At 44.7% G+C, this 115,343-nt stretch carries 104 protein-coding genes and 1 tRNA gene (1 of these 105 cut by a window edge); 70 read left to right on the top strand and 35 right to left on the bottom strand.

Annotation, left to right across the window (positions count from 1 at the left end):
* Window positions 1-373: 373 nt before the first annotated feature.
* The gene (locus ACZ45G_RS18080) at window positions 374-3,769 is read left to right on the top strand and encodes an adenylate/guanylate cyclase domain-containing protein (RefSeq protein ID WP_464171885.1); all 3,396 of its coding nucleotides are present in this window, start codon (window positions 374-376) and stop codon (window positions 3,767-3,769) included.
* A gap of 356 nt (window positions 3,770-4,125) precedes the next feature.
* On the opposite strand, the gene ACZ45G_RS18075 is transcribed toward ACZ45G_RS18080, so the two are convergent.
* From ACZ45G_RS18075 to ACZ45G_RS18055, 5 genes are read right to left on the bottom strand one after another with little or no spacing between them, the layout of a single operon-like run.
* On the bottom strand, window positions 4,126-5,475 hold the full coding sequence (locus ACZ45G_RS18075) for a Ni/Fe hydrogenase subunit alpha (RefSeq protein ID WP_464171884.1): 1,350 nt from the start codon (window positions 5,473-5,475) through the stop codon (window positions 4,126-4,128).
* 3 nt (window positions 5,476-5,478) lie between these two features.
* Window positions 5,479-6,414, bottom strand: a complete 936-nt coding sequence (locus tag ACZ45G_RS18070) for an NADH-quinone oxidoreductase subunit B family protein (protein ID WP_464171883.1) — start codon at window positions 6,412-6,414, stop codon at window positions 5,479-5,481.
* Complete coding sequence (locus tag ACZ45G_RS18065; RefSeq protein ID WP_464179973.1) at window positions 6,405-6,854, bottom strand: hydrogenase iron-sulfur subunit; 450 nt, start codon at window positions 6,852-6,854, stop codon at window positions 6,405-6,407. Before ACZ45G_RS18065 ends, ACZ45G_RS18070 begins: the two co-directional genes overlap by 10 nt.
* 36 nt (window positions 6,855-6,890) lie before the next feature.
* A complete protein-coding gene (locus tag ACZ45G_RS18060) occupies window positions 6,891-9,941 on the bottom strand; it encodes an FAD-dependent oxidoreductase (protein WP_464171882.1) in 3,051 nt (1,016 codons plus the stop codon).
* A gap of 43 nt (window positions 9,942-9,984) precedes the next feature.
* The gene (locus tag ACZ45G_RS18055; protein ID WP_464171881.1) at window positions 9,985-10,482 is read right to left on the bottom strand and encodes a hydrogenase maturation protease; all 498 of its coding nucleotides are present in this window, start codon (window positions 10,480-10,482) and stop codon (window positions 9,985-9,987) included.
* Window positions 10,483-10,762: 280 nt separating this feature from the next.
* On the opposite strand from ACZ45G_RS18055, the gene ACZ45G_RS18050 reads away from it, so the two are divergent.
* Window positions 10,763-10,839: transfer RNA gene (locus tag ACZ45G_RS18050), tRNA-Pro, on the top strand.
* 278 nt (window positions 10,840-11,117) lie between these two features.
* Here the strand turns inward: ACZ45G_RS18050 and ACZ45G_RS18045 are convergent.
* Window positions 11,118-11,342 carry a hypothetical protein gene (locus ACZ45G_RS18045; RefSeq protein ID WP_464171880.1) on the bottom strand — a complete coding sequence of 75 codons (225 nt, stop codon included), beginning with the start codon at window positions 11,340-11,342 and terminating at the stop codon, window positions 11,118-11,120.
* A 503-nt stretch (window positions 11,343-11,845) separates the two neighbouring features.
* Between ACZ45G_RS18045 and ACZ45G_RS18040 the strand changes: the two genes are divergently transcribed.
* On the top strand, window positions 11,846-12,910 hold the full coding sequence (locus ACZ45G_RS18040; RefSeq protein WP_464171879.1) for an NUDIX domain-containing protein: 1,065 nt from the start codon (window positions 11,846-11,848) through the stop codon (window positions 12,908-12,910).
* Between the two features lie 739 nt (window positions 12,911-13,649).
* On the opposite strand, the gene ACZ45G_RS18035 is transcribed toward ACZ45G_RS18040, so the two are convergent.
* Window positions 13,650-14,009, bottom strand: a complete 360-nt coding sequence (locus tag ACZ45G_RS18035; RefSeq protein ID WP_464171878.1) for a winged helix-turn-helix transcriptional regulator — start codon at window positions 14,007-14,009, stop codon at window positions 13,650-13,652.
* Window positions 14,010-14,146: 137 nt separating this feature from the next.
* Between ACZ45G_RS18035 and ACZ45G_RS18030 the strand changes: the two genes are divergently transcribed.
* From ACZ45G_RS18030 to ACZ45G_RS18020, 3 genes are all read left to right on the top strand, one after another.
* Window positions 14,147-14,884, top strand: a complete 738-nt coding sequence (locus ACZ45G_RS18030) for a pirin family protein (RefSeq protein ID WP_464171877.1) — start codon at window positions 14,147-14,149, stop codon at window positions 14,882-14,884.
* Complete coding sequence (locus ACZ45G_RS18025) at window positions 14,868-15,503, top strand: nitroreductase family protein (RefSeq protein WP_464171876.1); 636 nt, start codon at window positions 14,868-14,870, stop codon at window positions 15,501-15,503. Before ACZ45G_RS18030 ends, ACZ45G_RS18025 begins: the two co-directional genes overlap by 17 nt.
* A gap of 774 nt (window positions 15,504-16,277) precedes the next feature.
* Window positions 16,278-16,481, top strand: coding sequence for a site-specific integrase (locus tag ACZ45G_RS18020; RefSeq protein WP_464171875.1), 204 nt, complete (start codon window positions 16,278-16,280; stop codon window positions 16,479-16,481).
* A 731-nt stretch (window positions 16,482-17,212) separates the two neighbouring features.
* Here ACZ45G_RS18020 and ACZ45G_RS18015 read toward each other — a convergent pair.
* The 4 genes from ACZ45G_RS18015 to ACZ45G_RS18000 form a co-directional block, all read right to left on the bottom strand.
* On the bottom strand, window positions 17,213-17,401 hold the full coding sequence (locus tag ACZ45G_RS18015) for a hypothetical protein (protein ID WP_464171874.1): 189 nt from the start codon (window positions 17,399-17,401) through the stop codon (window positions 17,213-17,215).
* A gap of 1,382 nt (window positions 17,402-18,783) precedes the next feature.
* Complete coding sequence (locus ACZ45G_RS18010) at window positions 18,784-19,269, bottom strand: DUF6125 family protein (RefSeq protein ID WP_464171873.1); 486 nt, start codon at window positions 19,267-19,269, stop codon at window positions 18,784-18,786.
* 2 nt (window positions 19,270-19,271) lie between these two features.
* Window positions 19,272-19,664, bottom strand: a complete 393-nt coding sequence (locus ACZ45G_RS18005) for a YkgJ family cysteine cluster protein (protein ID WP_464171872.1) — start codon at window positions 19,662-19,664, stop codon at window positions 19,272-19,274.
* Window positions 19,654-20,205 (bottom strand): gamma carbonic anhydrase family protein, encoded by a 552-nt coding sequence (locus ACZ45G_RS18000; protein WP_464171871.1) that lies wholly within the window; start codon window positions 20,203-20,205, stop codon window positions 19,654-19,656. Before ACZ45G_RS18000 ends, ACZ45G_RS18005 begins: the two co-directional genes overlap by 11 nt.
* Before the next feature lie 386 nt (window positions 20,206-20,591).
* Here ACZ45G_RS18000 and ACZ45G_RS17995 point away from each other — a divergent pair, with 386 nt between their 5' ends.
* From ACZ45G_RS17995 to ACZ45G_RS17985, 3 genes are read left to right on the top strand one after another with little or no spacing between them, the layout of a single operon-like run.
* Window positions 20,592-20,774 carry a hypothetical protein gene (locus ACZ45G_RS17995; protein ID WP_464171870.1) on the top strand — a complete coding sequence of 61 codons (183 nt, stop codon included), beginning with the start codon at window positions 20,592-20,594 and terminating at the stop codon, window positions 20,772-20,774.
* Window positions 20,775-20,828: 54 nt separating this feature from the next.
* On the top strand, window positions 20,829-21,752 hold the full coding sequence (locus tag ACZ45G_RS17990) for a hypothetical protein (RefSeq protein ID WP_464171869.1): 924 nt from the start codon (window positions 20,829-20,831) through the stop codon (window positions 21,750-21,752).
* 2 nt (window positions 21,753-21,754) lie between these two features.
* The gene (locus tag ACZ45G_RS17985; protein WP_464171868.1) at window positions 21,755-22,084 is read left to right on the top strand and encodes a hypothetical protein; all 330 of its coding nucleotides are present in this window, start codon (window positions 21,755-21,757) and stop codon (window positions 22,082-22,084) included.
* 21 nt (window positions 22,085-22,105) lie between these two features.
* Here ACZ45G_RS17985 and ACZ45G_RS17980 read toward each other — a convergent pair whose 3' ends face one another.
* Window positions 22,106-22,501: a retropepsin-like aspartic protease gene (locus ACZ45G_RS17980; RefSeq protein WP_464171867.1), complete on the bottom strand. Its 396-nt coding sequence runs from the start codon at window positions 22,499-22,501 to the stop codon at window positions 22,106-22,108.
* 196 nt (window positions 22,502-22,697) lie between these two features.
* Between ACZ45G_RS17980 and ACZ45G_RS17975 the strand changes: the two genes are divergently transcribed.
* From ACZ45G_RS17975 to istB, 4 genes are all read left to right on the top strand, one after another.
* Window positions 22,698-23,144 (top strand): hypothetical protein, encoded by a 447-nt coding sequence (locus ACZ45G_RS17975; RefSeq protein WP_464171866.1) that lies wholly within the window; start codon window positions 22,698-22,700, stop codon window positions 23,142-23,144.
* Between the two features lie 78 nt (window positions 23,145-23,222).
* A complete protein-coding gene (locus ACZ45G_RS17970) occupies window positions 23,223-23,543 on the top strand; it encodes a hypothetical protein (protein WP_464171865.1) in 321 nt (106 codons plus the stop codon).
* Window positions 23,544-23,552: 9 nt separating this feature from the next.
* Window positions 23,553-25,031 (top strand): IS21 family transposase, encoded by a 1,479-nt coding sequence (gene istA, locus ACZ45G_RS17965; protein WP_464171864.1) that lies wholly within the window; start codon window positions 23,553-23,555, stop codon window positions 25,029-25,031.
* Window positions 25,028-25,753, top strand: a complete 726-nt coding sequence (istB, locus tag ACZ45G_RS17960) for an IS21-like element helper ATPase IstB (RefSeq protein ID WP_464171863.1) — start codon at window positions 25,028-25,030, stop codon at window positions 25,751-25,753. Before istA ends, istB begins: the two co-directional genes overlap by 4 nt.
* A 437-nt stretch (window positions 25,754-26,190) precedes the next feature.
* Here the strand turns inward: istB and ACZ45G_RS17955 are convergent, their stop codons facing one another.
* On the bottom strand, window positions 26,191-26,973 hold the full coding sequence (locus tag ACZ45G_RS17955) for a substrate-binding periplasmic protein (RefSeq protein ID WP_464171862.1): 783 nt from the start codon (window positions 26,971-26,973) through the stop codon (window positions 26,191-26,193).
* Between the two features lie 264 nt (window positions 26,974-27,237).
* A complete protein-coding gene (locus tag ACZ45G_RS17950; RefSeq protein ID WP_464171861.1) occupies window positions 27,238-28,173 on the bottom strand; it encodes a CvfB family protein in 936 nt (311 codons plus the stop codon).
* 459 nt (window positions 28,174-28,632) lie between these two features.
* Here ACZ45G_RS17950 and ACZ45G_RS17945 point away from each other — a divergent pair, with 459 nt between their 5' ends.
* From ACZ45G_RS17945 to ACZ45G_RS17840, 22 genes are all read left to right on the top strand, one after another.
* The gene (locus ACZ45G_RS17945; RefSeq protein WP_464171860.1) at window positions 28,633-29,973 is read left to right on the top strand and encodes a GMC family oxidoreductase N-terminal domain-containing protein; all 1,341 of its coding nucleotides are present in this window, start codon (window positions 28,633-28,635) and stop codon (window positions 29,971-29,973) included.
* A 191-nt stretch (window positions 29,974-30,164) separates the two neighbouring features.
* Window positions 30,165-30,524, top strand: coding sequence for a ribosome hibernation-promoting factor, HPF/YfiA family (hpf, locus tag ACZ45G_RS17940; RefSeq protein WP_464171859.1), 360 nt, complete (start codon window positions 30,165-30,167; stop codon window positions 30,522-30,524).
* Between the two features lie 479 nt (window positions 30,525-31,003).
* A complete protein-coding gene (locus tag ACZ45G_RS17935; protein WP_464171858.1) occupies window positions 31,004-32,524 on the top strand; it encodes a sodium:proton antiporter in 1,521 nt (506 codons plus the stop codon).
* Between the two features lie 40 nt (window positions 32,525-32,564).
* Window positions 32,565-34,637: a PAS domain-containing sensor histidine kinase gene (locus tag ACZ45G_RS17930; protein WP_464171857.1), complete on the top strand. Its 2,073-nt coding sequence runs from the start codon at window positions 32,565-32,567 to the stop codon at window positions 34,635-34,637.
* 11 nt (window positions 34,638-34,648) lie between these two features.
* A complete protein-coding gene (locus ACZ45G_RS17925; protein WP_464171856.1) occupies window positions 34,649-36,196 on the top strand; it encodes an ATP-binding response regulator in 1,548 nt (515 codons plus the stop codon).
* A complete protein-coding gene (locus ACZ45G_RS17920) occupies window positions 36,193-36,585 on the top strand; it encodes a response regulator (protein WP_464171855.1) in 393 nt (130 codons plus the stop codon). The genes ACZ45G_RS17925 and ACZ45G_RS17920 overlap by 4 nt, the downstream gene beginning before the upstream one ends.
* A 52-nt stretch (window positions 36,586-36,637) precedes the next feature.
* Window positions 36,638-37,522, top strand: a complete 885-nt coding sequence (locus ACZ45G_RS17915) for a universal stress protein (protein WP_464171854.1) — start codon at window positions 36,638-36,640, stop codon at window positions 37,520-37,522.
* A 284-nt stretch (window positions 37,523-37,806) separates the two neighbouring features.
* Window positions 37,807-39,672, top strand: coding sequence for a sodium:proton antiporter NhaD (gene nhaD, locus ACZ45G_RS17910; protein WP_464171853.1), 1,866 nt, complete (start codon window positions 37,807-37,809; stop codon window positions 39,670-39,672).
* A 291-nt stretch (window positions 39,673-39,963) separates the two neighbouring features.
* Complete coding sequence (locus ACZ45G_RS17905) at window positions 39,964-40,437, top strand: response regulator (RefSeq protein ID WP_464171852.1); 474 nt, start codon at window positions 39,964-39,966, stop codon at window positions 40,435-40,437.
* A gap of 47 nt (window positions 40,438-40,484) precedes the next feature.
* Window positions 40,485-41,036, top strand: a complete 552-nt coding sequence (locus tag ACZ45G_RS17900) for a Na+/H+ antiporter subunit E (RefSeq protein ID WP_464171851.1) — start codon at window positions 40,485-40,487, stop codon at window positions 41,034-41,036.
* Window positions 41,033-41,320, top strand: coding sequence for an MrpF/PhaF family protein (locus tag ACZ45G_RS17895; RefSeq protein ID WP_464171850.1), 288 nt, complete (start codon window positions 41,033-41,035; stop codon window positions 41,318-41,320). Before ACZ45G_RS17900 ends, ACZ45G_RS17895 begins: the two co-directional genes overlap by 4 nt.
* 35 nt (window positions 41,321-41,355) lie before the next feature.
* Complete coding sequence (mnhG, locus tag ACZ45G_RS17890; RefSeq protein ID WP_464171849.1) at window positions 41,356-41,679, top strand: monovalent cation/H(+) antiporter subunit G; 324 nt, start codon at window positions 41,356-41,358, stop codon at window positions 41,677-41,679.
* Window positions 41,680-41,681: 2 nt separating this feature from the next.
* On the top strand, window positions 41,682-41,927 hold the full coding sequence (locus tag ACZ45G_RS17885; protein WP_464171848.1) for a Na(+)/H(+) antiporter subunit B: 246 nt from the start codon (window positions 41,682-41,684) through the stop codon (window positions 41,925-41,927).
* Window positions 41,924-42,748 carry a Na(+)/H(+) antiporter subunit B gene (locus ACZ45G_RS17880; RefSeq protein ID WP_464171847.1) on the top strand — a complete coding sequence of 275 codons (825 nt, stop codon included), beginning with the start codon at window positions 41,924-41,926 and terminating at the stop codon, window positions 42,746-42,748. Before ACZ45G_RS17885 ends, ACZ45G_RS17880 begins: the two co-directional genes overlap by 4 nt.
* A gap of 8 nt (window positions 42,749-42,756) precedes the next feature.
* Entirely contained in the window at window positions 42,757-43,152 is a 396-nt protein-coding gene (locus ACZ45G_RS17875; protein WP_464171846.1) for a cation:proton antiporter subunit C, read from the top strand.
* 3 nt (window positions 43,153-43,155) lie between these two features.
* A complete protein-coding gene (locus ACZ45G_RS17870) occupies window positions 43,156-44,697 on the top strand; it encodes a complex I subunit 5 family protein (protein ID WP_464171845.1) in 1,542 nt (513 codons plus the stop codon).
* Window positions 44,698-44,736: 39 nt separating this feature from the next.
* A complete protein-coding gene (locus ACZ45G_RS17865; protein ID WP_464171844.1) occupies window positions 44,737-46,212 on the top strand; it encodes a monovalent cation/H+ antiporter subunit D family protein in 1,476 nt (491 codons plus the stop codon).
* A gap of 17 nt (window positions 46,213-46,229) precedes the next feature.
* A complete protein-coding gene (locus tag ACZ45G_RS17860) occupies window positions 46,230-46,370 on the top strand; it encodes a hypothetical protein (protein ID WP_464171843.1) in 141 nt (46 codons plus the stop codon).
* Window positions 46,371-46,428: 58 nt separating this feature from the next.
* Complete coding sequence (locus ACZ45G_RS17855) at window positions 46,429-46,674, top strand: hypothetical protein (RefSeq protein WP_464171842.1); 246 nt, start codon at window positions 46,429-46,431, stop codon at window positions 46,672-46,674.
* Window positions 46,664-48,436: a Na(+)/H(+) antiporter subunit D gene (locus tag ACZ45G_RS17850; RefSeq protein WP_464171841.1), complete on the top strand. Its 1,773-nt coding sequence runs from the start codon at window positions 46,664-46,666 to the stop codon at window positions 48,434-48,436. Before ACZ45G_RS17855 ends, ACZ45G_RS17850 begins: the two co-directional genes overlap by 11 nt.
* Before the next feature lie 12 nt (window positions 48,437-48,448).
* On the top strand, window positions 48,449-48,952 hold the full coding sequence (locus tag ACZ45G_RS17845) for a Crp/Fnr family transcriptional regulator (protein WP_464171840.1): 504 nt from the start codon (window positions 48,449-48,451) through the stop codon (window positions 48,950-48,952).
* A gap of 54 nt (window positions 48,953-49,006) precedes the next feature.
* Window positions 49,007-49,483, top strand: coding sequence for a Crp/Fnr family transcriptional regulator (locus ACZ45G_RS17840; protein WP_464171839.1), 477 nt, complete (start codon window positions 49,007-49,009; stop codon window positions 49,481-49,483).
* A 19-nt stretch (window positions 49,484-49,502) separates the two neighbouring features.
* On the opposite strand, the gene ACZ45G_RS17835 is transcribed toward ACZ45G_RS17840, so the two are convergent.
* A complete protein-coding gene (locus ACZ45G_RS17835; RefSeq protein ID WP_464171838.1) occupies window positions 49,503-50,954 on the bottom strand; it encodes a TrkH family potassium uptake protein in 1,452 nt (483 codons plus the stop codon).
* Window positions 50,954-52,318, bottom strand: coding sequence for a Trk system potassium transporter TrkA (trkA, locus tag ACZ45G_RS17830; protein ID WP_464171837.1), 1,365 nt, complete (start codon window positions 52,316-52,318; stop codon window positions 50,954-50,956). The genes ACZ45G_RS17835 and trkA overlap by 1 nt, the downstream gene beginning before the upstream one ends.
* 287 nt (window positions 52,319-52,605) lie before the next feature.
* Here trkA and ACZ45G_RS17825 point away from each other — a divergent pair, with 287 nt between their 5' ends.
* From ACZ45G_RS17825 to ACZ45G_RS17780, 10 genes are all read left to right on the top strand, one after another.
* A complete protein-coding gene (locus ACZ45G_RS17825) occupies window positions 52,606-54,315 on the top strand; it encodes a sensor histidine kinase (RefSeq protein ID WP_464171836.1) in 1,710 nt (569 codons plus the stop codon).
* A 23-nt stretch (window positions 54,316-54,338) separates the two neighbouring features.
* Window positions 54,339-54,791 carry a response regulator gene (locus ACZ45G_RS17820; RefSeq protein ID WP_464171835.1) on the top strand — a complete coding sequence of 151 codons (453 nt, stop codon included), beginning with the start codon at window positions 54,339-54,341 and terminating at the stop codon, window positions 54,789-54,791.
* Between the two features lie 26 nt (window positions 54,792-54,817).
* On the top strand, window positions 54,818-56,665 hold the full coding sequence (locus tag ACZ45G_RS17815; RefSeq protein WP_464171834.1) for an SLC13 family permease: 1,848 nt from the start codon (window positions 54,818-54,820) through the stop codon (window positions 56,663-56,665).
* A gap of 14 nt (window positions 56,666-56,679) precedes the next feature.
* Window positions 56,680-56,838, top strand: a complete 159-nt coding sequence (locus ACZ45G_RS17810) for a hypothetical protein (RefSeq protein ID WP_464171833.1) — start codon at window positions 56,680-56,682, stop codon at window positions 56,836-56,838.
* Window positions 56,839-56,898: 60 nt separating this feature from the next.
* The gene (locus ACZ45G_RS17805; RefSeq protein WP_464171832.1) at window positions 56,899-57,420 is read left to right on the top strand and encodes a YIP1 family protein; all 522 of its coding nucleotides are present in this window, start codon (window positions 56,899-56,901) and stop codon (window positions 57,418-57,420) included.
* 44 nt (window positions 57,421-57,464) lie between these two features.
* Entirely contained in the window at window positions 57,465-58,367 is a 903-nt protein-coding gene (locus ACZ45G_RS17800; RefSeq protein ID WP_464171831.1) for a response regulator, read from the top strand.
* Between the two features lie 254 nt (window positions 58,368-58,621).
* Complete coding sequence (locus ACZ45G_RS17795; protein ID WP_464171830.1) at window positions 58,622-59,185, top strand: response regulator; 564 nt, start codon at window positions 58,622-58,624, stop codon at window positions 59,183-59,185.
* 28 nt (window positions 59,186-59,213) lie between these two features.
* Window positions 59,214-59,507 carry a hypothetical protein gene (locus ACZ45G_RS17790; RefSeq protein WP_464171829.1) on the top strand — a complete coding sequence of 98 codons (294 nt, stop codon included), beginning with the start codon at window positions 59,214-59,216 and terminating at the stop codon, window positions 59,505-59,507.
* 92 nt (window positions 59,508-59,599) lie between these two features.
* The gene (locus ACZ45G_RS17785; protein ID WP_464171828.1) at window positions 59,600-60,022 is read left to right on the top strand and encodes a response regulator; all 423 of its coding nucleotides are present in this window, start codon (window positions 59,600-59,602) and stop codon (window positions 60,020-60,022) included.
* Window positions 60,023-60,069: 47 nt separating this feature from the next.
* Window positions 60,070-61,782: an HD domain-containing phosphohydrolase gene (locus ACZ45G_RS17780; protein WP_464171827.1), complete on the top strand. Its 1,713-nt coding sequence runs from the start codon at window positions 60,070-60,072 to the stop codon at window positions 61,780-61,782.
* Window positions 61,783-61,806: 24 nt separating this feature from the next.
* Here the strand turns inward: ACZ45G_RS17780 and ACZ45G_RS17775 are convergent, their stop codons facing one another.
* Entirely contained in the window at window positions 61,807-62,586 is a 780-nt protein-coding gene (locus ACZ45G_RS17775; protein WP_464171826.1) for an enoyl-CoA hydratase/isomerase family protein, read from the bottom strand.
* A 429-nt stretch (window positions 62,587-63,015) separates the two neighbouring features.
* On the opposite strand from ACZ45G_RS17775, the gene ACZ45G_RS17770 reads away from it, so the two are divergent.
* The 4 genes from ACZ45G_RS17770 to pta are packed head-to-tail and all read left to right on the top strand — an operon-like array spanning window position 63,016 to window position 66,705.
* Entirely contained in the window at window positions 63,016-63,309 is a 294-nt protein-coding gene (locus tag ACZ45G_RS17770) for a glycogen-binding domain-containing protein (protein WP_464171825.1), read from the top strand.
* Window positions 63,310-63,345: 36 nt separating this feature from the next.
* Window positions 63,346-64,086 carry a cytidylate kinase-like family protein gene (locus ACZ45G_RS17765; protein WP_464171824.1) on the top strand — a complete coding sequence of 247 codons (741 nt, stop codon included), beginning with the start codon at window positions 63,346-63,348 and terminating at the stop codon, window positions 64,084-64,086.
* A gap of 23 nt (window positions 64,087-64,109) precedes the next feature.
* The gene (locus tag ACZ45G_RS17760; protein ID WP_464171823.1) at window positions 64,110-64,559 is read left to right on the top strand and encodes a universal stress protein; all 450 of its coding nucleotides are present in this window, start codon (window positions 64,110-64,112) and stop codon (window positions 64,557-64,559) included.
* A 37-nt stretch (window positions 64,560-64,596) separates the two neighbouring features.
* Window positions 64,597-66,705, top strand: a complete 2,109-nt coding sequence (gene pta / locus ACZ45G_RS17755) for a phosphate acetyltransferase (RefSeq protein ID WP_464171822.1) — start codon at window positions 64,597-64,599, stop codon at window positions 66,703-66,705.
* Between the two features lie 3 nt (window positions 66,706-66,708).
* Here the strand turns inward: pta and ACZ45G_RS17750 are convergent, their stop codons facing one another.
* The 7 genes from ACZ45G_RS17750 to ACZ45G_RS17720 form a co-directional block, all read right to left on the bottom strand.
* The gene (locus ACZ45G_RS17750; protein ID WP_464171821.1) at window positions 66,709-67,698 is read right to left on the bottom strand and encodes a sulfite exporter TauE/SafE family protein; all 990 of its coding nucleotides are present in this window, start codon (window positions 67,696-67,698) and stop codon (window positions 66,709-66,711) included.
* The gene (locus tag ACZ45G_RS17745) at window positions 67,688-68,605 is read right to left on the bottom strand and encodes an ArsA family ATPase (RefSeq protein WP_464171820.1); all 918 of its coding nucleotides are present in this window, start codon (window positions 68,603-68,605) and stop codon (window positions 67,688-67,690) included. Before ACZ45G_RS17745 ends, ACZ45G_RS17750 begins: the two co-directional genes overlap by 11 nt.
* Before the next feature lie 9 nt (window positions 68,606-68,614).
* Window positions 68,615-68,926: a DUF7990 family protein gene (locus ACZ45G_RS17740; protein ID WP_464171819.1), complete on the bottom strand. Its 312-nt coding sequence runs from the start codon at window positions 68,924-68,926 to the stop codon at window positions 68,615-68,617.
* Window positions 68,923-69,321 (bottom strand): hypothetical protein, encoded by a 399-nt coding sequence (locus ACZ45G_RS17735; RefSeq protein ID WP_464171818.1) that lies wholly within the window; start codon window positions 69,319-69,321, stop codon window positions 68,923-68,925. The genes ACZ45G_RS17740 and ACZ45G_RS17735 overlap by 4 nt, the downstream gene beginning before the upstream one ends.
* 85 nt (window positions 69,322-69,406) lie before the next feature.
* Entirely contained in the window at window positions 69,407-71,128 is a 1,722-nt protein-coding gene (locus ACZ45G_RS17730) for a carbon starvation CstA family protein (protein ID WP_464171817.1), read from the bottom strand.
* A 157-nt stretch (window positions 71,129-71,285) separates the two neighbouring features.
* Window positions 71,286-72,992 carry a LytS/YhcK type 5TM receptor domain-containing protein gene (locus ACZ45G_RS17725; RefSeq protein WP_464171816.1) on the bottom strand — a complete coding sequence of 569 codons (1,707 nt, stop codon included), beginning with the start codon at window positions 72,990-72,992 and terminating at the stop codon, window positions 71,286-71,288.
* A 3-nt stretch (window positions 72,993-72,995) separates the two neighbouring features.
* Window positions 72,996-73,769, bottom strand: a complete 774-nt coding sequence (locus tag ACZ45G_RS17720; RefSeq protein WP_464171815.1) for a LytR/AlgR family response regulator transcription factor — start codon at window positions 73,767-73,769, stop codon at window positions 72,996-72,998.
* Between the two features lie 357 nt (window positions 73,770-74,126).
* Between ACZ45G_RS17720 and ACZ45G_RS17715 the strand changes: the two genes are divergently transcribed.
* From ACZ45G_RS17715 to ACZ45G_RS17675, 9 genes are all read left to right on the top strand, one after another.
* Window positions 74,127-75,863 (top strand): carbon starvation CstA family protein, encoded by a 1,737-nt coding sequence (locus ACZ45G_RS17715; RefSeq protein WP_464171814.1) that lies wholly within the window; start codon window positions 74,127-74,129, stop codon window positions 75,861-75,863.
* A gap of 25 nt (window positions 75,864-75,888) precedes the next feature.
* Window positions 75,889-76,371 carry a universal stress protein gene (locus ACZ45G_RS17710; protein WP_464171813.1) on the top strand — a complete coding sequence of 161 codons (483 nt, stop codon included), beginning with the start codon at window positions 75,889-75,891 and terminating at the stop codon, window positions 76,369-76,371.
* Window positions 76,372-76,468: 97 nt separating this feature from the next.
* Window positions 76,469-77,986 (top strand): glycerol kinase GlpK, encoded by a 1,518-nt coding sequence (glpK, locus tag ACZ45G_RS17705; RefSeq protein ID WP_464171812.1) that lies wholly within the window; start codon window positions 76,469-76,471, stop codon window positions 77,984-77,986.
* A 66-nt stretch (window positions 77,987-78,052) separates the two neighbouring features.
* Window positions 78,053-79,150, top strand: coding sequence for an ABC transporter ATP-binding protein (locus tag ACZ45G_RS17700; RefSeq protein ID WP_464171811.1), 1,098 nt, complete (start codon window positions 78,053-78,055; stop codon window positions 79,148-79,150).
* Between the two features lie 13 nt (window positions 79,151-79,163).
* A complete protein-coding gene (locus ACZ45G_RS17695) occupies window positions 79,164-80,249 on the top strand; it encodes an ABC transporter ATP-binding protein (RefSeq protein WP_464171810.1) in 1,086 nt (361 codons plus the stop codon).
* Window positions 80,250-80,266: 17 nt separating this feature from the next.
* Window positions 80,267-81,139, top strand: coding sequence for a carbohydrate ABC transporter permease (locus tag ACZ45G_RS17690; RefSeq protein WP_464171809.1), 873 nt, complete (start codon window positions 80,267-80,269; stop codon window positions 81,137-81,139).
* Entirely contained in the window at window positions 81,136-81,933 is a 798-nt protein-coding gene (locus ACZ45G_RS17685; protein WP_464171808.1) for a carbohydrate ABC transporter permease, read from the top strand. The genes ACZ45G_RS17690 and ACZ45G_RS17685 overlap by 4 nt, the downstream gene beginning before the upstream one ends.
* Before the next feature lie 9 nt (window positions 81,934-81,942).
* On the top strand, window positions 81,943-82,221 hold the full coding sequence (locus ACZ45G_RS17680) for a DUF2160 domain-containing protein (protein ID WP_464171807.1): 279 nt from the start codon (window positions 81,943-81,945) through the stop codon (window positions 82,219-82,221).
* Window positions 82,222-82,328: 107 nt separating this feature from the next.
* Window positions 82,329-84,077 (top strand): ABC transporter substrate-binding protein, encoded by a 1,749-nt coding sequence (locus tag ACZ45G_RS17675; RefSeq protein ID WP_464171806.1) that lies wholly within the window; start codon window positions 82,329-82,331, stop codon window positions 84,075-84,077.
* 78 nt (window positions 84,078-84,155) lie between these two features.
* On the opposite strand, the gene ACZ45G_RS17670 is transcribed toward ACZ45G_RS17675, so the two are convergent.
* The 3 genes from ACZ45G_RS17670 to ACZ45G_RS17660 form a co-directional block, all read right to left on the bottom strand.
* Entirely contained in the window at window positions 84,156-84,710 is a 555-nt protein-coding gene (locus ACZ45G_RS17670; protein WP_464171805.1) for a phosphoribosyltransferase, read from the bottom strand.
* A 264-nt stretch (window positions 84,711-84,974) separates the two neighbouring features.
* On the bottom strand, window positions 84,975-85,991 hold the full coding sequence (locus ACZ45G_RS17665; protein ID WP_464171804.1) for a membrane dipeptidase: 1,017 nt from the start codon (window positions 85,989-85,991) through the stop codon (window positions 84,975-84,977).
* Window positions 85,988-86,653, bottom strand: a complete 666-nt coding sequence (locus tag ACZ45G_RS17660; protein ID WP_464171803.1) for a TetR/AcrR family transcriptional regulator — start codon at window positions 86,651-86,653, stop codon at window positions 85,988-85,990. The genes ACZ45G_RS17665 and ACZ45G_RS17660 overlap by 4 nt, the downstream gene beginning before the upstream one ends.
* Window positions 86,654-86,967: 314 nt before the next feature.
* Here ACZ45G_RS17660 and ACZ45G_RS17655 point away from each other — a divergent pair, with 314 nt between their 5' ends.
* From ACZ45G_RS17655 to dnaK, 3 genes are all read left to right on the top strand, one after another.
* The gene (locus ACZ45G_RS17655) at window positions 86,968-87,783 is read left to right on the top strand and encodes a 4Fe-4S binding protein (RefSeq protein ID WP_464171802.1); all 816 of its coding nucleotides are present in this window, start codon (window positions 86,968-86,970) and stop codon (window positions 87,781-87,783) included.
* A gap of 18 nt (window positions 87,784-87,801) precedes the next feature.
* Entirely contained in the window at window positions 87,802-88,140 is a 339-nt protein-coding gene (locus tag ACZ45G_RS17650; RefSeq protein ID WP_464171801.1) for a hypothetical protein, read from the top strand.
* A 184-nt stretch (window positions 88,141-88,324) separates the two neighbouring features.
* Window positions 88,325-90,193, top strand: coding sequence for a molecular chaperone DnaK (gene dnaK / locus ACZ45G_RS17645; protein WP_464171800.1), 1,869 nt, complete (start codon window positions 88,325-88,327; stop codon window positions 90,191-90,193).
* 73 nt (window positions 90,194-90,266) lie between these two features.
* On the opposite strand, the gene ACZ45G_RS17640 is transcribed toward dnaK, so the two are convergent.
* The 8 genes from ACZ45G_RS17640 to ACZ45G_RS17605 all read right to left on the bottom strand — a co-directional run bounded on the left by ACZ45G_RS17640 (window position 90,267) and on the right by ACZ45G_RS17605 (window position 101,760).
* Entirely contained in the window at window positions 90,267-91,199 is a 933-nt protein-coding gene (locus ACZ45G_RS17640; RefSeq protein WP_464171799.1) for a methylenetetrahydrofolate reductase, read from the bottom strand.
* Window positions 91,200-91,219: 20 nt separating this feature from the next.
* Window positions 91,220-91,897 (bottom strand): methylenetetrahydrofolate reductase C-terminal domain-containing protein, encoded by a 678-nt coding sequence (locus tag ACZ45G_RS17635; RefSeq protein ID WP_464171798.1) that lies wholly within the window; start codon window positions 91,895-91,897, stop codon window positions 91,220-91,222.
* 30 nt (window positions 91,898-91,927) lie between these two features.
* Complete coding sequence (locus ACZ45G_RS17630; RefSeq protein ID WP_464179971.1) at window positions 91,928-92,353, bottom strand: hydrogenase iron-sulfur subunit; 426 nt, start codon at window positions 92,351-92,353, stop codon at window positions 91,928-91,930.
* A gap of 33 nt (window positions 92,354-92,386) precedes the next feature.
* Window positions 92,387-96,862 (bottom strand): FAD-dependent oxidoreductase, encoded by a 4,476-nt coding sequence (locus tag ACZ45G_RS17625; RefSeq protein ID WP_464171797.1) that lies wholly within the window; start codon window positions 96,860-96,862, stop codon window positions 92,387-92,389.
* 15 nt (window positions 96,863-96,877) lie between these two features.
* Complete coding sequence (locus tag ACZ45G_RS17620) at window positions 96,878-98,164, bottom strand: (Fe-S)-binding protein (RefSeq protein WP_464171796.1); 1,287 nt, start codon at window positions 98,162-98,164, stop codon at window positions 96,878-96,880.
* A gap of 14 nt (window positions 98,165-98,178) precedes the next feature.
* Complete coding sequence (locus ACZ45G_RS17615; protein ID WP_464171795.1) at window positions 98,179-99,057, bottom strand: methylenetetrahydrofolate reductase; 879 nt, start codon at window positions 99,055-99,057, stop codon at window positions 98,179-98,181.
* Between the two features lie 14 nt (window positions 99,058-99,071).
* Complete coding sequence (locus tag ACZ45G_RS17610) at window positions 99,072-99,644, bottom strand: response regulator (protein ID WP_464171794.1); 573 nt, start codon at window positions 99,642-99,644, stop codon at window positions 99,072-99,074.
* Window positions 99,645-99,936: 292 nt separating this feature from the next.
* Window positions 99,937-101,760 carry a PAS domain-containing sensor histidine kinase gene (locus ACZ45G_RS17605; RefSeq protein WP_464171793.1) on the bottom strand — a complete coding sequence of 608 codons (1,824 nt, stop codon included), beginning with the start codon at window positions 101,758-101,760 and terminating at the stop codon, window positions 99,937-99,939.
* A 327-nt stretch (window positions 101,761-102,087) separates the two neighbouring features.
* Between ACZ45G_RS17605 and ACZ45G_RS17600 the strand changes: the two genes are divergently transcribed.
* From ACZ45G_RS17600 to ACZ45G_RS17560, 9 genes are all read left to right on the top strand, one after another.
* Complete coding sequence (locus ACZ45G_RS17600) at window positions 102,088-104,178, top strand: FAD-dependent oxidoreductase (RefSeq protein WP_464171792.1); 2,091 nt, start codon at window positions 102,088-102,090, stop codon at window positions 104,176-104,178.
* Window positions 104,179-104,201: 23 nt separating this feature from the next.
* Complete coding sequence (locus ACZ45G_RS17595) at window positions 104,202-105,326, top strand: Ldh family oxidoreductase (RefSeq protein WP_464171791.1); 1,125 nt, start codon at window positions 104,202-104,204, stop codon at window positions 105,324-105,326.
* Between the two features lie 233 nt (window positions 105,327-105,559).
* Window positions 105,560-106,237 (top strand): CBS and ACT domain-containing protein, encoded by a 678-nt coding sequence (locus ACZ45G_RS17590; RefSeq protein WP_464171790.1) that lies wholly within the window; start codon window positions 105,560-105,562, stop codon window positions 106,235-106,237.
* 19 nt (window positions 106,238-106,256) lie between these two features.
* Window positions 106,257-106,742 (top strand): universal stress protein, encoded by a 486-nt coding sequence (locus ACZ45G_RS17585; protein ID WP_464171789.1) that lies wholly within the window; start codon window positions 106,257-106,259, stop codon window positions 106,740-106,742.
* A 1-nt stretch (window position 106,743) separates the two neighbouring features.
* The gene (locus ACZ45G_RS17580; protein WP_464171788.1) at window positions 106,744-107,226 is read left to right on the top strand and encodes a universal stress protein; all 483 of its coding nucleotides are present in this window, start codon (window positions 106,744-106,746) and stop codon (window positions 107,224-107,226) included.
* 106 nt (window positions 107,227-107,332) lie between these two features.
* The gene (locus ACZ45G_RS17575) at window positions 107,333-108,268 is read left to right on the top strand and encodes a universal stress protein (RefSeq protein ID WP_464171787.1); all 936 of its coding nucleotides are present in this window, start codon (window positions 107,333-107,335) and stop codon (window positions 108,266-108,268) included.
* A 95-nt stretch (window positions 108,269-108,363) separates the two neighbouring features.
* Window positions 108,364-111,027, top strand: a complete 2,664-nt coding sequence (locus tag ACZ45G_RS17570) for a bifunctional acetate--CoA ligase family protein/GNAT family N-acetyltransferase (protein ID WP_464171786.1) — start codon at window positions 108,364-108,366, stop codon at window positions 111,025-111,027.
* Between the two features lie 71 nt (window positions 111,028-111,098).
* The gene (locus tag ACZ45G_RS17565; protein WP_464171785.1) at window positions 111,099-114,125 is read left to right on the top strand and encodes a hypothetical protein; all 3,027 of its coding nucleotides are present in this window, start codon (window positions 111,099-111,101) and stop codon (window positions 114,123-114,125) included.
* 278 nt (window positions 114,126-114,403) lie between these two features.
* Window positions 114,404-115,343, top strand: partial view of a sensor histidine kinase gene (locus ACZ45G_RS17560; protein WP_464171784.1) — the 5' portion only. 779 nt of this gene lie beyond the right edge of the window; only the first 940 of its 1,719 coding nucleotides appear in the window; its start codon is at window positions 114,404-114,406; its stop codon lies beyond the right edge, outside the window.

The raw sequence follows: 115,343 nt of genomic DNA, 5'->3' as shown, positions 1-115,343 counted from the left end.
TTCAGCTCTTTTGTTCGCAAAGAAAGGTAGATCGTACGGATATGAATATGGCCAGATATTATCTTCTGATATAACTATAGACATATCTATTCGATGTCAATCAGGGAAATCCTGATTTTTCAAAAATATATATCTTAGCTTTGAATACTCGGGTTACGAAAAGATAAATGACAGATATAGTCTTTCTTGAAACTTCATCCTTTGAAATAAAGACTCTATTTTGTAAATGTTTTGGATTTAATACGCTAAATATGATAGATTCCGTGCAGACTCATTCGACCTGTCTTATCCTTTAGTTGATCAGAAACACAGTTGGAAATAGTTAACAATTTTCTTTCAATCCGTTTTGTCCACTCTGAAGGGGATCTCAAAAATGGAATGTTTGAAATGTCATTTTCAGAACCCTGAAACTTCCAAGTTCTGCCTTGAATGTGGGAAAGAATTTAAGACAGTTTGTCTTTTCTGCGGCCATCTGCTTCCTCCGGGTGCAAAGTTTTGTAATGAATGCGGAGAACATCATTCCCCAACGGGTGAACCCATTTCCAAAAAAGAATTTTCCCAAGAAAAATTAGAAAAGATTCAGCGGTATTTACCCAAGGGACTGACCCAAAAAATACTGGCCGGAAAGGATAAAATCGAAGGAGAACGAAAGCAAGTCACCGTCATGTTCTGCGACATGGAGGGATTTGTGCCTCTGGTTGAACACCTGGGGGCTGAAAAAGCCTATGGCATGATGGATCAGGTATACGAAATTCTGATTCATAAAGTCCATACTTATGAAGGCACGGTAAACGAGATGACAGGAGATGGCATCATGGCCCTTTTCGGAGCCCCCATGGCCCTGGAGGATGCGCCCCAGAAAGCCATCCGATCAGCACATGCCATCCATCTGGAAATGGCTCGGTTCAGCGCCGGAATCAGCCAGGGGAAAAGGGTTCCATTGAAATTGAAGATGCGCATCGGTATTCACACAGGGTCTGTGATAGTCGGCACCCTGGGAAATGATCTGAGGGTAGAATTTAAAGCCGTGGGAAGTACGGTTAACCTGGCCTCCAGAATGGAAGGCTTAGCAGTTCCGGGCAGCACCTATGTATCGGATGACACCTTTAAGCTGACTGAACAGCTTTTCCGGTTTGAAGCCCTGGGAGAGCATACGATTAAGGGAAAGGCTGAAAAAGTCAAGGCCTATCGGGTAATCGCACCCTCCACCTTAAGGACCCATTTTGATGTGAGTGCGGAGCGGGGCCTGACCCCTTTCCAGGGAAGAGAAAGAGAGTTAGAGCTGCTATTGGATGGTTTTGAGAGGGCAAAGGCAGGCCGGGGACAGGCCTTTTCCATTATGGCCGAGGCTGGGATTGGAAAGTCAAGATTGCTCTATGAATTTAGAAAGGCCGTAACTGACCAGGATGTCCATTTCATGGAGGGAAAATGTCTTTCATACCGAAGGCATGTGCCCCATTATCCGATCATTGATATTTTAAAACCCAATTTTGATATCAAGGAATCGGACAGTGCGGACAGAATAATTGAAAAAGTCAAAGCAGCGCTGACATTTCTGGATATCCCAGGGGAGGATGCTCTGTTTCTTCTGCTTGATTTTTTCTCAATCAAGCACAGTGCTCCTAAACTTACCCTGTGGCCTGGAACAGTAAAAAACAGGATAATAAAGGTCTTGGAACAGATTGTATTAAAATTTTCCCGAGTAAAAACCTTGGTCATTGCCATTGAAGACCTCCACTGGGTGGATAAGGGATCTGAGGAGATATTTAAATTCTGGTTGGAAAGCCTGGCCGATGCACGGGTATGTCTCATATTTACCTTTCGACCGGATTATAGACTGACCTGGGGCAGCAAATCCCACCATAATCAACTCACCCTGAACCGGCTTTCCAACCGGGAAAGCCTGGCCATGGTCGCTGCCCTTCTTTCCTCATTTGAGATCCACAGGGACCTTGAAAATTTGATCCTTGAGAAAACAGAAGGGATCCCTTTTTTTATCGAGGAATTGATCCGTTCACTTAGGGATTTAAATCTCATCCGAACAGAAAATGGTCAAAGCCTGCTGGCCGGAAATACACGGGAGATAGCCATCCCCTCCACCATACAGGACGTAATCATGTCCAGGGTGGATGGAATGCCTGACGAGGCAAAGGAATTGCTTCAACTGGCTGCAATGATTGAACGAGAGTTTGACCATATCCTATTAAAGAAAGCATCCGGGTTGGAGGACGCTGAACTGTTATCCAGGCTGGCTTTTTTAAAGGACAGGGACTTGATATATGAAAGGGGCGTTTATCCTGATGCAACCTATGTGTTTACCCATGCTCTGACCCGGGAGGTGGTACTGGCTTCAATTCTATCAGTTAAAAGGGAAGCCCTCTGCATTGTAGTAGGCAGGGCAATGGAAAAAGTCCACAAGGATACCCTTTGGGAATATACTGAAATTCTGGCCGAATATTTTTTCCGGGGCAGGGATTATAAAACTGCAGAAACCTATTATAAATTGTCTGGTCGGAAGGCCCAAAAAACAGCATCTTTTACCACGGCCATCAGCCATGTGAAAAGACGGATCCACTGCCTTGAACAATTGCCTATAGATGGCGAAAAAGAAAAACAGATAATTGAGGCCAGGATTTATATAGGGCTTTATTGTATGCAGATGGTTTTCCCTGTTGAGGCCAAATCAGCGGTTGATCCCATTTTAGAAATAGTTGAAAAAAAAGGATACAAGCGCAGTATTGCCCTGATTGATACTATTCTGGCAACATATTACCATTTGAGTGAAGAAAATTATAGCAGGGCCAAAGCCTATTATCACAAGGCCGAAAGGTTAGGGCATGAGTTAAATGACACCCTTGCCCTTGCCCTTGTGCATAACAACCTGGGGTGTTTTTGGGCAGATCAGGGGAAATTCGACGAAAGCCTTGCCCATCTTGATCAAGCCCAGGCATTGAACAAAGCCTCAAAGATTTCCTGGGCCATTGCCCAGACATATGCCTTTCAATCAGTTTGGATATATAATCAAAGAGGCCAAGTGGATCATGCACTGACTGCTGCTGAGCAGGCCCTTGCTATTGCAAATGAAAGCGGAGATATTTTTGCTGGAGCCCAGGCAAACACTGCCATGGGCATGTCCCTTTACCGCAGCGGGCTTTTAGCTGAAGCAAAGCCCTGCCTTCATAAAGGAGTTTCTTTATCCCATAAAAGTAACCTACTCTCATTTGCCGGAGCTGCCAGTTATTTTCTGGGATGGGCTTATTTTCATGAGCAAGAATATGACAAAGCCAGGTATGCCCTTGAAGAAGCCCTTTCATTTTTCAGGAAATGCCATATGGGCCCCTCCTATATTAATGCCTGCCATATATTGGGGGCACGGATTGAATCCCAGGGTCAAAGAAAACAAATTCCACTCCATAGGCTGTTTAAATGGTATGGTCAGATAAAAAATAAATGGATAGTGGGCGAGATATCTAATTCAGTGGCTGCTGTTATGATGGATAACCAAGGCTCTTCTTCAGAGGCGGAGAAAATGATCAAGACTGCAATGATCTTGAATGAATCCTATGGCATGACTTGGGCCTTGGCATGGGATCATCTATTGTACAGCCGCTGGTTCCACGGCCGGAATAAACCGGAACAGGCAAGGAAAGAATTGATGACTGCTTTGGATCTAATGGCAAGTTGCAAGGCCGATGCCTGGGTGGAGAAACTAAAAAGCACCCACCATAAAAAGGAAGACTATAGCTCTAAAACTACAAAAAACCAGTAAGAAAATATACCAATCTCCGAGAGCCGGGAGGTTTATGACCTCTTATAAATATTTGGAAAATTTTCCTTTTTTAATAATTTTTTTTATGGCTGCTTGGTCTTAAAACTACGATTTCATATTTATAGTCGCTTTTGGAGCATATTAAAACTCAATGATAACTTGCATAAATATTGAGTCTTCCAAGGTTCAACAATTCAAACAGTATCATTGACCCATAAGAATATAAAAAGGGTGCAGATTCCTCCGCACCCCTTAAGCTTGTAAACTCTTTGTTATTAAATCTCTTGGCCGTTTTTATCCACAACTTTAATGTCAATCATTTTACCGCCATCCAGGCGGTGAGTTGCACAGGAAATTCAGGGGTCGTAGGCCCGCACGGCCATCTCCACCTTGTTTAAGATTGTTTCGTCTACTTTTCCCTCATGGATCAGCAACTTGGCTGCCTGCTCCACGCTCATGCTGATGGGGGCCAGGTTATGGGTGGTGCCCACAATCATGTTGGCCGAAACAATCAGTCCGTTGTCATCTGTGGTATAGTCATGGATGAGCGTCCCTCGGGGGGCTTCCACATGTCCTACGCCACGTCCGGCTTTGGGGGTTACGTCAAATCTTGTTTTCTTACCGCAGATGGCGGGATCGGACAGCAGTTCCAGGGTTTTTTCACAGGCATAGACCAACTCAATGAGTCGGGCCCAGTGATAGAGCAGGGTGTGCTGTGCGGGTCTGCCAAAGCTTTTTCTGAATTCTTCCAGTTCAGCTTGGGCAAGGGGTGTTGAAATCTGGTCACAGGTATTGAGCCTGGCCAGGCAGTTGGAGCGATAAATGCCCTTGGGTTGGGCCAGATCCATGGAAAATCCTTCGTCCCAGGATTTGGCATAGGGAAATTTTCCATAGGAATGTTCTACCACACGCTCGCTGATATAATCCATGTAGTCTGTATTATCGAAATCAGAATAGGTGCCATCGGGCTTCATAAGCCGGATCTTACCTTCGTAAAAATTCAAAGAGCCCTGGGCATCCACCGTACCGATAAAACCTGTGGTAATGGAACCGATGGTGGTGACCTCCTCCAGGTAATTTGGGAAGATGTTTTCCTTGGCATGGGTCATTGAAAATTTGGCAAATTCCAACAGGGTTTTGGTGTCTTCCACCAGGCTTAATCGCTGGCTGTCGGACATGGGTTTGGAAAATCCGCCGGGCACGGCTGCAATGGGGTGAATCACCTTGCCGGCAAATTTTTCCATCATCATCTGGCTCAATTGGCGCATCTGGATGACCCTTTTGGCAAGTTCCGGTGCGGCCTGGGCAATACCGATAACATTTCTCACCTTGTAGTCGGCATCGGGACCCATGATAAAGTCAGGCGCTGCCAGAAAATAAAAGTGGAGAATCTTGTCATTGATATGGGCCATGTTCTGCATGCATTCTCTGAGCATATGACCAACCGGGGCAACCTCGGCTCCAAAACAGGCATCCACCGCTTTTGTGGAAGACAAATGATGGTGCCAGGGACAAATTCCGCAGATCCGGGTGACAATCCGTGTCACTTCCTCAGCGGGTTTTCCCTGGATATATTTTTCAAATCCCCGGATGGAAGAAAAATGGGTGGTGGCTGTTTCAACTTCACCCATGTCATCCAATATTATTTTAATGCTCGCATGTCCTTCGATCCTGGACAGGGGAGAGATATTAATTATTTTTCCCATTATCTATAGGCCTCCTTTTTTGTTGGCAACCAATCGGTTGTGAGCGCCTGAAAATCGGAGCAGGCTATCCCTGTCCGCCAGGCTTTTGATATCAATTCCGTTGGAAGCAAGTGCATTGAGCATGTCCAGAAGCTGGTTGCCTTCCTGTCTGACCGGGCCGTAGCACCCTCGGCAGGGAACCCGGGCAGCAATACAACGGGGAGCTTCTCCGTCGTTACCGGCACAACCGGCTCTCGTAACAGGTCCTGCACACAGATACCCTTGTTCCAGAAGACATTGCATCTGGTCCAGGGGTTGATCCGGATCAAATTCCGGGGTGGTGATGAATCGTTTGATCTCCTTGACGTTCCCTTTCCCTTTTCGGATGGTGGGGCAGGTATCGCAGACGCTCTTAAAGGGCAGCTTCACTTCCTCTCCTGCCAATAGGGACAGGATTGCACCTGCAATCTGATCTGGATGGGGGGGGCAGCCGGGCAGGTAAATATCAACTTTGATATGCTCGTCAAGGGCATAACATCGGTCCAACAGTTTGGGCAGTCCCTTGGAGGGGACAATGTCATTGGGATCGGTGCTTTCCGTGTGATAATACTGCTCAAAGAGTTCTTCATTGGTATAGGAATTGATAAGCGCCGGTATTCCGCCATGGGTGGCACAGGTGCCAAGGGCTATGAGAATATCGCATTTCTTGCGCATTTCATGGGCCACTTCCAGGTGTTCCTCATTGCGGATTCCACCGGACAAAAGTCCCACCGTGGCTTTGGGGATATCAATTTCTGTCTTGTCCCCAAGCTGGCCATAGTGTTTGTGATCCATGAGAACCGGAATGTGGACAAACTCCAACTGGGGTAACAGATCCAGCAGGGTTTCCCCCAGGTTGAGGATTGCAATTTCACATCCGGAGCAGGAGTTGAGCCATTCACTGGCAACTTTTACTGGCATGTTTCTTCCTCCTTTTGCACAACATGATTCTTTCTAAATCCATTGGGTCCCAGGGCTTTTATCTTATTTGTAAACTCTGTGACTTTCTGGGCAAACTTAGGACCTTCTGCACCGGAAACCCACTCAATGGTGGCCCGATCCGGGTTGATGCCGGCATCTTCCAGCATGAATTTTATGACGTCAAATCTGGCCAAGGCTTTATGATTACCATCCTGGTAATGACATTCACCCAGATGTCAGCCCATGACCATGATGCCGTCTGCCCCTTTTTTCAGGGCATCCACCACCAGGTCCGGATGAACCATGCCGGTACACATGACCCGGATGGCTCTCATATTTGTGGGGTATTCCAGCCTGGAAACCCCTGCGAGATCTCCGCCTGCATAGGAGCACCAATTGCAAAGGAAACCGATAATCGTCGGTTCAAAATCTGCTTTAATATTATCTGGCATTATATTTTTTCTCCTTAAACATCATTACGCATTTTCCAGGATGGCATCCACCTGGGCCTTGAGCTGATTCATGGTAAATCCGTTGACCACAATTCCTTCCTTGGGACAGGTGGCCATGCAAAGTCCACACCCCTTGCACAGGGCCTGTTGAACTTTGACCCGATGGCGTATTTTCTGGTTCTCATCCTTGAATTCCACAAGCTCAAGCGCATTGTAGGGACAGATATCAATACAAAGCGCACACCCGTCACAATTGTGGGTGACACAGGCTTTGATGGCATCCAGTTTCATGGTTTTTTTGGAAAGAATCACACTGGCCCTGGATGCGGCAGCCTGCCCTTGAGCAATGGCCTCGTCAATGGGTTTGGGGTAGTGGCACATACCGGCCAGAAAAACCCCATCCACAGTTGAATCAACCGGTTTTAACTTGGGATGGGATTCCATGAGAAACCCATCGGCATTGATTGAACATTTGAATAGTTTGACAAAGGGGCTGGTGTCGTTGGGCACAATGGCCGTTGCCAGGGTGATGATATCCGTATCTATGGTGATATTCCTCTGGAGAACCGAATCAAATATATCCACCAGAAGAGTGGACCCTTCTTTCCGGACAACGGGTTTGCGGTCCCGGGTGTATTTAATAAAAATAACTCCAAGATTCCGGGCTTCCGTGTAAATGGCTTCCATGGCGGAGTAGGTTCGGATATCCCGGTAAAGAATAAAAACGTCCATGTCAGGGTTTGTCTTTTTGAGCCGAATGGCTTTTTTGATGGACTGGGTACAGCACACTCGGGAACAATACGGGTGCTCTTCGTTTCTGGAGCCAACACACTGGATAAATACAGCCGTTGTCATATTCTTTGCAAGTTCAGGATCCGCCGCCATCCTGGCATTGAAATCCAGAGAGGTCATCACCCGATCATCTTGTTTGTACAGGTATTCATTGGGTTTGTATTCATTTCCCCCCGTTGCAATGACACAGGCCCCGAATTCGATATTTTCGGTTTGACCGTTGACATTTAATTCTCCTGTAAAATTGCCCACAAAACCTGCCACAGAGTTCAATGTGGTATTGGTCATCACCCTGATTTTATCATTGGCCAGGACCGTTTCTTTTAAGGATGTCAGATGGGTCTGGATATCTTCATCTTTCCAGGTTTTTGACAGATTGTTGGCAACCCCGCCAAGGATCTCCTGGTTTTCGATCAACAGGGTTTCATACCCTTGTTCCGCAAGATTCTGGGCAGCACTCATTCCGGCAAGGCCCCCACCAATCACCAGTGTTCTGGGGGTAATATTGACTTGGATATCTTCCAAGGGGAAATTGCGTGCCACTTTTGCAATGGCCATTTTAACCTGCTCCTTTGCCTTTTCCGTAGCTTTTTCGGGTTCATTGGGATGGACCCAGGCGTTCATGTTTCTGATATTGGCCATTTCCACCATGTATTTGTTGAGCCCGATGCTCTGAAGTGTTTCCTGGAACAAAGGTTCATGGGTTCTGGGGGTACAGGCGGCAACCACGATGGCATTGAGCTTTTGTTCCTGGATGGTCTTGGCAATCAAATCCTGGGTATCGGAAGAACAGGTGAACATATTGTTCTCCACATAGACAACCCCGGGCTGAGTCTTGGAAAATTCAGCCACGGCATTGACATCCACCACCGAGGAAATATTGCTGCCGCAGGCGCAGACAAATACACCAATACGACGTTCCTGGTCGGAAATATCGAATTCTTCCACAAAGGTTTTCTCAATGGCAAGCGTACCCTGGCCTTCTGCCAGAACTGCCTTTACCTGGGCTGCCGCTGTGGATGCAACGGTAACTGACTGGGGAATGGCTTTTGGGCTTTGAAAGCTGCCCGTTACAAATATGCCTTCCTTTTTGGTGGCCACCGGATCAAAGCTGTTGGTCTTTGCAAACTTGAACTGATCCAGCTCAATACCGCACTTTTCTGCCAGGATCATGGCATCTTCCGGCGCTTGAAGGCCAATGGAAAGAACCACCATGTCAAAAAACTCTTCTTGGTTTTGGCCTTTATCATCGGCCCATACCATGGTGACGCCTGAACCGTCTGGCCCTTTCAGCAGGGTGTGTGGGCGTGCCTTGATATACTTAACCCCTTTATCTCTGGAGCTCTCATAATACCGCTCATATTCTTTTCCAGGAGTTCTGATGTCCATGTAAAAGATGGTCTGGTCGCTTTCTCCCTTGGGCAGGTGACTCTGGGTCATGACGGCCTGCTTAATGGCATACATGCAGCAAACACTGGAACAATAGCCATTGTCTGCGCAATTGGTGTTTCTGGATCCCACACATTGGATCCAGGCAACCTTGCTCGGCTCTTTGCCGTCAGATTCCTTTTTCAGGTGGCCCATGGAGGGACCCGAGGCGGACAGCATTCTTTCATACTCAAAGCTGGTTACCACATCGGGAATATTGTCATACCCGTAGTAGTCAACACCTTTGGGAGAATATGGTTTGAACCCCGGTGCAAGGATGATGGCACCCACGTTGACGTCAATATACTCAGTCTTCATGTCATAGTTAATGGCGCCGGTGGGGCAGATATCAGCACAGATACCGCATTTTCCACGGTTCAAAAAGATGCAGTTATCGGGATCTATGGCGTATTTAAGGGGGACGGTTTGACCATATTTAATATAGGCTGCCTTGCGTTTGTTCAACCCCATGTTGTACTCGTCGTCCACTCGTTTGGGACATTTCTGGGCGCACAAACCGCAGGCAATACATTTATCCTCGTCTACAAACCGAGGGCTTTTTTTAATTTTAACGGTAAAATTTCCCAATTCGCCTTGAACTTCTTCGATTTGGGAAAGGGTCATCAATTCAATATTTAAGTGCCGACCGCACTCAACCAGTTTGGGTGAAATTATTCACATGGCGCAATCATTTGTGGGGAAGGTCTTGTCCAGCTGGGACATGGCCCCCCCGATACCCGAACTTTTTTCCACAAGATAGACATAAAATCCGGAATCCGCCATGTCTAATGCTGCCTGGATACCGGAAATTCCGCCTCCAGCCATTAAAACCGAACCAATTGGTTTTCCTGCCATAATTACCTCTTTTACGTGTTAAATGATTTTAGATTCCCCTATCTTAAAAGCGCGTACGGCTTTTGAGTTCCCCTATAATTTTTTCTGACGCTATCTTTATCGCTTTTTTTGCAATGGGGCAAAGGCCCGGGCAAACTTCATTGGGTATGGATTGGGTTTGCATAGCAATAACTTTTACCTCAATTCCTCTTTCTTGAAGTTGGGCGAGCAGGTTGGAAGAGGGGGCCTGGTGCAGGGAAAAATCAGAAAGTTTTTCCCTGGGCACTGCACCCAGATCTATCTCAAATACCTCACCTTGTTTCCTACCCTCCATGGTAACGGCATCAATGACAATGACCAATTTTGGCTTTTTTTCCACCAATAGCAGATCAAAAACGAAATCCTTAATACCGGTTCCGGCATCAAGGACCAACACGGAATCGGGAAATGAATAATTTGCTGCCAAATAGGCGACAACTTCCGGACCAAATCCATCATTGCCGAACAAAGTGTTGCCACAGCCGAATACCAAATATTCTTTTTCATAAATTAGAGTTGTCACAGGTATTTATACCACCCAAAGCTTGTTGCGTCATTAAAAAAAATAAATACAAATCATTTTATAAACAAACATTAATAAATAACCATTGTCTATAAAATGTATCTCAGTTTACCCGAGAAAAAAAAGTTTAATCATTATCAGGTCTTTTGGGGTATGTCAATGGGATATTTGGAAGAAAATGCTAAAGGTTTTTTAATATTACAAATAAAAGAAAAAATTATAATCGTCTAAATTGCTTGACACCCTGAAATAGAAATGATAGATACCGCCTTGTTTTGTACGGGGCGTAGCGCAGTCTGGTAGCGCACTTGTCTGGGGGACAAGTGGTCGCAAGTTCAAATCTTGCCGTCCCGACCAAATCACCATGAGGCTTTCAGCATTTTTGTTGGAAGCTTTTTTTATTGGGAAAAGGCTATTGGGGACCAAACTGGGGACCACTTTAGATAGTGTTGGGACAAAAACACCAACCAAAAATACAACCGGCCCATTTTGCCCCGGACGTTGCATAGATTTATTTTTACAAGGTGGATATGTCGGCAATGGATCCACATTGAACAAAACACAGACAGTTCCCGGGGAAAATCCGGATTACCTTCAACCCATCCCACAGAAAACCAAATCCCCAAAACACTTCTTCAATTTTTAGCAATCAACACCAGCATCAACGGCATCCAAGGCCCCATTGCAATCGTTTGGATAATCCCCAGAGCAAACCCTTCATGCCAGACACCCATAGAAGGATAGGCCCCCAATTTCCGATCATGCCGAATGATTCCAATCTCATTGCCAACCTGGAGCTGCCCACAAACAAACTTAATGTATTTTTTCCAAAGTTCAAGCACAACATGATCCGTCTTCATCTTCCGGCACACCTGCGGCATCTGCAATTCATAACACTTTCCCAGGGCATAGGGGTAGATGAAAGATAAAATTCTATACATAAAGATGATTTTGGTTCAGTCACCGGGAAAGATTTTTTTTGCCTGGCCATCTCTGCTTTATCTTTTTGTTGGGTTGTTTTTTTATGCGTGGGCGGTGCCTTGCCTGGATTTCAAATTTACGGTCATATAACCCCGCTCCTGCGGTAGAAAATCATAATTCAGCTTTTCCGAGTGCTGACCCCTTCGGAAAAGAAGCATTGACCTTTCGCCCCAGCAGATGTCCTTGATATTCTCTTACCGACACAACAAATATTGAAAATGGTATTATGCCGCTCCCGGCAACTGGCCTGACAGTAACGGGAACGTCGGGGACTCTGCTGCCGGCACTCCAGTGCCACCTTTCCATATAGAAACAGGACATTCCCAAAGAAGACACCGAAATTTCCTTTACACCCCCTGTCGGGACTGATATTTTCCCATTCATGATTATCACACATCTTTTACTGGCTGTCCTGTGGATCAGCTGGTGTGCATTACACAGCGCTATGATCTCCCTCTCCGTCACCAGTTATCTGGAACACCGCCTAGGACAGAGCTATCGGTTTTATCGACTGTTTTTCAATGCCATGGCAGTGGTCACCCTTTTACCGGTTTATCTATACGGCCAGGGGATCGACAGTCCCCTGTGCCTTATTGCGCAAGGCCCCTTGCAGACGGTCAGAATCGCTTTATTGCTCACCTCACTGCTGCTGTTCGTGATGGGTGCCAGGGTGTACGATTTGAAACATTTCACTGGACTACGCCAAATCCGGCAAAAGCCTTTTTCATCATCTGGCGATACCATCCCCTTTAAAACCAGAGGCATTCTCACAGTCACCCGCCATCCCTGGTACCTGGGCGGCATTTTTCTGATCTGGACTTACCAGGCGCGGATGACCATGGCAGATGTCATGATCAATGCCATTTTAAGCCTTTACTTTGTGGTGGGGGCCATGCTGGAGGATAGAAAACTTAAAAAAACCATGAAAGGCACCTATGATCAATATGCTTCCATGGTGTCCATGCTTTTTCCAGTCAAATGGTTACGGTACCTGCTTAAACATCGCCGTCTGCCCGTCAGCACCCGGCTGTATCCGGCCCACCCCGTGCTGGCCGTGGGAGCTGTTGTTTTCAAGGCAGATCATGTGCTGTTGGTAAAGCGAAAGAATCCCCCATCACAAGGGACCTGGGCTATACCTGGCGGTCGGGTACGACTGGGTGAAAGCATTCAGGAGGCTGCCCAACGGGAAGTCCTGGAAGAGACCGGTGTGATCATTACCCCCCGGGCGACGGTATTCGCATTTGATTCCATTGAAAGGGATGGCTTTCACAATGTCCGGTATCACTACCATATTGTTGATGTGGCGGGAGATTACGTCAGTGGCGAACCCATGGCCGGAGATGATGCCTTGGATACCCGGTGGGTATCACGGCAAGCCCTTGCCACACTTCCGGTGAATGAAAAAACAAAGCTGCTGCTGGAAACAAAATTTGATTTTCAGGGTTAGAAAAAAGCTTTCGGAAGTGATGTCCATGTTTCCCTTTTGATTAGGATGGCCCTCTTAACCTATAAACGCTCCGGACGTTGTGTAGAACCCTCTTACCCAGGGTCTTGCCCTGGACTATTCTCCCTGGGGGGGCAATAAGCGGCTGATGTGTTTTTTATATTACAAAAATTACAGTGCAAGATTGGCTTGTAACAGCGGTTGAGGTTTATATAGTAGAATCAAAATCCCAAAACTGAAAAATATTTATATACCCACATATTGGGGTTCTCGAATCTTGTCTTGACTGAGTCTTTAAAATACCAGTTATCGCTGTTGGCTTCCAGCCGAAACTCCCTATAAATAGACATATTGTGGGGTTCTGGTTTCCTACAAAAAATTACTGAAAACCAGATTCTTTCTGGCCGAAAAGATTCATGATTACAATCATGAATCTTTTCCAAATTTGCTTCGCAAGAATTTTACCGGACAACGACTAAAATTACCGGCTCGTCTGGTGAATCTGTGTTTGAATGCCAGGGGCACTCTGACCAGGCGTCCTGATTTTATGTCATCCCGAACCTGGTACTCAGCAAGCCCTCCCCAGCCATTTCCGGCCAGGATATAGGGGGCTATAAATTTTGTTGTTACCCGCGACTGCATCAGTATAGGTTATGGCCGTCTATCTTGAAACAAACCAACAGTTGTGATCACTGACGTCCGGATTGGCTTGTTTTAAGGTTAGAGCCCCGAAGAATTCGGCTTAAGAATTTGCGCGGTCATATTTTATTCTTGCCTTAGAGATTGAAGATATGTTATTTTCGTGCCACGTCATAATCTTATCAAATAAGGGACTTAGGCTTTGACCGAGCTCTGTTTTAGTATATTCAACACGAGGGGGAATCTCCTCATACTGTTTGCGACTAACAATTCCGTCGCGTTGAAGTTCTCGTAATTGTTGGGTTAGCATTTTTTGCGAAACAGAACCGATGGAACGTAGCAATTGATTAAAACGCATCGGCCCATCCTGAAGATGCCAAAGAATTTCCGGTTTCCATAATCCGGTAAAAATTTCCAGGGATTCACCAATGGGACAATTAAATTTATCTCGTTTTTTAGCCATGCAATCCTTTAAATACATATAGTTACCAAAAGGTACCTAATTGACGTTAGTATGCTTAGTACATATCGTATATCAACCTTGGGAGCATAATACAAAATAAATATGGATAATATATTTTTACGGAGAGACTAACTCAAATGAACTTACAGTTAATACACAGAGATGATCTTCCGCTGGGTGGATTTGCAGGTTTAAAAGAACACCGTCTTGTTATCGACAAAAATATTGGTGGTGATGATGGTGTCTGGAATGGAATCGGTAATTTCGTCTATTTGGCAGATGCGCGGTTTCTACCTAAAGGCGAAACATATCTGCATCCACACCATGAAATTGATGTCATTACCATTGTGGTCGATGGACGACTCACACATGAAGGTTCATTAGAACATGGGCGGTCAATGGTTGCCAATCAGGCCCAGGTCCAGCGAGCGGGAGGTGAAGGTTTTGAACATAACGAAATCAACCCGGATGATGACCGGAACCGTATAATACAGATCTGGGTGCTGCCGGAAAAAAAAGGTGAGTCAGTGGCGTATAAATTTTATGATATAGAAAAGGGGAAGCTCACCCGTATCTACGGCGGCCGGAAAAATCAAGGCGCAACTCTGGACAGTCATACCAACCTGGATGTTGGGGTACTGAATAAAGGCCAGAAAATTAATAAAGAAGGCGTATTTATGGCGTATATAACTCGTGGGAGTGGCGATCTTGATGGCACAATTGTTAAAGACGGTGATCTTGTGCGAGGGGTAGGTTTGAAATTTACGGCTGCTCTTGATGATGTACAAATTATCATAATAACCGTTAATGATCGACATTTTCAATCTGAAGAAAAACCATTATGGGAGGGAAAACACAATGAACAAAGCGTTTAAAGAAATAACTAAAAAAAGAAGATCTATAAATTTTTTTGATACAGATAAAGATGTACCGGAGCAAACCTTGATAAATATGGTCGATCTGGCAGCAAACACCCCTTCAAGTTTTAACCTGCAGCCCTGGAATTTGATGGTGCTAAGGAATGTAGAAGAAAAAGAAAAACTTCAATCTCTTGCTTGGGATCAGCCAAAAGTTACGGAGGCACCGGTTGTTTTTATTGTTCTTGCTGATAAAAAAGGCTGGGAGGAAGGTCATCCCATATTTGAAAAGAACTGGAAGGAAATGCTCAAATCCGGTTCCATGCAAACAGATCAACGAGACTGGTTTTTAAACGCAACGAGTTCTTTTTACAATTGGAGTGATGATGCAAATCTTGCTTTTGCAGCAAAAAATACCGGTTTTTTTGCCATGAGTCTTATGTACGCTGCTACAAGCCTTGGACTTGAAACACATCCCATAGATGGATTTGATCATGAGGCCGTTAGGAAAGAATTTAAAATCCCAGATAACTATTGGGTTCCAGTATTATTGGCTGTTGGGTATAAAAAACCCGGTTTGGAATTGCATCCCGGAAAATGGAGAAAAACATATAATGAAATAGTGGTTTCATTTTAAAGTAATTTTTATAAAATAGTATTCAATCTTGAAAGTCATATCGGTGCTTTCAAGATTGAATACATTAAGTAATTAGAAGTGACTTGGTTTTTTAAAATTCTTGTGCATTTTTATGATATCCGCACAGCAAGTGGATAATTCAGAGGCGTTTACTTATGGTATAAAACCGGGTTTTTATCAAGACAACCGCACTGACTATAGGCATATCCAATATTCTTCCCTTGAAAATTAAACAAAATGATTTTTGAAATCTGCTTAAAAAATGTATAATTCTTTTATGTCTGATTCATTCGGGTAAAAAATTAATCAATTTTAATCAAGGGGACCATCATGAAAACGTCAAAAGCTATAAAATCATTCCTGAAATACCATCAGATGAATTCAAAAAAAACACCATTGTAAATTACAAATGTTTCCTGGCTGTTTTTGAAAAAGAATTCGGTCATTATGAAATGTCCGTGATTTCTTCTGATGACATTATGAATTTTATAGTAACGGTCACAGAAGGCCACAAATCTTCAACCAAAAAACTTAAATATTCACTTCTAAAAACTTTTTTCAATTTCATTAAAAATTCAATTGATCAAAGCATATCCAATCCGTGTGAATCGCCTATACTTAAAAAGACATTCAAAGCGGCCGTCAATCTGAGATTATTTTTCATTCCCAAAAAGGTGGCGGATCGGTTACGCACATATATTGCCTCTGAAAATATCAAAAAGGAAGATCGAGTTTTTCCATTGGGATACACAAGAGCCAGGGAAATTGTTAAAAATGCTGGCAACGAAATTGGTGTTTTTTGTAAAACCGCATGACCTCAGAAGACATGCAGCGACCTATGCGAGCAGATCAGGAGTTCCGATTGAAATTGTGTCAAAGACCATTTTACGTCATTCAAATTTATCGACCACACAAAGGTATCTCGGAAAGGTCAGTGACAATGAAGCTATTTATTGGATCGAAAATATTTATCGATAAAAAAATAAGGGATTGAAAAATCTTCAATCCCCATTATACTTTTTCCCACTATTGGCTTGAAACGCCAGTATTCGCATACCTTTGGTAGGAATATAGGACCTTTTCATAGATATAGGTGTCGCCCCCAATCCCTAATCTAAAAATTCATAAAAATAAGAAATATTGAACAAATGTTTTTGAATAGCTAACTAAATCAATTTATAGAGATCCCCAGATTATTTAAATTTATACCGTTTCTTTTAAGGGCTCTCGCAAAAGTAGCGGCTTCACCATAATAAAGACACATACGCATCATTAGTTCATTCCTATAATAATTTGTGTTATCAGCTATTTGCTTTATGTTGTATAGTAAATTGGGGGGATATTCCTGTTTATCAATTGTTTCAAAGTCAGATAACCCGCCTCCATCTGATTTCACTCAAATGTTCTATAAAGGGGCTTTTTCCTTCATTAGTCATGTTTTGGATCTTTCATTATAATGTCATCGGCAGCAGCATTGTTTTCCTCAGATTTTCAAGAATTTCACGATCAAACATAGTGTGTTAAACTCCTTTAATCTGAAATTTGTATGATCCTCAAGTGTCAAGAAAGGTCTGAAAATTAAGGTTTGTCATGAAAGGATGCTTTACTTTAATTGGGTCATTGTCTTTGATGTGCGGCGAAATAAGCAGTGGCCCAAGGGAGCACAAACCAAATCCTGTACTTTCCTTTTTCCACTGCTTTACGTTTCGTTATCTCCCTGAAAAAAAATCTTTCCAACACAACAGGACTATAACTAATGCCAGAATGGCAGTCATCTTCAAGCCAGACAGAATTTGTTCAGATAGGGTGTAAGTTTTTGGAGAATAATCAATTTCCGGTTTCAAGAGAGGGGTCTTGCTTTCTTTAGGGTCTGATGACTCGTAATTTTTCTTAACCATATAAGCTCCTATGGCACGAAATCCGAAGATCAGCCAATCCATACAATAGAAATGGATTGGGAACAGGTCACGAGATTCGTGCGGCAATAATTTTCACCAGTACATCCGAATCCAGCATCGAAACAATGCAGAGAAATTTCGGACTAAATTATATTTATTGATCAAATTACTAAGGAATGAAGGGACGGAGGCGCCCGAATGGGAATTATCGAACAGTCTGTCAAATTGATAGCATCAGAACTGTCATCGGGAGAAGAGGAAAAAGAATTACCAATAAAAACAATGTAAGCCGGTCCGTAAAATACGGTGAATAAGTCATAGGAACTATCCAACCGGGTTTGTTCTCTAATCGTGATCGGAACAGAAGATGCGTCCGCTGTTAAACAGGCAAAAAGAACCTGTTTTGATTCAGCAACAGGGTTGTCCAGGCCACCAGTCCATTGCGATCCGTTAGAAGCCAACGATATATTAAGTATCAGCAGGCAAACCAGTATAGCCCAGGAACGGTATTTAGAGGAATTGATCAACATAATTTATGCCGCTACAACCTTTCAGCCCTTTTTCATTTGACAACCGAAAACATCAGGTTTTGCTTTTTATCGCCCTTTTAAAATAAAATTGGATTCAGATTTTTTGAGTTTCTGAACCGTCTCATCAAGTCATATATTATATCACGAGTTTTTTTTATTATCAATTATCTTTTGTGGGATGATCTTTCTCTGAAAAGGCAGGCACATTTTCCACTCGTATGTGTATAAAATAATGGAATTGCCCGAGCACTTATGGTATTTGTGTCACGAGTCAAATACCCCAATTTACCGAGCGCTTCATTCTCCAGTCCGGTTTTTTTAAGATTAGCCATGATACAAGATGTGGTATGGATAGATTTTTCAGTTTCAGATTTTAAATATACAATATATGGGATTGCCTCAATCCAAATTTGAAAAGGTTGCTATAAAGTATATTGGAGACACAGTTGAATGTAGAGAACCCAGTCAATCCATCTTAATACACCATCAAAAACGCAACGATTTTTTAACCCTACCCCTGCCCATCCTGACTTAAAATCGTTATAAGTGACTTGTTGAAATTCAAACAATAAATTATTCCTTCAGCGCTCAAATCCCTTTTTTCAAATAATATACAGCGAGCCACAAACAAGTGGATATGACAAGTGCATATAAATCCAAAAAATTAAATTTGAAAATAAAAACGGATCTGCAAAAAAATTTGTACCCAAAATTTAAAAATTAACGGGTTTAGTACTCCTCAAGAGAGAGTTTTATTTCTATAAAAATATTAATAGATGGCGTTATTATTTTTTGCGAAACAAATTGGGCACACCCGGAAACAAGCTGATAAATTTAAGATTCAAACTCAAATTACTGAATTTTCCTGGAAATGACCACTTCACAACAATCAGCTCCCTGATTCAGGTTTTTTGTATGCTGTACAGAGACGCTCATCTCTTTTCCAAACAATCCTTTGATAAGTCCCTGATAGGTTTGCACCGTAACAATTCCACAATCTGCTATGCCAGCCTTGGCAATTGCCTTTTGTGTTTCACAATCTGTAACTCGAATAGTTATGATATCCGGTTCAACGGATACCTCACGACCTTCAATTTTTAGCACTTTACTGAAAATTTCCAGCATATCCAAAAAACTTTCTGGCCAGACCGGATTAGGGATGATATCTTTTTTGATTTTTTTTCCGAATACATATGAGAATTGTTTCCACGCCTCAACATCAATCTCCCATGCAGTCTCTTTTCCAAGCTTTTTGGCTAAGGCCATAAACCAGGCACCATCCATCCGTACAAACGAATACTGTGCGATCTCTAAAAGCTGTTCAGGGGATAAATTCAATTTTACCTCTCTTTTCTAAAAATAAATGAAAGAATTAACGAAACCGACTCAAAACCTCTACACCCGGTTTCTTCAGCATGTTTTCTTGATTTTGGATAATTCCGGCAATGTTCTGGTTTTACATCTTGAATCCGACAAATATATTTATCCTGCTTTGGAAGTTTCCTCAACCATGGACACCTCCTCACATCATCACCTGTTTTTGGATTGACCCAAATGTCATAAACATAATTGCCTCCACCAACAGGTATTGGATCAACCCAATCCAGAATATCAAATCGTCCTTTTATTCTCCACATTGCAATATCCTCACCCGTGACACTTGTCTGAAAAGCATCGTTGAGGTTGAGACAGCAATTGCCGCATTGTTTGCATTTGAAGTTTTTAGGGGGCATGTGGGTCCTCTATTTCATAGAAAACATCACCTGAACTAAAATTCAGAGCGATGTCAATATAAGTATCAGACCCGGTTTTTAATTTCTGTTCAATCTCCTCTCGGTTTTCATATGTTTTTTTAATTTTCCCAGGAGAACCCGTTACCAATGAATATGGTGGGATAATTGTTTTTTCCAGCACAACAGCACCAGCAGCGACAATAGACCCTTTCCCTATGGCAGCTTGATTCATAACAATTGCTCCCATCCCGATTAAACATTCATCTTCAATTGTGCATCCATGGATTATAGCCCGGTGACCGATGGTAACACCGTTTCCAATTTTCAATGGGGTATTTTGATCCACATGGCACATACAAAAATCCTGGATATTTGTCCTTTCTCCAATGCTGATCTTGTCTAAATCACCACGAATGACGGTTTGGAACCATATTGAAGATTGTTTGCCAATAATAACATTCCCAATAATTTGAGCGGTCGGTGCAATGAAAACTGTTGGGTGAATATCAGGACGGTTATTCTTGTATGCGTAAAGGGTCATAGATCTCCTGTCATTTTAAATAAATCGAATCTTCTATATGGATTATCAAAAAATGTTGTTCACTTCAATCCAATAATCCTTGAATTCTCCTCCCCCAAGTGCAATATACCAAGTAACAGAATCAGTTCCATATTCGCTATAATCTGAAACGGGGGTACCTCATGTATCTATCTGAAGAGAAGCGGGCTGAAATCAGGGGAATGTATAGGAAAGCATCAATCCAATCCCAGGCTCAATTCAGAGCTCAATTCAGGGAAAAATAAAATAGACCAGATCAAAGGATTTCATAATACAGCTGGAGGAAGGAAAGTTTCCCAGATTTTATTTGACGCCAGGGATGGGAGAGAAGTTTTTACACCGTTTTCGTATGAAGGGGTCTAAATGTCATGACTTACAATTTTGATCCGGATAAATGGCATAAAAACGAATTGTATTTAATCCAATCAAAACTAAAAACCGGTAAAATAACACAAAATGAATATGATGAAGCAGTTGAGATCCTGGATAATAAACTTGAAGAAATGTGGGAACGGTTGGATGGGACGTATCAGATAAATTCTGATAATTGAAAAAATAAAATATTACACCAATATGATTTGATAATGAGGAAAAACACATAAAATATGGGACCAATATCAAAAAAAGTAATTGCAGGGCTTAGAAAAACAAAGAATCAAAAGATTATTGATTTTAAAGATCTTAAAGAAGCAAAAGCATATGCACAAGATCTGGATAAAACTGTGGTCTCAGAAGATAGACTATCAAAATATGATCCCCTCCATGCGGTTTATATCTATGCACAGAACAAGGTTTCAGTACTTGTAGAGCAATTAGCAGATTTACCTGCGTTATCAAAGTTGACAAATATTCTTGAACAGGCAGATGATATTTATTTGCCATCATCCCCGCCAAAGAGTCCACTTACACAGTCCTATTTTACATGCTGGGGATTTTTTGACCTTTGTGTTGGAATTAAAAAAGAATCATTGGGAACAGTCATTCTTGATCTTTTGAAAAATCTAAATGCAGACTCTGGATTGATTAAAACTATTGAGTGTATGCAAAACTCCAGGATGGGAATCTTTATCCATAAGGGGCATTTGGATCGATATGTGATTTTAGAGGAATTGGTTACCGGTAAAGAAATAAAAGTTATTGTACCAAGCGGTTATCAGGGGAAGAAAGATGAGATCTGGTATGCCCGGGTGATGCCAGAACCATTCCCAAAGCTGAACTATGGATATTCGTTAGTATTCACAACCCCATATATTCTGATAGACATAAATGGCAATCTGGGGTCTTCAGCAAAACGTGATGATTGGGAAGCTTTCTTTGATCGAAATTTAAAAGAAGCAGGAAAAAAAGACAAAAAAAATGCGTATGAATCCTTTATGAAATACGGGAAAAACAAATATTTTTGGAATGAGTATATTTTTGAAGGTTATGTGAACTATCAAGAAGATATGATCATGCTTGCAGGATTTCCGGATATTCCATTAAGTATGCCCCATTCAGAAGAAAGTCAGAGAGAACGAGGGGAGATCTAAAAATGGAAACCATAAACAGAACAGCAATTACAATCATCCCAAAACAGCCCTATATCGAGTGGGCAAATAGTTTTGAAGATGCAGAAACTTATGATACTCCCCATGCAACCACAATTCTAATCCCTGACAAATATGATGAATTCAATTATGAAAAATTTATCAAAAAAATCTATACACATATATTTGAAGAAGAGCTTGAATCATGGATGGCTGATCCGGATGTTTGGCCAAAGAAGAGAGATTATAAAACTTTCAAAAAATGGTTCGATGTTCTTTGTTCAGATATGACCTGGGATTATGGGGATGGGGATATTGAGCATGATGAGGATTGAATTGAAGAAGGGTATTTTTTCTCATTCCAAGCTGTTTACCGGGTTTGGACTATAGCCAGACGTCTGCTCCTGGCTCCTCCTGCACAACCAATATCTCCAAGCTCTTACAGTATGATAATGTGCTTTTGCTATGGCTTCGTAATTCCCTATCAATCCGAAGTACTGGTAATGACCATAATTGATAATACTTATTTTTAAATTATTCATCCTGTATGGACCGACAACGATATAGTCAAAGTTTGTTGATTTTGTATTTACCTTACGACCATCTGCGACCCTTGCCTTAGAGTGTTGATAATCATAAATTTTAAATTCATTGGCCAAATCATCATGGATTGTAGTGATGGAGGCACCGGTATCGAGAATCAAAAAAGTAGATATTTCACTACTATTATTTCCCAGCTTAACCGGAATCAATATTGAATTGTTTTTTATTATAACTGGAGTTTCGCCTGATTGTGATCAAGATTTTAATTCCGCCCCAAAATCCGGGAATGTACTTCCCCGGCCCGATTTAATTCAATCCATCTAATTCCCTTAAAAATAAATTTTTCAAAATTTAATTTCTTCCATATAATTCCATTTCGTACCCAACGATGTTTACATGGAGGGAATGATGGATCCGATACCTTGTCCCGGTTGCGATTCGTTTTTTGTGCCAAGAAATAAACTACAGATTTTTTGTACCGATCCGGATTGCCAAAGGACCAGAAAAGCCCTATGGCAAAAACAAAAATTGGTATGTGACCCGGAATACAAAAAAGATCAAAAATTGGCTAATCAGAAATGGCTTCAGAATAACCCCTATTACTGGACAAAATATCGTCAAAGAAATCCGAAAAAAGCTGACAGGAACCGCTCTTTACAGAAAATCAGAAACTGTAAAATTCAAAAAAACAAGGTCCATTCCAAGGCATCAAGAACTATCGGTATTGCAAAGATGGACTCGAGCAAGTCCAGGAACCAAGGGCTTTTAGGCCAATATTGGCTTGTTCCCGTCGTTGCAAAGATGGACCCGGTAAAAATTTTTATCGCTACAGCCCCAGTCTGTTCGCCATAATTGCAAAGATGGACTCGAGGACTGGAGAAAAATTTTGTGTTACAGAGATCATGAACCCCATCAGGCCAGGAGGGCATCATGATAAGAAAAAAAGTGCTTATTCAAGACCGGATACGCCGTACCGGCAAGAGTTTTTGTTTTATCCCTCACCGTTTCCTTACAGACGGATTTTTACAATCATTGACCCGGCATGAGTTGGCATTATACCTGTTCCTTGTGTTGGCCTCAGACAAACATGGCCTTTCATATTACGGAGACAAAAGCATCTGCTCTAAACTGGGCCTTAAAGAACAAGACTATCTTTTTGCCCGCAGTTGCTTGATCCACAAAGACCTTATCGTTTATGACGGCACCCTGTTCCAGGTGCTTTCCCTGCCGAAAAGTGCCCATAAAATATAAGGAGGAGCAATGATTGACATGAGAATGATTTTTGAAATCCACCGGTTAAAAGATATGGGAATGTCCAATCGAGAAATCTCAAAAGCAATTGGCTGCAGCAGGAAAACGGTATCAAAGTATATCTCCAACCCAGAGTCGAAACCATCTAAAAGGAAAGCCCGGACGCTGAAACTGTCACCATACCACGACTATATCCGGGAAATAATAAACAGATATCCAAAGCTCAAAGCACCCGTTGTTTTACGTCAGATACAAAAAAAGGGTTTTGATGGCGAAATAAGCATTTTGAGGGATTTTCTGCGTAAAATCCGGGGACAGTCCTTAAAAAAGCAGGCGTATAGCCGATTTGAATCAGAACCCGGGCAACAAATGCAGGTTGACTGGGGGCATTTTGGGACCATCTCCTATGGAAAAACCAAAAGAAAGCTGTATGGGCTTGCCGTCATCGAATCCCACAGCAGGATGCTTTATGTTTCTTTTACCCATAGCCAGAAACAAGAAGCCCTTCATCAGGCTTTGTTTGATGCCTTTAAGTATTTTGGCGGCCCTCCGGAAGAACTTGTGGTGGATAACATGATCACAGCGGTGACTGAACGGACGGGCGCTCTGATACGTTTTAATGGCAATTTTCTTCATTTTTTACTCCCCCTTGGTATCAAGCCTGTGGCCTGCAATATCAGATCTCCCCATGAAAAAGGAAAAATTGAAAGAAGCATTCATTATATCCGGCACAATTTTTTGCCATTAAGAGAATTTAACAACCTACCAGAACTCCAGTCCCAGGCTATGGAATGGTTAAACAATATTGCCAACACCAGGACACATAGTACGACAGGAGAAATCCCGGTAAAAAGACTTCAGAGATACCGACTTAAAAAGTTTCCGTATCCTGCCCCGGATTACAGGGAAATACACTCCTTATATGTCCATAAAGATTTTTCCGTGAGATTTGACTCCAATACGTATAGTGTTCCGGTTTGGACGATTGGTAAAACTGTTGTTTTGAAAGCAAATCAGGAAAAAGTATGGATGTATTACAAAACCCGATGTATTGCCGTCCATGCTCGGTCCTGGGAAAAAAAACAAAGGATCGAACTCGAATCCCATAAATCACAACTTCATAAGCTTAGAAAAAGAAGGCTTGCTGACAAAAACGTTCTTGCCTTTTTGTCTTTGGGTCAAACGGCGCTGGATTATTTGAATGAACTTGAAAAAACAAGGTCTCCATTAAAAAAGGACATCATCCAGATAATGACCCTGAAAGACAAATATGGAGACAGTTCAATAATTATCGCCCTGAACAAAGCATTGGATCTAAAATTATATGGTGCGGGTTATATCCAGAATATTCTTTACCAGGAGATGACACCCAAAACCTGTCATCCACCTGTGAAACTGAAAAGTGATACTCTCAACGAGATAAGACTTTGCTCCCCAAACCTTGCAGAATATGATGCTCTAGTCCTCAAAAAAAGGAAAAAGACATGAATACCGTTATAGAAAAGTTCAAAACATTAAGGCTAAGAAATTGTGCCCAAAACATAGAAAGCATCATTGAACAGGCGAACCAAAAAAACCTGTCTCCCCTTCAAGCCATTGAACGGTTAATCGACATTGAAATCGAAGAACGGGATAAAGCCAGGATGGTATTAAGGTTCAAGCAGTCCGGGCTTGATACAAAGGTCACCATTGATCAATTTGATTTTAATTATCACAAGTCCCGACAGGCTCAAAAAAGTATAATCTTAAACCTTATGGATCTTGAGTTTATTGAGAAGAAAAAAGATATCATCATGATTGGCAATCCTGGCACAGGAAAAAGTTATTTGGCTAAATGTATCGCCTTTGCTGCGACCCAGGCTGGAATAAAAACGCTTTTCACTACTGCCATGGATATGATCAATCATTTGATAGCAGCGGAAGCGGATCATAATCTGCTCAAAAAACTTAAATATTATCAATCACCGGATACTTTAGTCGTAGATGAAATTGGGTACCTTCCGCTTGGCCAACAGGGATCAAATCTGATTTTCCAGGTAATCAGTGCAAGGCATGAGAAAAAATCTACCATGATTACAACCAACTTGCCATTTGCCCAATGGGGAAACATTTTTGACAGCACTACTGTTGCCACAGCGATTGCTGACCGTCTTGTGTACAACTCTGATATCCTTGTATTGGAGGGCCCAAGCTATAGAAAGAGGAATTAATCGAAAAAAATAAAAACTGAAAAACTGGTAATTTTTTAACCGGCATATAAGACCTCTTGATCGTTTTTTTTAGTATCAAAATGGATAGGTACGTCCTAACTCAGGTGTGGGGCATTTTGGAATCCTGGTTTTGGGGCAAAAACAAATCCCTGATCACACGCCTGATTTGCTTACAGATGAAATAAAACTTTTACGGAGAGATTTTTTTGATGGGTGTGAGGTAATTTCCTCTGTAGTTCTGGAACAGTGAAGAAAAAATATTAATATCAAGAGAATGTATGGTTGTAAAGTGAGATTAAATTTATATGAAACAGTCGGGATTGAATGTTACACTTATACATCATGAATAAGTGGGGAGCCAGCAGGAATATTATTAAAACCATTTAAAAGACTATGAATTTTGAAAACAAAAGATCAAGTAATCTTGGAGCTGATCCTTATTCTATTTTCCTGTATTCCCCACGTCGAAATGCGGACCAGAACTCATTTTCTTTACCGGTTGCGCGCATCCTTCGCAGTCCTTTATTGAATAAATGAAGTATTTGTTTGTTTTTTTTGATTTTACGTGAAAATATAAGATGGTAGTATGCGGGAATGTCCGATTGAGGGTGGTGTGTAACCAAAGCTGCTTCCTCTGGTTTGAACTTATACTGCAACAAGGAATACCCAACGTCCCGCTCTATTCCGAAGACTTTAATGCGTCCAGCCAATAACTTTCTAAAATTCATTTCATCTGACGGCACCCATTGAACGTCAAGCTTCCCTTCTTTTTCTAACCGTTTAAAATTATCTCCATAGTTATATGCCAGAGTAGCTCCTAATGGAATTCCAGCCAGATCATCCCATTCCTTCCAATCAAAAGGGTAGCTTTTTAAATGAAAAAAGACCCATTCGGATTTTAGGATAAGGTCGCTGTAATAAAAATTGTCTTCTCGTATTGGGTCGATCCCTCCACCCCAAACAGCTGAACCATCAAATTGACCATTCTTGGCCATTAGTAATGCACGTTTCCAAGGGAGCCAGGTGTATTCAACATTGATGTCAACCATTTTAAATGCCTCAGCTATAATATGTAGTACCACACCATTATGCTTAAGATTTTTTGAAATATATGGAGGCCAATCTCCGGTAGAAAGGCGAATTATTTCTTTACCATAACAATTTGTGGTAATAATAATAACACAACAAACCATTCCTAATATTTTCAATAAATTTCGCATTCTTATCCTTTTTAATCAATTTTAAGGCGAAATAGAAGAGTGCACTTAATTGGAGAATAACATTCCTGTCTGAAAGCTGGCAATAAAAAACTTATTACATTGAACACTTTCCAGCCCCTGATTAATAAAGTTGGTTTGTCTATAACCGGCAAAGGGAAATTTATTATATTAAAAAATATTCAAAAACTAAAACAAAATAGGGGAATCTACCCCTCACAGGTGTCAAAGCTATCGAGAAGGGGTCTGGAGACCTCCTTGCTGTAATTATTTCATGCGGATCCCGTCAGCCTTGTGCAGGGTAATGAGGCCCTGTTTGTAAAGGTTGCCCACGGCCCGTTTGAATTCCTTTTTACTCATGGAAAATGCGGCTTGAATGTCTTCTGGACTGCTTTTGTCATGGCAGGGGCTGAATCCGTCATTGGCCTCCAGGACCTCCAGGATTTTTTTGGCCGAACCTTCCACCGAGGCATATCCCGATTGTTTCAGGGTCAGATCCACCTTGCCGTCCTCCCGGATCCGGAGGACATATCCCCGGCACCGATCTCCGATGGACAGGTCTTCAAAGGTTTCATTTTTATAGAGCATGCCCGGGCAGGTGTGGTTGATAAGGGCAGTATAGCCAATGGGGGTAATGCTGTGGATGATAAGATCCACAGCCTCTCCAGAAGCAAGACCCTGGGCATCCCCGGGGCAAAATTTCGTCATCAGGGTGGACCCATAGATCCGGTGGGTGGATTCATCCAGACAGATCTCCACCAGATGGGTTTCTCCAAGTTCCATCCGGCCCTGCTGCTCGCTGCGGGGAACCAGAAGGTCTTTTTCCAAGCCCCAGTCCATGAAGATGCCGAACCTAGAAGTGTCCTTAACATTGAGGGCCACGATATCCCCCACCACGCCAGCCGGTTCCAGGGTGGTGGCCACGGGCCGGTCCTCGGAATCGTTGTGGATAAAGACCCGGATCTCCTCGCCCACGAAAATGTCTTCCGGCACGTATTTATTGGGCAAAAGTACCCGGTCTTGGCCAAAGCTTAAATAGACCCCGTAGTCGGAGAAATTTAACACGGGCAGGTCGTGGAACTGACCCACCACAGCTTCAGGATCCTGGTCTATAAAGGGATGGGACTGCCTGGAGGAGGATTGTTCTTGACTTTTTTCCGGGGATTTTCCCGCAAGTTTCCAGGGGTTTGTTATTTTTGACATGGGTCTTCCTTGTAGTTAGATTATGGAACTATCATATCATATCAGAGCAGGCATCACCATACGGGCGTCTTTTTTTTAAACCCGACCCGGGTGGCCCGGCCCCGGTTTACCCAGAACTTTTATGCAGGCATTGATCACTGTCCAGGCGTTATATATATCATTCTTTTCCTTTTGCCTGAATGTTATTAAAAAATAATAACATTCAATGCACTCTTATTGCAATTATGTGATGGGTAAAAAACGTTCGATTTCAAAATAGTAATAAAAACGAACGATCGTTATTTTTTACTTGACAATAAGATTTATTACATGACTAATATATGGTTTGAATCTCATATGGTTTGTCCAAACCCAGGCGAACGATGATCCATTTATTATACACGGGGAACGGGGAAGAAAATTTTTTAATTGAAAATGCTGTGCAAATTTTAAGTTTAATAAAAGGTATAGGAGTATAGAATGGCAAAAAAAAGGGACAGGAAACAGGAAGTAATAATTGTCGGTACAGGACCTTCTGGTGCAACAGCAGCCCTCGAACTTGTTAAGCGGGGCAAAAAAGTTCTTATGATAGAAACTGGGATTGAGGATCCCTTAGGACGAGGAATATTTCATACATATAAAAATCTTTATGACAAACATCTTTTTTTTTCACGTTCAAAAGAAGGAATTATTATTGATCGTGCTTTGACACTCGGCGGTTCTTCGGCGGTTTTTAGCGGTAATGCTTTTCGACCGACAAAGTCGTTCCAAGATGACCTCGGTTTGGACCTCGAACCCACTGTTCAGGAAACCATCGATGAGCTGAAACTTGCGCCTTTCCCTAATGAGTTTATGAAAGGCTGGAATGGAACACAAAGACTTGTCGCAGCCGCGGATACGCTTGGTATTAATTTTTTACCGCAACTAAAATTTATTGACCCGTCACGCTGTAATCCAAAATGTGATTCTTGTATGTCCGGTTGTTCTATCAATGCACGCTGGACTGCTCGTGATTATGTGAGAAAAGCAATGGCATGGCCCAATGGCATCGACCTTATTATGAATACTACTGTTGAAGAAGTCCTTATGGATAATAATAATAAAAGAGCCATAGGAGTTCGGGTCTCTGGAAATAAAGATATTCCGGAAAAACTTTATGCTGATACGGTTATTCTGGCTGCAGGTGGTATGGGAAGTCCGACTATTTTACAGAAAAGTGGAATCGAAGAGGCCGGCAAATCATTTTTCATGGATCCCATGGATGTGGTTGTGGGTTTTACAAAAGAAAAAGGACCTTGGAAAGCCATGACATTCACTCATGCATGTGAGGACTTTGAAGAATCAGATCATTTTATGATAGGAAATGTTAAAGGTGAGGGGGCTTGGCTTTCTCAGATGATGCGCTTAAAACCATTTTTTAAGAATATTTTGAAATTTCAGAAAAGAGGACTCTATTCCATGGGCATGTTTACTAAGATTGCTGATGAAAACAAAGGGTCGATTGATGCAAAGGGAAGAATGTCAAAGCCCATGACCGATAATGATATGAGAAATATGAAAAAGGGAGATGACCTTTGCACGCGAATACTGATAGAAGCCGGTTGCGAGCCCGATACTATTTCCATAAGCACGATGATAGGGGGGCATCCGGGGGGTACTGCAGCTATTGGTACCGTTGTTGATCAAAATTTTGAGAGCTTGAAGATTAAGAATCTTTATGTTTGTGATACAAGTGTTTTCCCCCGTTCGCCGGGGTCTCCTCCGGTGCTTACGCTAATAGCCATGGTTAAAAAATGGGCCAGAGAACTGGATATTGCTTAGCCCAAGTTCGTCAAAAAAAAACAAGGGCAAAACATTTTATTCCCAAGCGTGGTGAGTGAAATGCTATCGAAAGTAAAAGCGATTGTCAGTGAATGGAAATTGAAAAAAAATATTGTAATTGCCATCATTGATATGAGTTTTAAGATGTGGTAGGGTAAAAATTAGATACTCACCTAAATCTGGAGGCGTTCATGCAAATATCCCTCAACTTCAAAAATATCGACTCGTCAGATTCTCTAAAAAACCATGTTCAAGAAAAATTCGATAAATTAGATAAGATGCTTGATAATTCTGCCGATGCACATGTTGTTTTATCGGTAGAAAAATTATGCAACATTGTTGAAATCAACCTGAAATGCAATAAAATGAAAATTTATGCAAAGGAAGAATCTGACAATAACATGTATGCAGCCATTGACACACTTTCTGATAAGGTTAAATTGCAAATTAAAAAGAACAGAGAAAAACAACGACGCCATCTGGCCGGTGATAAGCAGAGCATTCGAACCAATGACATCGAGTTAGAACCGCTTGATAGTATTGACGGGTAAAGCTGGGCGTTGAACCCGGTTTTGTCAGGTCCAAAAAGTTCAGAACCGTCCAACTGAAATCTGTATTTAGCTTCTTTGAATCAGAGCATTCGCAGAACATTCGTTTTTGACTGCCAGTGCTCTGATTTGTCTTTATGACTGTGTCCATTGGTCAATTCCTGGGTTACCCATTTGTTGTAAATGTGAATGATTTCAGGTTTAGAGATCAACCCCCACAGATTTTTCGCAGCATTTGTGAATGTTGACAACCCAATGACGATTGTTCCCAAAATAATCAGAACGGAAACGATGGGGTTGTTTTTAAATCTTGACTTTTTTTATATTATTGATTAGTGCTTTGGGAACACTTTTATGGTTGAATATCTCATTCTCCTAGGCATTGACCTGTTCCAAAAAGTGATTTCAGATTCGAAGTAATTGTCCGAATACAAAGATTCAACGGTTGAACGACACCCGGAAAACCAGGAGGAAGTGGATCTATGAAGTTGGATAAAATTGCAATTGTCATTATTCTTTTCGTTTTAATCTTTCCCACAACGATTGCGGCCACTGACAACACCCCGGCCATGGACCGTGATGATGGAAAAAAACAGCATACACAGGTTCCGGACCTGGAGGGGCTGCACGAGGCTGACGCTGAAGCCGGCGGAGGCGCCCATGTGAATCTGGGAGAGGAATTGCCCTTGTACAGTTGTATCCCCTTTGCCTGTATGCTTTTGTCCATTGCCTTTCTTCCCTTGGTGGCCGGTACTTTCTGGCATCATCATTTTGGTAAAATCGCTGCTTTCTGGGCGGCCAGCCTGGCCATTCCCTTTGTGGTTGCCTACAAAGGGCTAGCCGTATATGAGATCCTTCACATTATCCTGGCGGATTATGTACCCTTTATCATATTATTGTGGGCGCTTTTCACGGTGTCCGGCGGGATATTGCTAAAGGGGACCCTGCGGGGGACCCCCCTGGTCAATACCATTATTATCCTCATCGGGACCATCCTGGCATCCTGGATGGGGACCACAGGGGCTGCCATGCTGTTGATCCGGCCCTTCCTCCGGGCAAACGACCATCGGAAAAATAAGACCTTTATGGTGGTCTTTTTTATTTTTCTGGTGGCCAATATCGGCGGGTCCCTGACCCCCCTGGGAGATCCGCCTTTGTTTTTGGGATTTCTCCACGGGGTGACCTTTTTCTGGACCCTTAAAATCCTTCCCCATATGCTGGTGGCTTCAGGTCTTCTTTTGGGGATCTATTTTTGTCTTGACACCTACCATTACAAACGAGAAGGGGTCACAGCACCGGATGACGGGGAGAAAAAGCCCCTGCGTCTTGTAGGGATTTATAATTTTATTTTTCTTGGCGGGATTGTGGCCGCTGTTCTCATGAGCGGTATTGTCGACCTGGGAGAGGTTTCAACCTTCGGGGTGCATCGGGCTGTCCAGGACTGGCTCAGGGACGGTCTGCTGGTGGTTTTTGGTATTGGTTCCCTCTTGGCAACGCCCAGATCTCTGCGGGAAGAAAATCAGTTTTCCTGGTTTCCCATCGTTGAGGTGGCCTATTTGTTTATTGGAATTTTTATTACCATGATTCCCTGCCTGCTGTTGTTAAAGGCCGGACCGAAAGGGGAGTTCGCTTTTCTTATCTATCAGGTAAAAGAACCGGTTCATTATTTTTGGGTAACAGGGATGCTCTCTGCCTTTTTGGACAATGCTCCCACCTATCTTACCTTTTTTAATACAGCCCTTGGCAGTTTTTATTCGGGGATGCCAGAGGCCAGTTCGGTTCCGTTGTTAATGACGGAAAATGCGGTTTATCTTAAGGCAATTTCGACCGGTGCCGTTTTTTTTGGCGCCTGCAGCTATATCGGCAATGCCCCCAATTTCATGGTCCGGTCCATTGCCTCGGAAGCGGGAACTGCCATGCCTAGTTTTTTTGGCTATATTTTAAAGTATTCTTTGATTTTTTTAATTCCGACCTTTGTGGTTGTCACCTTAATTTTCTTTTAATATACTGCCGTTATACTCACTAACAAACAAGGAGGCTCCCATGAACTTTAACCTCAAAGGATTGAAAATAGCTTTCATCGGTGGCGGTGATCCCTGTGGTGAAATATTGGATATCCTAACGGGGACTGGGTTGAAAGAGTTGGATATCAAGGTGCTGATGGTTGCCGATACATTGAAAAATACCAGGGGAATACTCCAGGCACAAGCCCTTGGTATACCGACCACAACCGATTACAGTCAGGTGTGTGACCTTGTGGGCCTGGATCTTATTTTGAAACTCAAGAATGATAAAGTTCTGGCCTGTATTCTTGAAAAGGTAAATACGGAACGAGTGAGCATCATTGACCTGGACAGTTACCGAGCCATGTCCTTTATCAGTTTTTTGAAAACCGAAGAAGAAAAGATCCGGGTAAGGGAAAAAATTGGGGATAAAGATATTTGCCGGGAAGATCTTGTTGCCCTGTTTGATGCTTTTTCAGACAGAATGATTGAGATTACAGACAAAAAAAATGCCTATCTCAAGACAGAAAGGGAAGATCTGATTGAAATGGAAAAGGAATTATCCCAGGTCATCCAGGGCAGTATGATTCCTACCTTTATTGTCAATAACGAGCATATTCTCACCCATTGGAACCGGGCCTGTGAGGAACTCACCGGTCATGCTGCCTATGAACTGGTGGGAACTGACCGCCAATGGGTGCCCTTTAGATCTGCCAAACGGCCGACCATGGCCGATATAATTGTCGGTCAGATGTCTGAAGAAGAGGTTATTGAATATTATGGGTCTTCCTGGCGGAAATCAAAAATTATCAAAGAAGCCTATGAAGCAGAAGAGTTTTTCCCCCATCTTGGGGAGCGAGGCAAGTGGATTTTTTTCACGGCAGCCCCCATCAAATCCCCGGATGGTAAAATTATCGGTGCCATTGAGACCCTGAGGGATCAGACAGAGGATAAAAAAGCCCAGGAGGAGATAGAGCTCCAAGACCAGGAGTTGTCCAGACTCTATGAAAAATATAAAGCCTCGGAGGAAAAATATCGATCCCTGTTCAACAACAATCCCAATCCCATTTTTATCATTGACCAACAGACCCTTGAAATTTTGGATATTAATCACCGGGTACAAAATGATTACGGGTATTCCATAATTGAACTTTTGGGCCGTCCCTTTCTGGAGATGGGGGATCAGAATGACGAGACCATTAAAGAGGGGCTAAAGGGTCTTAAAACAGGTGAGGCCATTCTGTTTACCAAAAAGCGACATTACAAAAAATCAAAGGAAGCTTTTTTTGTGAATATGAAAGTGGTGAATGCAACTTACAGGCACCGGGATGTCCTCATTGCATCTGCTACGGATATGACAGAGAGCGTTGAAAAGGAGACCCAGTTGATCCAGGCCGGGAAACTGGCCACCCTGGGAACCATGGCAGCCGGAATGGCCCATGAAATAAACCAGCCCCTGAATGTGATCCAGATCTGTGCGGACCTGATCTTGAAGATGATTAAAAAAGGGATTGCCATTCCCGATGATGAGTTGGTGATGATGGCTGGGGACATTATCGACAATGTGGCCCGGGCGTCCGGTGTCATCAAGCATGTCAGGGATTTTGCAAGGCAGTCGGAACGGGATTTGAAAAAAATGAATTTGAATGATCCCATCCACGACGTCTTTAAGGTGCTTGGACATCAGTTGACAGTGCATTCTGTAAAAGTGAGACTGGAACTTGCTCCGGATTTGCCTGAAATCCGGGCAGAACACAATCGGCTGGAACAGGTGTTTATCAACCTGGTTACCAATGCCATTGATGCCATGGATGAACGGTCGGAAAAGGCTGATAAATCAGAAGGACCGGTGGAAAAACAGCTTGTCATCAAGACCTTTACTGTGGGAAAAGAGGTGATTGCCAAGGTGTCAGATACCGGGATAGGGATGAGCGAAGCGGTTAAACGCAAAATTTTTGAGCCGTTTTTTACCACCAAGGAGACGGGGAAGGGCACAGGGCTCGGTACCAGTATTAGTTTTGGCATTATTAAAGATTACGGTGGTATCATTGAAATAGAAAGTGTGGAAGGTAACGGTGCCTGCTTTACCATAAAATTTCCTATAATTGAATAAGGGAACCTGATATGTCGGCCAATAAGATACTGATTGTGGATGATGAAGAGATAATCGTTCGGCTCTTGTCCATGTCCTTGAGGAGTGACGGCTATGAAACCGTTACGGCTTTTAATGGTGAGCAGGGACTTGCAGCATTTAAGTCAGAATCACCGGATATTGTGGTGACCGATATCAAAATGCCGGGAATGGACGGGCTTGAGCTCCTGAAAAAAATAAAAGAAATTGATATAGAAACCGAAGTTATAATTGTAACCGGTCACGGGGATATTGATTCCACCATCACCGCCCTCCAATACGGGGCCAGTGATTTTATTAATAAACCGGTCCGGGACGAGGCACTGGCAATTGCCCTTGAGCGGGCAAAAGCAAAGATTCACATCCGGGAACGTCTGGAAGAGTATACCAAAAATCTTGAACAGAAGATTCAGGAGGCAACCGAAGAGATTCGGCGCAAATCCAATTTTCAAAGGCTTTTGATCCGCAGCAGCAATGATGCCATTGTGGCCTTTGACCATGATTGGAAGATCGTGGTGTATAACCCGGAAGCTGCCAGGATATTTGGAGAGAAGACCATTGATGTCAAAAATAAGATGACCCTTCAGGATCTGTATACGCCACAGATAGCAGAGATATTTAAGGCTGAGGCAGAAGCATTATCCGACTCCAATGATATGCCCTGGAAAGAGATGATGCTGCAGACACGAGACGGCCGGCAGATTCCGGTTCAATATACCACCAACGTCCTGCGTAAAGAGGGCGAGTTTATGGGAATTGTTAATTTTTTCCAGGATCTTACCGAGATCAAGCGGCTGGAAAAAGACCTGGTCCAGTCGGAACGCCTGGCTGCGGTCGGCCAGACCGTCAGCGGACTTGCCCATTATGTGAAAAATATTCTCATTGGCCTCAAGGGCGGGTCCTATGTGGTGGATGTGGGGATGAAAAAAAATAATACGGAAAAACTTAAAATCGGATGGGAAACCATCAAAAAAAATATTGCAAGGGTGGCAGATTTAACCCAGGATCTGCTGACCTATTCCAAGGAAAGATCGCCTGAGTTTGAACTGTGTTCTCCCAATGAAATTGTGGAGGATGTGATTGATTTGATTCGCGATGTTGCCGCCGGCAATAATATTAAGATATTAAAAGAGACAGATGCTGCCGTCGGTGAAGTGATTGTGGATCCGAGAACTGTACACAGAAGCCTTCTTAACCTTGCCCATAATGCCATGGATGCCTGCATGGAAGATGAAGACACCTCCAAGAAATTTGAAATTGGGATTAAAACCCGCAGGGGGCCCGGCAATAGTATTATTTTTGAGGTCAAGGACAATGGATGCGGCATGGACGAGGAAACCCGGAAACAGTTGTTTAACCCGATGTTCAGCTCAAAAGGGGGCAAGGGAACGGGCTTGGGGTTGTTGGTGACCGGAAAGCTGGTGGAAGAACACAAGGGCTCGATTGAAACCATAACACAGCCGGGGCAGGGGACCACCTTTATTGTCAAACTTCCCTATGAAATAGCGGGTGCGGTTGATACCAAGGAGGATAAATTATGAATAAAAAGGTACTTGTGGTGGATGATGATCCTGATGTACGGTCATTTGTTGTCACAGTTCTGGAAGAAAATGACTATATCCCGATTGTTGCCCGTGATGGTATAGAGGGCCTGGAGATGATTAAACAGCAACACCCTGATTTGGTCATTCTTGATGTACTGATGCCCAGGGGAAGCGGGATCCGATTGTACCGCCATCTCAAAACAGACGAGACGCTTAAAAACCTCCCTGTGATCATGTTCACCGGCATTGCTCTGCGCTCTTTTTTAAAGTCCCAGAAAGCATTGGACGAGTTTAAAGGAGGACAAATTCCCATGCCCGATATTTATCTGGAAAAACCAGTCGAGCCCGAAGAACTTGTCCAGGCCATACAAAAAAAAATCGGCTGACCAGAACAAAGGGCCTAAAAAAAATGACACATAAGGGAGAAAAGATTCTACCATGGAGATAAAAAAACTGCTGTTTGTAACCAAATTTGAAGATCTTTGCTATGATGCATTAAATTCATTGTTGAGCCTTCGGAAGGCTGCTCTCGATCATGTGGTTTTTTTGAATGTGATTGAAAGGGATAACGTGACCATGAAAAGGGGGCAGGGCTATCTTAAGGAAGAGGAAGTCAAGTTAAAGGAAACGGCGAATATCCGGTTTATTGACTGGGCGGAAAATTTATTTGAAATGGGGTTGGAAGTGGGTGCCTACATAGAGGTCTCCAGCCTTATTCCTGAAATCCTCAAGGTGGTTGAACGAGAATCTCCTGATCTGATTGTGATTGGCCATTCTCCCAAGGGCGCTTTAAAACAGCTTTATGCAGGTTCGGATGTTGCTGAATTGATACGAAGAACAATGGTTCCCATTCTGGTATTTAAACACATGGCTGAAGATAAAATTGTTCCTGAACGCTTGTTTGAGAGACCTTTATTTGCCACCAACTGGTCTGAAACGGGCAAAAAGACCATTGAATATATTAAGGCCATGAAAAATGTGATCGGAGAAATCCATATTATGCATGTGGTAAAGGAAAGTGCCTTAAAAAGTCCGGATACCCATGAGGTGCAAAAAGTTCGAAAGGCGGAGCGTAAAAGGCTGGATGACCTTTGTGATGAACTTGAAGAAGCAGGCATCAATGCCAGACCCCATGTGTATGTGGGAGATCCCCAGCGAGAAATTGAAAAAGCAGCCAAAGAATACCAGGTCAGCATGGTGATTCTCGGATCCAGTGACAAGGCCGCTATTTTGGAACGGTGGGTTGGCTCTGTTACAAAAAATATCGCCGATAAATCGATTTTCCCCTGCCTGCTTATTCCTGGAGAAAACCGTCATCATTAAGATGTTTTGCCTCGATGAATCCCATATACTAATTATACCCAATTCATGTGTAATAGCCCGTTTAGCTGCTCTTGCCACAGGCATAAAAAAAGAATTGACTTAGATTAATTGATCAAGTACAGTCTTTGATTTGTTTGACTTATTTGACTTGTTTGATTCGCTTTACTTGTCGGTAATAAAGATGTGATGGCAGAAAAAGAATAGATTGGGTGTGATAAGGTTAAAATTTGAGATTGTTAAATAGGGACAAGACATGCAACGGTCTTGATCCAACGGAGAGAAAAATGAAAGTTTTGATTTGTTTGTTGACACTGCTGGGTGGGCCGGCTGTCGCATTGGCATCTGGTGGATACGATGCCAATGTACTGGTGGATTTAACCCATACCGTCTGGGGGTATATGGGCGTGTTGCTGTTTGTGGGCGCTTATGCCCTGGTTCCCTTTGAAAACACCATTCACTTGAGGAAAAGTAAACCGGTTCTCATGGCGGCCGGTATCATCTGGGTATTGGTGGCAATTGCCTATATTCAGATAGGCGATACCCATACGGCCCATCAGGCGATTAAGGACAGTCTGCTTGAGTATGCCGAGCTCTTTTTGTTTCTTCTGGTCGCCATGACCTATATCAACTCCCTTGAAGACCGGTTTGTGTTTTTACGGCTTCGTGGCTTTCTGGTCAGCCGCGGTTATTCCCTGGTGAAAATTTACTGGATTACGGGACTGCTGGCTTTTCTCATTTCTCCTGTGGCAGATAACCTTACCACCGCCCTTTTGATGGGGGCTGTAGTGATGGCAGTTGGGGGAGGAAATAAAAAGTTTGTTGTCCTTGCCTGTATCAATATCGTTGTGGCAGCAAATGCCGGCGGCGCGTTTTCACCTTTTGGTGATATCACCACCCTCATGGTCTGGCAGAAGGGAAAGGTGCAGTTCCTGGAATTCTTTGATCTTTTTCTCCCCGCATTGGTCAACTGGCTGGTTCCTGCCGTTATCATGATGTTTGCCATCGGCAAGGGCAATCCCGAGGCGGGTGAGGATAATGTTCAGATGAAATATGGGGCGGTTCCCATGATCATTCTTTTTTTGTGCACCATTGTCACGGCGGTGTGTTTTCACAATTTTCTCCATCTTCCCCCTGCTGCCGGCATGATGCTGGGGTTGGGCTACCTTGGTTTTTTCTCCTATCATATCAAAATGCATGAAGGACGGTATAACAAGTATGACGCCATTTTGGGGGTTCGCAATTCAGTGCCGTTCAACCCCCAATATGCCACTTCTAAAAGAACCAAGTCCATCTCCCATATCATGGATTCCATTTCCTATCCGGCCTTTGCCATTAACCTTGAGCGCAAGGTTACCCATTGGAATAAATACGTTGAAAAACTTACCGGTGTTCCTGCCAAGGATCGAATCGGCACGGACAAGTATTGGTCCCCGTTCAGGTCGGAAAAAACCAAAATTCTGGTGGATATGGTCCTTGACAACGCCCCTGAAACGGAATTTCAAAAATTGTACCAGGGGGAGCACCATGAGAGTAAAATCATTGAAGCCGGCCACGAGGCCGCTGCTTTTTTGCCCAATATCGGCGAACATGGCACCCGGATGATCATGACCGCAGCACCTGTTCGGGACAAGAACGGCCATGTTATCGGTGCCATTCAAATTGTTCGGGATGCAGCGGAATTCACCTCTGAAACAGCCCATTTCGATCTAATGACAAGGATTGCCAGGGCCGAGTGGGACACCCTCCTGTTTTTTTACGGGGTCATTCTTTGTGTGGGAGGTCTCGCCCAGTTCGGATATCTGGGGTTTGTTTCCCACTTTATGTATACAGGCCTGGGAGCGACCTATGCCAATTCACTGGTGGGGATTTTGTCCGCCATTGTGGATAATATACCGGTGATGTATGCGGTTTTGACCATGGATCCGATCATGTCTCATGGTCAATGGCTCCTTGTCACCCTCACGGCAGGTGTGGGGGGGTCCTTGCTCTCCATTGGTTCGGCTGCCGGCGTGGCGCTTATGGGAACGGCCCGGGGTGTATACACCTTTGGCGCCCATCTCAAATGGACGCCTGTGATTGCTTTGGGATATGGGCTTAGTATCCTTGTTCATCTCTGGCTCAACTCCTCGCTCATGCACATTGTGAAATAAACGATACATGAAATAAACGATCAGACCTTTACAGGAACCCGGCGAAAAATTTGCCGGGTTCCTTTTCCCCTCCCCCTGCGATAATTATTGTTTGTCAATACAAGGTTTTACCCAAGATTTAAAGTGTGGGTTATTGTTAACTTACTGAAATATTGACTAATAAATCGATATGTCCCGATATCTTTTTTTGTATTGACTCAGAGCTCCTCTTTTGCTAATTATATTGAGCCAATAAGATACAGACTTTTAGGAAAAACAAAGATAGCCTTATTTTTACCATGTAAAGGATGTATGATGAAACTCCTCTTTGTAGACGATGAACAGACATTTCTAAAATATCTTGCCAAGCGACTTGTTCTTGATGGATTTACGGTTAAAACAACTTTTTCCGGAGAAGAAGGTGTTGAAGCGGCTGCAAACCAGGATTTTGATGTGGCCGTTGTGGATTTGCAGATGCCGGGAATTGATGGGATCGAAGTTCAGAAAAGGCTGAAAGATTTGCAGCCCAATTTGCCCTGTATTGTTCTAACCGGTCATGGAAGTGTTGAAAATGCGCTGGAAAGTGGAAAATATAATGCCTTTAAGTTTTTATCCAAACCCGTGGATATGGATACATTGATTGAGACCATAAATGCAGCCTATGATTACAGGGTTCAGCAGGATAAAGCTGGCGATTCTGATGATTTTCCAGCGGGAACAAAAAAAGAGGGTGCCATTAAAAAAATGTATGGGAAATTCCGAAAGCTCTACGGCGTCGAAAAATAGCAGTTGTTGATTCTTGATTCTTTCTACATTTGGGGAGGGGTGGTTCATTGACGACAGACGATAATGGCATTGCCAAAAAAAACGGTAAATCAACAGCCACTTTTTTTAAGTCCTTTCTTTCTTTTCTACTCACCTTTATTTTGATGTTTTTGACCTGGCTTGTATTGTCAGGAAAATTTGAACCGCTTCTGTTATGGCTGGGGGTGATTTCAAGCCTTCTGGTGTCATTTTATTTTTATGACCTGTTGTTTCCTGCCCTGGAAGCAAAATATTTCAAAATTTTTGTTCGATTTGTTCAATATTGTCCCTGGCTGATCTGGGAAATCATTAAAGCCAATTTTCATTTGCTGCGCCTTACCTTCCATCCCCGCATGATCGATCTTATAGATCCCCATATTTTTACCTTTAAAACCAATTTAAAATCCGATATGGCCATAGCGACCCTGGCCAATTCCATCACGTTGACACCCGGAACCATAACCGTAACCGCAGACAGTGACGGGGTGTTCAAGGTGCATGCCATTGACAGAGAATCTGCTGAAGCCTTGCCCGGCATCATGTTGGAAAAGGTTGCGAAAGTTTTTGGAGAAGATATATGATACCTTTTTTTCTAAGCATTTCATTGGGAATCTGTTTTTTGATGCTTTTTTCACTGTATAGGACCGTGTTCGGTCCGACGGTTCTGGACCGACTCATTGGGGTCAATGCCATTGGAAGCAAGACCGTCGTCCTTTTATTATTGATTGGTTTTTTGTATGAACGCATTGATATGTTTGTTGATATTGCCCTGGCCTATGCGTTTTTGAACTTTGTCGCCGTATTGGCAGCATCCCGTTATTTTCACAAAAGAAAAGGGCTTTACGAAGAATCGTTTATGGATTGATCATTTAAATATTGCCACGGGGGGTTGGCGGAATCATGGATATACTTGTTGTTTTGTTATTGGTCACAGGCATGGTATTTTTTCTGGGAGCCTCTGTCGGTATTATCCGGATGCCGGGTTTTTACTGCCGCCTTCATCCGGCAGGAAAACTAGATACGCTTGGGATCCTTGCCATGGTGATGGGACTTGCACTCTATAATCTTCATCACTTTTCCCTGGAATCTTTGCTGCTTTCCATAAAAATGTTTTTAATCGTATTTTTTGTGTTTCTTGCCAGTCCAACCGCCACCCATTCCATTGTTGACGCGGGGATGCGGGCAGGGTTGCGGCATTGGACTAAAAAGAAGCGGAAGGGTTAATCATGTACTGGCCAATTGATCTGATTGTGTTAACCTTTGTTATTTTTTGCGCAATCGCCGCGATTACTGTTAAAGATCTGCTGGCAACCGCTATTTTATTTGGTGCCTATTCATTTATGATGTGTCTGCTCTGGGCGGTTATGGGGGCTGTTGACGTTGCCTTTACCGAAGCCACCGTCGGGGCGGGGGTCAGCACGGTTTTCTTTGTGGCGGCCATTTTCAGGACGAGCAGGAGGACAAAAGATTGAAATTTTTAGGGTTTATTGTCGTCTGTCTGACAGGGGCCATGCTGCTTTACGGAACAGGAGAATTTCCTGACTGGGGAGATCCGCATTCCCCTGCATCCGTCCATCTTTCAAACGATTATCTTGAAAAAGCCTTTGACCAAACCCAGGTCCCCAACATCGTAACCGCCGTTCTTGCAGATTATCGTGGATTTGACACCATGTTTGAAACGGCAGTGATTTTTACGGCAGGTCTTGCATGCTTCCTTCTGTTGAGAGATTTTCGGGAAAAAGAAGAACGGTTTTATCGCCATACAGCAACTGGCGTTATCCTCCATGTGAAGGACAGCCAAAAAGTGCTGCTGGTGGAACGAGAGTTTGAATATATGGACAAGGACTGGGTTCCGTCGGATTTGATTATTAAAACGGTGTGCCGGATTTTAATTCCGTTCATCCAGATTTATGGCCTCTATGTCATTGCCCATGGCGATTTCTCCCCGGGTGGCGGATTCCAGGGAGGGGTAATCCTGGGTTCCAGTCTGATCTTGTTGGCCATATCCTATAATTTAAAAACCCTTATGAGACGGGTTAAGGAAAAAGTCCTTGGCATTTATGCCGCTGTCGGGGTGTTGATCTACGTCGGTATTGCCGCCATTTGTATGCCCATGGGCGGCAATTTTCTGGATTATTCTAAATTGGCGCCATTGTTGCCCAGCGATCCCCATCATGTGAGAGCCTTGGGGATGCTGGGGGTTGAAATTGGTGTGGGAATCGCGGTTACTGCGGTGATGGTCATCATTTATGTTAATATTGTCTCTGCCGGCAGACACGATGAAGGACTATAGGTAAAAATATGACGGATTTATTGGCCCTGATCGTGGCAAAATACAATTATTGGCTCTATGTGGTTTTGATGATGATCGGCCTTTACGCCATGATTGCAAAAAACAATCTGATCAAGAAACTGGTGGGCATGAACATCTTTCAAACCGCCATCATCCTTTTTTATGTATCCATCGGCTATAAACGAGGTGCCACCCTGCCGATTATTGAAAATGTACATGGCGGACATGGTTCGGTCATCCATGCCATTGATTATATTAACCCGTTGCCCCATGTTTTGATGCTGACCGCCATTGTGGTGTCCGTTGCAACCTTTGGTGTTGCCATGGCCCTTGCGGTTAGAATTTATCAGCGGTATCAAACCCTGGAAGAAGACGAACTTCGGATGCGCTTATCGGAAAAATAAATTATGGATAATTACCCCGTACTCATCGTTGTTGTACCGCTTATTGCAGCCCTTTTAGCTGGCCTTGCCGTCTGGGTCGAAAAACGATTGTCCTACTCCATTGCCCTGGTCGGCCTTGCCCTGTCAACCGTTTGTTCCGTTAAGGTGTTGATGCAGGTCATAGCTCATGGACCCATCCAGTACAAGATCGCTGGTTGGGCGCCTCCCATGGGTATCGAATATAGGATTGATCTTTTAAATGCCATGGTTCTTGTGATTGTATCGGGCATCGCCTGCCTGAATCTTGTGGCTAGCTTTGAAAGTGTCAGCCAGGAAACCCATGACAGGACCGGTGCATTTTATTCCATTTATTGCTTGTTTGTCACAGGACTTTTGGGTGTTTCGGCCACGGGTGACTTGTTTAATCTTTATGTCCTTATCGAGATCACTTCCTTGAGCAGCTACGCCATGGTGGCTTTAGGAGACAAGGACAGGGGACCTCTGGCAAGTCTCAATTATGTTTTTATCGGTGTTATCGGGGCCAGTTTTTATCTGCTGGGCGTGGGATATCTTTATATGCAGACAGGATCCCTTAATATGGCGGATGTAGCCACGATCCTTGCGAGTCATCACGGGTCTTCCACTGTACTGACCGGATTTATTCTCTGCATGGTCGGCCTTTGGATTAAAATGGCGCTTTTCCCCCTGCATGTCTGGCTGCCCAATGCCTATTCCTATTCTCCCGTCGCTTTTTTACGGGTGGTTGCCCCTTTGATGACAAAGGTCATGATTTATGTGATGATACGGCTGATGATTACCGTATTCGGGTATGATTATATCTTTAATACCCTTCATTTTTCAGATGCCGTTGTTGTTCTGGCAACCATTGCCATTCTTTACGGCGGTGTGATGGCGCTTGCCCAGAAAAATCTCAAAAAAATGCTGGCCTATATCATTGTCTGTGAAATCGGCTATATGGTCGGGGGAGCCTGGATGGGCAATCAACTGGGCATGACCGGTGCGATCTTGCACATATTAAATGATGCATTGATGACCTTTGCGGTTTTCCTTGCCGTTGGAAATATGGTGTATAAATTTAAAAATGTCGATCTCGCCAACCTCACAGGCCTTTTTGGTAAAATGCCCTGGACCATGGCAGGTTTTGTCATTGCCGCATTCAGTATCATAGGCGTTCCGCCCACCTGCGGTTTTTTCAGCAAGTGGTACCTGATCATGGCGGCCTTTGAAAAGGGCGCTTATCATTTTGCGGCAGCCCTTATCATTTCCAGCCTGATCTGTGCGGTTTTGTTTTTCAGGGTTTTTGAAATTTGTTTTTTTCCAGCTTCACCCGATCTTGGAGAATCGGATCATGGAGAATCGGATCATGGAGAATTGGGTCATGGAGAATTGGGTCATGGAAAATCGGACGCACATTCCCCAATAGAAATGGAAGAAGCGCCTGTATCCATGCTTATCGTGTCCGGGCTTGTCAGTCTTTCCCTGATCGTTGTCGGGCTTTTTTCAGGAACCATTGTAAATACGATTATTCTTCCTTTTTTAAGGTGAAAATGTACTTGATTATTAAACGAAAGGCACCCCAATAAAATGGAAACCATTGTCTCAATTAAACCTCTTTTGGCTGTTTTGGTCTCTCTGCTTGTCATTCCCGCATTGATCTCTTCTTCGGACAAACCCAATGCAAGAGAATCATGGACCTTTCTTGCAGGAATCATAAAATTTTTAATTGTTTTGTCCATGCTTCCGGTAATTTTACAGGGAAAACAAATTGGTCTCACCTTGTTTGAAATCGTACCCGGCGCTGATATTGCTTTCAGGGTGGACGGACTTGGGATGCTGTTTGCACTGGTGGCCTCTTCTTTGTATATCATCACCTCCATTTATTCGATCGGCTATATGAGAGGGCTCAAAGAACATGGGCAGACACGGTTTGTCTGTTTTTTTGCCCTGGCTATTTCTGCCACCATCGGAGCGGCTTTTTCTGCGAACCTTTTAACCCTTTATCTGTTTTATGAAATATTGTCCCTGGCCACGTATCCCCTGGTTGCCCATCATCAGGATGAACAATCAAAAGTGTCCGGTCGAAGATACCTGATCTTTATTTTAGGCACATCCATTGGTCTTGTATTACCTGCCATGATTTATTGCTATCATATAACCGGAACCCTTGAATTTTCCACCGCCGGTATTTTTGCGGATCAATTATCAAAACCTGCCGCCATTGTTCTGCTTTTGATGTTTGTTTTCGGATTTGCCAAGGCCGGTATCATGCCGTTTCATTCATGGCTTCCTGCTGCAATGGTGGCCCCAACTCCGGTCAGTGCCCTATTGCATGCAGTGGCCGTTGTCAAGGTGGGGGTTTTCTCCATTGTCCGGGTGATGACAGGTATTTTCGGTATTGATCTTCTTGCAAAGTATGAACTGGGCATTATTGTGATGATCATCGCTTCCACGACCATTCTTCTTGCTTCCTGTATTGCCCTTTCCCAGGATGAATTAAAAAGACGGCTTGCCTATTCAACCATCAGCCAGTTGTCCTATATTATTTTTGGAGTGGCATTGTTGTCTCCCCAGGGACTTTTGGGTGGGGTTATCCATATTGCCATGCATGCCTTTGGAAAAATTACCTTGTTTTTTTGTGCAGGGGCCATTTACGTGGCAACCGGCAAAAAATATATCTCTCAGATGAGCGGTCTGGGTAAAAAAATGCCCTTTACCTTTGCAGCCTTTTTTATTGGGGCTTTGGGGGTGATCGGGCTTCCCCCCACTGGTGGGTTTTATAGTAAATGGAATTTGATTTTAGGAACCCTTGAAGCCCAACAGTCCATTTTTATGGTGGTGCTGCTGGTGTCCTCCTTTCTGAATGCCTTTTATTTTTTATCCATCGTATACAAAGGTTTTTTTGGTAAGAGCGAGGAAGAAGTGGATGGCGTTCCAGTGAAAATAAAGGAAGCAAATCTTTGCCTGGTCATCCCTTTGATGATAACAGCAGCTATTTCAATCGTTTTATTCTTTTACCCAACGATTTTTGTCAACCTGATAAACGTCGGACTGGGCCTTTAATTAAATCAGGAGTCTATATGGGCATAAAAAAGAAAAAATTTAATGGGGAAGAATTTGAAGTTCTGGACCATGACGAGGTCCCGGGGTACAAAACGGCATTTCACATTATTATCAGTGTGGCAGTCATTTATTTTATTTATATTTTTTCACATGTATAAAACGGTTAGCTATAGCTTCCTAGGTCGAACTGAAAATTCAAGGAGTTAAGGGAACTTTATGAAAAAAGAATTAACCATTTTTGACAGCCCTAAAAATGTCAAAAGGCTTCGCATGGGGTTTTATGTGGCCCTGGTGCTGCTGCTGATCGCAGAAAGTTTTGTGGATATGCACGGTGAGTTTTCAGTACAACATTTTTATGGATTTTATGCGGTTTACGGATTTATTTCCTATGTTTTTTTGATATTTGCTGCCAAAGTTTTAAGAAAAATAATCATGCGCAAAGAGGATTATTATGACCACTAATATGTTCCCCCCTGCATTGGTATTTATATTGGGCGCTCTTTTGATACCCTTTTTGAGGGGTAAGGCAAAAGCCATTTATATGCTGGCCCTGCCGGTTGTGGTATTTCTTATATTGTTAAAACTTCCCGTTGGGAACACCTGGGTGGTCGATTTTTGGGGGTATGAGTTGATACTGGGGCGTATGGATAAGCTGTCACTGATATTTGCTTATATTTTTACCATCATGGCCTTTCTCGGGATTTTATTCGCCTTGCATGTAAAGGACAATCTCCAGCACGTTTCCGCTCTTTTTTATGTGGGTTCAACCCTGGGGGTTGTGATGGCCGGAGATTTCCTTTCCCTTTATCTTTTTTGGGAAATCATGGCGGTCAGCTCCACCTTTCTGATCATTGCATCCAGAACCAAAGAATCGCGGGAAGCCGGATTCCGGTATATCCTGGTTCATCTGATCGGCGGTCTTTTTCTTTTGGCCGGGATTGTTCTCTATGTCCAGAAAACAGGAACCATTGCCTTTGATTATATCGGTCTTACCGGAATTGAATCCTATCTTATTTTTATAGGGATCGCCTTGAATGCCGCCGCCATTCCGCTCCATGCATGGTTGCCGGATGCATACCCAAACGGAACGCCGACAAGTACGGTTTTTTTAAGTGCATTTACGACAAAATCAGCTGTTTATCTATTGATCAGAACCTTTCCCGGGGCTGATATTTTGATTGTTATCGGCGCATTGATGGTCTCTTTGCCCATATTTTATGCAGTTCTTGAAAATGATATCCGAAGGGTTCTCTCCTATAGCTTGATGAATCAGGTCGGGTTTATGATGGTGGGTATCGGTATCGGCAGTGAGCTTGCTTTGAATGGGGCAGTCGCCCATGCATTTTGCCATATTATTTATAAGGCCCTTTTGTTTATGGCAGCCGGTTCTGTTCTTCAAATGACCGGTAAAATAAAATGTACTGAGCTGGGCGGACTTTATAAAACCATGCCCCTGACCTGTATCTTTTGTATGGTGGGTGCTGCCTCCATATCTGCGTTCCCGTTCTTTTCCGGATTCGTTTCTAAATCCATGATTATCAGTGCATCTGCCCATGAAAAAATATTTTTAATCTGGCTGGTGCTTCAGTTTGCCTCAACCGGTGTTGTTGACCATGCCGGTATCAAGGTGCCGTTCTTTACCTTCTTTGGCCATGATTCAGGAATTCGTGCCAAAGAGCCCCCTTTAAACATGCTGGCTGCCATGGGGATTGCCGCCTTTCTTTGTGTGGGGTTAGGCGTGTACTATCAGCCTTTATACAATTTACTGCCTTTTCCGGTTCATTATACACCCTATACCGGTGCCCATGTTGTCGGGCAGCTGCAGCTGCTTTTGTTCGGCGCATTGGCATTTACACTTTTGATTCTTTCCGGATATTATGTTATGGAAGTTCGAAGCAAAAATCTTGATGCGGACTGGACCTACCGACTGTTCGGGCAGTTTGCATACAAGATACTTGACAGGGGGCTCAATTCATTAAACCGGGTATCTGAAAGTGTTTTAATGAAATTTGTAAAAAGTGTTGCGGTTTTTTTTCAACATACATCAGCAAATTTTGCCTTGTTTGTGGCCGTCAATTTCTGGCTTTTGATCGGGTACCGGGATAAACGTCTGGAAATAAAGAAACGCAGGCTCTATAATGATATCCTCCAAGGGACCCTGCCCATTGGTATTGGTGCTGCCGTGGCCATATCCTTTATTCTCCTGATCTTTATAATAACCTAGCGAGGCCTGAATATGGTAAAAATAGAAGATTTAAAACGGATCAACCTGCTGAAAAAACTTCCCGATCACCTGCTGAATATTATTGCAAAGGAAGCACAGTTGAGCATTTTCAGCACGGGTGCGCAGCTGATAACCGTTAATAAAAAAATCGATAATTTTTGTATGCTGGTCATGGGGCAGGTGGCAATCAAAAGAAATATCACCCCTGATATGGATGTGATCCTTGAATATATTCAATCGGGTAATTCTTTCGGGACCTCTGCAATGATTCAAGGCACGACTGCATTTTATTCTGCCATTTGCCAGGAACCATGTGAAATCATAACGGTTTCCGGCGAAAGGATGATCCAATTGTTTGAAGAAAATCATGAACTGGGGTATTATATCATGATGGATGTTTCAAAGCGGTATAAGCGATTTATGGACAATCGGGCCCAGATGATTTTCAAGACCCTTGTCGAGGATCTGGATATGAAAGAAGATGTCTATGATACATGGATAAACAGTACCAAATGAGTGGGCTGCCCAAACAAACCGGATAAATGATGATAAACACTAGGATACATACCAATGGTTGAACGAGAGATATTAAAAAAAATGCTTTTCCTCAGGGAGTTGCCAGACCCATTAATCGAAAAAATCGGTTCAATCGCAACCCTTGAAACTTTTGAGAAAAATGCCGTTGTCTTTCATGAGCATCAGGATCTCACCCATTTATATATGCTGGTTTCCGGCAGGGTGCATTTTACCATCCAGTCGGCTTCAGGAAAGGCATTGGTTTTAGATAAAATAGATGAAGGAAGAACATTCGGGGTGTCTGCACTCATGGAGGAATCCTCCAGTGCCTATACCGCCATCTGTGTTAAAGACACAACACTTGTTTCTATCCCTGGAAAAAAGATGCACCAATTGTTTGTGGAGGATTTTAAGCTGGGTCATATTTTAATGCTCAAAGTGGTCCGGCTTTTTAAAGCACGAATGGAAATGCATACCCGCCAGTTTCTATTGTCCCTTGCCACCCATTCTGAAATAAAACCGCTGCAATAAAAACCGTTGCAATGGAGCGTTATTTTTTCCAGAATTCCGGGACAAAGAGAATAATAACCGTATAGATTTCTAAGCGTCCCAGAAGCATGCACCAGGCCAGAAGCCATTTGCCAAGTACCGGCAGGTGGGCAAAATTTTCCGCCGGTCCCACGGTGCCAAATCCCGGCCCGATATTGCCGATGCACGAAGCAACTGCTCCTAAAGCTGTCAACATGTCAACTCCCATAGCGGCAAGCAGTATCGTGGATACAAGGAACAAGAGCATGTACAGGGCTAAAAATCCCATGATGGACTGCAGGACATGGTTGGGAATGACAATGTTGTTGATTTTTACATGGCTGATGCTTCGGGGGTGGATGAGTTTGAACAGTTCTTTGTAACAATATTTAAAACAGATAATGATCCTGGCACATTTCATCCCGCCCCCGGTGGACCCGGCAGAGGCACCGATGAACATGCAGGCGAACAAAATAATTTGGCTGAGGCCGGGAAATCGTTCATAATCCGCCGTGGCAAATCCAGTGGTGGTGATGATGGACGCTACCTGAAAGAGTGAATACCGGAAGGCATCTTTAAGGGAATCGTATACCGATCCGTAGATGTCCCAGGTGATCACCAGGGTGCAGATAAACACCAACCCGATGAAGAATCGACATTCCGTATCTCGCCAGAATGCCAGGCTTTTGCCCCGAAGCATCTGGTAATGCAGGGAAAAATTAATCCCTGCCAACAGCATAAACACCACAATCACATACTCAAAATAGGCAGAGTTATAATGGCCCACCGAGGCATTTTTGGGTGAGAACCCGCCCGTGGGAAGGGTGGTGAGCGCATGGCAGATTGATTCAAACAGGGGCATGCCCCCGGCCAGCAAAAATATGATTTCAATGAGGGTCATGCCGGCATAGACCATCCATAAAATTTTGGCGGAATCACTCAAGCGGGGGGTCAACTTATCGGGAACCGGGCTTGGGACTTCAGCCTTGTACAATTGGATTCCGCCAACCCCCAAAAAAGGAAGAATGGCAAGAGATAGGACAATGATCCCCATGCCCCCCAGCCATTGGATAAAACTGCGCCAGAATAAAAGACTTGGGGCGGCAGCTTCAATATGGATCATCACCGATGATCCCGTGGTGGTAAACCCGGACACGGATTCAAAAAAAGCATCTGTAAAATTTGTAAATTCAGGGGAAAGATAAAAGGGCAGGGCACCGAAAAGTCCGATGGCTGTCCAACCAAGGGCCACAACGGTCATCCCTTCTTTTTGATTGATATAGGCATCCTCATCAAATTTTCTTGAGAGAATTATCAATACCAGGCCCGCAGCCATTGTAATGGCAATGGATTCGGTGATCCCGCCATCGGCCATATCCTTAAAATAGAAACTGCATGCCAGGGGGGCTGTCATGGCAAGCCCCATGAAAACGAGAAGGATGCCGATAATTCGTGAAATAAAGGGCCAGCGCATTAGAAAAAATCCAGCTTGACGGTGAGCATTTTTTCAAGTTTTTTGACCGCATGTTTTACGGCAAAGAGAATAATCCGGTCCCCGGGTGCTACCACACTTGTTCCTGACGGAATCATCACCTGGTCGTTTCGGATGATACACACGAGAATAGATCCCTTGGGAAAGGAAATCTTTTTCAGGGGTTTGTTGGTGATATCCGAGGTTTCAAGGGCAATGGCTTCAATGAATTCTCCCCGTTCACCCATGATGGAAATATCTGAAAGGACATTTCCCTGTCTGACATCCTTGAGGATGGAAGAGACAGCCGACAACCGGGGGCTGACCACTTTTTCGATACCGATGGTGGCAAGAAGGGGATAATAGCTTGCTTTTCCGATCCGGGTGATCGTGTTTTTAACCCCCAGGTTTTTGGCCAGCAAAGAGACCAGGACATTGGTCTCGTCATCGTTGGTTACAGAGACCACCACATCGTTTTGAGCGGCATTCTCTTCTATAAATAGTTTCTGGTCTGATCCGTCTCCGTGGAGGATCACTGTTTTATGCATTTGCTCTGAAAGGTCATGGCACCGGTCTCGATCCGCTTCAATGATCTTCAGCTTTACGCCGTCTCGTTCAAGTCTTTTGGCAAGCCGGGTGCCGATACGTCCGCCGCCGATGATCAGGGCGCTTTTGATGGGCTGGATATTTATACCGAACAGTTTTAATGTTTTTTCTAATTTCCCCGTTTCGCAGACAAAATAGACCAGGTCTTTGGGTTCAATCGTATGGGTGCCCCTGGGGACTATCACTTCATTGTTGCGGATAATGGCGGCTATCAGGGGTCTGTCTTCGCCAAATTTATCATGAAAATCAATCAGGCGCATTCCGACAATGGGGCATTGGTTACCCAGGCGGATACCCACATATTTGACTTTTCCATCAACGAAATCTCCGATATCCTGGGCACCGGGAACATCCATGAGCTTCCGGATGGTGTTGACCACCTCTATTTCAGGGTTGATCACGGTATCAATATGGGGAATCTGATTTTTAAAGCTGTCATGGTAAGCATCAAAGTCTGAATCCCTGATCCGGGCAAGCTTTTTGGTGGTTGGTGACAAAAGATTGGTGATCAGGCAGGCCACCAGATTAATTTCATCAGAGTCAGTGACTGCCAGGAGAATATCTGTATCTTCAATTCCTGCCTCCAGAAGAACCCTGGGGCTGCTGCCGGAACCGGTGATAACCTGAACGTCCAGATCATCGGAAATACGCCGGCAGGCATCATGGTTCTGGTCTATGACGATCACATACTTATTCTCCGAAGCCAGCCGTTTGGCAATATTGTATCCGACTTCTCCTGCACCCACAATAATTATTTTCAACTGAATTCTCCTGCCATAATTGATAAAAGCTAGCAGGGGAACTTACTAAATCATTAAAAGACTGTCAATCTTCGCCGCTTCCTTTGGACCGATCCTCTTTTACAGGTTGATAAAAAAACAGACACCCGGTGGGGTGATATTTCAATGTGTGATCGTTTATAAAATTTAAGAATTCCTATAATTACAATTGGTTATGGTTTTAATGTCTGCCAAATGTTTATCGGCATCATAGTTGCTAATAGGTTTTTATAGGCCATTGGACAATTGAACCAAATTTAAGGGGTTAAATGATGATGGGTAAGACAAAGCCAAAGCAAACCAAAAAAGGGGAACTGAAACGATCTATTTTAACCAATATGATTGTTGTCCCGTTTATTCCGTTTATATTGGCCATTGGGGTCAGTTTTTATTATTTCACCATAACCATTGAAACAAATACGGCCGGCAACTTAGCCAGGACAGTGGAAGATCATCGGGATATGATCGCGTCTTTTTTAATGGAACGAACCGCTGATCTTGAATTCATTACAGACACCACCCGTTTTGAACAGATGATTCAAAAGCAATTTCTTAAAACCATATTTGAAAAACTGAAAAAACGGTCCACAGCATTTGTCGATCTGGGCCTGTTTGATTCCCAAGGGGTCCATGTAAACTATGTTGGAGAGTATCCCTTGAAAGGGAAACACTATAAAAATGCCCTCTGGTTCAAAGAGGTGATGGAAAATGGAACCTACATCAGTGATATCTTTTTGGGATATAGAAACACTCCCCATTTTGTGATTGCCGTAAGACAGGGAACAGGGGACAACACCTGGGTGGTGAGGGCTACCATCGATACCCTGTTCTTTGATAGATTGGTATCAAAGGTGCGAATTGGGCGGACAGGGGAATCCTATATCCTCAACAATAAAGGGATATCACAAACCAACAGACGTTCCAATGATATCAGGGTCATGGAGAATGATCCTGAATATTTAAGTTTCCCCCCCCTCAAAGACCGCATCCAAACCTTTATTAGATCTGACGCTGATAAGAATATCTATTTGTATGCCACAGCTGGGCTTAAAAATAATGAATGGCTTCTGGTGGTCCGGCAGGAAAAAGAGGATGCCTATTCATCCCTTTATGCCGCTTTATACATCAGTTTGGGCATCATGGTCATTGGCGGGGCAGTTATCATTGTCTTGGCCGTGTTTATGACAGATCGTATCCTGAAACGCATTGAACAATTGGGTCAGGAAAAGGAAAGCCTGGGACACCAGCTGATCCGGGCCGCTCAATTGGCAGAGATAGGAGAAATGGCTGCCGGTTTTGCCCATGAAATAAACAATCCTCTTCAGATAATTAAAAGCGAACAATCGCTGATTGAGATCCTGCTGGAAGATATTTCCGGGAAATTTGATGAACAAGCCAGTGATGCCATGGGTGAAATTGAGGGCTCTTTGGATCAGATAAAACTTCAGGTGAACCGATGTGCAGACATCACCCACGCCATTTTAAAGTTTGGTCGGAAAAATGAGACCCAACAGCAACCATTGATTCCTTCCCTGATCATACCTGAGATCATTCATATGATCGAGAAAAAAGCCAAGGTTGGTGGCATTGATATCCGAAAGGATATTTCCGAAGATTCTCCAGCTTTCATGGGGGATCCTTCCCAATTCCAGCAAGTTCTGCTGAACCTTTTTAACAATGCATTGGATACCATAACAGAACGCCATGGTGTGTCAGGGGGGGTACTAAGTATCACCTGTTCTCAAAAGGACGAGCAGTGGCTTGTCATCTTGGTACGAGACAATGGAACCGGTATTCGTCCTGAAAATATGGGAAAAGTATTTTCTCCGTTTTTTACGACTAAGCCGGTGGGCAAGGGGACCGGACTCGGGCTTTCTGTTTGTTACGGGATCATAGAAGGTTTTGGCGGAACCATGGAAGTTAAAAGTGAACTGAATGTCGGCACCACTTTTGTTATCAGTCTGCCGGCTGTAAATTGATGATAATCCAAGGAGGTAAAATTTTGGAAAAAATGAAGATGATGCTGGTTGATGATGAGGAACGATATCTCATGACAACCCAAAAATTGCTTGAGCGAAAGGGGGTTGAGGTGTTGATCGCCCCGGGTGGGAAAGAGGCCCTTGACCTATTGAAACGCCAAAATGTTCATGTGGTCGTTCTGGATGTCAAGATGCCGGGGATGGATGGTAACGAAACCTTGAAGGCCATCAAGGCGCTTTATCCGTTGGTGGAGGTGATTATGCTGACGGGTCATGCCACGGTGGACTCGGCCATTGACGGCCTCAAATCCGGGGCCTGTGATTATCTCATGAAGCCTGCAGATATTGATGAAATTTTAGAAAAGGCAATGGCGGCATTTGAACGGCGACAGCGACTGGAAGAAAAAATCAGAATTGCCCAAAATAAAAAATTTATGAGATCCCCCCGGGAAATTATTAAAGAGGACAATAGCTAAAATTTAATTAATATGGAGAGTGAAACATGGAAAAAACAAAACAACTGACCGGATACGATAAATATGTTAACTGGAAGGTGTTGATCGTGCCGGTCATCCTTTTCTTTGTGGTATTAATCATGCCGACCCCCTATGGCATGAAGGATGTCGGTATGGAATACAAGGTCGCCCCAGGGGCGGTGATAAATCATTTGACCACCTCTTTGTTTGGAAAAAATAGTTCCGATGCACAACAATGGGAATTGCTGACCGCAAAGATGATGGAACAGAACATGCGGGTCGGGGCCTTGAATAAAAAGCGGTTTTTGGCTCGAAATACAAAATGGTGCAAAAAATATAAAATTGAGGTCAGTCAGAAAAATTTTGATAAAGCCCATGCCTATGTCTTGGATAACATCTCCGACGATCAATACCTCGTCATGATGAAAACGGCATTGGACTTGAGAAAAGATGGGCTCAAATATGAAAATCTGTCGGCAAAAGATCAAGCAAAGGCAGACAAAGGCGCCTGGAATATAAAGGTTGCCATTGCCATGGGAATTTTTGTGGTGGGTTGTTTTTTAACCGAATGTATCCCCCTTCCGGCGGTGGCTTTCTGCATCGGCTTGATCCTGGTTTTTACCGGGGTGGTTTCGAGAAAAGAGGTGGCCATGCTCTATTGGAGTGATGCCTGCTGGTTTATCATGGGCAGCCTGATGTTTGCGGCGGCCTTTGTCAAGACGGGTGTGGACAAAAGGGTCTGCCTGATGATGTTCAAAAGGCTGGCGGTTCCCAATGTGAAATGGATAACCTTGATCTTCTTTTTGATCATCACGCCTTTGGCGGCATTTATTTCCGATCACGCCCTGGCGGCCATGTTTCTTCCCATTGGTATGCTCCTATACCAGAACAGTCTGACCAAAGAGATCCCCGAAGACAAGGAATTGGCTAAAATGCTTATGATCGCCATTGCCATGGCCTGTAACATCGGCGGACCTGGCGCCCCCTCCGGCGGTGCCAGAAACGTTATCATGATGACCTATCTCACCGATATGTTTGGGTTTGATATTGGTTATTTTCAATGGGTAACCTATTGTTTTCCCTTTTTGTTTCTCATGATTCCCGCTACCTGGATCGTAACAAATTTCAGGTTTAAACCTAGGATAACCTCTCTTGCCCCTGCCATGGATCAATTGAAAGTAGAAATCGAAAAAATGGGGGCATGGAATAAAAAGCAGATATGGGCTTTGGTCATCTTTATTATCATGGTATTTGGCTGGTTTACGGAAAAAGCGTTCTTTAATATGGGCATCTATCCCATCCGTTTAGGGATAGGGGTTATTGCCGTGGCCGGAGCTGTTGGCTATATCCTGACCGGTGTGGTCAATTGGCGGGATTACCAGGAAAAAGTGGATTGGGGCGTGGTCTGGCTTTATGCCGGTGCCATTATCTTCGGAAGAACCCTGGACAGTACAGGGGCTGCCTATTGGCTTGCCAGAACCGTGATTGACCTTCTAGCACCATTGGGCATGGACGCTGGCGTTCCCTTGATGGTGGTCAGTAACGGAATGACCGCAATCTTGACGAACCTGATGGCGGACGGTCCTGCAGCAGCGGCGGTCGGACCGATCACCCTGAACATGGCGGGATTGGTTCATCCGGGCACCTCTTTTCTGCCCTTCATGGCCATGGGAACGGCTATTGCCTCCTCATTTGCCTATTGTCTGGTTATCGGCACCCCTCCAAATGCCATTGTTTATGCCAGTGGATATCTGGAGCCTAAAGATTTCTTAAGGGTGGGTATTCCCATGTTTTTTATCGCCAATATCGTGTTGATTCTTGTGACAGCTGTGTACTGGATATTCAGAGGATTTGGCGGTTTACCTGGGTTTTAAGGAGATTTAAGAATATGGAAAAAAGTGATAATTTAAAAGCGTCCTGGTTTGGCAAGTTAAACCTGAAAGAGGGAAAATCCTATTTTTCCAAAGCCACAGAACGGCGGGTGTGCTTTTTCATGACAATGGGCATGCTGCTGGCGGGTGTGTTTGTAAAATTAGGAATTTTTTAGGTCTGTGACAATAGAATGATCTATTTGTCATTCCCAGGAAAATAAAGGGAGATATGAACAATGATTGGAAAACTATTCAAAACCTGTCGATTTTATGGGTATGCAGTGATTCAGATTCTGATAGAGCCAAGGCGATTTTTTACGGAATTGCCAAAAAATGAAACCATGGCAAAATCTTTGGGATTCTGTGTGATTTGCAGTCTGTTTTATTGTGCGGCAAGCCTTTTGACCGGTACCTATTCCAGTCCGGTCAAGATGGGAGGGATTTTTTTTCTCAACAGTGTTGGCATGGTGTTTATCCCGGCGGGTTTAAGCTATATGATCATGGTGATGACCCAGAAAAAGAAAGCCAGATTTTCTCTCGTGTTTAGTGTCTGTGCTTTCTCATCGGGGATCACTTTGCTGGTGTCATGGATGTCCATGTTTCTGTGGTTTACCGAACCCTGGAAATGGTGGCTGATTTATACAGGGCTTAAAAATTCCTGTAAACTCTCATGGAAACCGGCATTGTTGATTCTGGTGTTGACCATGATCATTGAGTTCTTTTTCTTGTATTCCCTTTATTTGGCCTTTTATAAATAGCCGCTATTCTGATAAAATAGCAGAAAAATTTGGAGACAAAACAAATGATAAAACAAATAAAAATACTAATGGTGGATGATGAGAAACGATTTCGAGATACCACCCAAAAGATTCTTTCTAAAAAGGGATTTGAAACAATTCTGGCCGAATCAGGGGAGGATGCACTTGAAAAAATGGCGCAGAATCCAGATATTGTCATCCTGGATATAAAAATGCCGGGTATGGACGGACACGAAACCCTATCCCAAATAAAAAAGATCAATCCGGATCTGCCGGTCATCATGCTCACCGGTCACGGGGATAAACCCTCTGCAAGGCAGGCCCTTGTTGAGGGGGCCTTTGACTACCTGTCAAAACCCTGTGATATTGATCTTCTGGCAGAAAAAATCAAGGAGGCCTGTCGGCTTAAGAATAGCTCAGCGGAATATGAAGAGGCGCGGGTTATGGATGTTATGATCCCCATTTCAGAATATACTACCATTGATGAGACAAAGACCATTGAAGATGCCATTGTCGAGCTCAAACGTTCCTTTATCTCAAAGTTAGCCACCAGCCAGCTCATGGAAACCGGCCACAGGTCAATTCTCGTGAAGGATACCCATGGGGGGGTGAAAGGGATTCTTACCATCCGGGATATGCTCGAGATGATTATGCCGGCGTACCTGTCAGCCCCGAAACCCTCCCTGGCGGACAGTATTGAATATTCTCCCATGTTTTGGAAGAACATGTTCAGTGTCGGGATCAAGCAGATGAAAAACAAATGCATCAGCGAGGTGATGTCCCCCTCTCCTTTGTCAATTGATGGAGGATCCAATCTGATGGAGGCCGCTTATCTGATGGTCTTTAACAATGAAAGGCGACTGATTGTGACGGTGTCCGGGAAAACAGCCGGGGTCTTACGTGAACAGGATCTGTTCTTTGAAATGGAAAGAATAACCACCCAATGATTTGTTATTTACTTTTTTTATGATTAATCGTTAAGTGGGGTTGCAATGCCCGGTGAAGGAAGACAACTTCTTTCACCGGGTTTTTTTTGTGCGCCAGTGCCATCCAGTGGGACACTGGGCAACTGGATTTTAATATTTTAATATTTTAATATTTTAATATTTTAATATTTTAATTGACACATGGATTGAAATGCAATATGTAGTATTCGTTGCATTTGATTAATTCGTAACAAGAAATAAAGAGATGAACATCCATGAACTCTCAATCAAATAAATTAACGGTTGTTGAAGCCGCTAAAATATGCGGTGTAACCCGGTCTACCGTTTGGCGATGGATCAAAACAGGTCAGTTAGATGCCGCCATCACAGCTGGAGGTCATCACCGGATTAATGAAACCGTACTTAAAGAATTCATGGACCGAAAGAAAATGTACAGTGGATATCGTGGAGAATTAATCAAAAAAATATTAATAGTCGATGACGATCCTTCCATGCAAAAATATTTCAGCAGATTATTCAAAGAAAAAGAATTTGAATTGTTTTATGCTTCAGATGGATTTGAAGCCGGCATGAAAACCATTAAATATAAACCAAATCTTCTCATTCTTGATTTGTTCATGCCCGAAATGGACGGGTTTAAAGTCTGTGAACAAATTAAAAATGGGCCTGAAACCTCCAAAACAAAAATCATTGCTATTTCAGGGTATGATACGAAAGAAAACAAAAATAGAATTTTAAAGATCGGCGCTGATTCATTTTGTCCTAAACCGATTGATTCCATCCAGATGATTAAAGAAATTGACCGTTTGATGAAATGATTTTTTTATATAAAAATAGGCGTGTGATATGTCTTCAATAAATTCGTTTCAACTAATAAAAGAATTTTTTACAGAAGAAACATTACGATTTGTTTTGTTAATTTCCCTCGTCATAATTGTAAGCCTTGTATTGAGTAATCTCTTTTATATTTACGATGCGTTATGCAAGCTAAACAAAGCCACATCAGAAAAAAACCCTTTTGATATTGTCCTGATCGATATGCAAATGCCGCATATGAATGGTTCTGGCTTGTGCAAACGGATAAAAAAGACTCCTGTTTTAAAAAAAAATAAAAATGGTCATGATGACCTCAATCGGTAACAGAGGTGATGCATCTAAATATGAAAAATTAGGGTTTGATGCATATCTGATAAACCAGTCAGCAAGCCAAGCTTTTAAGCTGTCTTAAAGTATTGTCCGGCAGCAATCTTGAAGGGGCTCCTCAACACTCTCAACCGATTATTACGCAATACTCTGTTTCTGAAATTGAGAAAGAACAGGTTCAAATTCTTCTGGTCGAAGATAACAGGATTAATCAAAAGGTTGCCATTAATTTTATTGAAAAACTGGGGTATCGGGCAGACGTTGCAAACAATGGTAAACAAGCAATTCAAAAGCTGAAAAACACCAGATACAGCTTGATTTTTATGGATTGTCAGATGCCTGAAATGGATGGATATAGTGCAACAAAATATATCAAAGACAAAACAACAGATGTCCTTGATCATGACCTGCCAATCATCGCCATGACGGCAAATGCACTGATTGGGGATCGGGAAAAGTCCCTGGATACCGGTATGAACGATCATTTGACAAAACCTGTTAACCCAAAATAGATTTCTGAAATGATCAACAAATGGTCCATTAAACAGAGAGAAATCCAATGATTCCTTTGGAAAAAAAAGTAGCGAATTTGAGTTCAAAAGTTGAAAAATTAGAGGCTCAAAATAAACAGCTTTGTGAAGAAAATATGCAGCTTTTGAAATGGAAATGTGCATTTGAAAAAGCACCATTTGCAATGGCTGTTTATGATTTTTTAAGAGACGATTATTACCCCAACCAGGTATTTTTGCAGTTGTTAGATAGACAGACGCCTGTTTCAGATTCTTTTTCACTGCGAGAATTTTACAAAGATTCCCAGACGGCCGCTGAGATACTTGATTCGATGATTTCCGGAGAATTTTGGACCGGTGAGGTTGAAATACAAAAAAGTAAGGAAGATACTTTTTTTGCACACCTGAATGCAAGTCCTGTTAATGTGTTGAATGATGAGATGATCTCCCTTATTTCACTTCACCAAAATTTTCCTCAAAATGAATTATTGAAAGAACAAAAAGAACTTCATTCTCAATATTTTCAAACGCTCCAAGCGATAACACTTGGGATGATCCGCCGGTTAGGTTTATCTGATCTGTTAAATGCTATCCTGATGAAAGCCTGCACCTTAACACAAATTTCAAACGGTTTTATGTTTTTATATAACGCTTCGGAAGACAAATTGATTTTAAAGGCGGCCTGTGGCAGATACAAAGCGTACATGGGACATGAGGTCACCTCTGAAGAAGGCTTCATTGGAGAAGTGTTCGACAGTAAAGAACCTATTATTGTGATGAGCCGGGAGAATTTTAAAGATAGATCAAACAGCGAAATATTTAAAGGTGTTCAATGTATCATTGGAGTGCCTTTAATTTCAGGGGCAAGGCTTTTGGGCGTCATTGGAATGAGTGATGATGAAGATAAGATTGACACGAAACTAATTGCGATCATAGAAGAGTTCTCTTCGATTGCGACCATTGCCATTGATAATTCGCAGTTGTATTCAGATCTAAAAATGGAATTTCAAAAACGCCTTGAAATTGAAACTGAAAGCAAGGAACGAGAACAACGATCAAAAGAGATAGTGAAAAAACAAAACGAAGAACTCAAACAGGCATACATTGACTCTTTGCATCGCCTTGTTTTAGCATCTGAATTCAAAGATGAGGACACCGGAGATCATATCGTAAGGATAGGTGAGTATAGCCGGATTCTTGCACAAAAACTTGGATGGTCTGAAAAAGAAATAGAAATTATTAAATACGCAGCCCCCATGCATGATGTTGGAAAAATAGGCATCGCCGATAAAATCATGTTGAAACCGGGGAAACTCAGCCATGAAGAATTTGAAATCATCAAAACCCATACGATAATAGGGGCCAAACTGCTTTCGGAGTCAAAATCTGATATTTTGAAAATGGCAAAACAGATTGCCCTATGTCACCATGAAAAATACAATGGTACAGGCTATCCAAAGGGTCTTTTAAAAAATCAGATACCGCTTGCCGCCAGGATTGTTGCGATTGTGGATACCTTTGACGCCCTAACATCCAAACGTCCCTATAAAGATCCATATCCCACGGAAATGGTGCTGGGCATAATTATAAAAGAACGAGGGAAACACTTTGATCCTCATATTACCGATTTGTTTGTTGAACATTTTGAAGAGTTTTTAAAAGTTCGTGAAACCATAGGAGGCTTTGAAGAAGTTGTCCTTGAAAACTTTTCTCTTAGTGAAAGAGATAAAGCCTTGTTGGAGAAGAATAAAGGCCCTTTATAAAACTTATTTTTATACCTGTATGGGTTAATTCATGAGGTACTTGGCAATATCCTGGGAATTTAGCCGCTTAAAAATTTCCTCTCTTTCCAATTCAAAATAGGCCTTGAGGTCTCTTTTGGAAAAATTGACGAGTCGTTTCAAACCTGCAAGCGTACCGGCATTGTTGTCGGCAAACCTGTGGGCCGTATCCAGTGCGGTTTTATCCAAATCCGAGGAAGAGACCACGCAGTCCACAAGGCCAATTTCCAACGCTTTTTGGGCATCAATATCTTTGTTCAGTAAAAGGGTTTCCCACAGGTTGCCGGCTCTCATCATTTGAGAAAGAAAGAAGGGGCCACCACCCATGGGGATCATACCAAGGTCGAGATAGGGATTGCAAAACAGGGTGTTGTCCGCTGCAATTCGATAATCACAGGCCAGGCTGATATTTAAAAAAAGAGAAATCACATTGCCCTGGCAGGCGTGGATGACCATCTGGTCTAATCCCATGAGACCCTGCACAAGCTGGCTTGTGATGTTACACAGCTTGTGCAGGTCGGTCAGGTCTCGGGTCTGTTTTTCTTTTAAAAAAAATTTGGTGTATGCCTCGCAGCCGGTTTCCCTAAAATCGGAATTGAGCAGGATCACCTTGGCATCACCGGATTTTGAAACCTGGTTTGCAAAATTGGAGATCATATCCCTTTTGGAAAGGTCTGCTAAATGTTCCAGAAGATTTTTTCTGAAACGAATATGGAGTACTTCTTCGTCTAAATGGGCTGAAAAAAAACTGAAATTTCCTTGTGGGCATTTGATTTTGTTTTTCATATATCTTCTCTCCCGAAGAATTAGGTTGCTTCAATGGAACTTTTTATCAACATAACTTTATTAAACATAACCTCAGCAAGTAACATGCCATGTAAAATGTATTTTTTCGTGACAAGGATGCCATTCTTTTGCCCTTTGATCTGAGATTTCCCCGATATCAGGAAGGGTCTCCTAAATATGGAGTGGCGTGGACAAACACAAAGATGCGAACAACTTTTTTTACGTTTTGTAAAGAAAACGGACACCCTCCTGTTTTTTAAATACCTATTTTGTATGATTAAACCGCATATTAAAATCTTTATCTTTATAAAGATCTCTTGGCGCTTCGAAGTTGTGCCGTTTTAGTCTCCAGGTGGTAATAAATTAATATCTCATTGGTATGGAAATTGCCTTTTGCCTATTAGGAACCCCAATAAAAGGAGAGTAAAAATGGTAAAAAAACAATCTGAATCAAAAAGGCAATCCAGAAAAATTGAATTCCTATTGTATGCACCTCATGCTCAAAACGTGTCCCTTCTGGGTGATTTTAATCAATGGGATGGTGAAAAATATCCCATGAAAAAAGGAAAAGCAGGGGAATGGGAAAAGGTTTTGAAGCTTACCCCTGGCAATTATGAATACAAGTATATGGTGGATGGACAATGGCAGGAAGACCCGGCAAATAACCAGAATCGGTTGAACATGTATGGAACATATAACAGTCTGTTGACCGTGAAAGAATGAATCAGGACTTAAAACATTAAAGGGGAAATACAAAAAATGAATGATAAAGGAAAAGGCTATAACCCTGGATATTATGGCAAAAAAACGATGCAAAAATCGGCTTGGCTGGATGCAAATATCAAACGCTGGAACAGCGAGGACGCGGATATAAAAAGGGGAGGGGGAAAAACCCTGGTTTTTAATAGTATTTGTTTTTCAAGGCAAATCGGAGTGGGTGCGCTGGAAATTGCGGATCACCTGTCTCAAATCATTGATTATCGTGTCGTTGATAGAGAAATTCTGGAACTAATGGCCAAGGATGCCAATCTGACAGAAAAGGCCATTGCTTTTTTTGATGAACGCCATCCTGGTAAAATGAGTGAGCTCTTTTCCATGCTCATCAGTGAAAAAACATTTATAACAAGTGATTATGCAAGGCAATTGGTCAAGACGGTGACCGCGCTTGCCAATATCGAGCCGACTATTTTTGTGGGGCGGGGGATACAATACATCCTGCCCCGTAACAGGGTTCTATCGGTAAGGTTTATATGCAGTAAGGAATACCGGGTTGATAGACTGGCCAATCTGATGGACCTAACCCAGTCAGAGGCTGAAAAACAATTAAATGTTTTGGATAATGAACAACACAAATTTTTTCAAACCGTTTATCAAAAAAATGAAGCCTCCAATGATGATTTTGATTTGGTCATCAACAGGGATCATATCACGGGTGTATCCCAGGCTGCCCAAATCGTGGCCTGTGCCTATGGAGAGAAATTTGGATCAACAGAAAGCTAATGGTTTAACAAACAGGTGACGAAATGACATTTAAAAAAATAGTATGCTGCACAGATTTTTCCGATAATTCCGACAACGCCTTTAATACAGCATTGTCAATTGCAAAGGAAAACCAGGCAAGTTTGGATATTATCCATATCAGAGAACCCATTGTGAATTTTGTTTTTATGGCCGGAGGCGTTTCAGGAGAAGATATCCTGCCGCCACTATCCAGTATTGAACGAGAAATGGAAAAACGATACGGATCGAAAACAGATCAAGCCATTCATGCTAAGATTATTGTCAGGGAAGGTCATCCCTCATCTGAAATAATCAATTATCTAAAAGAGGTAAATGCCGATCTTGTGGTAACGGGTTCTGCTGGTTTTTCCGGGTTAGGCCTTGTGGTTTTTGGCAGTGTTTCAAGACGGATTGCGCATAAATCTCCCTGCAATGTATTGATCGTCAGGCAAGAACTTCATCAAGTTGATTGATTATAGTCCCGGTATTTTTAGGAGGATAAAAAGAGAGATGGCAAAAAGTCTATACATAGCACCCACAGAGACCAAGAGCGGAAAATCATTGATTGTTCTTGGGATTATGCAGCTCCTGTTGAAAGATATCCGTATCGTCGGTTTTTTCAGGCCCATCATAAACCCGCCTAAAAAAAACGGCAAAGATCACGATATTGATCTGGTGCTGTCCTATTTTTATATCGGCCTTCGGTATGAGGAGACCTATGCCTTTACCATGGAAGAGGCAAAACAGATGATCAATTCCGGCAGGCAGTCTGAAATGATGGAAACCATTCTCAAAAAGTACAAGCAGCTTGAGGAAAAATGCAGATTTGTTCTCTGCGAGGGGACCGATTTTGCGGCGGGCAATGAAGCCTTTGAATTTGATATCAATGCGGACATAATGGCTGTCCTCGGCAGTCCGGCCATTGTGGTTTCAAACGGTTTTCACAAAGGAATTGATGAGGTGGTCAGCTCCAACCAACTGTCCATCGAAAGCCTTGAACATAAAGGGGTAGACGTTTTGGGGATCATTGTCAATCGTGTGGATCCCCTTTGCCGGGAGGCGTTGGAGACAACCCTTAAACAGGCTATTCACCGATCGGATTGCCTGGCCTACGCGATTCCGGAACTTTATAGCCTGAGCCGACCCACTCTTCGGGATGTTCAAAAACATTTTGATGCCAAAATTTTATATGGCAGGGAAGCCATGGACAATCAGGTTTCAGACTACATTGTTGCCGCCATGCTGGCCCCCAATCTTCTCAACCATATCAAAAAGGACAGCCTGGTGGTGAGCCCAGGGGATCGGTCGAGCATCGTTTTGACCAGCCTTGCCTCCCGTTATTCCGCCTCCTATCCCGATATTTCAGGTATCCTGATCACCGGGGGGATACGGATGCCCGATACGATTATGCGGCTGATTGAAGGGTGGAAAGGGGGGCTTTTGCCTATTATTCAGACAGGAGAGGCCATCGATTCGACGGCCCTGGCATTGAACGTACTTCACGGCAGAATTTCCCCTGAAAATCCCAAAAGGATCGCCTTGGCCCTTGGCACCTTTGAGGCCCATGTGGATACGCAAGAGTTCAGAAAGAAACTGGCCGCGAGAAAATCTCTCAAGATTACCCCCCAGATGTTTGAGTATGGCCTCATTGAAACGGCAAAGAAGAACCGGCAGCATATTGTTTTACCCGAAGGCATCGGGGAAAGAATCCTGCGCGCTGCTGATATTTTGCTGCGCCGTTCGGTTTGCGACATCACCCTGCTGGGAAAAAAGGAATCCATCCATCAGAAAATCCAGGAACTGGGGCTGCATCTTTCCGGGGCAAAGATCATACAGCCGGAGAATAGCCATCTTTTAGAAGATTATGCTGCAACCTTTTACGAGCTGAGAAAGACAAAAGGGGTTACCATGGACATGGCAAGGGATACCATGATGGACCCCATCTATTTCGGGACCATGATGGTACACAAGGGGGATGCCGACGGTCTGGTATCGGGTTCCATCAACACCACGGCCCACACCATTTTACCGGGATTTCAGATCATAAAGACACGTCCCGGGGCCGCCATTGTGTCCTCGGTATTTCTCATGTGTCTCAAGGACCGGGTGCTGGTGTTCGGTGACTGTGCGGTGAACCCGAATCCGACGGCCGAACAATTGGCTGAAATTGCCATTACTTCGGCAAAAACGGCCCTGGTTTTCGGTATTGAGCCACGGGTTGCCATGCTTTCCTATGCCACCGGCGCTTCAGGAACCGGCGTGGATGTGGATAAGGTGATCAAGGCAACCAAAATTGCCAAAGAAATGGACCCATCTTTACTGCTTGAAGGTCCCATCCAGTACGATGCCGCCATTGATCCTTCTGTGGCCAAGACAAAACTGCCCGACTCTAAAGTGGCCGGCAGGGCCACGGTGTTTATTTTTCCGGATCTGAACACGGGAAATAATACCTACAAGGCGGTTCAGCGGGCTTCGGAAAAATCAGTAGCCATCGGCCCCATACTTCAGGGCCTGAACAAACCCATCAATGACTTAAGTCGGGGATGCACCATTCCGGACATTGTCAATACGGTTGTGATTACGGCCATACAGGCCCAGGCAGGCAAATGTTTATTGTAAAGATCATCCGGATTTAAATTCACCCAGATCTGAATAAATTTCATTGTAACTTTGTTTGAATATTTTTATATGGATAAACAGTAAATAGACAATAAGGCTATAGGTTATAATCATTCGGATCGTTTGGCTCATGGGTATGGAATTTTGTGTCCATAACCCCATTAAAAAGTCGACACTTAAAAAAAAAGTAAACAGTATCAGTACATTTTTGGCCCCGATTTTAACAGCAAAGTATGCCGCCAGAAACAGGCCGGCGATGGTGACGCCGGGGACAGCAGAATACCATAAAGAAAGCGGTACCTCGTGAAAAAAAAAATTTAGCAATGTCCCTACCGCAGACAGGGCTGCCATAAGAGAAATACTGGTAACGATAGAAGCGGCAGGATTGATTTTAAAAATGACCGTCAAAATAAAGTAAAACATTGTATCAATACCGAATCCGATCCAACCTGAAAGAAGGCCGCCTATAAAAGAAAAGACCAGCAGAATTGTGGTGTTGCCAATGGTCAAATCAATATGTAATTTCGGATATTTTCGCTTGAAAAGAATTGAGAAAAAAATAATTTGGGTGCACGCAAAGGCAATGCAGTTGAATATCAAGGTCAATAATTCCGGATTGTCAATGGGAAGGAAGACAATACTGATGGTGATACCGGCAGTACCCCCCAGCAGACAGACGGGCAATACATTTTTAATAAACAGTTTTTTGCTGGTAAGAAACCATCTGAAAGTTCCAAGCCCCATCCCATATGCCTGAATGATCAGACTGAATTGAACGGCGGTGGTCGGATCTATTTCCAACCGGGTCAATATGGGAAAATAAACGATGCCGGCAGCAGCAGGTGTTGTGTTGGCAACTGTGGCAGCAATTACTCCAAGAAAGGGCATATAATAAAATTGTGTGAGAAAGTCTTGTTGAAAATAGGGAAAAAAGAGTATCCACACGACAGAAACGATGAAAAGTAAAAAATAGGGAAGACGGTTAGTTCTCATTTAAAATCACATCAAAGGTTACATGACAAGAATCGATGTGCTGTTTTAACGCATCCATTCCGATCAAGGAAGAAGCACAATATGGAATTTTTTGAACCGGAAGGGGTGAAAATTCATTTTGAATCTGTTTTCCATTGACGCCTTCTTCCATTCTGTCATTGCAAATCACTCCCTTTAGATGGATATTCAAAGAATTGAGCTGTTCAATGATACGGCGTGTTTCCGCCACCGACAGCACATCCCTGTTAAAAACAGCCAATAAGGTTGATTTTTGTGGGTCTTCAAAAATATCTTTGAGAATCAGGTAATCGGATTTGATTTCCCGGATTCTGGACAACACTTTATCCCGCTCAAATTCTTTGCCTGCAAATTTAATTCTCGACACAATTTGTTTTCGCTCGTAAATATCCAGACGTAATTTTTCAAGCTGATCAATCCAGGTCAATGACAGGGTCGGCAGGTTAAAAAATCTTAATGACAGGGCCGTGGGCGGCATATCAATGATCAAATAATCATAATTTTTATATTTGGTTTGAAGGCCCATGAAGGCTGTCACCAGGGCATATTCCTCCATACCGGGAGAAAATTTTAAAATGTCAAAATAATTATCCAGATTAAAGGCTGTCAGGTATGCATAACTGCTTTTAACGTTCTGGGCTGTTTTTTTTAAATATCGCTTGATCTCTTTGTTCCGGTCAATTTGGAGAACTTCAAGGCAGGGCTCAAGTGTGCAGGCTTTATCGGAAAACCGCGTCTCAAAAATATCAGACTGGTTGTGGGCATCATCAAAGGAGGCCAGAAGCACTTTTTTCCCCTGCTCCATCAGCACAAGAGACAACAGTGCAGAGGCAGTGGATTTTCCGGTACCCCCCTTGCCTAAAAAAAATAATGTTTGAAGTTTGGCCATGTGTTTCCCCTAGGATATATCGAATACAGAAAATAGTCTGGACAAGGGTTCATTGGCCGTGTCCACCCGTTCAAGCAATAAAATCAAATCTTTTTCCATCATGGGAAGAAGGTCCATGCAGATCTGTACCGGTGGAGATGGCATTCCAATGAAGGTGCCCTGCACCAGCAAGGCAAAGATATATTCCAATTCCTCCAACTCAGCTTCTATGGTGCCGACGGCTTTGCTTCTGGCCACTTCATCGGCTATCTGCCAATAATCGACAAGACGGTTTTTCACCCGTTCCAGAAGAGAAAGAAATTGGGTTTTGGATTTTTTCATTTTACCCTGAATATTTTTTGGTCAAAAGAGATCCGTTTTTCAGACGGAAAAAAATAATATACCGCATACAGGGCCATCAATACAATGGCACCCCCATAAAATCTGGGAAAATCACAGAAAACTGCAATAAAAGCCAAATAGGGTGTCATTTGAGAAATCCATAAATTAGTTTTTTGAAACACCAGAAATTTTTGGGCAGTTGCCTCGGTCTCGTTTCTCATGGAATGGGCAAACAGGGTTCTCAAAAAAAGGGGGCCGGCAATGGCCGTGATTGCAGACAAAACAAACACAGCTGCATGCAGGACACCTGGTATGGCAAACTGACCTGCATGAATTAGATTTAATTGTCTTGCCAGTCCGAAAATCAGGAAAAGGCAACCTGCCGGAATAATCATCCTCCAGTATTGTTTGTTCAGTATTTTTTGCATATCAACTCGGAGGGTTTATGGGGAGAAAAGACTCTCCCCATAAACCTTTAATTTATTCCTGTGTTTCAGATTTAATGCTCACAATTTTTATAAATCCCTCCACGGCAATCCAGATCGCCAGGAGCAATGTAATGGCGTTTACCACCTGGAGCAGCATATTATGGCTGGCACCAAATTTGGTCTGATTCAGCACAAGCGCCCATATGGTCATCAATATCATGAATACTGCGGGAATACCAGCAACCAACCATTTATAACCGCCCTTGGTTTTAAGATACACCGCAATGATGATCAACGCAAGGCCCGCTAGGGTTTGATTGACCGCACCAAACAGAGGCCAGAGTTTTAGCGCACCCTTTCCGCCGGCACCGGTTGCAAAGGCCAAGGCCAGTGCTGTTGCAACGGCAATGAAGGTGGCCACATATTTGCCGGTGAGAAAATCCATTTTAAATTCAGAGAAAAGTTCAGATACAATATACCGCTGAATACGGGTGGCCGTGTCCAGGGTGGTGCCGGCAAAGGAAGCTACGAAAACCCCCATGATTGCAACAGCTGCGCTGTTGGGAATTCCTGTGGCCGTAATCATATTGGCCGCACCGTTTACAAAGGCTGCAATTTTGGATCCGAGCCCTGCTGCGGCCGCCCAGGAAGAATAATGGGTGGTCCAGGCAGCAACACCCATGAGTGTTTCACCTGATTTGGTCACATATCCCATGCCAATTCCGGCAGACACGGCAATGATGACCAATGTTGCCAAAGCGCCTTCCATGAGCATGGAACCATATCCTACAAACAAAGAATCGTCTTCGCCTCTGACCTGTTTGGAAGAGGTCCCCGAAGAAACCAGGGAGTGAAATCCTGAAATAGCGCCGCAGGCAATGGTAATAAACAAAAAGGGCCACATGGGCGGTGCATCGACAGGATTCATCTGAACCGCTGGTGCCACAATATGAAGATTTCCGCCAAAGGCAGAAAAAATAACCCCTAAAATCAACAATCCCATGGCAATCAGCAGCTGGTGGGAGTTGATAAAATCCCTGGGCTGAAGCAAGGTGGTAACCGGGAGGGTGGAGGCGATAAATGCATAGATCAACAGAATAATGGTCCAGACACCGGTTGCGGGAATGCCTGCAATACTAGGCATTTCAATGGGGATATAGACACCGATGAAAACCGTGGCATACATGGCCACCACGGCAATAATGGACCAGGTCATGACACTCTTGCCCTGTTTGTAAATGGCATGGCCCAGGTAAACCGCAATGGCAACCTCACACCAGACCGGGAATACCGATGCCGGATACATGGCAAACACAACGGCAATGACCAGTCCGAAAATAGCGATCACAATCCAGAGCTCTAAAAATACAATGAGGAAAAAGAAAAACCGGGTGCGGCTGTTCACGTATTTGGCGGTATAATCGGCAATGGATTTGCCCTGGTTTCTCATGGAAATAATCAAGGCGCCGAAATCATGCACCGCCCCCATGAAAATACTGCCGAAAAACACCCAGATGAGTGCGGGAACCCATCCCCAGATAATGGCGACAGCCGGTCCCACAATGGGGCCGGTTCCGGCAATGGAGGTAAAATGGTGACCAAAAATAATTTCTTTTTTGGTCGGCACATAATCCACACCATCTTCCATTCCCACAGCGGGAACCGTTGCGGCCTTGGATAATTTGAAAATTTTCTGTCCGATAAATTTGCCATACAGGTTATACATTAAAATATAACCGATAAACGCGACTACCATGATAATCAATGCACTCATGTATCGTCTCCTTATATGATAAAAAATTAAAAGTAATAAAACGAAAACAAATTGTCCTTTTTTATCAAGAAAGTTTTTTGTACAACAAGGCTATTGGAGTGGAGGGGTGTTTTATGGGTCTGAACTGTATTTGTGGCGGATTGAAATGAACCAAACCTCAGGTTTTAAATGAAATCTTTGGGATTTTGAAAGCGATAAACGTCCCTTTTCCCGGATCACTTTTTATGGTGAGCCTGTGCTGGGGGCCATAAATTTGTTCCAGCCTCAGATTTGTATTGATCAGCCCGACCCCTTCTTTCTGAGATTCCATATCCTTTATGAGGAAGACCGCGTTTATCTGCTCTGGCAGCATACCGGCACCATCATCTGTAATGGACACTTCAAGCATGTTGTTCTTCTTAAAAATTTTAATTTCAACCTTGCCGCCATCTTCATTGCTTAAGATTCCATGTTTTATGGAATTTTCCACCAGGGGCTGGATAATCAGAGGGGGGATCGGCCAGGATTCACACCCTTTTTTCACATCAATGGTGACATTAATGCGGTCTCCAAACCGTGCTTTTTCAATGGCCAGATAGGATTTGATTTGTTTGAGTTCATCTGCGAGATTAACAAAGCCACGGCTGGAATCTAAATTTTTTCTCATGTAGGAGGACAGGTCAAGTATCAGGTCCCTGGCTTTTTGAGGGTTTGTCCTGCAAAAGCAGGCAATGGTGTTCAAGGAATTAAACAGAAAATGAGGATTTATCTGGGCTTGTAGATGCCTTATTTTGGTACGGGTCAAAAGGCTTTCCTTTGTCTGGATATCTTCTAGTTCGAATTGGTTAGAAAATAACTCTGTCAGGCCCTGGGCGATTTTTAATTTTATCTTGTCCAGGGCAATGTCCTTTGACCCGTATAATTTTAAGGTGCCGATAATATGTTTCTTTTTTTTAAGGGGAACAATAATGGCCGAGTTGAAAGGACAGGTTGAAACATTGCAGCCAATGTGTTTTTGACTGGTGTGGAAAATTGAACTGCCACTTAAAAGCACATTACGGGTGGCCACGGTACGTATTTTTTCCCCGGCAAGATGATGATCATCCCCGGCGCCGACATGGGCAAGAACAATATGATTGTCTGTAATGGCAACTGCTGCCACTGATAGTCGGCTATAAATGATTTCTGCCGTTTTTTTAGCAGATGCCATATTCAGTCCGGCCCGAAAATGGCCAACCGTTTGTGTTGCAATTGTCAGGACATTCTGGGCCTGAATGGATTCCATTTCTTCTCTTCGCTCGAACAAGACCTTTATCAAATGGATAAACAGGGCCGCACCTATGGGATTTATAAACATCATGGGTACTGCAATGATTCTCACCAGCGCCACCGCGTCTGAATAGGGGCGGCTCATGGTAAGCACCATGCCCATATGAATGCCTTCCCCGATAAAACAAATGACCGCAGCAATCTCCCAGTCCCGGTTAAATCGCCCAAATTTCAGGGATAAAAAGCCTGCAAAGACGCCTTCAAAGAGGGTTGCCAGGGCACAGGGGAGTGTGCTAAACCCCCATGGATCAATAATAATGCGGTGCAGTCCTGCAATCAGGCCTGCGCCTGAACCCACAAGCGGCCCACCATAGAGCCCTGCGGTAATGATGGACATGGCGCGAAGATTGGCAAAGGAATCAAAAATTTGGTTGCCGCTATAGGTTCCCAGAATGCCAAAAAAACCAAAAAAACACATCAGGAAAATTTTGTTCAGGTAGGATTTGTTTTTTGTCCCAAACCTTTGAACCGGATAAATTGCTAGAAGAATGAAGGCGGCTGCAACAATAAAACCGGCATGTTTGACCAGATTTAATATTAATATGGTATCCAGCAATGTCTATATTCCCAGGAGATGTCTGAACATCTTTACCCTGTCCCGGGTTACGACAAGCTCGGTTTGTTCGCTGTCTCGCATGACGAGGCTGTATTTTCCATGAAACCAGGGGCTGAATTCTTTGATATAATCCAAATTCAGGACGGTATTGCGGTGGCTTCTGAAAAAAGCACCAGAATCCAGATGCTGTTCAAGGTTATCCAGGGTATTGATTCCGTAAAGTGTATAATTTTTTATTTGTGTATGAATAAAAATTTTTTTGTCGTGGTAACGGCAAAAAACAATATCACCAGAATCTAAAAGAAGGATTCTTCCCTTGTGCTCAACGGAAATCCGTTTTGCTTTTTTTATACCCGCTGTTTTTTCAATTAAATGTGTGAGTTCTTTTTGAATCAGATTTTTCTTTGTCTGGTAAAGTATCTTTTTTACCCTGTTTAAACTTTTTTCAAGACGGCTCTGGGAAAAAGGCTTCATGATGTAATCAACGGCATTTTTTTCAAATGCATCCACTGCATACTGGTCGTATGCGGTAATAAAAATAATAAGCGGTGGATTTGTCATGTCTCTTATTTGCGTGACAACATCAAACCCGCTTTTGCCGGGCATTTGGATATCAAGAAAAATAAAATCAGGGGTGTGCAATTTTATGGATTTTACGGCCCTGGATGCAGAACTCTCCTGAGCGATTATTTCAATTTCGCTATATTTTGAGAGCAGGTAAGCAAGCTCTTCTCTTGCCGGCTGTTCATCATCGATCAGAATACAGTTTATTTTCATAAAAATGATACCTTTGTCAGGCCGTTACAAACAAATCGAGTTTTATATAATTAAAAATTGTATCAATATGATAGGAAGACGCTTTTTGTCAAGAGAATCCAATGAAAGCCCGAGGGCGGATGCATGTAAATAATTTTTTGTAAGCGGTGTCAGCTTTTTTTCCAAGGTGCTAGATTTTTGTTCAGGGTGTTGGATGAATATTGATTTTTTTTTAAGTTTAAAATGGTGTGTTCGCCTGACGGCGAAGCCTTTCCTTCTTTTAAAATAAAATGGCATGGCAATTGCTGATGTATCGATTAACACAGTGGTTTGATTGGGTTTATTTTTTTACACATCAAATTTAAGGAGGGAAGTTAAATGAGTGCGTTAATCATCATGATTGTTGCGTTTATTGGTTATATACTGATGTATAATCTCTATGGAAAATTTATCGGGCAGAAAATTTTCAAGCTATCCCAGGCAAATAGTGCACCTGCTGTTAGTATGGAAGATGGGGTGGATTATGTGCCGACCAAAAAAGAAGTTATTTTCGGGCATCATTTTACCTCCATTGCCGGAACAGGACCCATTGTCGGTCCTGCCGTGGCCATTATATGGGGATGGGTGCCGGCCCTCATCTGGGTATTTTTCGGCAGTATTTTCATGGGGGCGGTGCACGATTTTGGTGCGTTGATCATCTCCATGAGAAATCAGGGCAAATCCATTGCCGAATATACCTCCAAATATGTGAACAATAGGACCCGGTTCCTGTTTTTTTTGATCGTGTTTTTAGAGCTCTGGATTGTGATTGCTGTTTTTGGCCTGGTCATTGCCGTGGTCTTTGCCATGTATCCGGCATCAGTATTCCCGGTCTGGTGTGAGGTTGCCATTGCCGTTTATCTTGGTCATGCCGTTTATAAACAGGGCAAGAGTGTTATGACCTGGTCTATTATTGCCGTGGTGGTCATGTATGCCACGGTCTTTATAGGCGTTTATATTCCTTTTGAAATGCCCATGATTGCAGGTATACCGGCCACGGGTGTCTGGACGATTATTTTGTTGATCTATGCTTTTATTGCCTCCACACTTCCAGTGACCACCTTGCTCCAACCCCGGGATTTTATCAACTCCCATCAATTGCTGATTGCCATGGCCCTGTTGGTTTTGGGCGTGATTTTTTCCGCCTTTGGCGGGAATCTTAATATAGTGGCACCGGCTGTTCAGATGAATCCTGCCGACGCACCGCCCATGTGGCCCTTTTTGTTTATTACCATTGCCTGCGGGGCTATTTCAGGGTTCCATTCTTTGGTCTCTTCTGGCACCTCTTCCAAACAGGTTCGGGCCGAAGACGATTCTTTGTTTGTGGGATATGGCTCCATGCTCATGGAAGGTGCCCTTGCCACATTGGTGATCATTGCCGTCTCTGCCGGAATCGGTATGGGATATGTGACCAAATCCGGTGAAACCCTCATGGGGGTAGCTGCCTGGACCACCCATTATTCTTCCTGGGCCGCTGCTGCCGGCCTGGGGTCCAAAATTGCTGCTTTTGTAAACGGGGCTGCCAATATGATTACGGCCACTGGATTGCCTGAAAGCGCTGCCGTTGCAATCATGGGGGTTTTTGTGGCCTCCTTTGCCGGGACCACCCTGGATACCGCCACACGGATCCAGCGGTATATTGTTGCAGAGCTTTTTGGGGGGTTTAAATTAAATTTTCTCACGGGTAAGTATACGGCCACTTTTATTGCTGTTGCAAGTGCCTTGGCCCTGGCCTTTGCAACCGGTGCCGGCGGGAAAGGGGCTTTAAAGCTCTGGCCCTTGTTTGGTGCTGTTAATCAGACCCTGGCAGGCCTTGCCCTCATCATTATTACCCTCTATTTGAAATCCAAGGGGGGGTATAAATGGGTTGTTGCCGGTATTCCTGCGGTATTCATGATGGTTATGACCATCTGGGCACTGGTGTTGAATCAAACCCTTTTTGGGGCCAGCAATCATATGCTGCTTTCCGTAGTAAACGGGTTGACCCTTGCCCTGGCGATTTGGATCACCATGGAGGGATTTTTGAAATTTTTCACCATGAAGCCTGACAAAGATCTGGAATCTGATTATTCATAAATAAACCTATATATGGAGTGGTGAGATGGATAAAAAAATACATAAAATTATGGCCTGCATTGATTTTTCAGAATACTCGCTGATGGTATTGGAATATGCGGTTGAACTGGCAAAGGCCTCAGACACAAAGATCCTGGTGTATAATGTTATTAATGAGAGCAATTATTATTCAATGTCAACGGTCAGCATGTACGCCCAGACCCCAGTTCTTGACGAGAAAGAAACCCGGGAACTCAAAGAAGGCAGGCTGGAATGGCTAAATGAATTGATAAGGGAACATTTTCCCTCAGAGCAATTAAATCTGGAGTTTAAAGTTGATGTGGGGATTCCTGCAGATCAGATTTTGAAAACAATTGAAACTCAAGATATTGATCTGGTAGTGATGGCCAACAAAGGCCGGGGAAATCTTGCGCGATTTTTGTTTGGCAGTTCTGCTGAAAAGGTGTTCCGGCATTCTCCGGTTCCGGTTGTCAGTGCCAGAGATCGTAAAAAATTTAAAAGAAAGTGATAAGAAAAAATAGCATGAGTTATAAAAAATACCGTGGTTGTTTCGGCGGTATCATGTCATGGGCTTTTTTCATGGCCGACTGTTGAGGAGGATTTCAATGATAGAATATATAGGCGCTGTTGATCAGGGAACCACAAGTACCCGGTTCATTATTTTTGATCATGACGGGAACATTGTCGATTTTGACCAGAAGGAACATCGACAGATTTTTGCGAAACCTGGCTGGGTGGAACATGATCCCATGGAGATCTGGGACAACACCCGGGAGGTCATCCAGAACACCCTTGAAAAAACAGGAATCCCTGGGAGCCGCATCAAGGCCCTGGGAGTGACCAACCAAAGGGAAACCGTTGTGGTGTGGGACAAAAAAACAGGGCGCCCCTTTCATAACGCAGTGGTCTGGCAGTGTGCAAGAACCCATGATATCTGCCGGGAGCTCATCAGAGACGGGGGGCAGGACCGGTTCAGAAAAACCACAGGACTTCCCGTTGCCACTTATTTTTCAGGCCCAAAGATCAAATGGATACTCGACCAGGTACCCGCGGCAAAACGAGCGGCTCAGAAGGGAGATGCCCTGTTCGGAACCATGGAGACCTGGGTAATCTGGAATCTTACCGGAGGCCCCGACGGCGGTGTCCATGTCACGGATGTGACCAATGCCAGCCGTACCCTGCTCATGGACATTCATTCTTTGTCCTGGGACCCAGAGATTTTGTCTATTTTGGGCATCCCGGATTCAGGGCTTCCCAGAATTGTTCCTTCATCGGACCCTGAGATTTGGGGCGTCACATCCGCTGACGGGCCCATGGGGGCCTGTGTGCCGGTGTGTGCCGCTCTGGGTGACCAGCAGGCGGCCTTGTTCGGCCAGGCCTGTTTTGAGCCGGGGGAGGCGAAAAACACCTATGGCACCGGCTGCTTTCTTCTTTTAAATACGGGCACAGCTCCCATGGCGTCGACCCATGGTCTCATTTCCACCCTTGGGTATCAGCTGGGAAAAGAGCTGCCGGTTTATGCTCTTGAAGGGTCCATTGCCAATGCCGGTTCCCTTGTTCAGTGGGTCAGAGATAATTTGGGGCTCATTGAAACAGCGTCTCAAATAGAGGCCTTGGCCTCCCTTGTGGCTGACAATGGGGATGTTTATTGTGTCCCGGCTTTTTCAGGGCTCTTTGCCCCCTATTGGCGGCCGGATGCAAGGGGGATCATTGCCGGGCTGACCCGGTATGCCAACAAGTCCCATATCGCCCGGGCCGTATTGGAGGCCACCGCCTTCCAGACCCGGGACATTGTGAACGCCATGAATCTTGATTCCGGTGTTCCCCTGACAACACTTAAGGTGGATGGGGGGATGATTCACAACACGCTTCTCATGCAATTTCAGGCAGATCTTTTGAATGTTCCGGTCATTCGCCCGAAGGTGGCTGAGACAACCTCTCTAGGAGCGGCCTATGCAGCAGGCCTTGCCGTGGGGTTCTGGTCAGGAACCCGGGAACTCAAATTAAAATGGGCGGTTCATTCGATCTTGAAACCCAACATGGATGAACAGGTTCGCTGTAAAGTATGCGCCGGATGGGAAAAGGCGGTGGAACGAACCCTGGGCTGGGTGGATTCGGGATAACCGCACCTGGTTTTCCCTTAACAATAGTAATGAATGCCTTGGAATAGTAATTTTTGGAGACAGACAATGGGATTATCCCTTCAAAACATCCACAAGACCCTGGACGGTGAGGTTCACCTGTCTAATATTAATCTGGACATTGAATCCGGGTCCAAAACCGTTGTGCTCGGCCGGACCCTGGCCGGGAAAACCTCGCTTTTGCGCATCCTGGCAGGACTGGACCGCCCCACCAGTGGGGCCCTTATTCTGGACGGCAAGGAGATTACAGGGGTGCCGGTGAGAAAACGAAATATCGCCATGGTATACCAGCAATTCATTAATTATCCTTCGTTTACGATTTTTAATAATATTGCCTCTCCCTTGAAGGTTGCGCGAATGCCCCGGGATAAAATAAAAAAAAGGGTGGGTGAGGTGGCAAAAGTCCTTCACCTCACCGAACTGCTTGACAAATTGCCGGCACAACTTTCCGGTGGCCAACAGCAGCGGACTGCCATTGCCAGGGCCCTTGTCAAGGATACCAACCTGTTGCTGCTGGACGAACCCCTGGTCAACCTTGATTATAAATTGCGAGAAGAACTGCAGACAGAACTCCAGGAGATTTTTAACCACCGGGATGCCATGGTGGTTTATACCACCACAGAACCCGGGGAGGCTTTGAAATTTGGGGGAAGAATAGTTGTAATGGACCAGGGACAAATTCTCCAGACAGGAGACACAACCCAGGTATACCGAAACCCTTCAACCATGAAGGTGGCAGAGGTATTTTCAGACCCCCCCATCAACACCCTCGGCTGCCGGGTGGATGGGAAGGCTGCTGTCTTGAAATCAGGTCTTGTTGTGCCGCTTAAAGGGCATCTGACAGCACTCACTCCGGGAGATTATATTCTGGGAGTCAGGTCCAACAATCTTTTCCTGGAATTTCAAAGCAGCGGGGACATTCAATTAAAATCCACGGTGATGCTTGCCGAGATCAACGGGTCTGAAACCTTTGTCCATGTTGATTTTTCCGGCGATCGACTGGTGGTCCAGGAGGTGGGGATTCGTTCGGCCAGGATCGGGTCCGAGGCAATGGTATACGTTAACCCTGAAAGTTTTTTTGTTTTTTCCTCGTCTGGAGATTTGGTGCTCGCACCCGACACCAAGGGAATGGGACAATCGTTTTAAAAAAGGAAGAATTATGGCCAAGATTGAATTAAAAGAAATTGCCCACGCCTATGGGGTCAATCCAAAAAAACCCACAGACTATGCACTCAAGCGAATCCACAATGTGTGGCAGGATGGGGGGGCCTATGCCCTGCTCGGTCCTTCGGGCTGTGGAAAAACCACCCTGCTTAATGTGATTTCAGGACTTCTTACGCCCAGCCAGGGCCAGGTTTTGTTTGATGACAAGGACGTGACGGGCCTGGCGCCTGAAAAACGCAACATTGCCCAGGTGTTTCAGTTTCCGGTGCTTTATGACACCATGTCGGTTTTTAACAACCTGGCATTTCCCCTGCGGAACCGGGGGTTTAACGAAGCCGATGTACGGTCAAGGGTGACTGAGGTGGCCGATATTCTGGACCTTACCCCCTTTTTGGCAAAACGGGCAGCAGGGCTTGCCGCCGATGCTAAACAAAAGATTTCTCTAGGACGGGGGATAGTTCGAAGGGATGTTGCCGCCATTCTTTTTGATGAGCCCTTGACCGTGATCGATCCCAATCTTAAATGGGAGCTTCGGTGCAAGCTCAAGGAAATACACGAACAATTAAAGCTGACCTTTGTCTATGTTACCCACGATCAGGTGGAGGCGCTCACCTTTGCGGATCAGGTTATCGTGATGTATGAGGGTCAAATTGTCCAGATCGGAACTCCCCAGGAGTTGTTTGAAAATCCGAGTCATACCTTTGTGGGGTATTTCATCGGCAGCCCCGGTATGAACTTTCTTCCCATTACCCTGGACGCTCAAAGTGCCCGGGTGGGAGATGCGGCCATTTTTCTGGGAGAAAACTTAGCCGGTCTGGCCGCAAAGGCCAAGGGTGATCTGAAGCTGGGTATCCGTCCGCTTTACCTTGAAGTCCATGACACGGCTGTGGATAAAGGGGTTCGAGCCCGGATTAAATCCGTGGATGACCAGGGCAGTTTCAAAATTTTAACGGCTATTTTAGGGGATCATCTGTTGTGTGCAAGGATTCCAGAAGGGCATCCCATCCCCCAGCAAGAAGTATGGCTCAAATTTCCGATCGACTGGATTCGACTGTTCAGTAATGATCTGCTGTTAACCTAAAAGGAGGGGGAAACCCTATGGAAAAGTGGGAAGACAATAAGGCCTGGTTTCTGGTACTGCCGGTGTTTATCATTGTGGCATTCAGCGCCATTATTCCCTTGATGACCGTGGTGAACTATTCTCTCCAGGATATTTTCGGTCCGGGACAGCGGGTATATGTCGGGACAGAATGGTTCGTGGAGGTGCTCCATGACAAGCGTCTTCACGAGGCCCTGATACGCCAGTTTATTTTTTCAGGGTTGGTCCTGCTCATTGAGATGCCCCTGGGGGTCATTATTGCCCTGGCCATGCCTAAAAAAGGGTGGGGTGCCTCCTTGAGTCTGGTGCTGTTGGCCTTGCCCCTGCTCATCCCCTGGAATGTCATCGGCACCATCTGGATGATTTTTACCCGCCCGGATATCGGGTTGTTCGGTGCCGGGATCAACAGCCTGGGGATTGCTTTTGATCACACGGCAAGCCCGACGGATGCCTGGATCACCGTGATGCTCATGGAAGTGTGGCATTGGACACCCTTGGTCGCACTGCTGGCCTATGCCGGACTTCGGGCCATTCCCGAGGCCTATTTCCAGGCCGCCCGCATTGACGGGGCCTCTGGCTGGGCCGTCTTTAAATACATTCAATTGCCTAAAATGAGGGGGGTGTTGACCATTGCACTGCTGCTTAGATTCATGGACAGCTTTCTCATCTATGCCGAAGTCTTTGTACTCACCGGAGGGGGACCGGGCAACACCACCACCTTCTTATCCATCTACCTTGTCAAGGTAGCCGTGGGCCAGTTTGATCTGGGACCTGCCGCTGCATTTTCTCTGATTTATTTCTTTATTATCCTGCTGTTTTGCTGGCTGTTTTACCAGGCACTGCAAAATGTGGGGAAAGGAGATGCCCAATGAAAAAAAGAACCATTTTTTTGATAGGTTATTTTGTCCTGCTCATGCTGCCCATTTATTGGATGCTCAACATGTCCCTGCGGACCAACGCGGATATTCTCAGCGTATTTTCCCTTTATCCCCGGCATCTGACCTTTGAAAATTATATGAAGATTTTTTCGGATTCTTCCTGGTATTCAGGGTATATCAATTCGATGATCTATGTGACCATGAATACGGCCATCTCTCTTGTCACGGCATTGCCGGCTGCCTATGCCTTTTCCCGGTATCGGTTCATCGGCGACGGTCAGATGTTTTTCTGGCTTTTGACCAATCGCATGGCGCCAGCTGCGGTTTTTTTGCTTCCCTTTTTTCAGCTGTATTCCACCATAGGGCTCATCGACACACACCTGGCCGTTGCCCTGGCCCATTGCCTGTTTAATGTGCCCCTGGCCGTGTGGATTCTGGAAGGATTCATGTCTGGGGTTTCCAAGGAAATCGACGAGACCGCCTATATTGATGGGTATTCCTTTCCCAGGTTTTTTATCACGATTTTTATTCCCTTGATCCGCTCCGGTGTCGGGGTAACCGCATTTTTTTGTTTCATGTTTTCCTGGGTGGAACTGCTGTTTGCCAGGACCTTGACCACAACGGCGGCAAAACCCATTGCTGCTATCATGACTCGCACCGTGAGCGCCTCGGGCCTTGATTGGGGGTTGCTTTCCGCTGCCGGTATTCTGACCATCGTCCCTGGTGCCCTGGTTATCTGGTTTGTTAGAAATCACATGGCAAAGGGCTTTGCCATGGGTAGAGTTTAGGAGGAACAAATGACACTGGAATGGATGGCATGGACCATGCCCACAACAATTTTTTTTATTACCATAGCCTTACTGCTGACAGCGATGACCATCTGGCAGGTGGTTTCCCCCTGCATCAAACGCAAAGGGTTGCTGCCCATTGCAACCACCCGGGGGGACCGGCTTTTTATCGGTCTTTTAAGCAGTGCATACATTCATCTTGCCTGGCTGGGATTGACCAGTCTGAGCCTGTGGATTGCATTTGCCTTTTCTCTGGTTTGGATGGGACTTGTCATGCGCTGGGCATAAAATTTTATAGATATCAGAATGGGGTTCCATGGGTGTTAACGGCCTTCACACCAGTGGAATCGTCATAGGACACCCCTTATTCAAGGCCCTGTATAGGAGATCATATAATGGAAAAAAGGTTAGGGAAAATACCGGCCAGATGGATTCCGGTAATTGTTTCTGTGGTTTTGTTCACCTTCTGCCTAGGTTCGGCATGGGCAGATATTACTGCTGCAAAACGCTGGATTGATGCGGAGTTTCAACCCTCCACCTTGTCAAAACAGCAGCAGATAAAGGAAATGGAGTGGTTCATAAAGGCGGCTGCCCCTTATAAGGGAATGGCAATCAAGGTGGTTTCCGAGACCATTCCCACCCATGAATATGAATCCAAGGTGCTTGCCAAGGCCTTTGAAGAGATCACCGGCATCAAGGTCACCCATGATCTGATCCAGGAAGGAGATGTTATTGAGAAACTCCAGATCCAGATGCAGTCGGGCAAAAATGTGTTTGATGCCTATATTAATGATTCAGATCTCATCGGCACCCATTCTCGATACGGTCATGTGGTTAACCTCACCGACTGGATGGCAGGTCAGGGAAAGGATGTTACCCTTCCCACCCTGGACATCGATGATTTCATGGGAAAATCTTTTACCACCGGACCCGACGGAAAATTGTATCAGCTTCCCGACCAGCAGTTTGCCAATCTCTACTGGTTCCGCTATGACTGGTTTACCCGTGAGGATTTCAAGGCGCAGTTTAAAAAAATCTATGGATATGAACTGGGGGTCCCGGTGAACTGGTCTGCCTATGAAGACATTGCTGAATTTTTCAGTGAGCAGGTGGGTGAAATAGACGGACGCGCCATTTACGGCCACATGGATTACGGGAAAAAAGCTCCGGATCTGGGGTGGCGGTTCACCGATGCCTGGCTTTCCATGGCAGGTGCCGGTGACAAGGGAATTCCCAATGGAAAACCCGTGGATGAATGGGGCATACGGGTGGATGAAAATAATCGCCCTGTGGGTTCCAGTGTCAGTCGGGGAGGCGCAGCCAATGGTCCTGCTGCCAAATATTCCCTGAGAAAATATATGGAATGGCTCAGAAAATATGCCCCTCCAGGTGCCCTTGGCATGGATTTTTACCAGTCCCTGCCCTATCTTGCAAAGGGCAATGTGGCCCAGCAGATTTTTTGGTACACTTCCTTTGTATCTTCCATTGTTGTGGAAGGTTTGCCTGTAGTAAATGAAGACGGAACCCCTAAATGGCGTATGGCGCCCTCTCCCCACGGACCCTATTGGGAAGAAGGCATGAAGCTTGGATACCAGGATTGTGGGTCATGGACCCTGCTCAAGAGTACCCCCATTGAACGTAGAAAAGCAGCCTGGCTGTTTGCACAATTTTGTACCTGCAAGACCACTTCCCTTAAAAAAACCCATGTGGGGCTGACCCCCTTCCGGGACAGCGACATTCGGGACAAGTCCTTTACCGAACGGGCTCCCAAACTTGGTGGTCTGGTGGAATTTTATCGAAGCCCGGCCCGTGTTGCCTGGACGCCTACGGGAACCAATGTTCCAGATTATCCCAAACTGGCCCAGCTCTGGTGGCAAAATATTGGTGAGGCTGTTGCAGGAGAAGTGACAGTATCCACCGCCATGGACAATCTTGCAAAAGAACAGGACCGGATCATGGAACGGATTGCTCGGTCCGGGGCCCAGGGTGATAAGGGACCGCTTTTAAACAAAAAAAGGGACGAAGCCTATTGGCTGAACAAACCCGGTGCTCCCAAGGCCAAGCTTGCCAATGAAAAACCCCAAGGGGAAACCATTGACTATGATACGCTTATTCAGGCCTGGAAAGAAGGACGGGTAAAATAGACGGGTGAAATAGATTTACGCACCCTTTAATTTGGCATCATGGCCCTGTGGGCCATGATGCCAAATCCTTAAAAAATATTAGAACAGATATAAAATATTTTTAAGATCGGTTTTTCCTTGGGCTATTTCTTTTTGGGTCAAGCCGTTAAGTTCATGCGGAAACACAAGCCATTCATCACTTTTGTGCGTATAGTAATCGGGTTTGATATCTACTGTACCCATTGACGGTTTATACCATGTACACGCCACACGAATATCGGAAGGTGTATTTAACCTGGATTGCTTTTTTATCTCTTTTATCAAGGCATCCACACTGCGCCCGGAATCAAAAACATCGTCAACGATGAGTAACCCATCCCCTGAATTTGCGTTTTCTATTAGATAGTGCAACCCATGAACACGAATGTTTTTGGACTGTTGATTGATGCCGTAATAAGAAGATGTCCGTACTGAAATATGGTCTGTACTGACACCTTTATATTCAAAATATTCTTGTACCGCAATACCGATGGGGGTTCCGCCTCTCCATATACCAACGATAAACTGAGGACGGAAGCCATCCTCATAAATTTCATGGGCCAGTTTAAAAGAGCTTTCTAACAGATCTTGTGCAGTGATATAGATTTTTTGCATATAGTATTCCATACTCTAAAAGTGAGCGCCTTGTTAATAACAGTGCATTTTTAAAACGCCGTGATTTTCCGGCAGCGCAAATGATTTTAACCACAAACATCCGCGGCCTTTCGTCCACCGCATATTTTTTCGTGTGCCGGGCCGGGCACACGTTCTTAAGGGTGAACCTATAATTTTCATATGTAGAAGTCAAGGCAAGTCCCACGCTAATCCGGATGGCGGCTGAGTATGCCCAATGCTATGATGAGGATTCATAATCCTGAATTATTTCCAGACTGTATCGAATATCCGAAGGATGTTTATTCCCAGGATCCCCGTGATCTCAGTTTCTGAATACCCCCGATTGTACAGGCCTATCGTCAGATTTTCAAAGGTGTCGGGCATTTCAATCCCCTTGGGATAATGCCAGGGCGGTGCCGGGTATTCTTTTTTATTCCATGATCCCGAATCAATGAGAAAATCGTAAACCAGACCGGCTGTGTTATCGTCTGTAGCCCCAGCCTGGTATTCAAAATAGTCCATTCCCACACAGACATGCTCAGGGCCGGCAACCTTTACCATATGGTCCACGTGGTCCAGAAGGTCATCCAGGGTCGGTGAAATTTTTTGGGCAACAAATCCGGGGAAGCCGTTAACTCCGATGACGCCGCCGTTTTTTGCAATGGCTGCTATCAATTCATCTTCGCAGTTTCTGTTATTGTTGCAGACAGCTTTTGCATTACCGTGTGAAATGATCACCGGGCTTTTTGAGGCTGAGATGGCATCCAGAGTGGTTCTAAATCCGGTATGGGCGCAATCGATCACTATTCCCAGCCGGTTCATTTCGCTGATTACCTTTCCGCCAAATTCGGTCAGCCCCGTGTCCTTTTCAACCGCACATCCGCATCCGACAAGATCCTTGTCATTGTAGCACAGCTGGACTACACGAACTCCCAGCCGGTAAAATAATTCAACCGTGTTGATATCGTCTTCAAAAGGAGTGGTTCCCTGAAAATGAAATATAATTCCAAGCTTTCCCTCTTTTTTGGCTTTATGGATATCCTCCTTGCAGGTCACATGGACGAGATTTTTATCCGGGTCCTGAAATTTGTTAAACCATTTGCCCAGGTTTTTCATGGTGAAGTCAAGAGTACCAATATCGGCCATACCGTATCCGACCGTTGCCGCAACAGCGGTTACGCCGCCTTTTATAAAATGGCCATGGAACTGGTCCAGTACGGCCATGGGACAGGCGTTATCGATAATTAAGGCATTTTTATGGATGTTTTTAGCAAAATTCATTCTATTTCCTTTAGATTTCTAAGAAGGGTTAATGTGTTTTCCCTGCGAACCGGATCATTAATCAATGTATACAAAATGGTATGCAGGGCATACCGGCCATTTACGACCAATCCGTTGTCATCGATTTCTTCCCTGGCCCATTGCAGCACAACATTGAAATAGCTGTGATAGGCAATCCTTGCGCACACAAACAGGTTAAGATCATTCCAGATCAAATTCTTTTTGGCAGCCATTTCCAGTGTCGCCTGAATTCTTTTAATCCTTTTGTTGTGCAGCGCAGCCAGTTGGTCTGAACCAGGATAGTTAAGAGAAAATCCGGCAATGATGGATGGTTTCATCAGTGCTTTGTTTTTTAAAAATATGGGTTCAATGGCATCAATCCATTCCTGGTAATAAGCGGTTTTCCACGGGTTGTTTTTTAAATCATTTTGAAGCTCAATGGTTGCCCTGTCGATATCCCGGGTCCCCTGCTCGAAAATAGCGATGATTACATTTTCCTTGTTGCCATAGAGGTTGTAAATGGTTTTTAGTGCCAGTTTGGATTTGCCGGCAAGATTTCTCACTGAAAGCGCTTCGATTCCCTGGTTCAGGATAATGGTGCGGGCAGTGGTTAGAATTTTTTTTCTATTCCGGCTCTGTTTTTTCTTCTTAACAGTTGTCATTTGATATCCTTAGCAGTCAAAATGGCATCTTGTATAACAGCATTATATTTTTTTAAAAAAGTATAACGCTGTTATACCTTTTGCAAGCTTTTTCTTGATTCTCTTAAATTCGTTGTTTGAAGGGGTTGTACTGCCGGGGGCTTTGCAGGGCCATCACTTTGGAAGTTTGCCCCTGATATTCGTGGAAAAGAATAAGCTTTGCACGGATGGATGTTGTCATTGCAATGGTATTTTGGTAATCAATAAAAACATGTGATCGTTTGTGATTTTTTATCATGAGCTGACTTAATTGATATCCAAGGAGGAATCGTAAAATGAAAACCCAAAATCTGTCATTGGTTTATTTTAGTCCCACTTCCACAACCGGGATTGTTCTCGAAGAGATCGCAAGGGGGCTTGGGCAGGAGTCTCCCAAAATTTTTGATATTACACGGCCGGACATTCGTAACCAGGTTGCCCCGGTCTTTAACAATGAGGTGGTGCTCATCGGCGCACCCGTGTATTCAGGGCGGGTTGCAAAAGATGCGGCGGCTTATTTTAAAACCCTCAAGGGATCGGGCTCTCTGGCCATTGTCGTGGTGGTATATGGAAATCGTGAGTTTGATGATGCCCTTTTGGAACTGAAAAATATTGCCGTTGACAGCGGATTTGGTGTCCTGGCTGGCGGTGCCTTTATCGGAGAACATTCCTTTTCTGACACTGAAATTTTAATTGCCCCAAACAGGCCGGATGAAGCGGACCTTGAAAAGGCATTCTTATTTGGCCAGCAGATTGCAGGCGTGTTGGAAGGTCTTGAAACACCAGCTGATGTTTCGGGTGTTGAAGTGCCGGGCAATTTTCCTTACAAAGAGGGAATGGGCGATGGGGCCTTTGCCTTTATTGATGTCACTGAAGACTGCGATGATTGCGGGATTTGTGTGGCGGCATGCCCCAAGGAGGCCATTGATGAAGCCGACCACTATTCAACCATTGATGAGCGGTGTATATTTTGTTGTGCCTGTATTAAAGCATGCCCCCAGCAAGCTCGTATCATGAAAGAGGGGCCCATGAAGGACAAGGCAAAATGGCTCAGTGAAAATTGTGCCCAGAGAAAAGAACCCCAGACCTATCTGGGTCTTGTTAACACGTAAATATATGGCGGGTGTCCCATGAGTAAATATATGCAGTTGACCGTGACCGTTCGCCCCTTTTATGAAGGGGAGATGGACGGGGCCTATCCAAAGCTGGCCCGATATTTAAGACAGGCTGATTTGAGCCTTTCGAGCAAAAATCCGTCTCTTTATGAATTGGCGGGACAATTGGAGTCTCTCTTGTATCATTTTGATGGCACTTCGCTCAGAGAAATCCTTCTCCGGCATGGGGACAAGATCAGGAACACCCATAAAAAGATTGAACGAAACATTGGTGACCGGCAGCTTGCCCAGGCGGATAAGCTGCTGTACACCCTGGAGGATATTTTTGATGAAATAGAATCAGACCTGGATTAGAGGGGGGGGGGGACAATGGAGTGAGGGCTGTTTAACGACACCTTAAATCAAGTTTATTTTTCATTACCTTTTTGATTATCATGTAAAAAGTAATATATTTTTATTGACATACATTATTTTGGTCATACATTTTGCCTGTCAGAAAAAAGTGTTATACCCATCATAATGATCAAGGAGAAGAAAAATGAGTAAAATTATTGGAATCGATTTGGGAACAACCAATTCTTGTGTGTCTATACTTGAGAACGACAAACCCGTTGTCATTACAAATCCGGAAGGAAGCAGGACAACTCCCTCCATCATTGCCGTTGCCAAAAATGGAGAGCGCTTGGCAGGTCAAATAGCCAAAAGGCAGGCGGTCACCAATGCCGAAAATACAATTTTCGGGGTGAAACGATTGATCGGGCGAAATTATGAGGCCCCGCAAGTACAAAAGGACCTGCCAAACCTGCCCTACAGGATAGAACGAGCAACCAACGGCGGGGTTAAAATTAAACTGCACAATAATTTTCACAGCCCGGCTGAGATATCTTCTTTTATTTTGGCGGATATTAAAAAAACAGCAGAGGCCTATCTGGGAGAACCTGTGACCGATGCCGTTATCACTGTGCCAGCCTATTTTGATGACAGCCAGCGTCAGGCAACCAAAGATGCCGGTAAAATTGCCGGCCTCAATGTGCTGCGGATTATCAATGAACCCACCGCTGCCTCCCTGGCATATGGACTGGATAAAACCAAAGAAGAGACGATTGCCGTTTTTGATCTGGGCGGAGGCACCTTTGATATCTCCATTCTTGAAATCGGGGATGGGATTTTTGAAGTAAAGTCCACCAACGGGGATACCCATCTTGGCGGAGAAGATTTTGACCTGTGCATCCTGGATTTTCTGGCCGATGAATTTAAACGGGATCAGGGCATTGATTTAAGAAAAGACACCATGGCATTGCAGCGACTCAAGGAAGCAGGTGAAAAAGCTAAGACAGAATTGTCCGCCGCCATGGAAACTCAAGTCAACCTGCCGTTTATTACGGCCGATGCCAGCGGACCCAAACATCTGGATATTAAACTCACCCGGGCCAAACTGGAAAGTCTGGTGGCGGATTTGCTCAACCGGATAGAAAAGCCCTGCAGGGAAGCGGTCAAGGATGCTGGAATGACATTTTCTGGTATCGGTCGGGTGCTCCTTGTGGGCGGCATGACCCGAATGCCGGCGGTTCAACGCTTGGTCAAAAAAATATTTGGCCAAGAGCCGGACAAAAGCGTGAACCCGGATGAAGTGGTCTCGCTTGGCGCCGCCGTCCAGGGCGGAATTCTCAAAGGAGATCTTAAGGATGTGCTGTTGCTGGATGTAACGCCGCTTTCTCTGGGGATCGAGACAATGGGTGGTGTTTTGACCCGGCTGATCGAAAAAAATACCACCATTCCCACCCAGAAGAGTGAAACCTTTTCAACGGCCGTGGATAACCAGCCGGCGGTCTCCATCCATGTACTTCAGGGGGAACGGGAAATGTCCCAGGACAACAAGACTCTAGGGCAGTTTGAACTGCCGGGTATTGCCGCGGCTCCCAGGGGGGTGCCCCAGATTGAGGTGACCTTTGACATTGATGCAAACGGTATTGTCAATGTATCGGCAAAGGACAAGGCAACGGGGAAAGAGCAATCTATAAGGATCACAACATCATCGGGTCTTTCCAAACAGGAGATAGATACCCTGGTCAGGGAAGCTGAACTCCATGCAGATGAAGACCAAAAGAAACGAGAAGGGGCCATGGCCCGCAATGATGCCGATGGGCTGATCTACCGGGCACAGAAAATGATCAGAGAGGCCGGTGCCGGGATTGACGCTGATTCAAAAAAACAGGTGGAAGCTGTTATCCTTAACCTGAAACAGGCCATTGAGACAAATGGTCAGGCTGAAATAAAGAAATTAAGCCAGGATCTGACCCATGCCCTGGCAGCTCTGGGGAAAACCGCTGAAACCGGTCAGGGTCCGGCCAGCAAAACCGCTTCCGAAGATGATATTGTGGATGCTGAGTTTGCTGAAGTTGCATAAGGGTCCTTTCATAAACCCATTGCAGGCAAAAAGACATTGCCTGCAATGGGTTTATGGTTAAATAATTAAATAATTAAATAACAGGTCTTGGCAATACCTTTGCCCTTTGGGCAATTTCAGGGACTTTGTGCTCCCACTCAATGGCCATCAGGTGGACGCCTGCAACGCCTTTCATCTGTTTGAACTCTTCAATCTGTTCAAGGGCAAAGCAGATGCCCTCTTCTGACTGATCTTTTTTATCCACTCCTTTGAGGCGGTTGATCAAATCATCGGGGATGTCCATCCCAGGAACAAATTTTTTCATAAAATTTGCCATGCCAACGTTTTTCATGGGGGTGACCCCGGCCAGAATGTGGCAGCGCTTGTCAAGGCCCATGTCCACCACTTTTTTCATGAAGTCCCTGAACCTGTCCATGTTAAAGATACACTGGGTCTGGATAAAATCAGCCCCTGCCGTGATTTTATTGGCCAGCCTGTGCACCCTGAATTCGTAGGGGTCGGCAAAGGGGTTGCAGGCGGCTCCCACAAATAATTTTGGGGGAACATCAATGACCTCATCATTTAAGAATTTTCCCTGGTCCCGCATTTTTTTTACCAGGGCAATCAACTGCATGGAATCAATATCATGAACATTTTTTGCCTGGGGGTGGTTGCCAAAACTCTGGTGATCCCCTGAAAGGCAAAGCATATTTCTTATTCCAAGGGCGTGGGCTCCCAGGATATCGCTCATCATTGCCAGGCGGTTACGATCCCGGCAGACCATCTGGAAATTGGGTTCAAGTCCTTCTTCTACCATGAGTCTGGATGCGGCAAGGGATGACATCCTTACCACGGCGGTCTGGTTGTCCGTCACATTAACGGCATCCACACAGCCCTTGAGATATTGGAATTTTTCTTTGAGATGCGCTACATTGGCTCCCTTTGGCGGGCCGCATTCTCCTGTAAATGCAAAATAACCGGCCTTCAGAACCCTTTCAAGATTGCTTCCTGATTTTAGCTCACTCATTTGGGTTATCTCCTTTGTCTTTATATGTTTCCTTGAATCAATTCTTCTCTGATGCTTTTTCGGGGTCCACCATCCCTTGCGCTTCTCCAGTCTTTAAACGCTTTGACCCCCATAAGATCCCCCATCTCTCCTGCCTCCATCTTTTTTGTGACAATGGCATCCCAGACGCAGATCGTGTCTGGATTTACCTCGCATATTCCCTTGGATGATCCGCCACAGGGACCGTGCAATAGGCTTTTGGCGCAACGGGCAATGGGGCAGAGCCCTCCAAAATCATGGATGCTGCAGGTGCCACAGCCGGCACACCGTTCTTCCCAGATTCCGTGTTGAACAGCGCCCCCGAAAAAGGTGGTATTGACCCCTGGATAGAATTTTTTTTCCCGGTACATTTCAGACAAAAACTGGGGCCCCACACCACAGGCAAGGGAGACAACAGATTCATAGTCATTTACGATATCTTTGATCTGGGCCACATATTCATTGTCACACTGTCTTTCGAGGACCCTGACATCAATATCAATATCGTTTCCCTGTTGTTTTCTTGCAATCTTAAGGGTTGATGCCAATATCTCAGATTCTTTCACCCCCCCGACATTACAGACGGTAACGCATCCCTTACATCCGAGGATGAGAATCTTTTTATCGGCTTTTATCATGGCCAAAATTTCCTGAATAGGCTTGCGGTCTGCTACTATCATGATTCACCTCTTTTGTTTGTCTGGTGTAATTTAGGCTGCGTGAACCTTTTTGACCGGCGTCGGCCCTAATTGCCGTATTCGGTCAACCATTTCCCTGGCAATTTCGGCAAATCTTGCTCCCTGGGCAGAAGAAAGGTTGAACATCTCAACCCGTTCAGGTTCAATGCCAAGCTCTGTTAATGTCTTTTTGACATATTCAACCTTTTTGCGCGCCTTTAGATTGCCCTGGATGAAATGGCATTCACCTTCAAGACAGCCGGCGACATATACCCCGTCTGCTCCATTTTCAACGGCATTGAGCAGATGAATAATATCGATTCTTCCTGTGCACGGCAGTTGAATGATCTTAATGTTGGAAGGATATGAAAGCCTCATGGAACCTGCCAGGTCCCCTGCAGCATAAGCTCAGTACTGACAACAAAAAGCGATTATCCTGGGTTCAAATTCTTGGGTCATCATCAACCTCCCTTAATCTATGCTTTTTATGGTTTATGCCACCTCAAAAAGGGCATTGGTCTTTGCCATGATCTGCTGGTCTGTGAAATGTTTAAGGACAATTGCCTTGCCCGGGCATTCTGCCACACAGGCGCCGCATCCGTGACATTCTGAAGCATCAATCAGTGCATATCCGTCCGGGTGTATGCAGGGTATCGCATAGGGACAGGTCCGAACACAGGTAAGGCAGGCAGCACATTTTTCAGCCGTCACCTCTGCAACCACGCCGCCGACCATGAGAGAATCCCTGGATATGATGGTCATGGCCCTTGCAACCGCAGCCCTTGCCTGGGCAATGCTCTCTTCAACGGGCTTTGGATAATGGGCCAGGCCCGCCACAAACAATCCCTCCGATGCAAAATCAACAGGCCGAAGCTTTGCATGGGCCTCAACAAGGAAACCTTCATCGTTTACAGGCACTTTGAATTTTTCAAAAAGAGTTTTGTTGTCTGCCGGTACAATACCCGATGCCAATACCACCAGATCCGGATGAACCATTAAGGGTATCCCCAGGACATGATCCACCATTGAAAATTCCAGCGCTTTACTGGAATTTTCAATGAGCCTTGGTTTTTTTTCAAGGTCATACCGGAAAAACAGGACGCCCAATTGCCTTGCCTGCTGGTAAAGTTCTTCCCGGAATCCATAGGATCGGATGTCCCGATACATAACATAGACACGTTTTTTCGGGTCCATCTCTTTGAGGGCAATGGCGCTTTTCAGGCTGTGGGTACAGCAGACCTTGCTGCAGAAAGGGTTTTCCTCGTTTCTCGAGCCAACGCATTGGATAAAAACAATGACCGAGGCAAGCTTGATTCTGTCATCATCGTCCCGTAAAACCGCATCCATATCCAGGTGGGTCAGTACATTTGGATGGTCGCCATAGAGATATTCCGAGGGCTTATATTCCTTTGCCCCTGTGGCAAGTATGGCTGCCCCGTGTTCAATGGCACTCTGTTTGCCGTTGGATTTAACCTTGGTAAGAAAATTGCCCATGGCACCAGTAAAAGACTCAACTTCGGTATCAAAATATAGATGGATGTGCGGATTCGCTTTGGTTCTTGCAACCAGATCCTCAAGATAATCTTGGATGCTTTCTCCCTGCCAGGTGGAGTTGAGTTTGGTTGCCACTCCGCCAAGCCCGGATGTTTTTTCAACCAGATGAACATCAATCTTCTGGGCAGCTGCACTGAGGGCGGCTTCCATGCCTGCCACTCCCCCGCCTATGACAAGGAGAGACTTTTTAATATCCAGGCTCACCTGGTGCAGGGGTTCAATAACGCCTGCCTTTGCAACGGCCATTCGAACCAGGTCCTTTGCCTTTTGGGTGGCTTTAAGGGGTTCTTTCATGTGGACCCAGGTATTTTGATCCCTGATATTGGCCATTTCAAACAGATATTTGTTGAGACCTGCATCCCGTATGGTCTCCTGGAACAATGGTTCATGGGTTCTGGGGGAACAGGATGCCACCACCACCCGATTGATCCCTTTTTCAATGATCACCTGTTTGATATGATCCTGACTGTCCTGGGAACAGCTGAAAAGATTGTCCTCAACATGGACCACATGGGGCAGACCGGCTGCATAATCCCTTATTGCGGGCACATCGGCAATGCCGCCGATATTGATGCCGCAATTACAGACAAAAACCCCTATTTTCGGGTCCTGGCCGGAAAAATCAATTTCGGGCACAAGCTCCCGGGTTTTGGTCTGGCTCCACCTTCCGTTCGTCAGCGCCATGGATGCACTTGCTGCTGCAGCCGATGCCTCCATGACAGAGCCTGGTATATCTTTGGGTTCCTGGAAGGTGCCGCAGACATAAACCCCTTTTTTACTGGTAGACACAGGGGACAAATCAGCTGTTTTGGCAAACCCGTGGTAATTGAGTTCTATCCCCAGTTTTTCTGCCAGAACCCCGGCATCCTTGTTGGGTGCAAGACCTATGGACAGAACCACCATATCAAAAACCTCTTCAATGGTATTGCCGGCTTCAGAAGAGTAAACAAGCCTATAGGTATCGTCTGGTTCCGGAAAGACCGAATGAATTCTGGACCTGATGAACCTGACCCCATTGTCATCTTCGGCCCGTATATTATACTTGTCAAATTCCTTGCCATGGGTTCTCATGTCCATGAAAAAGATGGCCGTATCAAGATTTTGGCCACTGTGTTCCTTAGCAATAATGGCCTGTTTGTTGGCATACATGCAGCAGACACCGGAACAATAGGAGTGGTCGCCCTTGTTGATGTCCCGTGATCCCACACATTGGAGCCAGGCAATTTTTTTAGGTTCTTTATTGTCCGAAGGCCGGACCAGGTGTCCGCCATAGGGCCCTGATGCAGAAAGAATTCTTTCAAATTCAAGGCTGGTCATTACATTGGGGCTGTGGCCATAACAATAGGTGGTCATCACACTTGGCTCAAAGGGCGTAAACCCCAAGGAGAGAATAATGGCCCCCACATTTATGTCATGTTCCTTTTGCACCATGCTGTGATCCACGGCATGGGCAAGGCAGGCATCCACGCATTGCAGGCATTCGGAACAATAGCTGCAGTTAAGGCATCTTGCTGCTTCTTTTGTACCTTCTTTTTTGCCATACCCCAGTTCAACCTCATTAAAATTGCCATACCGCTCTGCAGGCGTAAGTTCCGGCATTTTATACCTATTTTCAAATTTATACTCCTGTTCATACTTCTGGGGAATCGGCCTGTATTCAGGGTTTTCAACGACGGAAACCTGCCTTCCCTCTTCCATGTCAAGGCCCGTAAGGTATCGAAAAATGGACTCTGCAGCCTTCATGCCTGCTGCCACGGCAGCAATGGCAACACTGGGACCTGTCTGAAGATCACCGCCTGCAAACACGGCTTTTCTGTCAGTGGCAAGGGTAAGGGGATTCACTTGGGCAGTGTCCCACCGGCTGATCTTTAATCCCCCAAGATCTTCCTGGCCGGACCGGTCTTGCTGGCCGGCCCGATCTTTCAGGGCCGAAAGATCGGGTTTTTGACCAATGGCCGGGATGAGCTGGTCAATTTCAACCTCATATTCACTTCCCGCCACAGGAATCGGGCGTCTTCTGCCGGATTTATCCGGCTCACCCAGCTTCATCTGAATCACCCCCAGGGCCTTGACCTTGCCGTTTTCCCCTTTTATCTGCCGGGGGGCTGCAAGATAGACTATTTTAACCCCTTCATCCAGGGCCGCAACGATCTCCTCTTCCCAGGCCGGCATCTCCTGCCGGGTTCTGCGGTAGAAAATTGTGACCTCCTGAGCCCCAAGCCGGACGGCTGACCTTGCAACGTCAATGGCAACATTTCCGCCGCCGATGATCCCCACCTGACAGCCCACCTGGGTCTTGCCCGTCAGATTAAGGTCCCGCAAAAAATCCACTCCCTGGCAGACGCCTTCAAGATCTTCACCCGGAATGCCCAGGGGTATTCCTTTGTGGGCACCCAGCCCCAGAAAAACGGCGTCAAAATTGTCGGCCAGAAGGCTGTCCACGGTAAAATCTCTGCCAAGACGGGTGTTGAGTCTTATCTGAACCCCCAGGTTGGTGATGATTTCTATATCTTGATCAAGAATTTTTCTAGGCAGGCGATGGTCGGGGATACCCACCCTGAGCATTCCGCCAGCCTCGGGCAGGGCTTCAAAAATGATGGCGTCAACCCCTTTTTTGGCCAGATGATAGGCCGTTGACAGGCCAGCCGGACCGGATCCTATGATTGCCACTTTCTTGCCAATGCCTGGGGCACATTTTATTTTTACCTCTCTTGGGTCAAAACTGTCTGCGGCAAGCCGTTTTAAATCCCTTATGGCAATAGGTTCATCCACATCGCACCGTCTACAGGCATCCTCGCATTCATGGGGGCAGATTCTGCCGAGCACACCGGGCAAGGGCAGCTGTTCCATGATGATTTCCAGGGCCTGTTCGTATTTGCCCTGCTTGACCATCTGGACATAGCCCTGGACATTAAGTCCGGCAGGACAGGTCAGAGCGCAGGGGGCCTTGTCTCGCTTTTCAATGGCAAAACCTGCGGGCATGGCCTGGGGATAGAGCTTGAAGGCAGCTTTCCTGTCCTTTAGATTTTCGTCAAAACCACTTGGCAATTCCACTGGGCAGATGGTTGAACATTCACCACAGGCGGTACATTTTTCAAGGTCGATAAACCGGGGGTTTTCCGTTAATTTTACACAAAAATCGCCTTCAATCCCTGTGACCGCTTCAATTTGAGTCATGGTTAGTATCTTGATATTCAGGTGTCTGCCGGCTTCCACAAGTTTCGGAGAGATGATGCACATGGAGCAGTCATTGGTGGGAAAGGTCTTGTCCAATTGTGCCATTGTTCCGCCAATTGCCGTGTTCTTGTCCACAAGGTATACAAAAAATCCTGAATCCGCCAGGTCCAGAGATGCCTGGATACCTGCAATGCCAGCACCCACGACCATTACCGAACCGTTTTCTTTTTTGGCCATTTGTATCCCTCCTTTTTATAGCCCTACAAGGGCCAGGTCCGGTCCAAGATAGGCGCGTTCGTTTTCGCCAAGTATGCCCATGGCAAGACAAATGATAGTCCACAGATGCACCACATGGAAATTTCCGTGATAGAGCCGCCCGATATCTTCGATCTGGCTGTGGCAGTTATGACAGGGGGCAATTACGTACGCTGCTCCTGTTTTGGCAAGCTGGTTGAATTTTGTCCTTCCATAGGCCTGTCTCTGGTCGGTAAACCCTGCCTGGAGGGCACCTCCCCCCCCGCCGCAGCAAAAATTATTGTCCCGGTTGGGCACGGTATCAATGAAATTTTCAGCGCCCACAACGGTTTTTAAAACAAACCTTAAGTCATCCACAATTTTATTGGACCCGCTTTTCCTTCCGATATTACAGGGGTCCTGAATTGTAAATTTTACCTTGAGATCTTGATTCCAGTCAGCATTGACAGCAAGCTTGCCTTCTCGTATCCACTGGGCATAGAGTTCAATAATGGTGACCAGCTCAAAATTGTGGGCAATCTTGTATTTGCGCAATCCTTCCAGGATTGCAAAATAGGAGTGTCCTCACTCGGTATTCACCACCAGGGGCGCCTTGATATTATGGTCAATATGATAGACAAATTCCTCAAGAATATATTTCCACCCCTCATCATCCGCCAGAAACATGCAATAATTTTCACCTGCCCACATCACAGACGGGTATGTCCAGTCAGCACCCACCGTGTGAAGAATCTTCCACAAAGGGCCCAGCTCATCGGGTTCTGTAACCGGTTCCCGTGAATTTTGGTTAAGGGCCATCATGGCACCCTCTCTGTCCACACTTACCTTTAAATCCTTAAATTCAGGCTGCTCTTCGGCGATCTCTTCTGCCACATCCGTGACGGTGAAAATAAAATCTTTTGTTGGCACCCCCATGGCATTGCCGGATCTGATGTGCTGATCGCAGGAACCCCGGATCCCCTTGGGACGATCTTCCCTGGGCACACTTTTGCGAAGATTATACACAAGTTTAGGAATGTCGACATTCATGGGGCAGACAAACAGACACCGGCCGCACATGCTGCAGACCCACATCCAATTGCTTTTTTTTATCTGATCCTCCATTCCTAAATTCAACATCCTGACAAGTTTTCGCGGATCCATATCAAATTGTTCAGAAGCCGGACATCCGCCTGTGCAGGTTCCGCAGGTTAAACACAGGTCAAAGCCTGCGTCGGGAATCGTTTCCAGGAGATGCTCCTTGAACTGGATGTCAAGTTCATCAATCTTAATTGCCTCGGCCATTTTAAATTCTCCCTTTATCTTAATTTGGCTGCATTCAGATATTGCACCAGATTATCGACTCCTCCTATGGTAATGATATGGACACCCTGGCAAATATCTCTCAAACTGTTAACCGTATCGGCAAATAGTTCCATGCTTGCTTTTTTTGTGTCGGTTGCGCGTGCAAGCTTCTGAATTACCCAGTCAGGTACCAGTCCGGATTTGAAATGGCGATTCAAAAATTTGCCCATGCCAGCGGTTCTTAAAACCATTACTTCGGCAATTACAGGGACTCGAAAAGGATCCACCTGTTTCATGAATCTGGCAAACTGATCCACATCAAAAATAGGCGTGGTTAGAAAATATCCTGACCCTATATTTATCATATCTTCCATCTCTTCCATTCCCCGTTTGGGCATTTCGTTGCCCCAGGGGGTTTGGATTCCCGACCCCAGGACAAACTCCATTTGCCTGTCAAGCTCTTTTCCCTCAATATTAATGCCCTGTTTTAAATGATCCAGAACCGAGCCAAGCTTGCCTGCGTCAACATGGAAGAACATGGATTCTTGAAGGCTGTTCCCGGTAATTCTGTAATCTTCTGTAAACACAAGGAGATTTTCAACCCCGGTGTCATGGGCCAGGGCCAGATCCTTTTGGAGCTGGAAACGATTCTTCTCCCTTGTGGTGGTCTGGTAAATGGCATTCACATTATTCTCCATTAAAAAGCCGCAGCTTTTAATGGTATCGGTCACCACCCCTTCCAATTCGATTTCCTGGACAGAGACACCGTCAACCCGGCCTTTTATCTTATTAAGGCTGTCGACAAGACCTCCCGGATCTTCATCTCCGAGGGGGACCTGTATCTCCGAGGTCACAACAAATCTCTTTTTTTCAAAGGATTCTTTTAATTTCATGATCTGCCTCCTTCCTATTTTAATCCAAGTAAGTTAGCCACTTCATCCTTGAGCTGGGGTAGGGGGATTGGCTTTGAAAGGCAGATATCAGCACCATATTCCTTCATTGTGGCGAATTTTTCATCGTCCAGGTATGCGGATAATACGAGAATTTTTATGTTTTTTGTCGCCGGGTTCTCCTTGATTTTTTTACAGACTTCATACCCTTTTATATCCGGCATCATAATGTCCAGAATTAAAAGATCAGGGCGAAAATGGTTCACCTGGAGACCCGCCTCAAACCCATCAGAAGCGGAAATAACCTCATAGTCGAATTTGTCTTCCTCCAGGGCCTGTACAATAGACTCGACAATAATCATGTCATCGTCAACAACCAGGATTTTTTTTCGGCCCAGTTCATCGCTGATTTCCGGAATCGGGATTCCCTGGGTCTGCATAAAGGACTCAAGGTTTGATTTTTTTATCCTCCGGTGGCCGCCAACAGTCTTGTATGCCTTTATATGACCGGCTTCCACCCAGTTGATAATGGTTTTAGACGAAACGTTGCAGTATTTGCTTGCGGTAAATACAGTCAAGGTATCTTCCATGGGACCTCCTTTTTTTGGGGATTTGGGAGTATATGAATTATAATTATTATATGAATTTCATTCTGTCAAGCACAAAAAATAAGCATAATAACTATAAATACTATAATAACTATTTCGCCGATTCGGATATTTCCCTGTTGCAAAGGGTCGCTGTTATCGTAACGAGAAAAAAATAAAGATTAAAAAAAATCCCTGATTTTTATAAAAAATATAAAAATCAGGGAATCACACCCCCTGTTGCCGAAAATTATCTACCGATGCGGTTAGAAAATAACGATGCTTTTATGGCATTTTACTCATCTGCAAGGGGAAGGGTGATGGTGAATTGTGTCCATTGTCCTTCCTGGGATTGAACAACAATATCGCCACCATGGTCCTTGATAAACCCATAGCAGACCGAAAGCCCCAGGCCAACACCCTGAACGCTCTCTGTCTTGGTGGTAAAAAAAGAGTGAAAGACTTTGTGGATATGCTCGGGCTTTATGCCGATTCCCGTATCTTTGATGGTGATAACCAGTTTTGAACTGATAATTTTTGTGGAAATTTCAAGCTCTCCGCCATCGGGCATGGCATACATGGCATTGGAAAACAGATTGATAAATACCTGGCGCAATTGATCCTTGGATCCAAGAATCAGGCCCGGGTCCCGGGATAGGTCAAAGCGGACCTTTATGCTGTTTTCCCTGAACCTTTTTTTGTACAAAAGCATCAATTCGTCAATAACGGTATGAATATCAATTTTTAGCCGATCTCCCTGGTCCGGTTTGGAAAAAGAGAGCATTTTTTTCAGCATGTCCGCCAGTCGTTCAATTTCAGACAAAGACATGTCCAGAAGTCGCCGCCTTTTGTTTTGGGGGGATATTTCGGTTTTCATCAGCTCCAGGGTGTTCATTATCCCAAACAGCGGGTTGTTGAGTTCGTGGGCAATTTGGGAGGTGAGCCTTCCCATGGCAGCCAGTTTTTCAGACTGAAGCAAATGCTGTCTGGCTTCACTCAATTGTCGTTCCGTTGTGAGCAGTTCTTTTAAATCTACAAATATCGCAACGGATGCAAGTTCTTTTCCTTGGTCGTCGTAGATGATGCTGGCGGAAAGATTGCCTTCAATCAATTGGTTGTCATCCCGTTTAAAGGTTAATGGATAGGAATTGAGCTTGCCCCTGCCCCCGAAATCATCATCTCTCATCATCTCCATGATTTTTTTTATCTGTTTTTTTGGGAAAATTTTCTGGATACTCATCGTCCCCACCACCTGGTCTGAACTGAATCCGAAAATATTTTCAGCCCCCTGGTTCCACAGCCGGATTCCTCCATTCATGTTCATTACCATGATGGCATTGGTAGAACAGGCAATGATCTTGTCCAGGAAATCGTGGGCTTCTTTTATCTGGTTTTCATGTTGTTTCCGCCGGGTCTGATCCACAACAATCCCTTCATACCCGAGAATTTCACCATTGGTATCATATCGAACATTACTCGTTAAAAGTATGTGAAGAATGTTGCCGTCCCGTTTTCGCCATTTTAATTCATAATCGATTACCTTACCTTTTTTTTCTATGATATCTGTATATTCCCGCCTGTCTTCGGGCCTTAAATAGACTTCCGTGGCAAGGTCAATGGCAAGAAATTCTTCTTTATCCTGGTATCCGAGGATTTTCAACAGGGCAGGGTTGACATCCAGAAAACGTCCCTGTTTGCTGCTGATAAACACACCGCATCCGACATGGGTGAAAAGCCTTTGATAACTTTCCCTGGAGGCTTTGAGAATGGCTTCCTGGTGTACGCTGTGGGTGATATCATTGTAGATGGACAGCTTGGACCTTGTCCCGTCCTGGTTGTTAACAGGATGTTCTGACAGGGAAAAACTTTTGTCAACAGAGGCAATATAAATCTGGCTGTGGCTGTTTTTATTTTGGATAAAGATTTCATCATATTTGCACCAGTCACAGGGTTTATCCGATTTGATCAGCACCTGGTGGCATTTTTTCCCCACCCCCTCTCCAAACAGGGCCTTCATGAATTTATTCATGTATTCAATGGTATAATCATCATTGACAATATAAATACCATCGTCAAACGCATCCAGTGCATCCAGCAGCCTTGAGGTATGATCCGTCATATCAAATCTCCTTTCGAGCAATTAGGGTGTCTGTTTTTGATTTATATGAAATTTACCATAAATCATGTCATGCCGCAATCTGTTAGGGTAGATGCCAAGCCATAAAATTGCCAGGATGTAAATAATTTGGACACCCTGCTTGTTCTCAGGGTGCTTCGGGCAGGCAGGAAAACCCTGGGATCATCAGGCATATCAACCGATAAGAGACCCCTCTCAGATTTGTCTTCATTCTGGTATGGGTTTTGCGTTTAAGAGTCGTGTTTCCTGGCCTGGAATAAAACGGGTGTCAAGGGAGGATCCATTATCAAAGGAGGGGAGTCTAAACAAATGAGTACAATGATGATCATACCCATGACCGTGATGGCAGGACTCGGATTTTTTTTGTCATTGGTGTTGGTTTTTGCATCACACTATTTTTTTGTCGAAGAAGATCCCGTGCTTGAAGCGATTAAGGCTGTATTGCCAGGAATTAATTGCGGCGGATGCGGATTTGCAGGTTGTGAAGGTGCTGCAAAAGCACTTATGGCAGGAAAGGCAGGTATTCATGTCTGCATAACCGCAGGCCCTGATGTCGCACCCAGGCTGGCCAAAATTTTGGGGAAAACCTGTGAATTCAAAGAACCCGGGATTGCGCAATCCGGTTGTATAGGAGCAGGTTATCCCGGATCAGACCGGGCAGCGCGTCGTTATTATTATCTGGGTCTTGGGGACTGCAGGGCTGAAGCCCTTTTGTATGGCGGATCCCTTGTGTGCCTCATGGGCTGTCTCGGACACGGGACCTGCATCAGGGCATGTCCGTTTAATGCCCTTGAAAAGGCAGAGAATGGGATGCCCCAGGTGAACCCTGACCTTTGCAGAGGCTGCGGTATCTGTAGTGATATCTGTCCAAAGGGTGTGTTGTCTGTGGTGGGCAATATTTCAAAATTAATTCATCTGGATCAGGCCCATGAATGCCTGGCCCCCTGCCGTCAAAAATGTCCGGCACAAATTAATATTCCCCAATTTATCCGGCAGATTCACATGGGGGATTACCCGTCAGCTCTGTTGACGATTAAGGAACGAAATCCCCTGGTGATTTCTGCAAGCCGTGTCTGCCACCATCCCTGTGAAAATATCTGCCGCCGAAATATTGCAGACCAGGGGGTTGCCATTGGACAACTTGGACGGTTTGTCGGGGAATGGGAGATGAATTCAGGGAGCCGTGTGCCACTGCCCTGCGCACCGGATACAGATTACAAGATTGCAGTGGTGGGCAGCGGTCCAGCCGGGCTCTCCTGTGCCTATTTTCTCAGGCGTCTGGGCCATCATCCCACCTTGTTTGAATCCAGAAGCCAATTGGGAGGGATGCTGCGCTATGGTCTTCCTGAATACAGGCTTCCCAAATCAGTGGTTGACTGGGAAATCGAGGGCATTTTAAATCTGGGAATTGAGGTCAAGACCCAGTGTGCATTGGGCCGTGATTTTTCCATCGCAGACCTGATGGACAAGGGATTTAAAGCGGTGTTTCTGGGGCTTGGCGCATGGATAGTTCCCCCTTTGTGTGTCAGGGGCGAGTCGGCCCATGGCGTGACTGGCAGCCTTGACTTTCTTTCCAGGGCCGGATCAGACATCACCACCCTTAAGGGAGTCAGGGTGGCGGTTATCGGAGAATCCAATACCGCCATGGATTGTGCACGGACCTGTGTCCGTCTCCAGGCAGATTGTGTCACCCTTATCTGTCCTTGTGACGATCGACATATGTCGGCTCGGAAACGGGATATGGAAAGAGCCGTGGAAGAAGGGGTTAAAATCCATTTTCTCGCAATTCCATCCAGGGTATGTTCCGACCTTGCGGATCAAGTAACCGCAGTTGAGTACCACTCCATGATGCCTGCAGCCTGTAAGCCCGGCGCCCCCATTTTGGCCTCTTCGGACAAGAACCTTTCCGAAAGCATCAATGCCATTGAAGTCCAGTTGGTCATTGCCGCATATGAGCGGGAACCAGACCTGGAATATCTTCTCCATGATCCAGCGGTTGACGGTCAATTCAAGGCCTCTCCCAGGGGAACCCTGGCGGTAGATCCGGACACGTTCATGGCTTCCCCCAATGTGTTTGCAGCCGGGGATCTTTATACGGGAAGGTCAACCGTTATCAATGCCATTGCTGATGGTCGCAGGGCAGCAAGATCCATACACCTGCAGCTTACCTCGGGTCAAGTATCCATGCCCAAAGATTTACGCAGAAAACTCAACAAAGACAGTATCATCAAAGATGTTCACCTGACACGTCATCTCCCACGGGTGACGGTGCCGGAAATTGGGCCAAAGATTCGGATACAATCGCTGTCCCAGGATATTGTCGGTTCCATCACCGATTCCCAGGCCCGGCAGGAGGTTGTGCGTTGCCTTCAGTGCGGTACGACCTGCTATGACAAATAAGAAAAAAAACAAGGAGAAAAAAAATGTATGAAGATGCATATACAGATTGCAGCTGGGTGAAATTTGAGGTTCTTGAACGGTTTATGAAAGATGTTCTGGTGGCCAGCAGAATACCGCAAAAAGATGCGGCAATTATTTCTGATGTGCTGATCACATCAGACAAGCGTGGCATTGATTCCCATGGCATCGGGCGGTTAAAACCCATCTATATTGACAGAATTGATGCAGGTATTTTGAACCCCATTACGAAGATCAGTATTGTAAGAGATAGAAAAACCTCTGCGGTGCTGGACGGCCACAACGGCATGGGACACGTTATTGCTAAAAATGCCATGGAAAGAGCCATTGGAAAGGCCAGTGCCCATGGCATGGGCATGGTGGCGGTGAGGAATTCAACCCATTACGGGATTGCCGGTTATTATGCGATGATGGCTGCCAATGCCGGCATGATCGGCATTACCGGCACCAATGCCAGGCCCTCCATTGCCCCTACTTTTGGCGTTGAAAATATGCTCGGGACCAATCCGCTGACGGTGGGGTTTCCTACGGATGAAGCCTTTGATTTTATTTTAGATTGCGCCACATCTGTCTCCCAGCGGGGAAAAATCGAAGTGTATGGCAGGGCAAAAAAACAACTTCCCCCAGGGTGGGTGATCGGCCTCGACGGCAAAACCAGGACCGACACGAACCAGGTTCTCGAGGACCTTACAAAGGGCAGGGCTGCCCTGACGCCACTTGGCGGCATCGGTGAAGACACGGGCGGGTATAAAGGATATGGGTATGCTACCCTTGTTGAAGTTTTGTGTTCTGCCCTGCAGGGTGGCGGTTTTCTAAAACAGCTCACCGGAATGGATTCGGCCGGTAACAAGGCCCCCATTTTGCTGGGTCATTTTTTTATTGCCATCGATATAGAAGAGTTCACCGAGCTTGCCGCCTTTAAAACCATTGCCGGAAACATCATGCGGGAATTGCGAACATCAAAAAAAGCACCGGGGCAGGATCAAATTTTTACGGCCGGTGAAAAAGAATGGATTGCCTGGCAATATCGAAAAGTTCATGGATGCCCAATCCCAAAAACCCTTCAGGCACAGATGATAGAATTGAGAGATCGTTTTGATTTGAACTATTCTTTTGATTTTGAACAATAATTGGGGTTTTTTGTGTCAGTTTTTTTTACAGGTTGAAAGAAAAAAGAATGGTTCTTTTAAAAAATACAGGCGGTTTTTCTGGATTAAAGTTCCCGGAGGCCTTCTGAAAAAGGCGTTTGGTTTTTTTGGGGAAAAATGGCACGGCAATTGCTCATAGGAAGGGTATCTAAGGGTGTTAGTGTGTTTAGACAAAAACCCAGGGTGTAATCCCCATGAAACAAGGGAGGCAAACTATGTTGATAAAAGAATGGATGAGTCGATCGGTGGTTACCATAAACCATGAAGATACGTTGTATGATGCATCAAAATTATTTCAGACCATGGTGATTTCCATGCTGCCGGTTATGGAAAATGGCGTACTTGTGGGGATTCTAACCGACGGAGATGTGAAAAAGGCAACTCCTTCCGATGCCACTACCCTGGACAAATTCGAAATTCCCGGATTAATGGATGCCGTTAAAATTAAATCTGTCATGTCCAAACCTGTTGTAACGATTGAGCTTGACCATACAGTGGATGAAGCGGCAGTCATTATGCTTAAAAATGGGATTTCGGGACTGCCGGTGCTCAATCGAACCGGCAGAATAGAGGGGATCATCACCAAAAGTGATATTTTCAGGTGCTTTGTTTCTTTTACCGGGGTTTCAAAAGAGGGGCAGATTTTTGCCTTCCGGCTCCATGACAGGTTGGGAACCATTCAGAGTATTATAGATATCATCAGGGAAAGCAGCGGCAGGCTGTGCAGTATCATGACATCCTATGATGATGTCGAAGAGGGGGGCAGGACGGTTTTTTTTCATACCTTTGATATCGATTCAGCCCATTTTGACAGTCTGGTGGAACGTTTCCATGGGACCGGGGGACTGCTTTATGCAGCAGATTTGTCACAAGGATTCAGGAAAATTTTTTAAATCCATAGGGAGTCATGAAATGAATAAAAAAATAAATAAAATTTTGGCCTGTGTTGATTTTTCCGACTATTCATTGGCGGTATTGGAATATGCCCTTGAACTGGCAGACATGGCCCATACCCAGATTCTTGTTTATAACGTTATTAACCAGCGGGATATCAATATGCTTGAAACCGTCAGCCGGTATGTTCCCGACAAAATACAGGTAGAAACCTATATCAAGGATATGAAAAAAGAAAGAGTGACAAAGATAAGAATGATGTTGAAAGAGCACTTTTTTGACACCAAATCTCAGATGAATTTTAAGGTGGATGTGGGTATCCCCTCGGAAGCAATTTTGAGAACCATTGAAACAGAAGCGATCGATTTGGTTGTAATGGCCAACAAGGGCCGTGGCAATCTTTCTCGGTTTTTGTTTGGCAGTTCTGCTGAAAAGGTGTTCAGGCATTCCCCGGTTCCGGTGGTCAGTGTCAGAGAATCCAAAAATTTCAAACGGGAGAAATAAAATGGAAGAACAAGCCAATAAAATTAAAAAAATACTGGTGGCCATTGATTTTTCAACCTATTCCAGGCCAACCCTCGAATATGCCGCAGAGATCGCACGGAATACAAATGCCCTAATAGTGGCTTTCAATGTTATCAATCAAATTGAAATTGACTCGGTTAAAAAAGAGGTAAATTCAAAATACCCAGATACCTTTGCCCTTGCAAAACACCTTCCCTATGAAATAGGCCGTCGGGAATTGAAAATGGAAGCCTTGGTAAAAGAAGTTTTCGGGTCCACCCCATTGCCGGTTAAAATATGCATTGGGCACGGCAGACCCTACGTGGAAATTTTAAAGGCCATTGACCGGGAAGAGGTAGATTTGCTGGTATTCGGGCCTAAGGGCCGGAGCAATCTCAATGGATTTCTTTTTGGCAGTGTTGCCGAAAAATTATTCCGTCATTCCCCTGTACCGGTTATGAGTCTCCGGGGTCCGGTGGAATGATCAACCTGAGTTTGCGGGCAAAAAAATAGATAAACCCAGAAGAAAAATAAAAGTGGGATAATAATAAAAGCGGGACAAACACAAGCTGTTTTAGGAGAACATTATCATGAATGAAAATAAAAATAAAATACTGGTGGCTTTGGACGGATCAAAAAAAGCATTTAAAACCATTGATTATCTTTGTAATTTCAAACCATTTCTTAAAAAGGAACTTGTTTTACACAATGTCATCGCCAAGGTGCCCGAGTGCTATTACGATTTAAAAAAAGAGCCTTTCACCAATAAGGTAACTTCCCAGGTGCATGCATGGGAACGCGGATACAAAACCCAGGTAGATGCATTTATGGAAAAATCAAGGATGAAGCTCATTGCCGCAGGATTTAAACCCGAAGCCATCCATATTATAATAGCCAAAAGGAAAAAAGGGATTGCAAGGGATATCATGGATGAAGCCCGGAAGGGGTATGATGCCCTTTTGATACGAAGAAGGGGGGCGGGGGCACAAAAATTTTTACCCCTTGTCATGGGGAGTGTGTCCACAAAATTGGTTGAAAAATCCGATTTTATACCGGTGATGCTGGCGGGGATACAAAAGGTGAATCACGCTCTGTTTATAACGGTTGACGGATCGAAAGGGGCGAAAAGGGCGGTTGAGTTCACGGCAAAAAGCATTGAAAATTCCGATTGCAAAATTGTGTTGTGCAGTGTCCTCAGGGATTATGGTATCTATGAGGATGGTGCCCCAATGGGGGAGCCCGATAATTATCTCACAACGGCTCTTGGAAAAATGGACATTGCAGTAAAAGAAGCCAGGGAGATTTTTGAGGCTGCCGGTATTCCGGACCAACAGATTGAGGTTAAGATCATCCAGGGCGCCAAGAGCCGAGCCGGGGCAATTGTTGCCGCAGCCAAACAAGAAAATTGCGATACCATTGTATTTGGAAGAAAAGGAAAATCAAATGTGAGCAGCTTTGATATCGGTCGTGTCCCCTGGAAGGTTATCCATGGTGCCCGGGAGATGACCGTGTGGATGGTGCCCTGATAGGGAGTTGTCGGTTCCTTTTAAAGAGGATGATCGGCCTTTTATTTGACCGATTTTTTATTTGCATTTTTATTTGCAACTGAGGGGAGAACATTATGAGCACAATGAATTTACAACGGCTTTTTAACCCCAAATCCGTGGCAATCGTTGGGGCCAGCGAAAAGCAAGGATCTGTGGGATATGCCTTGATGAAAAATTTTGTGGAAAGCGATTTTAAAGGGGATATTTTTCCGGTGAATCCCAACCACAGGAAGGTTATGGGAATGTCCTGTGCTGCCAATGTTCAAGCTCTGGATCCCGGGGTGGATCTGGCCGTGATTGCAACCCCCCTGGCAGGGACCCCTCAAATTGTTGAGGCCTGCGGGAAGAAGGGTCTTGCCGGTGCGGTCATCCTCTCTTCCGGGGGAAGGGAAATCGGTGCCAAGGGGCATGAAATTGAAGCGCAAATACTTGCAAAAGCGCGGATACACGGCATCAGAATCGTTGGGCCCAATTGTCTTGGCATCATGAATACCGGCATCTCTTTAAATGCCAGCTTTGCCCATTTGTCTCCCAAGCCCGGCAGCATTGCCTTTCTTTCCCAAAGCGGAGCTGTCTGTACATCGGTGCTGGACATTGCCAACCGTGAAAATGTGGGGTTTAGTCATTTTGTGAGTCTCGGGTCCATGGTGGATGTTGATTTTGCGGATATGATTGATTATCTGGGGTCCTTGAGCTCTGTTAAAAGTATTGTGATGTATATGGAGAATATCACCAATATTCGAAATTTCATGAGTGCTGCCCGGTCGGTTTCCCGGCTCAAACCCATTATTGCCCTGAAATCGGGAAGATCAGCAGCCGGTGCCAGGGCAGCAGCCTCCCATACCGGTGCCATGGCGGGTGTTGATGCGGTGTATGACGCTGCCTTTGAGCGGGCAGGTATTTTAAGGGTCGCTGAATTTGAAGAATTATTTGACTGTTCGGAATTTTTGGCCAAACAGCCCCGGCCTTCCGGCCCCGGCCTCTCCATTATCACCAACGCGGGAGGCCCGGGTGTCATGGCAGCGGATGCCCTGGCATCCCATGGAATGGAACCTGCATTGCTCAGCCGGGAAACCCTTGGCAAACTTACCCAGATATTGCCTGGCAACTGGAGCAAGGGCAATCCCATAGACATACTGGGGGACACAGATTCTGCCCTCTACATGGAAACGGTACAAATCTGCGCACAGGCGCCTGAAACAGACGGGCTGCTGCTCATCTGCTCACCGGCTGGGACAATGGATACCCTAAGCCTGGCAGAAGCCCTCGTCCCTTTGTTAAAAACCATTCGTTGCCCTGTTTTTACGGCCTGGATCGGCGGGGACAATGTTAACAAGGCCCGGCAGGTCTTCAACCAGGCTGGGATTGTCACCTATGATTCAGCGGAGCAGGCGGTTCGCGCCTTTAAAAATTTGTATCATTATGGTCAAAATATTAAACGGCTTCATGAAATCCCTGTCAGGAAAGATGTCCGGTTGCTCATCGACAGAAAAAAGGCCCAGAAAATCGTTTGGGATGCGCTTGCCGCAGGAGAGCAATCCCTTTTGGAACCGAGGGCAAAAGAGTTGCTCGCGGCCTATGGGATTCCCGTAAATGAGACCCAAATTGCCGATTCTCCGGAGATGGCCCTGGCGATATCGGAAAAACTGGGCTACCCGGTGGCGTTAAAGATCTGTTCACCCCAGATTTCCCATAAATCAGACTGCAGTGGGGTGGTCCTTAATCTTGAGACACCCGAAGCGGTTAAAACAGCCTATGCCCGTATCATGGAAGCTGCCATGGCCTTTGTTCCCGGTGCTGACATCAAAGGGGTAACGGTCCAGGCAATGCTTAGGGACCCGGACTATGAGCTGATCATCGGTGCCAAAAAGGATGCCGATTTCGGGCCGGTGATTGTTTTCGGTATGGGGGGTGTCATGACCGAGGTGTTTGAAGATATCGCCATGGGCCTGCCGCCTCTGAACCATTCCCTTGCTCGGCAGATGATTGGGCAAACAAAAATTTCAAAGGTATTGTCGGGATTTCGAAATATTGCCGGGGTAAATTTAACACAGGTGGAAGAAATCTTGATACGGACAGGACGTCTGGTGACCGATTTCCCTGAAATTACCGACCTGGATATTAATCCTTTGATGGTCAAAGACGGGAAGATTCTCGCTGTGGACGCAAGAATTCATATGGCTCCTTGCAAAGAAATTTCTCCCCGTCATTTGATTATCAGCTCATACCCTTGGGAATACGAATCAAGGGGAAGAACTATGGATGGGCATGATTTTTTTGTTCGCCCCATTCGACCCGATGATGCAGATATGATGATCGATCATTTTAATTCCCTGTCCAAAAGAAGTATTTACATGCGGTTTTTTTCTCCTTTAAAACAGTTGTCTCAGCAGATGCTGATCCGATTGACACAAATTGATTATGATCGCGAGATTGCACTGGTGGCATTAATGGGGCAGGACCCTGAAAAAATAATCGGGGTCTCCAGAATCATTGGGTATTTTGACGGCAGTCAGGCCGAATTTGCCGTGACCATCTGCGATGACTGGCAGGGACAAGGGATTGGTGCGGCCTTGCTCTCTCAATGTCTTGCTGCCGCACGGAACCAGGGAATGAAAAAGATAATGGGGTTTGTGCTGGCAGAAAATACCCAGATGCTGAAACTGGGGAAAAAACTGGGGTTTAAGATCAAACGGGTTGTGGAAAGTTCTGAATTTGAATTGACCATTGATCTTTAAATTTTCGAGATTGTATTGGAGGCATTAAGGTGATATAGCAGTTCATTTGGGCAAACTTACAGGGGCCTTTTTTGGGGAAATTTAAGGTAAAATATTGTTACTTTGATCGCCGGGACCATGAACTGATTGGCATTGTCAATTCTGTTTATGATGCCGATAATATCTTTGGATATGCCCGGAAATTGTATTATCCTTTTTTCCATCCCCTGGGGATAAAGGAGATGGCCGAATCCAAGGGGCTTCGCACGGCCTATGCCATTGTGAATCTGCTGGAATCCATGGAAAGGGGGGAGGTTCAAAATCGTCTCCAGGCCTTGGCAGCATTGAAAGACGAGGTGCTTGATACCGCCGGTGGTTCCATGCCAAAAAATATGGCCCGAATCCTTCTCCAGATTATGAAGGAACTGGTCCGGGCCAAGGGCAACTATTCTCTTCAGCTGCAACTGGCCCATAATTTCAGGATGGCGGCCTTTGGCAAACCTCGGGTGGTACGGCGATTGCTCAAGTACTATCATCTGCTGGAAATGCCAGAAGAGTGGAACCAGCTCACCTTTGATGACCATGTCCATGATGCCAACACCTCGGGTCGCAAATCCCCCACTCATTTGATAATGGATGCGTGGATAAAGGGGATTCGGCGGTTGCGGGTGATTTATTACCATTGTATTGAACCCAGGTTTGCGGCAGAACTCATCGAAGCGGCCAGGATAATGGAAATTGATCTTCGTATCGGAATTGAATTTTGGGCCCGGTACCGGGATCGATACATCTCGTTTATCTGGGTGGCCCGGGGACTTCCCGATGTCGAGGCCTTCCTGTGTTTTCTTGCCGAACCCCATGTGGTTCATTTCATGGAACAGGGCCGTGGGGTATTAAAGTATCAACAAGCCTATGTGCTGAGCCTTCTTAAGAGTTTTAATGCACATTATCTGGACACCATGTGCCAGACCCTGGGCATTGATTTGCCACCGCTTTGCCCTGAAGCGTTTTTCCAATTTGCCGCTCCTGGGCAGCCATGTATTCCCCATCTTGGGGAATATATCCACGCCTTGGCTGTTGCCGCCATGCAAGACCGCATGGACCAATTGAACCAGTCTTTTGCCACGGCAGACATAACTGAGCAGCAAGAGATCAAAGATCTGGTGGAACGAATGGATCGGTTCAGTGCCCAGGAGGTTATTGCCACCTATCTTCGTCCTGAAATGTATCCGGATATCGTGCATCCGCTTACCATCAGCGATTCCCCAAATGTTCCCGAGAGACTCAAATTAAGTTTTCAGGAATTGTTTGAACGGATAAAGCTGCTTCATCACGATTTTAGGATTACCCTGAAACTGGGGGATCTGAAACCCGAAGATGTCCTTGAGATCCTCTATGAGGGCAACGGCCTGATCACCCGGGTTGAAATTATCAATTTAAAAGATTTTATTGCCGGACAAACAGATCATCTGGTTGCCGTAAACGAACTCCAGGAGGCCATTAATACCGGAAGCCTGCTAAAATTAAAACGGGTGGTCCGACACATTAAATTGTCCATGGAACAAGCCGGGTATGCAGATGAACCGGATCGAGTCAAAAAACTATTTAATATCCTCTATGATATTGATGCCCTGAAAAAAATGTACACGGTACGGCCGCTCAAATCCAGGATAGGGAGCGACTCAACCGGGAGATGCCATCAGACATACGGAATGGGGTTTGGTATTGTCGATACATTGACTTCCCGGGCCATGCACCAAATTAAAACCAGTGTTGGCAACCGGTTGATTCTTCCGGCAAATATCAATGTGAGTCAGCGGATGACCTCCTTTGCGACCAACGAGATAAGCCGGGGGGCTAAATGGATGATGAACGCCTTGAAATGGTTGCCCGGTCTGGATCAAATTATTTCATTAAAAAAAAAGGAATGGATCCTAACCTCCTTTTCCCTGGACATGAAAGGCTGCGGCAATATCGTCACCCTTGGTGGAATTCAAAAAAACAATACAAATGGTCTGGGACTGGCCCTGTCCACGGGTAAAAAAAACACCCGGGCCAACTCATGGAAAAATCTCAATACAAAGTTTAAAAATTGTTTAAAAATTTTGATTGGGTTTGTTCCCGCGTTTGTCTGTTTTTCTCTTACCAAAGACTGGTGGTTTCTGGCTTATTTTGGTGCCTTTATCTGGTTCGGGATCACCGGTTTCAGGGTAATTTTGCAGTCAGTTCTCGGCGGCGGCGGTATCAATCGGTCCTCTTTGCTCAAATGGAATGATTATGTCAGTTGGGAAAGACTGACCGATGCCTTGCTATATACCGGCTTTTCAGTGCCGCTTTTGGATTATGTGGTCAAAACACTTGTCCTTGAACAAACCTTTGGCATCACCGTGGCTTCCAGTCCCTTGATGCTCTATTCGGTCATGGGGCTTGCCAACGGCATTTATCTTTCTTCCCACAATACCTTTCGCGGGATGCCCAAGGGGGCGATCACCGGTAATTTTTTCAGGAGCATCCTGGCCATTCCGGTGGCAATTCTTTTCAACAGCCTGATCGGTGCCATTTTAATATTTTTCAATACCCCCGGGGTGGAGGGGGTTCTTCAAAAATGGGCGGCGATTATTTCAAAAGCGGCTTCCGATACCGTGGCAGGTCTTATTGAGGGAACCGTAGATAGGTTTCAGAACATGGATCTTAGAAAAAGGGACATCCAGAAAAAATTTTCTGACCTGTTTGAAATTTATTCGCGCATGGAACTTCTTTTTCCTGAAACCGAGGAACTCAAGATTCTTGAAAAACCCCATCTATTGTTTTGCAACAAAAATTCCGAGGTAAAGGATATGGCGGTGATGATCATTATCAATGCCCTGGACCTGTTTTATTTCTGGATGTACCTGCCAAGGGCAAGGATGACAATGCTTGATATGGTGTCTAAACTGACACCGGAAGAAAAAACCATATTTTTGCAGGCCCAGAAACTGCTGGAACAAGAGCAATTTATCTCCAGGCTTTTTGTGGAAGGAATCCTTGGACAAAATTTCCCCCGCCCCCTGTCTTTTTACCTGACAACCTATAAAAATTATCTTGCTGCCATCCAAAAGAAAACCCATTCTTTCAAATAACCGAGGCCGGCGTTTCATATAAATCATAGGCCTATATTGGCAGTCTGCCAATAAAATCAGGTGTCCTGCCGCCGTTCTTTTTACAGAGTGTAAAAAAAACTGACAGACCCAAGGAACAGGCGGGTCTCGTTTCCTTCGTATACTTTTCTATGTTTTCAATTACTTATACTTTATTTGGGTGTGCACCATTGCCTGGCATATATCTTGATAATCAGGAATACAAGGGACTGATTATGGGAACTTATAATAGAAAGAACAGGACAAGGAAAACACACTCAATGGCAGGATCTAAGATTGAACAAAAACCGTTTTACCAGATACTCAAAAGAAAAATAACCATCTTGATACTGGTGGTTTCATTCTTTCCCATGATTTTGACCACTGGGATCATCTTTTATCGATTCAACCGGACCTATACCGCTAAAATTGCCGCACATATTTCAGAGCTGGTCCAAAAACATACCCAGAATATTGATACATTTTTGTTGGAAAAATTGGGCAATATCCGGTATCTGGCCCGGCATATTGAAAACACAGAGACTTTACCCACCGATTTTTTACGTCACCAGCTGGAATTGTTGAAAACAGAATATAAAGACGTGTTTACCGATTTGGGGCTGGTGGATGAAAATGGTATTCAATTTGCCTATGAAGGCCCTTTCCGTCTGGAAAATGCGGACTACTCCCGGGCGGATTGGTTTAAAAAAGCCCGAGAAAAATCGTTTTATATCTCTGATGTGTTTGCCGGGCTGAGGGGACATCCCCATTTTATAATCGCTGTCAAGATTCGATCAAAGGGATCTGAGGGTTTGTTACGGGCCACCATTAATTTTACGGCCTTTAATTCTCTGGTGGAAAATATTCATATTGGAAAAACCGGTATGGCTTTTATCATCAACAGCCAGGGCCAATTGCAAACCCAGACCGATCTTCGGATTGATCCTTCCATTATGGCATCAATGGCCAGTCGGGAAGGGTACAAAGATCACAAAACCATGTTTTCCAGAAAACAGGATCTTTCTGGAGAGAACTATTTATATGTGACGTCCATGCTTGAAAATATCGATTGGCTCATGGTGTATCGTCAGAATGTAAAAGATGCCTTCCGTGATTTATGGAAAACACAGGTACTTGCCCTGGGATTATTTGCTATCGGGTGTATCGCCATCCTTTCGGTGGCCTTTACCCTTCCGCGTAATATTGTGGCGTTAATTTTGC

It is taken from the genome of Desulfoconvexum algidum, from assembly GCF_055382125.1.
Note: the sequence above shows the minus strand (reverse complement) of the source record. Positions and strands in the feature narration are given on the sequence as shown.

Coding starts and splice junctions, on each gene's coding strand:
- ACZ45G_RS18080 (WP_464171885.1), top strand. CDS start 374: ATGGAATGTTTGAAATGTCATTTTCAGAACCCTGAAACTTCCAAGTTC.
- ACZ45G_RS18075 (WP_464171884.1), bottom strand. CDS start 5,475: ATGGGAAAAATAATTAATATCTCTCCCCTGTCCAGGATCGAAGGACAT.
- ACZ45G_RS18070 (WP_464171883.1), bottom strand. CDS start 6,414: ATGCCAGTAAAAGTTGCCAGTGAATGGCTCAACTCCTGCTCCGGATGT.
- ACZ45G_RS18045 (WP_464171880.1), bottom strand. CDS start 11,342: ATGAAGACGGATCATGTTGTGCTTGAACTTTGGAAAAAATACATTAAG.
- ACZ45G_RS18040 (WP_464171879.1), top strand. CDS start 11,846: ATGATTATCACACATCTTTTACTGGCTGTCCTGTGGATCAGCTGGTGT.
- ACZ45G_RS18035 (WP_464171878.1), bottom strand. CDS start 14,009: ATGGCTAAAAAACGAGATAAATTTAATTGTCCCATTGGTGAATCCCTG.
- ACZ45G_RS18030 (WP_464171877.1), top strand. CDS start 14,147: ATGAACTTACAGTTAATACACAGAGATGATCTTCCGCTGGGTGGATTT.
- ACZ45G_RS18025 (WP_464171876.1), top strand. CDS start 14,868: ATGAACAAAGCGTTTAAAGAAATAACTAAAAAAAGAAGATCTATAAAT.
- ACZ45G_RS18020 (WP_464171875.1), top strand. CDS start 16,278: ATGCTGGCAACGAAATTGGTGTTTTTTGTAAAACCGCATGACCTCAGA.
- ACZ45G_RS18015 (WP_464171874.1), bottom strand. CDS start 17,401: ATGGTTAAGAAAAATTACGAGTCATCAGACCCTAAAGAAAGCAAGACC.
- ACZ45G_RS18005 (WP_464171872.1), bottom strand. CDS start 19,664: ATGCCCCCTAAAAACTTCAAATGCAAACAATGCGGCAATTGCTGTCTC.
- ACZ45G_RS18000 (WP_464171871.1), bottom strand. CDS start 20,205: ATGACCCTTTACGCATACAAGAATAACCGTCCTGATATTCACCCAACA.
- ACZ45G_RS17995 (WP_464171870.1), top strand. CDS start 20,592: ATGACTTACAATTTTGATCCGGATAAATGGCATAAAAACGAATTGTAT.
- ACZ45G_RS17990 (WP_464171869.1), top strand. CDS start 20,829: ATGGGACCAATATCAAAAAAAGTAATTGCAGGGCTTAGAAAAACAAAG.
- ACZ45G_RS17985 (WP_464171868.1), top strand. CDS start 21,755: ATGGAAACCATAAACAGAACAGCAATTACAATCATCCCAAAACAGCCC.
- ACZ45G_RS17975 (WP_464171866.1), top strand. CDS start 22,698: ATGATGGATCCGATACCTTGTCCCGGTTGCGATTCGTTTTTTGTGCCA.
- ACZ45G_RS17970 (WP_464171865.1), top strand. CDS start 23,223: ATGATAAGAAAAAAAGTGCTTATTCAAGACCGGATACGCCGTACCGGC.
- istA (WP_464171864.1), top strand. CDS start 23,553: ATGATTGACATGAGAATGATTTTTGAAATCCACCGGTTAAAAGATATG.
- istB (WP_464171863.1), top strand. CDS start 25,028: ATGAATACCGTTATAGAAAAGTTCAAAACATTAAGGCTAAGAAATTGT.
- ACZ45G_RS17955 (WP_464171862.1), bottom strand. CDS start 26,973: ATGCGAAATTTATTGAAAATATTAGGAATGGTTTGTTGTGTTATTATT.
- ACZ45G_RS17950 (WP_464171861.1), bottom strand. CDS start 28,173: ATGTCAAAAATAACAAACCCCTGGAAACTTGCGGGAAAATCCCCGGAA.
- ACZ45G_RS17945 (WP_464171860.1), top strand. CDS start 28,633: ATGGCAAAAAAAAGGGACAGGAAACAGGAAGTAATAATTGTCGGTACA.
- hpf (WP_464171859.1), top strand. CDS start 30,165: ATGCAAATATCCCTCAACTTCAAAAATATCGACTCGTCAGATTCTCTA.
- ACZ45G_RS17935 (WP_464171858.1), top strand. CDS start 31,004: ATGAAGTTGGATAAAATTGCAATTGTCATTATTCTTTTCGTTTTAATC.
- ACZ45G_RS17930 (WP_464171857.1), top strand. CDS start 32,565: ATGAACTTTAACCTCAAAGGATTGAAAATAGCTTTCATCGGTGGCGGT.
- ACZ45G_RS17925 (WP_464171856.1), top strand. CDS start 34,649: ATGTCGGCCAATAAGATACTGATTGTGGATGATGAAGAGATAATCGTT.
- ACZ45G_RS17920 (WP_464171855.1), top strand. CDS start 36,193: ATGAATAAAAAGGTACTTGTGGTGGATGATGATCCTGATGTACGGTCA.
- ACZ45G_RS17915 (WP_464171854.1), top strand. CDS start 36,638: ATGGAGATAAAAAAACTGCTGTTTGTAACCAAATTTGAAGATCTTTGC.
- nhaD (WP_464171853.1), top strand. CDS start 37,807: ATGAAAGTTTTGATTTGTTTGTTGACACTGCTGGGTGGGCCGGCTGTC.
- ACZ45G_RS17905 (WP_464171852.1), top strand. CDS start 39,964: ATGATGAAACTCCTCTTTGTAGACGATGAACAGACATTTCTAAAATAT.
- ACZ45G_RS17895 (WP_464171850.1), top strand. CDS start 41,033: ATGATACCTTTTTTTCTAAGCATTTCATTGGGAATCTGTTTTTTGATG.
- mnhG (WP_464171849.1), top strand. CDS start 41,356: ATGGATATACTTGTTGTTTTGTTATTGGTCACAGGCATGGTATTTTTT.
- ACZ45G_RS17885 (WP_464171848.1), top strand. CDS start 41,682: ATGTACTGGCCAATTGATCTGATTGTGTTAACCTTTGTTATTTTTTGC.
- ACZ45G_RS17875 (WP_464171846.1), top strand. CDS start 42,757: ATGACGGATTTATTGGCCCTGATCGTGGCAAAATACAATTATTGGCTC.
- ACZ45G_RS17870 (WP_464171845.1), top strand. CDS start 43,156: ATGGATAATTACCCCGTACTCATCGTTGTTGTACCGCTTATTGCAGCC.
- ACZ45G_RS17865 (WP_464171844.1), top strand. CDS start 44,737: ATGGAAACCATTGTCTCAATTAAACCTCTTTTGGCTGTTTTGGTCTCT.
- ACZ45G_RS17860 (WP_464171843.1), top strand. CDS start 46,230: ATGGGCATAAAAAAGAAAAAATTTAATGGGGAAGAATTTGAAGTTCTG.
- ACZ45G_RS17855 (WP_464171842.1), top strand. CDS start 46,429: ATGAAAAAAGAATTAACCATTTTTGACAGCCCTAAAAATGTCAAAAGG.
- ACZ45G_RS17850 (WP_464171841.1), top strand. CDS start 46,664: ATGACCACTAATATGTTCCCCCCTGCATTGGTATTTATATTGGGCGCT.
- ACZ45G_RS17845 (WP_464171840.1), top strand. CDS start 48,449: ATGGTAAAAATAGAAGATTTAAAACGGATCAACCTGCTGAAAAAACTT.
- ACZ45G_RS17840 (WP_464171839.1), top strand. CDS start 49,007: ATGGTTGAACGAGAGATATTAAAAAAAATGCTTTTCCTCAGGGAGTTG.
- ACZ45G_RS17835 (WP_464171838.1), bottom strand. CDS start 50,954: ATGCGCTGGCCCTTTATTTCACGAATTATCGGCATCCTTCTCGTTTTC.
- ACZ45G_RS17825 (WP_464171836.1), top strand. CDS start 52,606: ATGATGATGGGTAAGACAAAGCCAAAGCAAACCAAAAAAGGGGAACTG.
- ACZ45G_RS17815 (WP_464171834.1), top strand. CDS start 54,818: ATGGAAAAAACAAAACAACTGACCGGATACGATAAATATGTTAACTGG.
- ACZ45G_RS17810 (WP_464171833.1), top strand. CDS start 56,680: ATGGAAAAAAGTGATAATTTAAAAGCGTCCTGGTTTGGCAAGTTAAAC.
- ACZ45G_RS17805 (WP_464171832.1), top strand. CDS start 56,899: ATGATTGGAAAACTATTCAAAACCTGTCGATTTTATGGGTATGCAGTG.
- ACZ45G_RS17800 (WP_464171831.1), top strand. CDS start 57,465: ATGATAAAACAAATAAAAATACTAATGGTGGATGATGAGAAACGATTT.
- ACZ45G_RS17795 (WP_464171830.1), top strand. CDS start 58,622: ATGAACTCTCAATCAAATAAATTAACGGTTGTTGAAGCCGCTAAAATA.
- ACZ45G_RS17790 (WP_464171829.1), top strand. CDS start 59,214: ATGTCTTCAATAAATTCGTTTCAACTAATAAAAGAATTTTTTACAGAA.
- ACZ45G_RS17780 (WP_464171827.1), top strand. CDS start 60,070: ATGATTCCTTTGGAAAAAAAAGTAGCGAATTTGAGTTCAAAAGTTGAA.
- ACZ45G_RS17775 (WP_464171826.1), bottom strand. CDS start 62,586: ATGAAAAACAAAATCAAATGCCCACAAGGAAATTTCAGTTTTTTTTCA.
- ACZ45G_RS17770 (WP_464171825.1), top strand. CDS start 63,016: ATGGTAAAAAAACAATCTGAATCAAAAAGGCAATCCAGAAAAATTGAA.
- ACZ45G_RS17765 (WP_464171824.1), top strand. CDS start 63,346: ATGAATGATAAAGGAAAAGGCTATAACCCTGGATATTATGGCAAAAAA.
- ACZ45G_RS17760 (WP_464171823.1), top strand. CDS start 64,110: ATGACATTTAAAAAAATAGTATGCTGCACAGATTTTTCCGATAATTCC.
- pta (WP_464171822.1), top strand. CDS start 64,597: ATGGCAAAAAGTCTATACATAGCACCCACAGAGACCAAGAGCGGAAAA.
- ACZ45G_RS17750 (WP_464171821.1), bottom strand. CDS start 67,698: ATGAGAACTAACCGTCTTCCCTATTTTTTACTTTTCATCGTTTCTGTC.
- ACZ45G_RS17745 (WP_464171820.1), bottom strand. CDS start 68,605: ATGGCCAAACTTCAAACATTATTTTTTTTAGGCAAGGGGGGTACCGGA.
- ACZ45G_RS17740 (WP_464171819.1), bottom strand. CDS start 68,926: ATGAAAAAATCCAAAACCCAATTTCTTTCTCTTCTGGAACGGGTGAAA.
- ACZ45G_RS17735 (WP_464171818.1), bottom strand. CDS start 69,321: ATGATTATTCCGGCAGGTTGCCTTTTCCTGATTTTCGGACTGGCAAGA.
- ACZ45G_RS17730 (WP_464171817.1), bottom strand. CDS start 71,128: ATGAGTGCATTGATTATCATGGTAGTCGCGTTTATCGGTTATATTTTA.
- ACZ45G_RS17720 (WP_464171815.1), bottom strand. CDS start 73,769: ATGAAAATAAACTGTATTCTGATCGATGATGAACAGCCGGCAAGAGAA.
- ACZ45G_RS17715 (WP_464171814.1), top strand. CDS start 74,127: ATGAGTGCGTTAATCATCATGATTGTTGCGTTTATTGGTTATATACTG.
- ACZ45G_RS17710 (WP_464171813.1), top strand. CDS start 75,889: ATGGATAAAAAAATACATAAAATTATGGCCTGCATTGATTTTTCAGAA.
- glpK (WP_464171812.1), top strand. CDS start 76,469: ATGATAGAATATATAGGCGCTGTTGATCAGGGAACCACAAGTACCCGG.
- ACZ45G_RS17700 (WP_464171811.1), top strand. CDS start 78,053: ATGGGATTATCCCTTCAAAACATCCACAAGACCCTGGACGGTGAGGTT.
- ACZ45G_RS17695 (WP_464171810.1), top strand. CDS start 79,164: ATGGCCAAGATTGAATTAAAAGAAATTGCCCACGCCTATGGGGTCAAT.
- ACZ45G_RS17690 (WP_464171809.1), top strand. CDS start 80,267: ATGGAAAAGTGGGAAGACAATAAGGCCTGGTTTCTGGTACTGCCGGTG.
- ACZ45G_RS17685 (WP_464171808.1), top strand. CDS start 81,136: ATGAAAAAAAGAACCATTTTTTTGATAGGTTATTTTGTCCTGCTCATG.
- ACZ45G_RS17680 (WP_464171807.1), top strand. CDS start 81,943: ATGACACTGGAATGGATGGCATGGACCATGCCCACAACAATTTTTTTT.
- ACZ45G_RS17675 (WP_464171806.1), top strand. CDS start 82,329: ATGGAAAAAAGGTTAGGGAAAATACCGGCCAGATGGATTCCGGTAATT.
- ACZ45G_RS17670 (WP_464171805.1), bottom strand. CDS start 84,710: ATGCAAAAAATCTATATCACTGCACAAGATCTGTTAGAAAGCTCTTTT.
- ACZ45G_RS17665 (WP_464171804.1), bottom strand. CDS start 85,991: ATGAATTTTGCTAAAAACATCCATAAAAATGCCTTAATTATCGATAAC.
- ACZ45G_RS17660 (WP_464171803.1), bottom strand. CDS start 86,653: ATGACAACTGTTAAGAAGAAAAAACAGAGCCGGAATAGAAAAAAAATT.
- ACZ45G_RS17655 (WP_464171802.1), top strand. CDS start 86,968: ATGAAAACCCAAAATCTGTCATTGGTTTATTTTAGTCCCACTTCCACA.
- ACZ45G_RS17650 (WP_464171801.1), top strand. CDS start 87,802: ATGAGTAAATATATGCAGTTGACCGTGACCGTTCGCCCCTTTTATGAA.
- dnaK (WP_464171800.1), top strand. CDS start 88,325: ATGAGTAAAATTATTGGAATCGATTTGGGAACAACCAATTCTTGTGTG.
- ACZ45G_RS17640 (WP_464171799.1), bottom strand. CDS start 91,199: ATGAGTGAGCTAAAATCAGGAAGCAATCTTGAAAGGGTTCTGAAGGCC.
- ACZ45G_RS17635 (WP_464171798.1), bottom strand. CDS start 91,897: ATGATAGTAGCAGACCGCAAGCCTATTCAGGAAATTTTGGCCATGATA.
- ACZ45G_RS17625 (WP_464171797.1), bottom strand. CDS start 96,862: ATGGCCAAAAAAGAAAACGGTTCGGTAATGGTCGTGGGTGCTGGCATT.
- ACZ45G_RS17615 (WP_464171795.1), bottom strand. CDS start 99,057: ATGAAATTAAAAGAATCCTTTGAAAAAAAGAGATTTGTTGTGACCTCG.
- ACZ45G_RS17610 (WP_464171794.1), bottom strand. CDS start 99,644: ATGGAAGATACCTTGACTGTATTTACCGCAAGCAAATACTGCAACGTT.
- ACZ45G_RS17605 (WP_464171793.1), bottom strand. CDS start 101,760: ATGACGGATCATACCTCAAGGCTGCTGGATGCACTGGATGCGTTTGAC.
- ACZ45G_RS17600 (WP_464171792.1), top strand. CDS start 102,088: ATGAGTACAATGATGATCATACCCATGACCGTGATGGCAGGACTCGGA.
- ACZ45G_RS17595 (WP_464171791.1), top strand. CDS start 104,202: ATGTATGAAGATGCATATACAGATTGCAGCTGGGTGAAATTTGAGGTT.
- ACZ45G_RS17590 (WP_464171790.1), top strand. CDS start 105,560: ATGTTGATAAAAGAATGGATGAGTCGATCGGTGGTTACCATAAACCAT.
- ACZ45G_RS17585 (WP_464171789.1), top strand. CDS start 106,257: ATGAATAAAAAAATAAATAAAATTTTGGCCTGTGTTGATTTTTCCGAC.
- ACZ45G_RS17580 (WP_464171788.1), top strand. CDS start 106,744: ATGGAAGAACAAGCCAATAAAATTAAAAAAATACTGGTGGCCATTGAT.
- ACZ45G_RS17575 (WP_464171787.1), top strand. CDS start 107,333: ATGAATGAAAATAAAAATAAAATACTGGTGGCTTTGGACGGATCAAAA.
- ACZ45G_RS17570 (WP_464171786.1), top strand. CDS start 108,364: ATGAGCACAATGAATTTACAACGGCTTTTTAACCCCAAATCCGTGGCA.